The following is a 115,343-nucleotide window of genomic DNA, read 5'->3' as shown; positions in this document are numbered from 1 at the left end:
GCAGTTACGCAGTCTGGCTATCGATACCTCTGCTGTTGCAGCCTACCCCGTCCTAGCTCGCGGGTGGCGCCTAGCGCTTGGTCGCGTCGTAAGCCAGCGTCTCGGTGCTCGATGAGGCCGACTCACTATTGACCTCCTCGCACTTCTCGCGGCTACCGCCACAGATCGAGCATTCCTTTTCAATGCCCAGATTGGCGATGCCACCACAGGAACCGGCAATCGGTTTACGCCCCATGATCACGCCAACCGCCATCAACGACACCACCAGCAACATGGTGAAAAATACGATTAACCAAGTCATTGCTCTTCTCCTGCAGCGAATAGCTGCTCGAAAGCCGCGGTACTCTGTGTGACGAAACCCTCGCCGTCACGGGTCACGAAAAATGCCGCGATGCCTTTCTGTTCAGCATACGCCAAGCCTCGCTCTGGCCCGAGCACCATCAGCAAGGTAGACAGCCCATCCGCCCGCAGGGTAGAGGGATCCAGCACGGTGACCGCAGCCAACTTGTGCCGGATCGGCGCCCCGGTTTGCGGGTCGATGGTGTGCGAGTAGCGGATGCCGTTCTCTTCGAAATAGTTGCGATAGTCACCCGAGGTGGAGACACCGTAACCATCCAACTGCACAATCCGTTGCGCTACCCGCTGGTCATCCCGCGGCGCCTCGATGGCGATGCGCCAAGGCTGACCATCCGGCTTCTTGCCAGCGGCCTTCAGCTCACCTGTCACATCGATCAGATAGCTACTGACCCCCAGCTCGAGCAAGCGCGCGGCGATCCTGTCGACGGTATAGCCAGCCGCAATACTGTTGAGATCCAGCTGCAGGTCAACGTCCTTGCACAGCTGCTGCCCCTCGATATGCAGATGCGCGTGTCCGGTGCGGCGCCGCGCTTCGGCCAACTGCTGCGCGCTCGGCACCCGCTCAACCCGAGCCTGCGGGCCAAAGCCCCAGAGGTTGAGCAACGGCTCGAGGGTCAGGTCAAAGGCGCCACTACTGTCCTGCGCCAGCGCCTGCCCCACGCGCACCAGCAACAACACCCCATCCGGCATGGCCATGCAGCTGCCTGCCGGAGCCCGATTGAACGCGGAAAGGATCGAGTCATCACGGTAGGTGGACATCTGCTGATCGACTTCGGCGAGGATCGCCTCGGTCTCAGCCTTGACCACTTCCACCTCAGGCAGATTTTTACTGCGTACGTATTTGACCGAATAGCTGCTGCCCATGGTCGGGCCGGCGAACTCCTCGACCCGCTCAGAAAACCAGCAGCCCGTTAGGGCTGCCGCCAAGGCGACAGCTATAACGGGCCGGAGTACCGCGAGTTTCATGCTTAGCCGCCGAAGTCGTCGAGCAGGATATTGTCCTGTTCCACGCCCAGGTCGACCAACATCTTGATCACCGCGGCGTTCATCATCGGCGGGCCGCACATGTAGAACTCGCAATCTTCCGGAGCCGGGTGGTCCTTCAGGTAGTTCTCGTACAGCACGTTGTGGATGAAGCCCTTGAGACCGGTCCAGTTGTCTTCCGGCTGCGGGTCGGACAGCGCCAGATGCCACTGGAAGTTCGGATTTTCCGCCTGCAGCTGATCGTATTCTTCGTTGTAGAACGCCTCACGCATCGAGCGTGCGCCGTACCAGAAGCTGATCTTGCGGGTGGACTTCAAGCGCTTGAGCTGGTCGAAGATGTGCGAACGCATCGGCGCCATGCCGGCACCACCACCGACAAACACCATCTCGGCATCGGTGTCCTTGGCGAAGAACTCGCCGAACGGGCCGTACACCGTGACCTTGTCGCCCGGCTTGAGGCCGAACACCCAGGACGACATCTGCCCGGGCGGCAAATGATCCTTGCCCGGCGGCGGCGACGCGATACGGATGTTGAACTTCACCAGACCGACTTCTTCCGGGTAGTTGGCCATGGAGTAAGCGCGAATCACGGTCTCTTCGACCTTGGACACGTATTTCCACTGGTTGAACTTGTCCCAGTCGCCGCGATATTCCTCTTGAATATCGAAGTCCTTGTAGTGCACTTCGTGCGGCGGACACTCCAGCTGCACATAACCACCGGCGCGGAAGTCGACGCTCTCGCCTTCCGGCAGTTTCAGCGTCAGCTCCTTGATGAAGGTGGCCACGTTGGGGTTGGACTCCACCGTGCATTCCCACTTCTTCACGCCGAAGACTTCTTCCGGCACTTCGATCTTCATGTCCTGCTTGACCGCGGCCTGGCAGGACAGACGCCAGCCTTCCTTGGCCTCGCGGCGAGTGAAGTGCGATTCCTCGGTGGACAGCATCTCACCGCCACCCGACTCGATGATGCACTTGCACTGGGCGCAGGTACCACCACCACCGCAAGCGGATGACAGAAACACATTGTTGGCCGCCAGGGTTTGCAGCAACTTACCGCCGGCCGGCACCACAATGGTTTTTTCGCCGTTGATTTCGATGCTCACATCGCCGCTGGAGACCAGCTTGGCGCGCGCCGCGAGAATGATCAGCACCAGCGCCAGCACGATGCCGGTGAACATGCCGATCGCGAGAAAGATTTCGTAGTTCATCTGTTCATTCCTTCCTTACAACTGCACGCCAGAGAAGGACATGAAGCCCAGAGACATCAGGCCGATGGTGATGAAGGTGATACCCAAACCCTGCAAACCCGCCGGTACGTCGCTGTACTTGAGCTTCTCGCGAATCCCCGCCAAGGCGGCAATCGCCAGTGCCCAGGACAGCCCCGAGCCGAAGCCGTACACGGTACTTTCTGCCAGGTTGTAGTCGCGTTCGACCATGAACAGCGTGCCGCCCATGATCGCGCAGTTCACCGTAATCAACGGCAGGAACACGCCGAGGGCGTTGTACAAGGCCGGTACATACTTATCCAGCAGCATCTCGAGGATCTGCACGATCGCCGCGATCACCCCGATGTAACTGAGCAGACCGAGGAAGCTCAGGTCGACCTCAGGCAAACCTGCCCAGGCCAGCGCGCCGTCCTTCAGCAGGTAGGTGTAGATCAGGTTGTTGGCAGGCACGGTGATCACCTGCACCACCACTACCGCGATGCCGAGACCGATTGCCGTCTCGACTTTCTTGGAAATGGCAATGAAGGTGCACATGCCGAGGAAGAAGGCCAGCGCCATGTTCTCGACGAACACCGCACGGGCCAGCAAGCTAAGGTAATGCTCCATTAGTAAGCCTCCTTGTTCGAGACTTGCGGGGCCATCTTGAAGCTCGGCTTCTCAAGCTGCTCTTTTTTCCAGCTGCGCAGCCCCCAGATAAACAGACCGATGAGGAAGAACGCCGAAGGCGGCAGCAGTAGCAGACCGTTAGGTTGATACCAGCCACCGTCGTTGATCACCGGGATGATTTCATAGCCCATCAACTTACCGGCGCCGAACAGCTCGCGAACGATGCCCAGCACGATCAGCATGGCACTGTAGCCGAGGCCATTGCCGATACCGTCGAAGAACGACAGCACCGGCGGGTTCTGCATGGCGAACGCTTCGGCACGGCCCATCACGATACAGTTGGTGATGATCAGACCGACGAACACCGACAACTGCTTGGACAGACTGAAGGCATAGGCCTTGAGCACCTGATCCACCACGATTACCAGCGAGGCGATGATCACCATCTGCACGATCATGCGGATCGAGCTGGGGATCTGGCTGCGGATCATCGAGATGAACAGGTTGGAGAACCCGGTCACCAGGGTCAGGGCAATCGACATCACCAGGGCAGTTTTCAGGTTCGAGGTCACCGCCAAGGCGGAGCAGATACCGAGAATCTGCAGACCGATCGGGTTGTTGTTGAAAACCGGATTAAGCAGGACTTCTTTAATAGTCGGCTGCGACATGATCAAGCCTCCCCTGCGCGCAATTTAGCGATAAACGGACCGAAGCCGTTCTGGCCGAGCCAGAAATGCAGCAGATTATCCACCCCCTTGCTGGTCAGCGTGGCGCCAGCCAGGGCATCGACCTGATGCACCGCCTTCGGGCTCTGCGGATCGACGCCGCCTTTGACGACTCTCACCGCCAGCTTGCCGTCCTGGTCAAACAGGGTTTTGCCGGGCCATTGGCCTTTCCACTTGGGGTTGTCCACTTCGCCGCCCAGACCCGGGGTCTCGGCATGCTGATAGAAGCCCAAGCCAGCCACGGTATTCAGATCGCCCTTCAGCGCCATGAAACCGTACAGCGTCGACCACAGGCCATAGCCACGAATCGGCAGAACCACGGTTTCCAGCTTGCCGTCCTGTTCGATCAGGTAAACCGTGGTGTAGCGCTCACGGCGCTTGATCGAGGCAATGTCCTGATTGCCAGTCAATACGCTGGAGAGCTTCGGGTCCTTGGCGGCTTTCAATGGGTCGAAGGTCGCCGGATCCTGTGCATCGCTGAAGGTGCCGGTTTCGAGATCGACCACCTTGGCGGTAATGCGGCTGGCATACAGTGCCTTGACTTCCTTGCCAGTCATCCCGGGTTGACCCAGGCCGGCAATCGCCAAAATGCTGCGCTGCTTATCCAGCAGACGGTTGTCCACTTGAGTCGGTTTCAGCGCAATCGCGGCGCCGGCAACGAATACCGAGCACACCAGGCAGACCAGCAGGGCCACCGTCAGCGTGCGTGCGGTGGATTCTTTTTGACTAGACATTGCGTGCCAGCCTCCGCTTGATATTGGCTTGAACGACGAAGTGGTCGATCAGCGGTGCGAACAGGTTGGCGAACAGGATCGCCAGCATCATGCCTTCCGGGAACGCCGGGTTGACCACTCGAATCAACACCACCATCACGCCGATCAAGGCACCGAAAATCCACTTACCGGTGTTGGTCATGGACGCAGATACCGGATCGGTGGCCATGAAGAACATCCCGAAGGCAAAACCGCCCACCACCAGATGCCAATGCCAAGGCATGGCGAACAACGGGTTGGTTTGCGAACCGATGCTGTTGAACAGCAGGCTCAGGCCGATCATCCCCAGCATCACCCCGGCGACGATGCGCCAGGAGGCGATCTTGGTCAGCAGCAGTACACCGCCACCGATCAGGATGGCCAGGGTGCTGGTCTCGCCCAGCGAGCCATGAATGGTGCCGACGAAGGCGTCCATCCAGGTGATGCCCTGACCGACCACGTTATCGATACCGCCGGCCGCGGCCAGGCTCAGCGAGGTCGCCCCGGCAAAGCCATCGACCACGGTCCATACCGCGTCACCGGACATCTGCGCCGGGTAGGCGAAGAAGAGGAAGGCGCGACCCGCCAACGCCGGGTTGAGGAAGTTCTTGCCGGTACCACCGAACACTTCCTTGCCGATCACCACGCCGAAGCTGATGCCCAGTGCCACTTGCCACAACGGAATGCTCGGCGGCAGGATCAGGGCGAACAGCACCGAGGTGACGAAGAAGCCTTCGTTGACCTCGTGCTTGCGGATCGAGGCGAACAACACCTCCCAGAAGCCGCCGACGATAAAGGCCGTGGCGTAAACCGGCAGGAACCACGCCGCACCCTGGATGAAGTTGTCCCACAGGCTGCTGGGGTCAAACCCGGCCAGGGAGCCGATCAAGGCGAAGCGCCAACCTTCCTGGGCCGCCAACAGCTCGGGGCTCTGGGCGAAGATCAGGTTGGCCTGATAGCCGGTGTTCCACATGCCGAAGAACATCATCGGGAAGGTACACAACCAAACCGTGATCATCATGCGCTTGAGGTCGATACCGTCACGCACGTGAGCGGTGGTTTTAGTCACGCTCCCGGGGCGGTAGAAGAAGGTATCGACGGCTTCGTACAGGGCGTACCATTTTTCGTACTTGCCGCCATGTTCGAAGTTGTGCTCGATTTTATCGAGGAATGCACGAATTCCCATGATCAACCCTCCTTCTCGATGCGGGCGAGGTTATCGCGCAGAATCGGGCCGTATTCATACTTGCCGGCACACACATAGGTGCACAGCGCCAGGTCTTCTTCGTCGAGTTCCAGACAGCCCAGTTTCTGAGCCATTTCGGTATCGCCAACGATCAGATAGCGCAGCAGTTGGGTCGGCAGAATATCCAGCGGCATCACGGCTTCGTAATTGCCCACCGGTACCATGGCGCGCGGGCTGCCATTGGTGGTGGTGGAGAAGGCGAAAGTCTTGGCCGCCATCAGCTTGGAAACGAAGATATTCATCACCGAGTGCTTGTTAACCCCAGCACGCAGGTAATGCATCATCTCGCGATCGGTACCTTCGGCCAGGCAGGACACCTGCAAGTGGTAACGCCCCAGATAGGCAAAGGCGCCTTGGGCGGTGCGGCCGCCGAGCACCGAGCCGGAAATCAGCCGGTTGTAGCCGGACTGCAGCTGCCCGGCTGTTAGCTCTTGCAGGTTGGCACCGAGGCGGGTCAGCAACAGCCGCGGCTGTTCGACCACCGGTCCCGCCAGGGAGATCACCCGTTCGACCCACAGCTGTCCGGTGCTGAACAGCTTACCGACGGCAATCACATCCTGATAATTGATCGACCAGACCGCCTTGCTGACGCTGACCGGATCGAGGAAATGGATATGCGTACCCACCAGGCCGGCTGGATGCGGGCCCGCAAACGCTTCGGTCTGGACCTTGCTCAACTGCTCGCCGGGCAGGTTCGCGCCATCGGCCTTGCAGAGGAAGACTTTGCCCAGGCAGCTGAGCACTTTGAGCCCATTTTCGAAGTCAGTGGCGTATTCGCCGATGACCAGTGCCGGATCGGCAGCCAACGGATGGGTGTCGATGGCAGTGACGAAAATAGAGCTGGGTACGGCGTCCACGGCCGGAACCTTGCTGAACGGCCGGGAGCGCAAGGCGGTCCAGAGGCCGGACTGTTGCAGGTTCTCGCGCACTTGAGCATCGCTCAGGCTGTCCAGCTGGGTGGCCGGATACTGAGCAAAGCTCACCTGTTCATCGCCATCGAGGTCAATCACCAGCGACTGCAGAACACGCTTCTCGCCCCGGTGAATCGCACTGACCACCCCCGCACCCGGCGCGGTGTAGCTCACCCCGGGTGACTTCTTATCCGAGAACAGCACTTGGCCGAGTTTGACTCGATCGCCAACCTGCACCTCCATCGTAGGCTTCATTCCGTGATAATCGGAGCCTATGACGGCGACGCTGCGTACCGGCCTTGCGGCCTCGATACGCTGCGCCGGCGCGCCGGTTATGGGCAGATCGAGCCCATCTTTTATTTTGATCATAGGTTTGCCTAACCACTGATTTATAAGCTTTTTTTAGAATACGAGCGACATCTGGATGCTTAATAGCCAATTGCGCACCAAAGTATTATTGGCGCGAATGATGATGTCGGACGCGGGTAAAAAATCCGCTTGATTATAAAGACCCCCCCCTAGGACTGACTACCCAAGCGCTTGCTTATTTTGAACTTTCCGTTACAGAGCACGACATTAAGCTCTCTAGGCAACCAGGGAGTTCGCCACGCGTCGACTGCTCGCGCCCGTCACCCCGCTACTGCTCAGCCCGCCTTACTCGCCAACAGCAGCGAGCGCCCGCGCAAAGCGAATGTCCCCGCACAAATCCAACCCGACCACGCCCGCCTGACGCTGAAACATCAAAGCGTAGTGACCTAGCCCTGGACGAACGTCCATGCCGCCGCGCTATACACGGAGCCGCAGGCCAGCCGGACACTCACGACTCCCACAGCAAGCGTCTTGAGCTGTATTACTTCCGGACCATCGAACGCGAGGACGTAATCGAGGCTGCCTGGGCGAGCCTAAAAAGGCAGCAGGATGAGTCCGCACTTGCCCAACTGCGTAATGAACTGGACGCCTTGCACACCAGTTTTCGCGACATTCGCCCAGGCGACCGTTACGCCCTGAACTACAACGACCGCAACGGCCTGACCCTGGGACGCCATGGCCAGACTGCCCTTACCAGCCGCAATCCAGAGCTGACCATGGCCCACCTGGACATCTGGCCGGTACCCGAAGGTCTATCGGAGACGTTACGCAGGCGCCTACTGGCCGATTAATGCCGGCCAAAAAAAGGATAAAAAAACGGGAGCCGTAGCTCCCGTTCTTATTCGCGCCTAACGCTTAGCTCGGAAAAGCCGGCGGGTTGACCCCGACCATATCTTCCATCACGCGAACCACCTGACAGCTGTAGCCGAACTCGTTGTCGTACCACACGTACAGCACGACACGGTTGTCGTTGGCGATAGTCGCCTCGGCATCCACCACGCCGGCATGCCGCGAACCGACGAAGTCAGTGGAAACCACTTCCTGCGAGTTAACGAAATCGATCTGCTTGTGCAGATCCGAGTGCAGGGCCATATAGCGCAGGTACTCGTTGATCTCTTCGCGCGTAGTAGCTTTCTCCAGGTTCAGGTTGAGAATAGCCATGGACACGTTCGGCGTCGGCACGCGGATCGCGTTGCCGGTCAGCTTGCCAGCCAGCTCGGGCAGCGCCTTGGCCGCCGCAGTGGCCGCACCGGTCTCGGTGATGACCATGTTCAGCGCGGCACTGCGACCACGACGATCACCCTTGTGGAAGTTGTCGATCAGGTTCTGGTCGTTGGTGTACGAGTGAACCGTCTCAACGTGACCGTTGATGATGCCGTACTTGTCGTTGACTGCCTTGAGCACCGGTACGATGGCGTTAGTGGTGCAGGACGCGGCCGAAACGATGCGATCATCGGCAGTGATTTCACCGTGGTTGATACCGTGCACGATGTTCTTCAGCTTGCCTTTGCCTGGCGCGGTCAGCACCACACGGTCGATACCCGGGCAGGCCAGATGCTGCCCCAAGCCATCGGCATCGCGCCAGACACCGGTGTTGTCCACCAGCAATGCGTCGTGGATGCCGTACTGGGTGTAATCCACCTCAGTCGGGTTCTTCGCGTAGATCACCTGGATCAGGTTACCGTTGGCGGTCAGGGTGTTGTTGGCCTCATCGATCGTGATAGTGCCGTCGAACGGACCATGCACCGAGTCGCGACGCAGCAGACTGGCCCGCTTGACCAGATCGTTTTCGGCACCTTTGCGCACGACAATGGCACGCAGGCGCAAGCCATCGCCGCCGCCGGTTTTCTCGATCAGGATGCGTGCCAGCAAGCGGCCGATACGACCGAAGCCGTAGAGCACCACGTCGGTGCCTTTACGCGCCAGCAGGTTCTGCTGCCCGGCTACCGGTTCCAGCTCGTCGCGCACGAATTGCTCGATGCTACGGCCGTTACCTTGCTTGATGAACTTGGCCACCAAACGCCCGAGGTCCACGGAAGCGGCGCCCAGCTTGAGCTCGCTCATGGTCTTGAGAATCGGGAAGGTGTCATGCACCGACAGCTCGGCATCACCGTCCAGGCGGTGGCGTGCATAACGGTGAGCCTTGAGGATTTGAATCACCGAACGGTTGATCAGGCTACGACCGTAGATCGAGGTAACCACGTTGTTGTTACGGTAAAGCTGGCCAATCAGCGGAATCATCGCTTCAGCAAAAGCTTCGCGATCGATCCATTCACCGAGACACTGGTCGGGCTTCTGAGTCACGGGCAGTACCTTCCACATGTAGGGGCTGAAAAAAGGGGCTACATTATGACGGCGCACGCAGGCATGAGCAATGCGCGCCTGTCGCGACTGACATAAAGCACCCTCGCCCGCTACAATCGCCGACCTTGTGCCATGACTGTGAGCCGCCTGTGTCCGTACTGCGTCTACCGTCCCTACCGGCCATCGCCGGCAAACAACACTGGGGCAACCTGCCCGGTGCCGCGCTGAGCCTGGCGATCGCCGAAGCCGCTAGCGCCGCCAAACGCTTCACCCTGCTGCTGACCGCCGACAGCCAGAGCGCCGAGCGCCTGGAGCAGGAGCTGAGCTTCTTCGCCCCGAACCTGCCCGTACTGCACTTCCCGGACTGGGAAACCCTGCCCTACGACCTGTTTTCGCCGCACCAGGACATCATTTCCCAGCGTATCGCCGCGCTCTATCGCCTGCCGGAACTGAAACATGGCGTGCTGGTAGTGCCGATCACCACGGCCCTACACCGCCTGGCGCCGACGCGCTTCCTGCTCGGCAGCAGCCTGGTCCTGGATGTCGGCCAGAAGCTCGCTGTCGACGAGATGCGTACACGTCTGGAGGCGGCCGGTTATCGCTGCGTGGACACGGTGTACGAGCACGGCGAATTCGCCGTGCGCGGCGCGCTGATCGACCTGTTCCCGATGGGCAGCGACCAGCCCTACCGCATCGACCTGTTCGACGACGAAATAGAGACGCTGCGCACCTTCGACCCGGAGACCCAGCGCTCGATCGACAAGGTCGGCTCGATCAAGCTGCTGCCGGCGCGCGAATTTCCACTGGAGAAGAAGGCCGTCAGCGACTTTCGCGGACGCTTCCGCGAGCGCTTCGACGTGGACTTCCGCCGCTGCCCGATCTACCAGGACCTGTCCACCGGCATCACCCCGGCCGGTATCGAGTACTACCTGCCGCTGTTCTTCGAGACGACGGCGACGCTGTTCGATTATCTGCCGCAGGACACCCAGGTGTTCTCCCTGCCGGGCGTGGAAAAAGCCGCCGAGCACTTCTGGACGGACGCCCGCAATCGCTATGAAGAACGCCGCGTCGACCCCGAGCGCCCGCTGCTGCCGCCCGCCGATATCTTTCTGCCGGTAGAGGACTGCTTCGCCCGCCTGAAGGACTGGCCCCGTGTGGTCATCAGCCAGGACGACATCGAAACCGGCGTCGGCCGCCAACGCTTCACCGCGCAACCGCTGCCGGACCTGGCGATCCAGGCCAAAGCCAGTGAGCCGCTGGCCGCCTTGCGCCGCTTTATCGAGGACTATCCCGGCCGCGTGCTGTTCTGCGCCGAGTCCGCCGGCCGCCGCGAAGTGCTCCTGGAGCTGCTCGCCCGCCTCAAGCTGAAACCCAAGGAAGTTGACGGCTGGCCGGCGTTCACGGCAAGCACGGAACGCCTGGGCATCTGCATCGCACCGCTCGATGAAGGCCTGTTGCTGGAGGACCTGGCGCTGATCGCCGAGAGCCCGCTGTTCGGCCAGCGGGTCATGCAACGCCGTCGGCGCGAGAAGACCCGCGATGGCGGCGACAATGTCATCAAGAACCTCACCGAACTGCGTGAAGGCGCGCCGGTGGTGCATATCGATCATGGCGTCGGCCGCTACCTGGGCCTGATCACCCTGGAAATCGACGGCCAGGCCGCCGAATTCCTGGCCCTGATGTATGCCGAAGAAGCCAAGCTCTATGTGCCGGTAGCCAGCCTGCACCTGATCGCACGCTACACCGGCAGCGACGACGCCCTCGCCCCGCTGCACCGCCTTGGCTCGGAAACCTGGCAGAAGGCCAAGCGCAAGGCCGCCGAACAAGTGCGCGACGTGGCCGCCGAACTGCTGGACATCTATGCTCGCCGCGCCGCCCGCGAGGGCTACGCGTTCGCCGACCCGCAGCTGGATTACGCCACCTTCAGCGCCGGCTTCCCCTTCGAGGAAACCCCGGACCAGCAGACCGCGATCGATGCGGTTCGCGACGACATGCTCGCGCCCAAACCCATGGACCGACTGATTTGTGGCGACGTTGGCTTTGGCAAGACCGAAGTGGCCATGCGCGCCGCCTTCATCGCCGTGCACAGCGGCCGTCAAGTTGCCATCTTGGTGCCCACCACCCTGCTCGCCCAGCAGCACTACAACAGCTTCCGTGACCGCTTCGCCGACTGGCCGGTCAGGGTCGAGGTAATGAGCCGCTTCAAGAGCGCCAAGGAAATCGGCGAAGCCATGCAGCAACTGGCGGCCGGCCAGGTCGACATCGTTATCGGCACCCACAAGCTGCTGCAAGACGACGTCAAATTCAACGATTTAGGCCTGGTGATCATCGACGAGGAACACCGCTTCGGTGTGCGCCAAAAGGAACAACTCAAGGCCCTGCGCAGCGAGGTGGACATCCTCACCCTGACCGCGACGCCGATCCCGCGCACCCTGAACATGGCCGTAGCCGGGATGCGTGACCTGTCGATCATCGCCACGCCGCCGGCACGGCGCCTGTCGGTGCGCACCTTCGTCATGGAGCAGCAGCACAGCGTGGTCAAGGAAGCGCTGCTGCGCGAGCTGCTGCGCGGCGGCCAGGTCTACTACCTGCACAACGACGTGAAGAGCATCGAGAAGTGCGCCGCCGACCTGGCCGAGCTGGTGCCTGAAGCGCGCATCGCGATCGGCCATGGGCAGATGCGCGAGCGCGAGCTGGAACAGGTGATGAGCGACTTCTATCACAAGCGCTTCAACGTGTTGATCGCCTCGACCATCATCGAGACCGGCATCGACGTACCCAGCGCCAACACCATCATCATCGAGCGCGCCGACAAGTTCGGCCTGGCCCAGTTGCACCAGTTGCGCGGCCGCGTCGGTCGCAGCCACCACCAGGCCTACGCCTACCTGCTGACCCCGCCACGCAAGCAGGTGACGGATGACGCCCAGAAGCGCCTGGAAGCCATCGCCAACGCCCAGGACCTGGGTGCCGGCTTCGTCCTGGCCACCCACGACCTGGAAATCCGCGGCGCCGGCGAACTGCTCGGCGACGGCCAGAGCGGGCAGATCCAGGCGGTCGGCTTCACCCTCTACATGGAGATGCTCGAACGCGCGGTGAAAGCCATCCGCAAGGGCGAGCAACCCAACCTCGACCAACCACTCGGCGGCGGCCCGGAAATCAATTTGCGAGTCCCCGCGCTGATCCCCGAAGACTACCTGCCGGACGTGCATGCACGGCTGATCCTCTACAAACGCATCGCTTCTGCCGCCGACGAAGACGGCCTGAAAGAGCTGCAGGTGGAGATGATCGACCGCTTCGGCCTGCTCCCGGAGCCGACCAAGCACCTGGTGCGACTGACGCTGCTCAAGCTGCAGGCCGATCAGCTCGGCATCAAGAAAGTCGACGCTGGCCCGCAAGGTGGCCGCATCGAGTTCGCCGCCGACACCTGCGTCGATCCACTGACCCTGATCAAGCTGATCCAGAGCGCGCCTTCACGCTACAAATTCGAAGGCGCCACCCTGTTCAAATTCCAAGTGCCGATGGAGCGCCCGGAGGAACGATTCAATACTCTGGAGGCGCTGTTCGAGCGCCTGACTCTCTCCGCTTAAAGGACTAACCCATGCGTGCGCGTCGCAATCTGGCCCTGTTGCCGCTTATCCTGCTCTCGTTGCTGAGCGGCTCCCCCGCCGTCGCCGCGGACTGGTATCAGGTTGAAATGATCGTCTTCCGCCAGGCTGGCGAAGCCGTCCCCGCCGGCCTAACCGCGCCGGATGACTGGGCCAAAGGCGCTCAACCAATCGAGTCCACGCAGGAACGCGCCACCGCACTCGATGGTCAAGCCGAGAAGCTGAACCCGGCCAATGGCTACCGGGTGCTCCTGCACAAGGCCTGGACCCAGGAACTCGGCAGCGAAACCAGCAGCGTGGCTCTGCACACGGGCAATCCGCGATTCGGCCATTACCCGGTCGAAGGCACGCTGTCGCTCGTACAAGCGCGCTACATAGATCTGACAGCCGATCTATGGATCAACAGATTCGACGAGAGTGGCCTACTGATCAGCAGCGAGCGACTCAAACAAGGCAGCCGACTGCAGACCGGCAAGCTCACCTACCTCGATCACGGCAATCTGGGCGTGCTGGTTCGCATCAGCGCCATGTAAATTCCAGGCAATAAAAAGGACCGCAGACTGCGGCCCTTTCATGCATATCGATCGACTATTCAGCCAGCTAGCACCAACGCCAGAACGGATTTGACCTTGCCCATCCCCTCATCCAATGCACGCTCGATTTCCGCCATGGTAATCAGCGCCGCAGTTTTCCCTGCCGCCGGGTTCACCACCAACGCCAAGCAGGCATAGGGCAGCGCCAGCTCACGCGCCAGTACCGCCTCGGGCATTCCGGTCATGCCGACAATATCGCAACCGTCACGCTCCATCCGGGCAATCTCGGCCACCGTTTCCAGGCGCGGTCCCTGGGTGCAGCCGTAGATGCCATGAGTGCTGTAAGCACAGCCTTCGCTCGCCAATGCAGCGCACAGCATGTCGCGCAGCTTAGCGTCATAAGGATGGCTGAAGTCGACATGGGTCACATGCTCAAGCTCGCCTTCGTAAAAGGTATGCGCCCGGCCTGAGGTGTAATCGATGGCCTGATGGGGCACGCAGAAATGCCCCGTTCCCATGGCCTCATGGATACCGCCAACCGCATTGACCGCGACAATGGCCTGAGCGCCTGCAGCCTTCAACGCCCACAGGTTCGCGCGGTAATTGACCTGGTGCGGCGGAATCCGATGCGGGTGGCCATGGCGCGCAAGAAACAGCACTTCACGCCCGGCGTATTCACCCCGCAATACCGGCGCCGACGGCGCACCATAGGGCGTATCGAGATTCAGCGCAGCTGTGATGGTCAGGCCGTCCAGTTGGGTCAGGCCAGTGCCGCCGATAATGGCGTAAACAGTCATCAAACTTCCCTCAATTGATTAATTGCGCCGCACGCAAGGCCCCGATCGCCTCCAGCCAGCGCGGGCTCTGCCGATACTCAACACCCGGAAAAGCTTGCCGGCGCATCTGTGCTAGGCCCGCAGGCGCCACCACCTTGAGCCGCTGCAAGGCACTCAGGGCTAACTCCGCAGCCGCCCGGTCGTTGCACACCAGCCCCATGTCGCATCCAGCCGTCAGGGCAGCCTCGATGCGGCATGCCGCATCGCCGACCACATGGGCACCTGCCATGGACAGGTCGTCACTGAAAATTACGCCCTTGAATTGCAACTCGCCGCGCAGAATCTCCTGTAACCAACGCCGCGAGAATCCTGCGGGCTGGGCATCGACCTTGGGGTAGATGACATGTGCAGGCATGACCGCTGCCAACTGTCGACTCAAACGCGCGAAGGGCTGCAAGTCGCTGGCGCGAATCTGCTCCAGGCTGCGCTCATCCAGCGGAATCGCTACATGGGAATCCGCCTCGGCCCAACCATGCCCAGGGAAGTGCTTACCGGTGGACGCCATGCCCGCCGCGCTCATCCCGCGAATAAAGGCGCCCGCCAATAGCGTTGCGCGCTGTGCGTCGCCCTCGAAGGCACGGCTGCCCACCACCGCGCTGCGCTGGTAATCCAGGTCCAGCACCGGGGCAAAGCTCAGGTCCAAGCCCACGGCCAGCACTTCAGTGGCCATCAACCAGCCACAGTGCTCGGCCAACGCCTCGGCATTGGGGTTATCGGCGATCGCGCGCATCGCCGGCAACCGCACGAAGCCCTGGCGCAAGCGCTGTACCCGGCCGCCCTCTTGATCGACTGCGAGCAGCAGATCCGGGCGTATGGCGCGAATCGCCGCGCACAGCTCACGCACCTGCCGCGGGTGCTCGATATTGCGCGCAAACAGAATCAGCCCGCCCACCTCGGGTTGGCGCAGGATCTGTCGATCCTCGGCGGTCAGCCACGTACCAGCGACGTCCAGCATCAACGAACCTTGCAGGCTTGAACTCACGAAAAATCCTTAATTGAGTGGCGTTGCGGCCCATTCCGGGCATGCCGCCTCATCGATCTGAACGGCGCAATGAATGGGGACTAACGGGAAGAGCAGGAGAAGATCGGCATTACGCAGCCGCACGCAACCATGCGAGCGAGGGACACTCATCGGCTCACTGTCCGTGGTGCCATGCAGGTAAATATAACGGCGGAAGGTGTCGACAGCCCCCAGGCGATTGCGCCCTGGCTCGCAGCCACTGAGCCAGAGTATGCGCGTGAGGATCCAGTCGCGACCGGGAAATTGCGCGGCCAAGGACGGCGACCAGACTTCGCCGGTCCAGCGCCGCCCGCGCAGCACAGCCCCCGACGGCAATCCGCTGCCAATCTTCGCGCGCACCTGGTGCAAGCCACGCGGCGTGCAACCAGAACCATTAAGCTCGCCAGGCCCATTCAGGGCCGTAGATACCGACAGGCGCAGTATCAGCTGCCCATCGGCAAAGCCATACAGGCACTGATCGGCGAGGGAAATATGCAAAAGATCGAGAGTGCGCATGGGCAGCAATCTTAGCGGATCGAACCCGCCAAGCCCACCCACTTGCATGCTGTTAAGCCTATGCTGCGACTGGCTTGTCGCTGCAGCAAGGGAGACAGACCAATGAACCCAGGCCCACCAGCCCAGCCTTAAACTTTGGCTGGAACAGCCTGATTCTTGGGGCGCAATTTGAGTTGCGCCTTGGCTAAGGCCTCATCGGTGACGCCACTGTCCGAACGCATCCCGGCAGCCAGGAACGGCACCATCAAGCGCATCACCTGCTCAATCGAAGTATTCACCCCGAAATCGTTTTCGGCCATGGCGCGCAAGGCTTTGATCCCAGACATGCTGAACGCTGCGGCGCCGAGCATGAAATGCACCCGCCAGAACAACTCCAAGGGCGGAATACGGGGAGCCGCTTCATGCACCAGGAGCATGTAACGGCGAAACACCTTGCCGTACACCTCATCCAGGTATTTGCGCAGGTGGCCCTGACTCTGGCTGAAGGCCAACCCCAGCAAGCGCATGAAGATCGACAGATCGTTGCCACTTCGCGGCTTGACGGTCAGTGCCTGCTCGACCAATAGCTCGAGCAATTCTTCGAGGCTGATCTTGACTTCAGGCTTAGCCTGACGGCGATCCAGCTCACGCTCCAGGCTGCTGCAAAACGGGCCAAGGAAGCGCGAAAACACCGCTTGAATCAGTGCCTTCTTCGAGCCGAAGTGGTAGTTCACCGCCGCCAGGTTGACCCCAGCCTTGCTGGTGATCAAGCGCAACGAGGTTTCGGCGAAACCCTTCTCCGCGAACAACTGCTCTGCCGCATCGAGAATGCGTTCAACGGTTTCCGACTGGGCCATATCTCATCACCTGACAAACACTTGTTTGAAACATACGTTTCAGCCTGCTGCCTTGTCAAGTCTGGCAATCCGTATTTCGGCTGGGCAGTCACACACCCCATAACAACATGTAGCAAGACGAACGCCAAGTCCATCGAGTAACAGGCTACGGCCGCGAAACGACCAACAACCAATCTGACCGATAGCAAAAGCAGGATTGCCAAGCCCGAGACACTGTATATAATCCCAGTCACTGTATAAAAAGACAGAGCGCCCACATGACCAAACTGACTCCACGCCAAGCCGAGATTCTCGCCTTCATCAAGCATTGCCTTGAAGACAATGGCTACCCGCCTACCCGCGCGGAAATCGCTCAGGCACTGGGTTTCAAATCGCCCAATGCCGCCGAGGAACACCTCAAGGCCCTGGCCCGCAAAGGCGCGATTGAAATGACCCCTGGCGCCTCTCGCGGCATCCGCATTCCAGGCTTCGAGCCCAGTGACGAAGAAGACGGCTTGCCGATCATCGGCCGAGTAGCCGCCGGCGCACCTATTCTGGCGCAACAACACATTGAAGAATCATGCCGCATCAACCCGGAGTTCTTTCGCCCTAAAGCCGACTACCTGTTGCGTGTACGCGGCATGAGCATGAAAGACATCGGCATCTTCGATGGCGACCTACTCGCGGTCCACACCACCCAGGAAGTGCGCAACGGCCAGATAGTAGTCGCCAGGATCGATGACGAAGTAACGGTAAAACGCTTTAAGCGCGAAGGCACTAAAGTCTGGTTGATCGCGGAGAACCCTGAGTTCGCACCGATTGAAGTGGACTTGGAAAAACAGGATCTGATCATAGAAGGCTTGAGTGTCGGCGTTATTCGCCGCTAAAGGAGGCGTTATGCAGTTCCCACAGTCGCTTAACCGTACACAGCTGCCACTCTTTGAAGCCTTTCTAACCACAGCAACCCCGCTACTGACCGAAGTACGGGAAACGCCATGGCAGGATGAGCCGGAAGCCTTCAGTGAAATGTCGCTACGTGGCGCTGCCGGACACTGCCTGACCCTACTTGCACCCATTCTTCGCGAGCTGAGCCAGAACGATGATGAACGCTGGATGGCCCTGATAGCCCCGCCTTCCAGCCTGACACAAACCTGGCTACGCGACGCCGGACTCAACCGCGAGCGGATCCTGCTGCTGCATCCACGCAGCGCACAGAGCGCCCTGGAACTGGCCCAGGAAGCGCTAAAGCTGGGGCGTAGCCACACCGTCGTCAGCTGGCTGCACCCTCTCGAGCGCGATGCTCGGCTGCAGCTGGAACTGGCTGCACGACAAGGCAAGGCGCAGAGCCTGAATATCAGCCTAGGTTAAAGCGTTGTGGCAACTAGGGCACAAGGACTGTGCGCGATGCATGGCTCAGGTAAGCGCGAAACCACTGGATACAGAATAAAAGTTTCAAAATATCCAATAGGCGGTCCTGCCCATCTATTCAATGCAGGACACGGGGCCCTTCTTCTTCCTGCTGAAAATTATTCTCGGCCAGCTTACCGGCCATTTGCACGCCGACATTCAGCATCGCCTTAGCCACCTCGACATGCTGCCCCTGCAGAAAAGCCTTGGCATCGGCAGAAAAATCCAGAACCACCAAGGATTCTTCATCCTCCGCACGACGCAGGGCGATGCGCCCGTCGGGTAATTCGACGATTTCAAGGAAGGACGTTGGCATAAGGTAGGTTCTCCAGGAAAGGTCGGCATTGTAACAGCCGACCAGGGCTCACCCTAGTCCGCCTGTCCAAACTCAGCTCAGCTCAGCACTCGCTGAGCGACTCGCGAAAGCGCAGCGCCAATTCTTTTAACTGCTGACGCCACGCCTCCAGTGTCGCGCACTCCAGCGACGGCGCTTCCTGGTCGAGACTGACCGCCTCAATCAACGGCTGACGCGGGTCGGTCTTAGCTTTCTTCGCCATCAACGGAGGTTGGAACAACTCGGCATAGGCCTTCAGCAACTGCGCCAACCAGGTTTCCGGCTGCTCCGCCAACTCGACCAACTCCGCCAGCTCGGGACTCGGTGCTGCATCCAGCACCGCGCGGTTCAGTAGCAGCTCGGCCCGCGGCACCTGACGCTCGGCCAGGTGGTAGTAGCCGGCAATTTCATGGCAGAGGCCCAATAGCGCACCGTATAGGTGGAACAGCGCCACTTCACGTTCAGCCTGAATCAGCGCCTGGGCATTAACGGCCCGGCCCTCCTCCGCCTTGCGCCAAGACTCCAGCGCCAGCCCGGCAAAGTAGATCTTCTGATTGGTACGGGTGTACAGCTCATTGGCCATGAGTGGGTCCTCAACAACAGATCAAGTCACTATACGCGCGCCTGCAACAAGCAGACGCGCGTCCTGTCCGCTCAGCGCTTGTCTTCGACCTTCCACTTGCCACCGTCATAGAACGCACGCCAGCCCGTCGGTTTACCATCAACCTCGGTCTGCACGTACTGTTCCTTGGTCTTGCGGCTATAGCGAATCACCGCCGGACGCCCCTCCGGGTCTTTCTTCGGAGCGTCGAACAGGAAGTTATATTTCGGATCGATTTCATCTTTATGCGGAATCAGCTCCAGCACCAGAGGCGCGCGGGTTTCGCGGTTCTTGGGGAACTGGCTGGCTGCCAGGAACAGACCCGAGGCGCCATCGCGCAGCACGTAGGTATCGTTGACCTTCTCGCACTTGAGTTCGGGCATCTTCACCGCATCCATCTTCGGCGGTGCTGGCTCTCCACTCTTCAGCAACTTACGGGTGTTCTTGCACTCGCTGTTGGTGCAGCCGAAGAACTTGCCAAAACGCCCGGTCTTCAATTGCATCTGGCTGCCACACTTATCGCACTCAAGGCTCGGGCCTTCGTAGCCCTTGATGCGGTATTGACCCTGTTCGATCTCGTAACCCGAGCAGTCCGGGTTATTGCCACAGACGTGCAGCTTGCGAGTCTCGTCGATCAGATAGGCATCCATGGCGGTATCGCACTTCTGGCAACGATGCTTACCCAGCAACACCCGCGACTCGGACTCACCCTCATCATCCGCGGCGATTTCATCGCCCGGAATCAGGTTGATGGTCGACTTGCAGCGCTCTTTAGGCGGCAGACTGTAGCCCGAACACCCGAGAAACACGCCAGTTGAAGCCGTGCGAATCATCATAGGTCGGCCGCACTCGCTGCAGGCGATATCGGTCAGCGTTGGCGTATTGGCGCGCATACCGGTGTCGCTGTCCGAGGCCACTTCAAGCTTCTTCTTGAAGTCGCCGTAGAACTCGTCGAGGACATGCTTCCACTCGCGCCCGCCCTGAGCCACATCGTCGAGATTCTCTTCCATGCCGGCGGTAAAGCCATAATCCATCAGATTGGAGAAACTTTCGGACAAGCGTTCGGTGACGATGTCGCCCATTTTTTCCGAATAGAAACGACGGTTGTGCAAGACAACATAACCACGATCCTGAATGGTCGAGATAATCGCCGCATAGGTCGACGGACGACCGATCCCACGCTTTTCCATTTCCTTGACCAGGCTGGCCTCGGAATAACGCGCGGGCGGCTTGGTGAAGTGCTGGCTCGGATCGAGCTTGATCAGCTTGAGCACTTCGCCCTTGTCCATCTCCGGCAGCACGTCGTCATCGCCTGGCTTGCTCAGCTGCGGCAATGCGCGGGTGTAACCATCGAACTTGAGGATCCGACCCTTGGCACGCAGTTCGAACTGCGCCGCCGCGACTGTGACGGTAGTCGACAGGTACTCGGCCGGCGGCATCTGGCAGGCCACGAACTGGCGCCAGATCAATTCATAGAGGCGCTCGGCATCACGCTCCATGCCCGTCAGCTGGGTTGGCTTCATGTTGACATCAGAAGGACGAATCGCTTCGTGCGCCTCCTGGGCCCCTTCCTTGCTGCTGTAGACGTTCGGGTTGGCCGGCAGGTACTTCTTGCCGAACTCGCCCTCGATGAAGTCACGCACCATGCTCACCGCATCCGCCGACAGGTTGGTCGAGTCGGTACGCATGTAGGTGATGTAGCCCGCCTCATACAGGCGCTGCGCCATCATCATGGTTTTCTTCACGCCGAAGCCCAGGCGGTTGCTCGCCGCTTGCTGCAGAGTCGAGGTAATGAACGGGGCCGACGGCTTGCTGCTGGTGGGCTTGTCTTCACGCTTGGCAATGCTGTAGCTGGACGCCTTGAGCGTGGCCAGCGCGGCCATGGCCTGAGCTTCATTCAGCGGTTTGAAGGCTGTACCGTTCTCCCGGGCAACCTCGAAACGCACATTGGCGCCCTTGGCGGTGCCGAGATCCGCGTGCACCTCCCAGTACTCTTCCGGGACGAACGCGCGGATTTCCTTCTCGCGCTCAACCACCAGCTTCAACGCGACCGACTGCACCCGGCCGGCGGAGAGGCCACGGGCAATCTTCGCCCACAGCAGCGGCGAGACCATGTAGCCAACCACGCGATCGAGAAAACGCCGCGCCTGCTGGGCATTGACCCGATTGATGTCCAGCTCGCCCGGCTGGGCGAAAGCTTCCTGAATCGCTTTCTTGGTGATTTCGTTGAACACCACACGCTTATAGCGGCTGTCATCGCCACCAATGGATTCGCGCAGGTGCCAGGCAATGGCTTCCCCCTCGCGATCCAAGTCGGTTGCGAGGTAGATGGTGTCGGCATCCTTGGCTAAACGCCTAAGCTCCTCAACGACTTTTTCCTTGCCAGGCAGGATCTCGTACTTGGCCTTCCAACCCTGCTCGGGATCGACCCCCATGCGAGCTATAAGCTGACGTTTGGCTTTTTCCTTGGGCGACAGCGCCGGCACTTCGCCAGCAGCCGCCTTGCCACGCTTGACCGGCTCTTTAGCCGCGCTAGCCGAGCCACTGGTAGGCAGGTCACGGATGTGGCCGATGCTCGACTTCACCACGTACTGGCTACCCAGATACTTGTTGATGGTCTTGGCCTTAGCCGGGGATTCCACGATGACCAGCGATTTGCCCATGGATCAGAAAATTCCTGAAGTCGAAGTAATGAAAGGCGCCAGGCACCTTAGCGGCACCGCTATATATAGTGGTGATGAAGGTGAGGTCAAGCGCAGGAAACCCGCGAGCACAGCTCAGGGCTGAGCAAAAACTGCAGGTTCGGCCTTAATCAAAGCGAAGCGAGGAAGTGTTTTGCCGTCCACCACGACCTCCTCGCAGAACATCTCCAGCGGGCGCACCCACAGCCCGTAATCGCCATATAGCGCCTGGTAGACCACGACCTGCTGCTCCACCTCGGAATGCCGAGCGACACCGAACACGCGGTACTCCGGCCCCTTGTAGTGACGATAAACACCAGGTTGTAACTGCATTGCTAAATTCCCTTGAAAAAACTGACTGCACACAAACAAAAACCGGGGCCCATGGCCCCGGTTTCGCATTCAGCAACGCTTAATTAAACGCGTTCGAATACGGTAGTGATGCCCTGACCGAGACCGACGCACATGGTAGCGACACCTAAAGTGCCACCGTTCTGCTTCATCACGTTCAGCAGGGTACCGGAGATACGCGCACCGGAACAACCGAACGGGTGACCCAGAGCAATCGCGCCGCCGTGCAGATTGACCTTTTCGTCCATCTTGTCGAGGACTTTGAGGTCTTTCAGTACGGGCAAGCCTTGAGCAGCAAAGGCTTCGTTGAGCTCGATGAAGTCGATGTCAGCCATGCTCAAACCGGCACGCTTCAAGGCTTTGTGCGTGGACGGCACTGGACCGTAACCCATGATTGCCGGATCGACACCGGCCACAGCCATGGCACGTACCACGGCCATCGGCTGAATGCCGAGATCCTGGGCACGCTGGGCCGACATCACGATCATGCAGGAAGCGCCGTCGGTAATCTGCGAGGAAGTCCCCGCCGTCACAGTGCCACCCTTGGGGTTGAACGCTGGCTTAAGCGCCGCCAGGCTTTCCAGGGTGGTTTCCGGGCGAATGGTTTCGTCGTAGTCGAACACCTTCAGGAAGCCGTTTTCGTCGTAGCCTTGCATAGGGATGATTTCATCCTTGAACTTGCCTTCGACGGTGGCTTTGTGCGCCAGACGGTGAGAACGCTCACCGAAGGCGTCCTGCTGCTCACGGCTGATGCCGTGCATCTTACCGAGCATCTCGGCAGTCAGCCCCATCATGCCGGAGGCCTTGGCGGCGTACAGCGACAGGTGCGGGTTCGGATCGACGCCGTGCATCATGCCGACGTGGCCCATGTGCTCCACACCACCGATGACGAACACGTCACCGTTACCGGTCTGGATTGCCTGCACGGCAGTGTGCAGGGCGCTCATGGAGGAACCACACAGACGGCTGACGGTTTGCGCAGCGCTGGTGTGCGGGATCTGGGTCATCAGCGACGCCATGCGCGCGATGTTCCAGCCCTGCTCCAGGGTCTGATTGACGCAACCCCAGATCACGTCTTCCACTTCGGCCGGATCGACCTTGGTGTTGCGTGCCAGTACGCCGCTGATCAGGTTGGCCGACATGGTCTCGGCACGGGTATTGCGGTGCATGCCGCCCTTGGAACGACCCATCGGGGTACGACCGAAGTCGACGATGACTGCATCTCTAGGATTCAGGCTCATAAATTCACTCTCGCTCTAGTCTGTCCGCGATTAACCGAAAAACTTCTGGCCGCTGGCGGCCATTTCGCGAAGCTTGGCAGTCGGGGTGTACAGCGCGCCCAGATCGGCGTACTTGTCGGCCAGGGCAACGAATTCGGCTACACCGATGCTGTCAATGTAACGCAGCGCACCACCGCGGAACGGCGGGAAGCCAATGCCGTAGATCAGGCCCATATCGGCCTCGGCTGCGGTATCGACAATGCCGTCTTCGAGACAACGCACGGTTTCCATGCACAGCGGGATCATCATGAAGTTGATGATGTCCTCGTCAGTCACTTCACGCTGTTCGCCAACGATGGACTTGAGCAGCTCGTAAGCCTGAGGATCGATCACCTTCTTCGGCTTGCCGCGCTTGTCCATTTCGTAGGCGTAGAAACCTTTGCCGTTCTTCTGGCCCAGACGATCGGCTTCGTACATCACGTCGACCGCAGTGCGGCCTTCGACGGCCATACGGTCCGGGAAGCCTTCAGCCATCACGTCACGACCATGGTGCCCCGTGTCGATGCCGACCACGTCGGACAGGTACGCCGGGCCCATCGGCCAGCCGAACTTCTCCATGACCTTGTCGATACGTACGAAGTCGACACCGAACTCGAGCAATTTGGAGAAACCGCCGAAGTACGGGAACAGCACGCGGTTGACCAGGAAGCCTGGGCAATCGTTGACCACTACCGGGGTCTTACCCATTTTCTTGGCATAGGCCACGGTGGTCGCCACGGCTACTTCGCTGGACTTCTCACCACGGATCACTTCAACCAGCGGCATCATGTGCACCGGATTGAAGAAGTGCATGCCGACGAAGTTTTCCGGACGCTTCAGCGCTTTAGCCAACAGGCTGATGGAAATGGTCGAGGTATTGGAAGCGAGGATCGCATCTTCCTTCACCGCGCCTTCCACTTCGGCCAGGACGGCTTGCTTGACCTTGGGGTTCTCGACCACGGCTTCGACGACTATGTCGACATTGCCGAAATCACCGTAGGACATAGTTGGACGAATGGCGTTGAGGGCTACAGCCATCTTCGCCGGCGTCATGCGCCCCTTGGCAACAAGGTTACCGAGCAACTTGCTCGCTTCGTTCAACCCCATCTGGATACCCTCTTCACGGATATCCTTCATCAGGATCGGGGTACCTTTGGAAGCGGACTGATAGGCAATACCACCGCCCATGATGCCGGCGCCGAGAACGGCAGCCAGTTTCACATCTTTGGCGATCTCGTCGTGATCCTTGGCCTTTTTCTTCAGTTCCTGGTCGTTCAGGAACAGACCAATCAGGCTCTCGGCGACCGAGGTCTTGGCCAGCTTTACGAATCCAGCTGCTTCGACTTCCAGGGCCTTTTCACGCCCGAAGTTAGCCGCTTTCTGGATAGTCTTGATGGCTTCAACCGGTGCCGGATAATTCGGACCGGCCTGACCCGCAACGAAACCTTTGGCGGTTTCGAAACACATCATTTGCTCAATGGCGTTGAGCTTGAGCTTTTCCAGCTTTGGTTGGCGTTTGGCCTTGTAGTCCAGCTCGCCGGAAATAGCGCGCTTGACCAGATCCAAGGCAGCAGCCTGCAGCTTATCGGCAGTCACCACAGCGTCCACAGCACCGACCTTGAGGGCGTCGGCGGCACGGTTTTCTTTACCCGCGGCGATCCACTCTACGGCGTTATCGGTACCGATAACCCGCGGCAGACGCACGGTACCGCCAAAGCCCGGATAGATACCCAGCTTGACTTCAGGCAGGCCAACTTTGGCGCTGTCGACCATGACTCGGTAATCAGCAGCCAGACACATCTCAAAACCACCGCCCAGGGCGATGCCATTGATCGCGACTACGGTCGGTACGCTGAGGTCTTCAAAATCACTGAAGATCTTGTTGGCTTCGAGGTTGCCAGCCACCAGCTCTTCGGCAGGCAGCTTGAAGCTGTCGACGAACTCGGTGATGTCGGCGCCGACGATGAATACGTCTTTGCCACTGGTGACAATCACGCCTTTGATCGAACCATCGGCCTTGATTGCATCAACGGACTGACGCAGCTCGTTCAGGGTTAGACGGTTGAATTTGTTGACGGATTCACCCTTGAGGTCGAATTTCAATTCGACGATGCCGCTCTCAAGAGCCTTAACCGTGATGGCTTTACCTTCGTAAATCATCAACTGATCTCCACGGTATGGAAGCTGAACAATACACATCGGAGCCAGCCAGAGGGCTAACCCGCGGCAGAGCCGTCGAGAATAGCCCCAATTAGCCTGGCACACCCGCCGACGCGATAATCGGGTTGTAAAGGCGTCGCCTCATTCAGACAAACGCTCAATTCATACGCCCGTTTGATTTGGGTGTGCCCACCTTCAGGGATAAAGCACGAATTGTCAATTGGCCTTGCGCAGCTCGGCGCCACCGCACAGACGCACAAGCCCGGCACACGCGGGGGGGGATGTTGTGGCGAACAACCGATCATCTGCGTCGATAACCCAGCATTCGTCAGGTCATTAGCCGACAAATGTGATCCAGCGCATAGCTAGCCAAATCTTTTCGCTCCGGGTACAGTCGTGCCAACACGGCCGGTTCTGACCCGACGTGACCACAACAAAAATAATGAATGCCCGTAAAGGGCCATGGAGCTGTTCATGTCGAGCCGATTGCTTGCGATGTCCTTGAGCGCCCTGCTCGCCGCTGCTCTTCCCAGTTACTGCCTCGCGGCCCAGACACCCGATGCGTCCACCAACCTGCTGAAACTGCACCAGCTGCGCCTGGCTGCGCAGAAGAGCCTGGGCGACTTCTATATGTACAACGGCATGGAAGGCGACCAACGCTATGCACGGATGATCAACGAATCACTGAGCGAAGCCAATGCACACCTGAATGAGCTCAGCGAGATGCCCGGCGAAGGCTCAAAGGCGTTGCGCTCACAGCTTGAGCAGCAATGGCAAGGCTATCAAGTAGACCTGAACAACCTGACCAGCGCGTTGAAAAGCCAGGGTTACACCGACCTGCAACCAGTCGCCAATCTAGCCGCTCGCAATCAGCAACTAATGGCCCTGAGCCAGGAGCTGTACGGAAAGATCCAGCAGGAAGACGGCCACAACGTGGCCGCACTCACCCAGCAGAGCCGTGAACAAAGCCTGCTGATGCAAGCTATAGCAGTGGACTACGCTTCACGTAGCGCCTCGGTAGGCGCGAGTTTTTTTGGCGGCGGCAGCAGTCGCCCCATGGAGGAGCTAGTCAGTGAGTTCGCCAGCAAACTGGCGAGCATGGAGAAAGCCCCGCAAAACACCCCGCAAATCACCCAGACCTTGCACGGGGTCAACAGCAAATGGCGCTACATCGAAAAATCGCTGATGAATTACAACGAAAACAGCGTGCCATTTCTGGTGAACAAGTACTCCGACAGCATCATCGAAGGCTTGGAAAGCGTTTCCGCTCAGTATTCGGCCACTCAGCACTGAGTCAATAGCGCCTAGAAGCATGACTTATTCGAAATTTCCGGCCTGCCTGGCCGCTCTTCCAGCCCGGTGCTTGCATCGGGCTTTTCTTTGCCTAGATATGACCTGCTACTCAGGCTCGCGCCAGCAAGAAGTCCGCCACCTTCTGCAGCGCGCCGGGTTGCGCCCGCTCCCCCCAGTACAGGGCAACCATCTGCGCCGTGGCTTCGACCTTGAACACGTCGGCAGGCAAATCGGCCAGTTGTTCGGCCAACGGCGAGTCGTCGCAGGGTTCACGCCATTTATTGACCCATTTGCCCGGCTCGACCTGCCAGTAACACCACGTGTCTTGATGACCACGACGGCGTACCCGATGATATTGCGCACAGGTGCTCGGGGGCTCCGGCGCCAACCAATGCGGCCAGCTCTCGCGCGACAGTTGCATCGCCAGCCCCATTCGCCTGGCCTGCAAACGCACATCCATCTGTCCGCGCTGACGCCGCGAAGGTACCAGCCAAGACAGCGGACTGAGGACACAGGCCAGGAGCAACAGTCCAATCCACCACGTCATGGCATCATCTCAGGTAAAACCTGTTGTAAGCGTTCAATACAGCCATACTTATCATTACTGGTCATCCTCATAAGGAGTCACTCATGCCCTATCAGCACATTCTGGTCGCTGTCGACCTGACCGAGGAGTGCGACCCGGTCATGCACCGCGCACAGAAACTGGCCGCCAGTGCGCAGGCCAGGCTCTCCGTGGTGCATATAGTCGAACCCATGGCCATGGCCTTTGGTGGCGACGTGCCGATGGACTTGTCGATGCTGCAGCAGCAACAGTTCGAGCAGGCGCGGGAGAAGCTGGACAGTTTTGCCGGGAAATACCCGGAACTCGGTGCCGACCAGCGCCATCTCGCCTACGGCCAACCCCGCCAGGAAATCCATCGTTTGGCTGAGGAGCAAGGCTGCGACCTGATCATCGTTGGCAGCCATGGTCGTCACGGCTTGGCACTGCTACTCGGTTCTACCGCCAACGACGTACTGCACGGCGCACCTTGCGATGTACTGGCCGTGCGCTTGAAGAAGCCCGAGTAGTCTCGCCACCCGGCGAATGACGCAATCGACGTCATTCGCCACGCCCCTCAGTCGAGATAATCGCCCGCGCTCATCACCAGCGGGCGAATCTTTTGCAGCTGGGTTTCCAGTGAATACGTCATGCTCGACGACATCGAGAAAAAGGTCAGAAAGGCCTTGAGATTCGAGTCGCCCTTACAGGTATCGTGAATACGCTGCCAAAACGCCTGATTGACCAACTGCAACTGCTGGAACATGCGCACCAGCCCTTTCAGCTCCCAATCCGCATGCCGCCCTTCACGGAAATTGAAGTACTGCCGCGCCAGGTACAGCGAGACCGCGCGCAGACTGAATTCCTGGTTGCTGGCAAACGGCAGGTGGTTTTGCGCCATCGGCCTGAGCTTGCCCAATACCGGACAGGCGCTGGTCGCCATGATCACCCCGAGCAGCGCTCGCAGGCCCTCCTCCAGACCAACCAGCTTGGTGTATTCGCGCTCCGGTGTACGCACCCAGACCGTTGCCTTCTTGATGGCCGGCAGCCCCTGGAAGTCCTCGATCACTCGATGCAGGTCAACCGCCGCCGGACAATGGCTGAAGTTCTCCCGACTCAGCGGACAATTGCTGCACTGCTGGTTTTCCAGCCGGGTCCAGCTCGGCGCAGCTTGCGCCACCGCGATGTCATATCCGCGATCCAGTTCGATCAGGTAGCTGAACTCATGGTTGTCGTCGAGGGTAATGCGGTACTCGATGGGCATTGCTTGCTCCGCCAGACTTCTTCGCGTCCTGTTTAAGGATTATTCGCCGCGTTGTCGCTGTATTTAACCCTCCAGCTCGGCCCAACGCTCCAAGAGGTGATCCAGTTCATGTTGCAGGCTTTGCAGGCGCGCCAGGGCCTGCGCGGTTGTCTCCGCAGGTTGCTGGTAGAACACCGGGTCGCCAATCTGCTCTTGCAAGGCGGCCATCTGCTGCTCGACCGCATCGATTTGTCCGGGAAGCGCTTCCAGCTCGCGTTGCAGCTTGTAACTCAGCTTCTTCTTCGCTGCCGGCGCAGCAGGCTCAGACTGCGCCGCTGCAGCCTGCGGCTCGACCACCGCCGAGGCCAACTCGGCCTTGCCCGCCTTGCTTTCGCCGACGCCCAGCAAACGCGGCGAACCACCCTGGCGCAACCAGTCCTGATAACCGCCGACATACTCGCGAACGCGCCCCTCGCCTTCGAATACCAGGGTGCTGGTCACCACGTTATCGAGGAACGCCCGGTCGTGACTGACCATCAACACGGTGCCTTTGAAGGTCAGCAACACCTCCTCAAGCAGCTCGAGGGTTTCCACATCGAGGTCGTTGGTCGGTTCATCCAGTACTAATAGGTTGGCGGGCTTGCTGAACAGCTTGGCCAATAGCAGGCGGGCGCGCTCACCGCCCGACAAGGCCTTGACCGGGGTGCGGGCACGTTGCGGGCTGAACAGAAAATCGCCCAGGTAGCTCAATACATGGCGGCTCTGGCCGTCGATATCGATAAAGTCGCGACCTTCGGCGACGTTGTCGATTACGGTTTTCTCCAAATCGAGCTGATGGCGCAGCTGGTCGAAATAGGCCACCTCGATCCGCGTGCCCTCAACCACCGAGCCGCTACTCGGCTGCAAGCCACCCAGCATCAATTTCAACAAGGTGGTCTTGCCGGTGCCATTGGCCCCGAGAAGGCCAATACGATCCTGGCGTTGCAGGACCATGGAAAAATCCTTGACCAGGAACGGGCCATCCGGATGCGCGAAGCTGACGTTCTCCAGCACCATCACCTGCTTGCCGGACTTGTCGGCAGTATCCAGCTGGATCGCGGCTTTGCCGGTTCGTTCACGTCGTTCGCTGCGCTCCACCCGCAGGGCCTTCAACGCACGCACACGGCCCTCGTTACGGGTACGCCGCGCTTTGATGCCCTGGCGAATCCATACCTCTTCCTGAGCCAGGCGCTTGTCGAACAAGGCGTTGGCTACTTCTTCGGCGGCCAGCGTGGCCTCCTTGTGCACCAGGAAGCTGGCGTAATCACCGTTCCAGTCGATCAGGCCGCCGCGATCCAGTTCGAGGATGCGCGTGGCCAGGTTCTGCAGGAATGACCGGTCGTGGGTGATGAACAGCACCGCGCCCTGGAAATCCATCAAGGCTTCTTCCAGCCAGGCAATCGCGCCGATGTCCAGGTGGTTGGTCGGTTCGTCGAGCAGCAACAGATCCGGCTCGGAGACCAACGCCTGGGCCAGCAGCACGCGCCGGCGCCAGCCGCCGGACAATTCGGCCAGGGTTTTATCGGCCGGTAGCTGCAAGCGACTCAGGGTGCTGTCGACCAGCTGCTGCAGGCGCCAGCCGTCGCGCGCCTCGAGGTCCTGCTGGACATGCATCAGCTTGTCCAGATCGGCATCGCTGTGGATGTTCTGGGCCAGGTGATGATATTCGGCGAGCAGTGCACCGACGCCCTCCAAACCCTCGGCCACCACGTCGAACACAGTGCGGCCGTCGGCCACCGGTAACTCCTGGGGCAGCTCGCCGATCTTCAGCCCCGGAGCACGCCAAACGGCGCCATCGTCGGGCTTCTGGTCGCCCTTGACCAGCTTCAACATGCTCGATTTACCCGTGCCGTTGCGGCCGATGATGCACACCCGCTCGCCACGGGCGATCTGCCAGGACACCTTATCCAGCAGCGGCATGGCGCCGTACGCCAGGGAAACATCGGTGAACTTAAGCAGGGTCATGGCACGCCTCAACAATACGGCGAGTGATAAATACCAGGGCAAGGGTGGCAGATGCCGGGTTTGAACATTCAAACCCGGCACAGGCTCGATCTTGCCGGTATCCATCACCGCAAAAATCTACTTGTCGGCACTCTATAAGCGCTGACAAAAACTGGGCGCGCATTCTAACCGAGAAGCGCCCCGGCATTACCGGCATTTTTTATTCGACGCCTGGAGTCGGTCGCCGACTTTCGCCGCCCCCAGGCAAAAGGCTAAGCTAGTCGAATCCTGCGTCGGCTGTGCCGCCGCTCAGCCTCGCGTCTAATCCGGAAGTGTCATGTGCGGTCGTCTGCTTAGCCTGTTTTCCTGCTTATTTCTCTCTGCTGCCACGCTCTCCGCCGCTCAGGCCGCCAGTCTGGCCGAACAACGGCAGTACTATGACGAAGCCAAGAGCGCGCTAGCCAAAGGTAACAGCGCACCTTATCGGCGCTATGCCAACGCCTTGCGTGATTACCCGCTGGAGCCGCACCTGGCGTATGACGAGCTGACCGCGCGTCTGAAATTTGCATCGAATGACGAAATCGAAAAGTTTCTCGCCGAGCATGGCGATCTGCCACAAGCCAGCTGGATGAAACTGCGCTGGTTGCGCTGGCTGGCCGAACGCGGCGAGTGGCAAACCTTCGTCAATTACTACGACCCGACGCTGAATTTCACCGAACTGGACTGCCTGTATGGGCAATATCAACTGGGCCACGGTTTTACCGCAGAAGGTTACGCCACCGCGGAAAAGCTCTGGTTAGTCGGTAAATCCCAACCGGAAGCCTGCGATCGCTTGTTTGACCGCTGGGCGGCCGCAGGCCAGCTCACCGAAGCCAAACGCTGGCAACGGGCCAAGTTGGCCGCCGAGGCACGCAACTATGGCCTGGCCACCTACTTGATCAAAGGCCTACCGACGCTCGGCAACCACGGCAAGCTATTGCTCGAGGTGGCGCAGAAGCCGCAGCTGCTCAGCCAGACCGAGCGTTTTAGCCGAACCGATCAGGCCATGGCCGATGTGGTGGGTCTGGGATTGCGTCGCCTGGCCCGTCAAGACCCCGAAAAGGCCCTCAGCCTGCTGGACGGCTACGCCCGACGCATGCAGTTTTCCAGCGAGGAAAAGGTAGCCATCGCCCGCGAAATCGGCCTGACCCTGGCCAAGCGCTTCGATGCCCGCGCGCTGCAGGTCATGGCGCAGTACGACCCGGAGTTGCGCGACAACACCGTCAGCGAATGGCGCGCGCGTCTACTGTTGCGCCTCGGTCGCTGGGACGAAGTTCACCAATTGACCCGGCAAATGCCTGCCGATCTGGCCAATACCAACCGTTGGCGTTACTGGCAGGCGCGCAGCCTGCAACTGGCGCAACCCAACAACCAGGAACCCCAGCTGCTCTACCAGAGCCTGGCCAAGGAGCGTGACTTCTACGGCTTTATGGCTGCCGATCAGGTCAAGGCGCCTTACCAGCTGAATAACAAACCACTGGCACTGGACCCGAAGATCCTGCAGAAGGTGCGCAATACCGCCGGTATCCGCCGTGCCCTCGAGTTCAACGCCCGCGGACAGATAGTCGACGGACGCCGCGAGTGGTATCACGTCAGCCGCTTGTTCAGTCGCGACGAGCTGGTCGCCCAGGCACGCCTGGCCTATGACATGGAGTGGTATTTTCCGGCGATCCGCACCATCAGCCAGGCCCAGTACTGGGACGATCTGGACGTGCGCTTCCCCATGGCCCACCGTGACAACCTGGTGCGTGAAGCGAAGAAGCGCGACCTGCATTCCAGCTGGGTGTTCGCCGTCACCCGCCAGGAAAGCGCCTTCATGGCCGATGCCAAGTCCCACGTCGGCGCCATGGGCCTGATGCAGCTGATGCCGGCAACCGCCAAGGAAACTGCGCGCAAGTTCGGCATTCCCCTGAGCAACCCCAATAATGCCTTGCTACCGAGTGTGAATATTCAACTCGGCGCCGCCTACCTGAGCCAGATTTATGGTCAGTTCAATGGCAACCGCGTGCTCGCCTCAGCCGCTTACAACGCCGGCCCCGGACGCGTACGCCAATGGCTGCGCGGCGCCGACCACCTGGCCTACGACGTGTGGATCGAGAACATCCCGTTCGACGAGACCCGTCAATACGTGCAGAACGTGCTGTCCTACTCGGTGATCTACGGGCAGAAACTCAATGCCCCGCAACCGCTGATCAGCTGGCACGAGCGCTACTTCGACGACCAATAACTCCTGAGATTTGCAAACTACGCGAGCCTGGCCCGCGTAGGCTTACTCAAGCACCTCAACCGGCATATCCAGGGCCAGCACACCCACCCCGTCGGCGATCAGGTTCTGCCCGAAATACACCTCGCCATCGCGCTGGCGGTAACCTCGCAGCGTCGCCAAGGGTTCACGATCGACGCTGCGCACGCCGCTCTGCGGATCGAGCGTGGTCATGATGCAACGCGAGCAACCCTTGGCCACACGGAACTCCAGCTCGCCGATACGGATACGCTTCCAGCCGTCCTCGGCATAGGGTTCGGCTCCTTCGATCACCAGATTGGGGCGAAACCGCAGCATCTCCAAGGGTCGGCCGACCCGCGCCGAAAGGTCGTCCAGTGACGCCTGACCGATCAGCAGCAAGGGAAAACCATCGGCAAAGGCCACCTTGTCGCCGACTTCTGCATAGTCGGTATCGACTTGACGCGCGCGCTCTGGCGGCACTTGCACCAGGCGGCAGGCACGCCCGAGCAACTGGCTCAACCACAGGGCGGCGGCGTCACCGGCATCCGGCACCCGCAGGCTGTCTCGCCATATGGTCACACCGCGTAGTTCGGCCTGCGCTGTCGGTAGCGCAACCGGTAGCTCGCTCATGCCCGGCGCACTCAACAGCAGTTGCTCGGCACCTTGCCAGCGAGCTTTGAGCTGGGTCATCTGCGGCAGCAAGCGCTGGGTCAGAAAGCGCCCGCTCTCGGCATCGACTACCATCCAACGGCGGTCACCGAGCACACCCAGGGCGTCCAGCTGAGCCTCGTGCAACGGCTCGCCAACGGCGGATTTCAGTGGATAGCGGTACAACCCAGAGAGACGCAACATGAGCCAGTCTTCCATTCGGCAAAACGCCCTTATACGAGCAACCCGTCGCGCTCACAAGCCTGCGCTGTGCTTGAGCCTGATCATCCTCAGTGCCTGCAGCGGCAGCCCGCCGGATAATCTGGGGGTCGATCGGGGCCGCCTGGCGCCCTGCCCGTCTTCGCCCAACTGCGTCAGCAGCCAGGCCGATAGTGGCGACCAACAGATTGCGCCATTAACGCTGCAAGGGAGCCCGAGCCAGACCCGAGCGCGGTTGGTCGACATCTTGACCGGCGAACCAGGCGTGCGCCTGGTGGCCCAGGACGCCCACTACCTGCGCGCGGAGTTCAGCAGCCAGGTACTGCGTTTCATCGACGATGTCGAGTTCCTGATTGGCGAGGAGCGCGTCGAGGTACGTTCTGCCTCACGCTTGGGCTACTCGGATTTCGGCGTCAACCGCAAGCGCATCGAGCGACTGCGCCAGCGCTTGGCCGAACAGCCCCAGGAGCCCGTCGGACTTGACCCTCCGTAGCGAGGGACGTCCTGTTTGAGCCAATTTGGCTGAACTTTCGAGGCGAATAGTGAGCTATTTAACGAGAAAGAGCGGCGGAAATGGGCAAATCCGGATTTCCCGCAGTAGGGCAGCGTTAAGTCCGTCAGGCTCCTAGACGCTGGGTTGGTCGAGCCGCAAACGCTCACAGATCACGTCGACCAGTTTGTCCGGCTGGAACTTCGAGAGAAAATTATCGCAGCCGACCTTTTTCACCATGGCTTCGTTGAAGCTGCCGGACAGTGAGGTGTGCAGCACCACGTACAGATCCTTGAGCCGGGGATCGTTACGGATCTCGGTGGTCAGACGATAACCGTCCATTTCCGGCATTTCCGCATCGGTGATCACCATCAGCAGCTTGTCCTGCATGTCCAGGCCTTCATCGGCCCAGCTCTTCAGCAGCTTGAGCGCGCGCAGACCATCGCTGGCCGAATGAGAGACGATATCCAGTTGAACCATGGTGCTCTTGAGTTGGGTCATCGCCACACTGGAGTCATCCACCAGCAGCACTTCGCGCCCCCGAGCAAATTCCAGCAGGGGATCCGCCAGTTTTTCCGCAGACACCTTGGTGCTCATCGGGGTGATTTCCGCCAGCACCTTCTCCACATCGATGATTTCCACGATATGGTCCTCGACCTTGCTGATGGCTGTGAGGTAATGCTGGCGACCCGCGCCCCCAGGCGGCGGCAGAATCGATTCCCAGTTCAGGTTGAGAATGCGTTCGACACCGCCGACCAGGAAGGCCTGCACCGAGCGGTTGTACTCGGTAACGATGATGGTGCTGCGCTCATCCGGCACCTGCGGGCGCATGCCGATGGCCTGCGACAGATCGATCACCGGCAAGGTTTGCCCACGCAGGGTGACCACACCACAGACAAAGCGATGGCGATGCGGCATCAAGGTCAGCTTGGGCATTTGCAGGACTTCCTGCACCTTGAACACGTTGATCGCGAACAGCTGCCGTCCCGTCAGGCGAAACATCAGGATTTCCAGGCGGTTCTCGCCCACCAGCTGGGTGCGTTGATCTACTGAGTCGAGAATGCCCGCCATTGCGCGCTCCTGTTGCCTGTGGGTCGAATCTAACCATGACCAGCGTATCGGCCGAAAAGCGCGCCGCTAAAGCCATTATGACGGGGCCTCATCATGCCCGAGCCCGCGCCACCACACCAGCAGCGCCACGAATCAGGCGCCAAGCATCAGACGCGCGCATCAGTCAGAGAGCAACGGCGAACCGGCCGGCAAGTGCATGCGCAGTACGCCCGCGCGTGCGACAAAGCGCAGCTGCCGACCTTCCATCGGCTCACCGTCCAGATTCAAATCCAGGCCCGCCGGCGCATCGATCTCCAGCCAGGGCAGGCGCGCGCTGAGCGACACGCTCTGCAAGCCGTTGATCCCCCCGGACAGCAGGGTGCCCAGGGTGCCGACCGCGTCCTGGGCGGCCGGCACGATGCAGATATCCAGCAAGCCGTCATCGACCTTGGCCTGCGGACAGAGCAGGTGCCCGCCACCGGCTTGGCGACCGTTACCAATGCCCAGGGCGAGAAACTCGCCCTCCCAGAGAAAGTCAGGGCCGGTGAAGCGACCGAATGAGGAGCGTACTTCGGCAAAACGGCTCAAGCCCGTGAGGAAGTAAGCGGCGCCACCGAGCACTTGCTTCAGGTCTTCAGGCGTATTGGCGGTGACGTTGGAGCCAAACCCACCCGTGGCCATATTGAGAAATAACTGGCCGTCGACTTCGCCCAGATCAACCGGCCGTGCCGACACATCCAGCAATGCCAAGGCCTCGCGCGCTGTCAGCGGCACCCCGGCCGCGTGGGCGAAGTCATTGGCGGTACCCAACGGCAGTAATGCCAGGCTGGCTTCGGCTTGCGCCAACGCCATGGCCTCGGCCACCTCGCGCAGGGTGCCGTCGCCACCGCCAGCTATCAGTGTCGGGTAACCCGCTTGCAGCGCCTCAGCGACCAGACGCCGGGCGTCGCCACCTTCCCAGGTCAAGCGCACCGCCAGTTCCCAGCCTTCGTTGCGGCGCGCCAGCACTGCGGCACGCACGTCTTCATTCAGCGCTTGCTTGCCGTGCAGGATCAATAACGCCTTACGTTCGTGCATTGCCTTTCCCCTGGAATCCTGTGATCGGTGCTCCGCAGCCCCGATCCTGTTCATACAGCGCGTCATCGATGGTTGTGCCGCTTAGCGGTGCAGTGAACAGCCTTACCGGCACCAGGTTAAATCTAATAAATCGATATTAAAGCTCGAATAATAGCGATTTTTAAACGAATAGCTTTGAGCGACCATCCTCTCATAGCAACCGCCAGCACCTGGCAAGCGCGCCAGGTCGCATCACCTATGAGGACATTTGCATGATCGAAGTTCGCCCCTTTGCCCAACTCGGTGGCGCCCAGCACGGCTGGCTGACTGCCCGCCATCACTTTTCCTTCGCCGAATACTACAACCCCGAACGCATGGAGTGGGGCCAGCTACGGGTGTGGAACGATGACGAAATCGCACCACATTCCGGCTTCCCGCCCCATCCGCATCGCGACATGGAGATCATCACCTATGTGCGCCAGGGCGCGATCACCCATAAGGACAACCTGGGCAACCAGGGCCGCACCGAAGCCGGGGACGTGCAGGTGATGAGCGCCGGCAGCGGCATCGCCCACAGCGAATACAACCTGGAGGATGAAACCACCACGATCTTCCAGATCTGGATCACCCCGGACCAGTTCGGTGCCCCACCCGCCTGGGGCGCCAAACCCTTCCCCAAGGGCGAACGCGCCGGCACCTTCGTCACCCTGGCCAGCGGCAACCCGGAGGATCAAGATGCCCTGCCCATCCGGGTCAACGCTCGCCTGGCCGCGGCGACACTAAAAGCTGGACAGAGCGCCGAATATCGCTTGTCGCCGACGCGCAAAGCCTATCTGGTCGGCGCCACTGGTCTGTTCACGGTCAACGGCGTCACCGCCGAGGCCCGCGACGGCGTGGCGGTGCGCGATGAGGCCGTGATCACAGTAAGCGCCCTCGAGGACAGCGAAATCATCCTGGTCGAAATCGCCTGAATGCAGCCGCGGCCAGAGCTCAGGCCGGATAGCCGGTGATCTGGCGAATCTTCTGGTACAGCGGTTTGAGCTGCTGGTACATGCCCAAATAGACCTCGGTGTACAGCTGCTGATAGATGCGCTGAGCCTGCGGGTTGGGCTGGAACACCTCGCCAACGCGGGTCATGGCCGCGATCGCGCTGGGGAAATCGGGGTGCAGACCGAGGCCCACCGCGCAGTCGATGGCCGCGCCCAGGCCGGAGGTCTCGTAGACGTGCGGACGCTCGGCCGGCAGACCGAAGATATCGGCGGTGAGCTGCATCGCCGCGTCGCTCTGCGAGCCGCCCCCGGACACCCGCAGACGGGTGATGCGGGTGCCCGAGCGCTTCTCGATCTTCTCCTTGCCCTGGCGCAAGGCATAGGCCAGGCCCTCGAGAATCGCCCGGTAGAGGTGAGCGCGGGTGTGCACATCACCGAAACCGATGATCGAGCCCTTGGCCTCCAGCCCCGGCTCGCGGATCCCCGGCGACCAGTAGGGCTGCAGCATCAGGCCCATGGAGCCGGGCGGCACCGCGTTGACCAACTCATCGAACAGCGTCTCGGGCTCGACGCCCAGTTCCTCGGCGCGCTGCATCTCGCGCAGGCCGAATTGCTGCTTGAACCAGCTGACCATCCAGAAGCCGCGGTAGATCATCACCTCGGTGTTGTAGTGATCGGGAATCGCCGCCGGATAAGGCGGAATCAGCGGCACGGTCTCCAGGTACTTGCGCCGCGTGGTGTTGATGGTCGCGGTGGTGCCGTAGGACAAGCACGCCGTCTGCGGTTCCACCCCACCTGCACCAAGCACTTCACAGGCCTTGTCGGCACCGGCGGCGATCAGCGGCAAGCCTTCGGGAATCCCGGTGTGCTGGCTGGCGGCGACGGAGATGCTGCCGAGCCGCTCACCCGGTTTGTACAGCTCCGGCAACTGCTCGCGGCGCACCGGCATCGACTGCCACTTCCAGTCACCCGGTTTGGCCCACTGCAGGCGCTTGTAGTCGAACGGCAGGTAGGCCACGCAACAGGCCACCGAGTCAACGAAACGGCCGCACAGACGATGGGTGAGAAAGCCCGAGAGCAGCAGCAGCTTGTCGGTCTTCGCCCAGATTTCCGGCTGCTGCTGGGCGATCCAGTTGGCCTCGGCCTGGGCGCGAAAGAAGTCCACCGTGGCTTCTTCACCGATCAGCTTGAACAACCAGCCCCAGGGCCCCTTGATCTTGCCCTGAACCTCGGCCTGGCGCTGGTCCAGCCAGAGAATCGCCGGACGCAGCGGCTCGCCCTGGGCATCGACGTTGATCAGGGTGCCGCGCTGGGTGGTCAGCGACACCCCCTTGATCAGGCTTCGGTCGATGTCCACCTGGGCCCACAGCCGCTTGCACGCCTCGCCCAAGCTGGCCCAATAGTACTCGGGGTCCTGCTCGGCCCAGCCCGGCTGTTCGGAGTAGTAGGCCTGCAGCTCGACTTTGCCCTTGCCGACCAGGTTGCCGTCCAGGTCGAACAACAGTGCCCGCACGCTCTGGGTCCCGTTGTCGATGGCCAGCAAATAGCTTTTCTCGCTCAAGACGCAGTCCTTTCTGATTGATTTCGCACAGCCTCTCAATCCTGCGGCAGGCTGTAACAGCTGCGCCAGAGTGCCAGGTAGTCGCGTTCTTCCCGCTCCCAGCGCGCGTCGTTCCAGCCCAGCAGGGGCTGGCACAGTGCACGGATGCGTGGCAGCTCGGCCTGCGCACCAGCGGCCAGCAGCAAACCGAGTCGGGTTCGGCGTAGCAGCAAGTCATCCAGGTGCAGCACCAGCTCGCTCTGCGCGGCCCAGGCCAGCTCGACCCACAGGGTCTCGGTGGCCGCGACCCGCTGGTTACCGACCCGTTCCATCAGCGCCAACAGGCCCGGCAGCTCGCGGCCATGACGACCGGCCAGACGTTTCTGCTGGGCCGGGCTGAGCGTCGGCATCGCTGGCGTGGTACAGGGTCGAAAGGTCGCCGTGCCCCGATCAAGCACCGGCTGACCGACAAATTCGGCGCAGGCCTGCAGCACCTCCAGGGCCAGCAGGCGGAAGGTGGTCAGCTTGCCGCCGGCCAGGGTCACGCAACCCGGCTCGACCCACAGTGCGTGCTCGCGTTTCTCCTCCGAGGGCTCGCGGCTGGTGGCGCCATCGCTGACCACCGGGCGCACCCCGGCCCAGGTCGACAGCACGTCGCCGGCTTGGATCTGTGCACCCGGGAACTGCTGGGCACAGGCGGCCAGCAGATAGTCCACCTCCGCCGACGTGATGCGGGCGTCCCGGTCTAGCGGCTCGGGGTGATCCAGATCGGTGGTGCCCACCACCGTGGCGCCTTCCCAGGGGAAAACGAACACCGGGCGCCGATCCGCGCCGTGCATGAAGCTGAAGGCATGCGCCACCGGCAGGCGCCAGGTCGGCAACAGCAGGTGGCTGCCACGCAGCGGACGGATACGCTCAAAGCTGTTCTTCGGCCGCAGTCGATCGGCCCAGGCCCCGGTGGCTTGCGCCACGGCCCGGCTGCGGAAGCTGAAGCGCTGGCCGCTTTCACTGTCCTCGACCCGCAGACCCACCACCCGATCAGACCCGCGCAGCAGCTCGATCACCTTCACGCCATTCAGCGCCTCGCCGCCGTCGCCGCGCGCCTCACCGAGCACGCGCATGACCAGGCGGGCGTCGTCGGTGACCGCGTCGAAGAAGCGCGTGCAGCCGAGCAGCCCCTCCTCCTTCAACCCCGGCGCCAGGTAGCGCAACTGCTGCAGCGGGTAGTAGAGGTGATTGCGCTTGCCGGCCAGGGCGTCATAAACCGCCAGCAGGCCGCCGAACACCTTGGGGCCGGGAAAACCGCCGCGGTAATGCGCCATCAGGAAGCTCAGCGGGTCGACCAGCCCTGGCGCCTCCTGCAGCAAGCGTTGGCGCTCACGCACCGAGTCGCGGGTCAGCTTGAGCTGGCCCTTGGCGATATAACGCAAGCCGCCATGGACCATCTTCGACGAGCGGCTGGAGGTGCCCCAGGCGAAGTCGCGCTGTTCCAACAGCAGACAGTTCCAGCCGCGCCGCGCCGCCTCGCGGAGGATGCCGGCGCCACTGATGCCGCCGCCCACCACGATCAGGTCCCAGTCGCGCGCCGCCAGTTCGGGCAACGCCTGTTCGCGCCAGGCGGCATTCCAGGGCTGCACGCTCATTGTTCGAGCAACACGCCGGGCGCCAAGCGCTGATCGGGGTCGAAATGCGCGGACAAGGCCTTGAGCGCCGCCATGCCCAGCGCGCCCTTCTCCACCGCCAGGTAAGGCGCGTGATCGCGACCGACGCCGTGCTGATGGCTGATGGTTCCGCGATTCTCGGCGATGGTCCGGCACGCCACATGCTTGAGCTGTTGCCAGCGCGCCAGGGTTTCGTCGTAGGTGTTGCCCGGACGGAACACGTAAGTGGTGTAGATGCTCGAACCCTCGCCGTACACGTGGGACAGGTGGGTGAATACATGCACCCGCTCGCCCTCGCTGGCCAGGCCGTCGCGCAGACCGGCTTCGAGCTTGTTCAGCAGACTGTCGACGTTGCACCAGTCGGTGGCGGTCTCCAGGGTATCCACCGCGTAGCCGGCACTCCACAGGCCATGACGCAGGTAAGGGAAGCGGAAACGGTTCTCCGCCCACTTCTTGCCCAGCAGGGTGCCGCTGAACACCCCGCCAAAGCCTTTCAAGAGCCTCTTCGCCTGTTTCAACGACGCGGCGTTCTGCACCCGGCTGCCGGTGACGCCGAAGGTCAGCATGCACTTGCCGTGGTCCGCGCCGCGCAGGGCCAGGTATTTCTCCAGCCAGGCGATCTGCTGCGGATGACCGGCCAGGGCCAACTGGGTCTCGGTTTCGATGGCATTGGACAGGCGCAGCATGGACAGCGGTACCCGCGCCTGCACCAGCTGGCGAATGCCCAGCAGTGCCTGCTGCCAGTTGGGCAGGAACACCGAGTAGAAACGTTCCTGCTCGGCCAGACGGGTGATGCGCACCTTGACCTCGGAGATGATGCCGAAGCGCCCTTCCGAGCCGAGCACCACTTCGCGCAAGTCCGGGCCGGCGGCGGAGGCCGGGAAGGTCGGAAGCTCCAGGGTACCGGCGAAGGTCTCCACCGAGCCGCCGGCGAACAGCTGCTCGATACGCCCGTAACGCAGCGACTGCTGGCCGCTGGAGCGGCTGGCGACCCAGCCGCCCAGGGTCGACAGCTCCCAGGACTGCGGGAAGTGGCCGAGGGTGTAGCCACGCGCGCGCAGCTGGCTCTCCACCTGCGGGCCATTGGCACCGGGACCGAAGGTGGCGATCAGGCTGTCCTCGTCGATCTCGACCAGCTTGTTCATGCGCTCCAGCGACAAGGTCAGCACCGGTCGACTGCTGTGCTGCGGGTTGATGTGGCCGGCCACCGAGGTGCCGCCGCCGTAGGGAATCAGGATGACGTCGTGCGCACTGGCCCAGGCCAGCAGCTGGCGGATCTGTTCGGCAGTCTCCGGGTAGGCGACACCATCGGGGAACACCCCGAACTCGCCGGAGCGCATGGCCAACCAGTCCGGCAGGCTCTGGCCACGGGCGTGGCGCACACGGTCCTCGGCAGCAAGGGTGTAGAGCGCGTGGGTCGGCAGCCGCGAAGCCGGTACCTGGGCCAGCACCTGCTCGAGGCTGGCATCGGCGAGCACCTGGCCCGGCCCCACCCGCTCGGCGAGAAAGGCCGCACCATGCGCCGGCAGTTCTACCACGGTCGCCTCATCGCCCCAGCCGTTCCAACGTCGCATCTGCCTCTCCCGAGATATTCCGATCACACTCATTGACTGCCTATACTAGCCAGCCCCCTGCGGGCGTCACTGTCGAAACGGGACAGGCCTTATCGCCAATCAAGCCACTCAGAATAAGAACCCGCCATGGATAACCTCGGCTATACCTCAGTTCCCGCCCTGCTCAAGTACCTGCGCCACGCCGAACACCTCGGCCTGGATGTCGAACAGGCACTGGCGGCCGCAGGCATCCAGAGCGAGGACCTCAGCGACAACGGCAAACGCATTCCCAGCGAGACCCACGAACGCTTGCTCGAGCATTTGCTGCGGGTCTCCGGCGACCCGCTGTTCGGCCTGCATAGCGCCCGTTTCGTGCAGCCGGGCTCCTGGAGCGTGCTCGGCTATATCACCATGAACTGCGCCACCCTGGGCGCAGCCATGAGTCGCATCGTGCCCTACGAAAAGCTGGTAGGCGACATGGGGGTGAGCCGGATCGAGGCGCGGGCCGATCAGGTGCACTTGATCTGGACCTGCCGCCATCAAGCCGCGGAAATCCGCCGGCACATGGTCGAGAACGTGCTGGCCTCCTGGCTGCTCTATGCGCGCTGGATCGCCGACATGGACCGCTCGCCTCGCGAAGTGTGGTTCGAGCATGCGCAACCGAGCGGAGTGGACGTGACTGAATATGAAGCGGTGTTTGGCTGCCCGATCCGCTTCGAGCAGCCCTGCAACGCGCTGATCGTGCCACAGGAGTATCTCGGCGTGGCGCTGCGCCAGGCCGATGCCAATCTGCTGCGCACCCTGGAAGAACACGCCCTGACGCTGATGGCCGGGCTGGACGACGACGAACCGCTGCCGCGGCGGGTGAAGAACGCCCTGCGTCTGCTGCTCAAGGATGGCCTGCCGCGCAAGGAACGCGTGGCGGAGAAATTCAACATGACGGTGCGCACCCTGCAGCGGCATCTGCAACAGACCGGCACCAGCTACCAGCAGATACTCGACGAACTGCGCCAGGAGCTCGCCGAACACTATCTGCTGCGCAGCGACCTGGCGATTCAGGACATCGCCAGCTACCTCGGCTTCACCGAGTCGCGCTCCTTCCACCGCGGTTTCAAGGCCTGGACCGGCCAGACTCCGGGCGAGTTCCGCGACAGTCGGCGCCAGGCCGCGCCGCTCAATCCGTAGGCTCGGCTGAGCCTGCGCCACCCCACCCTGCGCGGCGCTAGCCGAGAATCTCGCTCAGCGGAATAAAGCGCAGGCTGTCGCCCTCCTCCAGCGTTTGCCCTTCCAGCAGTTCGGCAAGCCCTTCGGCCCAGGCCGCACTGCGTAGCACCCCCGAACTCTGGTTCGGATAGGGCACCACACGGCCACCTTCCAGACGCGCGCGCAGATATTCACGACGCTTGCCCGGTTTGCTCCAGGCGAAGCCGGCTGGCACTTGAAAGCCCAGTGGTTCGACCCGCTGTACGCCGAGCCGGCGCAACAGGTAGGGCCGCGCCAGCAGACCGAAGGTCACCAGGCTCGACGCCGGATTACCTGGCAGGCCGATCACCGGTACACCGCGAAAATGCCCGCAGGTCAGTGGCTTGCCCGGCTTGATCGCCAGCTTCCAGAAGGTCAGCTCACCCTCTTCGCGCAGCGCCTCGCCGAGAAAGTCCGCCTCGCCGACCGACACGCCGCCGGTGGAGAGAATCAGGTCGACATCGCTCAGCGCGGCCAAGGCCGCGCGGGTCAGTTCGAGATCATCGGCGAGGATGCCGCCATCCACCACCGCGCAACCGAGACGCCGCAGCCAGGCGATCAACAGGCTGCGGTTGCTGTTGTAGATCTGTCCCGGCCCCAGCGGCTGACCCGGTTCGATCAGCTCGTCGCCGGTGGACAGCACCGCCACCCGAGGACGCCGGCGCACCCGCAGCTCGGCCGCGCCGAGCGAAGCCGCCAGGCCCATTTCGATCGGCCCCAGGCGCGTGCCCGCCGGCAACACGCTATCGCCGACTCGGGTTTCCTGGCCCTGCGGGCGCACGTTTTGGCCGAGCCGCAAGGGCTCGCTGAAGCGCACTCGGCCATCCTCGCCAACCTCGACGTTTTCCTGCATTTCCACCGTATCGGCGCCCGCTGGCAGCGGCGCACCGGTGAAAATTCGCGCGCAAGTGCCCGGCTGCAATGCCTCGGGTGCACTGCCGGCGAGAATACGCTGACTGACTGCCAGCGGCTCGCCACTCCAGTCCGCCAGGCACAGGGCATAACCGTCCATGGCGCTGTTGGCCCAGGGCGGCAGGTCGAGCGTGGCAATCAAGGGCTCGGCCAGCACGCGGCCATCGGCATCGGCCAGGGCGACCCGCTCGGTCTCGTCGATGGGCGCCGATTCGGCCAGAGCCAGCAGATGCGCCAAAGCCGTCTCGAGCGGCATCAAGCCGGTGTAATCGATACCGCTCATCCGCGGCTCTCGCAGGCGGCCGCCTGCGTTAGATGAGGGACGAAATTGCAGGGGCGGTGCCGGGCATCCAGCTGCTCGTTGAGGATACCGTCCCAGGCGGTGCGGCAGGCGTTGGTCGAACCCGGCAGGCAACACACCAGGGTGCCGTTGGCCAACCCGGCCAGGGCGCGCGACTGAACCGTCGAGGTGCCGATATCGGCCACGGAAATCTGCCGGAACAGCTCGCCGAAGCCATCGACCTGCTTGTCCAGCAGGCAAGCCACGGCTTCCGGCGTGCTGTCGCGAGCGGTGAAACCGGTGCCGCCGGTGATCAACACCACCTGCACGCTGTCGTCGGCGATCCAGCCGGCGACCTGGGCGCGAATCTTGTACAGGTCGTCCTTCAGCAGCACGCGGGCAGCCAGGCTGTGTCCCGCGCCTTGCAGGCGGTCGACGAACAGCTGGCCAGAGGTATCGGTTTCCAGGGTACGGGTATCACTGACGGTCAGAACGGCGATATTCAACGGCACGAATTGCGCCTCGGCCTTGTGGTTCATGGCAGGCTTCCAGTTGTCCAAAAGAATGCCCGATGTTATATCACAGGCCCACCCTTGGAGGCTTCGTCATGCCCGCTGCGACTGTTCTACCGCCCTGCTCCGTACTGCTGTTGGCCGGCGGCCGCGGACAGCGCATGGGCGGTCGCGACAAGGGGCTGGTCGACTGGCATGGCCGCCCGCTGATTGCCCACTTGCATGACCTGGTGCGCCCCCTCAGCGACGACCTGATCATCTCCTGCAACCGCAATGCCGAACGCTACGCACCATTCGCCGACCGCCTGGTGCAGGACGACGACGCCGACTTCCAAGGCCCGCTGGCCGGCATTCGCGCGGGCCTGCACGCAGCTCGCCACGACTACCTGCTGGTGCTGCCCTGCGATGCGCCGCTGCTCGACAGGTCGCTGCTGGCAAGCCTGCTCGCGAAAGCCGGTGCGCAACCGGTCGTGGTGCGCCAAGGTGAGTTCTGTGAGCCGCTGTTCAGCCTGATCCCCAAATCCCTCTGCGCCGCACTGGAGAATGCCTGGCAAGCTGGCGAACGCAGCCCCCAGCGCTGGTTGCGCAGCCTCGATCCCAGGACGGTCGACTGTCCAGCCAACGACCCACGCCTGGCCAACCTGAACACTCCGGAGTTACTGGCACAGAGTGACGAGTAGCCACGGATAGGCCAACATGAGGGAACCTGAACGGGTAATTCCCGTCTGAGGCTGAGTAGACATTCTCGATCAACCAAGGAGACAACCCATGACTCAACGGACTCTGCCCGCACTCCTACTCACTCTGGGCCTGGCCACACTGGCAGGTTGCGCATCGCCATCGGTGATCACCCTGAATGATGGCCGTGAACTCCAGACCCTCGATCAGCCGGAGTACGACGAAGAGACGGGCTTCTACGAATTCGAACAACTCGATGGCAAGCGCGCCAAGGTCAACAAGGATCAGGTGCAAACCGTCAAAGAGCTGTAAGCCGCACCTGCACTCAGACGCCAGGCTCGCCCGAGGCGCTACGGCTGAGTGCAGCCGCCGCACAAAGAGCGCCCTCAAAGGAACGCCCGCCGCTCGAAAAATTTAAGCCTAACCCCTTGTACAGCAAAACTTTTTCAGTACAATCTGAACCTGTTCGGAGTGTAGCGCAGCTCGGTAGCGCGTCTCGTTCGGGACGAGAAGGTCGCAGGTTCGAATCCTGTCTCTCCGACCAAATCCCAGTTTCATCGATTGCTCACCGCAGTTAATGAGACACACAAAAAAGCCCGTCTCGCGCGGGCTTTTTTGTGTCTGGCGGTACCTACTTGTCTCTCCCTAGAAATTCCCAACGTATATGCCCGCTTGAACGCAGGCTGAAAACGCGAACCCTAGGCATATCCCGCGAAACCAAGCGCAGCTCACAAGCCGACACCAGCCTTCCCAGCCTCGCACTGCAAAGACCTAATGATCTCCCGGTCACCGCTACAGAAGCTCCCCCAGCCGCCCCGGCACAGCTAATCCGAGGCCCGGTGCTGAACCACATACGGTCCGACCTGGCCAAGTAAGCCGATTTCAAACGCCAGCATTGAGCGCTCACGGGGCTTTCATGCCCCCCTTCTTTACCCGACCTTTACACCCTACTGACCGCCTCTTACACAAAGCCGATGTCTCATGAATGCAGGGATAAATAATCCCAAACATTTGGAGGCAGATATGCATACTCGCATTTCAATACTCGCCCTGGCCACGGTGCTCCTGCTGATGACCGGCTGTGCTTATCACGAATACAACGGCCGGGCCGGCGGCTATTACAGAGACGGCGATCGTCATCAATCCGCAAGGATTCAAACACACAGACAACACAGATATGAGTATCGAAACCACGAACGCGACGACCGCCGCCGACCTGATCGCGAGGACAGCAGGCGTCACCACCGCTGAGCGAAGCCCTGGCGCTTGAGCGCATTTGAAACGGCCAAAAAACACTACAGGGCCAGCAAATAACTTCGCACACCGACCGCAACTGAGCTGGAGTTTTCATCCAGCCTGATCGCGCGGGCTTCTCTGTGGTGCTTGCGTACACCTGCCTGAACGGATACGCGCTTAAGCCAAACTCTGAAAAGCACGCAGCATGGCCTTGCTCAAGTCCACCGTGGAGAACTTGGTGAGCATGTCGTTGGCGCCAACCGCGCGGGCTTTTTCGGTATTCATGGTGCTGTCCAGCGACGTGTGCAGCAACACATAGGTTTGCCCGATACGGGCGCTCTGACGAATAGCCCGGACCAGGTTGTAGCCATCCATTTCCGGCATCTCGATGTCCGAGACCAACACCTCGATTGGCTGGCCAGCCTCGGCTTGCGACTCCAGCATCTCCAGCGCGCTGGCAGCGCTTCTCACTGCCTGACAATCCAGATCGAATTTACGTAGCGCCGCCAGTGTCAGCTGCAGGGCCACATGCGAGTCGTCCACCACCAGCACACGGCGCCCGCTCAACAGCCCACGCTCGGCGCTGGTGAGCAATTGTTCATCGACCTCTTCGGGGACTACCGGGGCGATTTCGTGCAGTACCTTCTCGATATCGAGAATCTGCACAATCACGCCATCGATCTGGGTAACCCCGGTAATGAACGCTTTAGACCCCGCACCCGCCGGTGGCGGACGCACATCGCGAGTCGAACACTGGACGATGCGTTCCACGCTTTGCACGTGCAACCCCTGACGTGAACGACTGAGCTCGGTGACGATCAGGCAGCCATCCTGGCTATCATTGCGACCCACCTCGCCAATTGCCCGGGCCAGGTCGATCACCGTCAAGGCGGCACCGCGCAGAGTGGCCACGCCGCGCACGTGAGGGTGGCGACTGGGCAATTTGGTCAATGTAGGACACGGAATGATTTCATTGACCTTCAACAGATTAATACCCAGTAATCTGCCGCTGTGCAGACGAAATAACAGCAGCGATAACGCATCCCCCAGCACCATACTCAAGGCAACTCCCCTTCCTAGCTAGCCATACAACTTCAGTAAGAACCTAACAGCGGGACTTTGCCCATCCGGCAAGCAACCTATCATCGATAGACCGCAGCGCTCTCTGCTCAGCGCAAAAATGTCACGACTTGCTCGGCGTCGAACGGCCAATTCAGTTCGGCACCGGTGTCGCAACGACGCAGCACCGGAATACGCAAACCATAATGCTCGACCCACTCTTCTTGGTCGGCGATGTCGACCAGCTCAACCAGTAAGCCGTGCTCGACGAAAGGCATCAGCAGCGCCTCGGCTACTTCGCACAGGTGGCAGCCAAGGGTGCCGAATAGTTGGCATTCAGGGAGCATCCCCACGCCTCCACACACAACGAAGCGTTAAGTCTAGCACTTGCCTCAGGCGGCAGCAGTCGGCGCATTATCCTCCCGCAATACGGGGTCGAGCAGACTCTGTAGGCCAACGAGCAAGCGGCCATTGAGTTGCTCGGCCTTCTCCAGGCGCGCCGCGTCGAAGCGCTCATCCAGGGCAAAACCACCTTTGAGCAGCGCCTGCAAGCTGTCCTGACCATGCTCCATGACTTGATCGGCACTGCGCAGCGCATCCAGCAGGCCTCGGGCATAGTCAATCAACGAGCCATTGGCTGCACTGGCCACCTGCCCCCCCTCATCGGCCACCGCGCTATAGGCATCGGAGGCTTGGCGTACACGGGTCTGGGTCAGGTGTAAGGACATCGACGCCAACTGCTCGCCGTCCATCTCAAGTGCCATGGCGCGATCGAAGGCACCGGCCAAGTCGCCCGAGTAGAACTTGCTGGACAACGCCTGCACCTGTCCGAACAGCGCCCCTAGCGCCGCGCGCTCCTCTTCGTCCAGCTCGCCTTCGACACTGACCTGCCAGGTGCCGATTTGCAGACTAGAGGATTGGCTGCTGGCAACTAACGCGGTGCCGCTCGCATTGCTAGCCGCCGCCACGCGGCTCTGCGACCAGCTGGCCGAGCCCTGAGCGATGGAGATGCGCAAGCGATCACCATTGCGCGTAGTTACGCTCAGGTCGAAGCTTTGCGCCTGAGCAGCAAAGCGCTCGCGATGTACAACGGCCGCCGAGCTGCCTGAATCTGGCCGCACGACAGGGCCGAAGCGCTCGCTCAGGTTGCCCAAACCAGCTTGGATACGCTGGTAGGTGTCGTCGATATCCGTCGCCACCTTGCCCTGCAATACGCCCATGCCATCGAGAACTTTACGCGCGTCGGCAAACCCCTTTTCCACCCCTTCGCGAGCCTGATTCAGCAAGCCTTGCAGCTTCGCCGGATCGGCACCCGCAGCCGCTTCGCTGTGCAGGCGCTGCTCAATGAAACCAAGCACCCGACCGGCAACTTTTTCCGGGGTGAAATCATCCCGCTGACCACTCAACGCCCCCGGCTCCAAGCCAAGGCGCTCGGCAAGACGATTAACCAGGGTGTTTTGCGCGTCGGCCGCACGACCAGCCGTGGCTGAGCCGTTAAAAGATGGCGGACGCGAAACGAAAGAGGGCAAAGCAGCCAGAGGGCTCATGATCAAGTTCCGAGGCAAGGTATCTAAGCGGTTGACGGCCGCCACTCGCATATCTTTAGCCGGCGGGCAGCAGCAACCGACCAAAGGCCGCAATTCTGCGCAGGCAGAATAGTTTCGGCCCTGCCAGCAGAATTAGTCCTGCCTGCATAGGCAGTTCAGCCGGCCTCGGCTATCGCCTCTAAGTCGCTGATATAAAACGCCTGCCGACTAAAGTCTAAAGGTCAGTCAATTGTCCTCATGCTTTATTTCACAGCGCCGTAATGGCCACTAATCGCCGACCCGCCTATCAATGAGGACACAATAATAATGAGCAAGCATCCCCTCGCCCGCGCAGTGGCGTTTGCCACGCTGGGTGCCAGCCTTACTCTCCCCTCCCTCGCCCATGCCGAGTTCATCAAGGACAGCAAGGCCAGCCTGGATCTGCGCAACTTCTACTTCAACCGCGACCTGCGCGACACCACTGCGGCGCAGCAGTCCAAGCGTGAAGAATGGGCCCAGGGCTTTATCTTCAAGGCCGAATCCGGCTTCACCGAGGGCACCGTCGGTTTCGGCCTGGACGCCTATGCCGGTCTGGGCCTGAAGCTCGACTCCTCCGACGAGCGCGCCGGCACCAACCTGCTGCCCAACAGCTTCGGCGACGAAGGCCCGGGCGAGTACTCGGAAGCCACCGCCACGCTCAAGGTCAAGGCCTCCAAGACCGTGGCCAAGATCGGCGGGCTGATGCCCAAGCTGCCCACAGTGGCTGCCAACGATTCGCGCCTGCTGCCGCAGACCTTTCTCGGCGCTCATCTGAACAGCCAGGAGATCGACGGCCTGACCCTCGATGCCGGCCAACTGCGTGAGCTCAACCAGCGCGACTCCACCGACTTCCAGGACCTCAGCCTGAACTCCGGCGCCAAGCGCAACTTCAAGTTCACCGGCAAGGGCAATCAGGGCGACGACTTCAACTTCGCCGGCCTCAGCTACAAGCTGACCGACAGCCTGACCGGCGCTTACCACTACGGCGAGCTGGAGCAGCTGTACAAACAGCACATAGTCAACCTGGTGCACGTGCTGCCGATCGCCGACAAGCAGAGCCTGAAGACCGACCTGCGTTACGCCCGCTCCACCGATGACGGCGCAAGCAACGTCGACAACAAGGCCTTCGGCGCCATGTTCACCTATGGCCTGGGCTTCCACAGCTTCGGCCTGGGTTACCAGAAGATGAGCGGCGACACCGGCTACGCCTACATCAACGGCACCGACCCGTTCCTGGTCAACTACGTGCAGATCGGCGATTTCGCCAACAAGGACGAAAAGTCCTACCAGCTGCGCTACGACTACAACTTCGCCGGTCTGGGCATTCCCGGCCTGACCTTCATGACCCGCTACCTCAACGGCGACAACATCGACCGGCTGAACGCAGCTGGCGAAGGCAAGGAGTGGGAGCGCAACAGTGAGCTGATGTACGTGTTCCAGGACGGCGCGCTGAAGAACCTCGGCATTCGCCTGCGTAACGCTACCGTGCGCTCGAACGTCGGCAACGACCTCGACGAGAACCGCCTGATCATCAGCTACAGCCTGCCGCTGTTCTGATAGCTGCCGACAGCCACAAAAAAGCCCGGACAGCATGCCGGGCTTTCTTATGTTTGCAGGCAATCAGTCCTGACTGACAGCTCCAATCTTATGCACCGAGAGGTCGGCCCCGTAGTATTCCTCCTCCTGGCTCAGGCGAATGCCAATCAGCATTTTCAGAACACCGTAAACCACGAAGCCACCAGCCAGCGCTATCACTACACCCAGGCCGGTACCAATCAGCTGGCTGGTCAGGCTGACACCGCCCAGGCCGCCCAAGGCCTCCTGACCGAAGATGCCGCAGGCAATCCCACCCCACACACCACACAACCCATGCAACGGCCATACGCCGAGGACGTCGTCGATTTTCCATTTAACCTGGGTCGCGGTGAACGCCCAGACGAACAATGCACCTGCGATCGCGCCAGTCACCAAGGCGCCGACCGGATGCATCAGATCGGAGCCCGCGCACACCGCCACCAAGCCGGCCAGCGGGCCGTTGTGCAAAAAGCCCGGGTCGTTACGGCCGACCAGCAAGGCCGCAACCGTGCCACCGACCATCGCCATCAAGGTATTCACTGCCACCAGGCCACTGACACTGCCCAGGGTCTGCGCACTCATCACGTTGAAGCCGAACCAGCCAATGATCAGGATCCAGGAACCGAGCGCCAGGAACGGAATGTTCGACGGCGCAAAAGCCACCAGACGACCGTCGCGGTAACGCCCATCGCGGCGGCCCAACAGGATCACCGCGCCGAAGGCCAGCCAGCCGCCCATCGCATGCACCACCACCGAACCGGCGAAGTCATGGAAGCTGGCACCATAGCTGGCCTTCAGCCAGTCCTGCACGCCATAGTTGCCGTTCCAGATCATGCCTTCGAAGAACGGATAGATGAAGGCCACGATCAACACCGTGGCACAGAGCTGCGGGCCAAACTTGGCACGCTCGGCGATGCCGCCAGAGATGATTGCCGGGATCGCTGCAGCGAACGTCAGCAAGAAGAAGAACTTCACCAGCGCATAGCCATTCTCTTCAGTCAGCACGCTCGCCGGCTCGAGAAAAGTCACGCCGTAAGCGACCCAGTAACCTATAAAGAAATAAGCCAGCGCAGACACGGCGAAGTCCGAAATGATCTTCGACAAGGCATTGACTTGGTTCTTCTGCCGCACCGTGCCCACCTCGAGGAAGGCAAAACCGGCGTGCATAGCCAGCACCATAACGGCGCCCAGCAGGATAAACAGGGTGTTGGAGCCATGAATCAGGCTTTCCACGGCACTGTTGATGTTTTCCATCAGCGAAGAAAACTCCGTCGTCGGGGAAAAAGCACCAAAGCGGATCACTCACAGACCGAAGCGCACCATATAGCAGCACACTCGCCGACCTACACCACTTCAAACAATCTCCGCCGGCCCCAAAATGATGCCAACCAAAATTGCGTACTAGGCACTTAATCCAGGTTTATTAATGACTTATTGATGCACCGTGGCGTCCTGGCCACCCCCTTCATAGCCCCATAAAAGAGCACCGAACTGGAAGTGCGCACCAGCATAATGCAAGGGTTGTACCAGCAACTGGGACAACAGTGCCAGGCACCCTAGGCGCATCATGGGGAGGAACCCACGCCCCTTACTGCACTCGAACCCCTTACACTCAGATGTCAAAGGAGAGACCCATGGCCCGCAACAGCACCAACCCAACCAGCCAAGATGAGTTGCTTAACGAGTTCCAAGCCCTGGTTCACGACACCGAAAAGCTGCTGCAACACTCAGCCAGCCTGGCTGGTGAGCAAGCCGAAGAGCTTCGCGAACAGATCCGCGCCAGCCTTGGCCGTGCCCGCTCTACTCTGCACAATGCCGAAGACTCCCTGCGCGAGCGTGGCAAGGCGGCGGTTCAGGCAACCGAAGGTTATGTGCAGACGCACCCCTGGCAAACAATTGGCATTGCCGCCGGCATCGGCTTGCTGCTTGGCATGCTGATCACGCGGCGCTGATGAGAGACGACATGGACGCCACGCCCCCTGCCGAGCCTAGTCGCGGCCCTTCACCGCGGCGCTTTGCCGCCGCCTTCATGGGCCTACTGCATGGTCATGTCGCATTGTTCGGCGAAGAGCTGAAAGAGCAGCAAAGCAATGCCCTGCGTCTGTTCGTACTGTCCAGCCTGAGCTTAATGTTTGGCTTGCTGCTACTGATTGGCCTGTCTGCCGCATTGCTGATCGGCTTTTGGGACAGCCATCGAGTGGCTGTAATTACCGCGCTGTGCGCCTTCTATGGCCTCGGCTTTCTGCTTTCGTTGGGGTACCTGCTGCTGCGCCTACGTAGCGCCCCCACCCCATTCAGTGCCAGTCTTGAAGAATTGGCGCACGACCGCGAGCAACTGCTGCCATGAATCTACCAGAACTGCCCGCCAAGGCTTCACGCAGCGAGCTGCGCAAAGCCATGCTGCGCCTGCGCCTGGAGATGCATCGCCAGGAGCTGCGCCACGAAACCATGGTATTGATGCAACCACTACGGCAGGCACAATACTTCAGCAGTCATTGGCGTACGGAGCTGGGCAAAAGCAACGCACCACTATGGGTCGCAGGCGGCGCCTTATTGCTGGCCACTTTCGGCGTGCGCCGCAATAACTGGCGGCGCTGGTTTCGTATCGCTCTGATCGCCTTTCCGTTGCTCCGCCGACGCCCACCACGGCACCCGGCTGACCAAACAACAACGCCACAACCCCGCAGTGACTAGCTGGCTGCAAACTTGCTTAGCTGAATCATTCGCCGCACCGTGCGGCGTTCTACTGCCTATAGCTAAGGATGTGCCCGGTGCTCGACGGTCAACCTCTCGCCGTCTTCCAACCCTTCATCGACACAGCCACCGGTAAGATTGCCGGGGTTGAGGCACTCGCCCGTCTACGCGATGCCGAAGGTCAGCTGCATTCAGCGGGGCCACTGTTCAGTGACCCGAAAACACCCCCCGCCGCCCTGCGTCGACTCGACCGCCAAGTTCGCGAGCAGGCGCTCAAGCGCTTTCATACAGCGCCAGCAGACTGGTTTATGAGCTTGAATATCTCACCGCGCTGGATCGGCCGACTACGCCCCGAGCAGCCACTACCGAGCCTTAAACAACTGGAACGCAGTGGCATCGACCCGGCACGAATCGTTTTTGAAATCACCGAACTGGGCGGTGCCAGCCAACGATTGCCTGGCGTAGTCGCGCGCTATAGGGAAGCCGGGGTGCGCATCGCCATCGATGACTTTGGCGCAGGTTACTCGCAACTCGACCGTGTGCTGGCATTACAGCCAGACATACTCAAATTGGATATGCGCCTGTTTCAGGAAGCCGCACGTGGCGGCCCCTCCTGTGAAGTGGTCAAGGCTCTGGCGCAAATGGCCGAGAAAACCGGCTGCTGGATTATCGCCGAAGGCGTGGAAACCGAAGCCGAACTGGACTTCGCTCTGGAGTGTGGTGCGCGCTATGTGCAGGGCTACCTGTTCGCTAAACCCGAATTGAATTTTTTCCACGGCAACGCCTTTGTCAGCCGCTACGCCCAGCTTCGCGACCGATATGTGCAGCACAAGCTTGCCGGGCGTGTGCGCTTGAAAACTTTGCGTCAACAGGTCGGCGAATTGATGGACAGGCTGAAGAACGGGGTCGAAAACGGAGTAACAAGCAACAACCTACCCCAGCCGGATGCATATCCCTGGCTGCTGCGGGTCTATCAATGCGACCGTCACGGTACTCAACTCACACCTAACTTAGAACGGCACGAACGGACCTGGCGTGCGGACTCGCGCTACCTTGGTCATAACTGGTCATGGCGACCCTACTTCTACCAGCTGCTCTCAGAAGACTGGGAGGACCACCGCCTGATCCTCTCCAGCACCTATCGTGACGCCAGCACCAACCAGTACTGCCTGACCGCAGGGCAGTTCCTCGATGAGGGCCGCCTATTACTGGTGGACATCGATGCTGCCGGCTTGTAGCCACCAACCAGGGTGTGCAGTCGTTAATCGGCTTAACGCCGACTAGGCTTAGAGAGCTACGACTCCAACTCTGAGGCTGAGCGCATCATGCCCACTCATCCCGCCCGCGGCCTGGCGATTTGTCTGTTGCTGGCTCTACTCCCCGCCACACGAGCCAATACTGACGAGCCGACGTATCGGGAAATCAAACCCATCCTGCAGGCCCGCTGCGTGCTTTGTCACAGCGGGCCACAACCTCCACTCGGGCTAAGCCTCGACAGCCTCGAGCAGTTGCTCAAAGGCAGCCAAAATGGGCCCATCGTTCGCGCAGGCGCCCCCTCCAGCAGCAAACTGATAAACCGCCTGAAAGGCCTCAGCCAACCGCGCATGCCTATGACTGGTCCGCCTTTTCTCAGTGAAGAAGAGATCGCCCTGTTCGAACGCTGGATAACCGGCGGCCTTAAGCCCGGCTCAGCTGAGCGCTCAGCCGAAGTCGACAGCAGCCCCTCAGTCAGCCCAGGTAGCGCAGTGAACTACGCCCAGGTTGAAAAGCTTCTCGTCCGACGCTGCGTAAAGTGTCACTCACCTTCTGGGCTTATGGGTGGACCGCCTGAAGGCTACCTGCTGACGTCTTATGCAGCGACCTTGAGCCATGAGGATCGCGCCCGAGTCGTGCCCGGATCAGCCGACAGCAGCGAGCTGGTGCGCCGCATCCGCGGCCAGGCAAGACCACGCATGCCGTATGACGGCCCACCTTTTCTCGACGACACGGAAATCGCCCTGATCGTCGACTGGATCAATCAAGGGGCCCGCGATGCGCAGGGCAAGCCGGCCAGCTTGCCAACGGGGGCCAAGGTGCGCCTGCACGGCAGGCTTGAGGCGAACTGGCGGCTGGACTCACTACCACTCAAGGTCAACGCAGCAACTCGTCTTGAGCATTCGCCACGGACCGGTGATTACGTGCAAGTGCGCGGACGCCTAACGAGTGGCGGCGCTCTGATCATAGAGCGAATCAGGCCACGCCACTGACCGCGCGCACGAGGTCAGCCAGGTGCATCCGAGCGGTCGATAGCGGGGTAACCGAGTTCAGATACGGCCCAAGCCGCACACAGCTACCGCACCACTGCTCAGGAGACGGAGCAATCTCTTTGTGACGCCAGGCGACGGCGCTCATTCACAGCAGGCCAATCAGAACCGCAGGAGCTGGTTACCAGCCTAGATTCCAACGTAATGTGGGGTGGCATTAAAGGCGCCGCAGACCTTCAGAGTCATAAGGCCGACGGACTTCGACCCTCGCAGCACATTGCCCCCGGTACTACCCAACAACTAAAAACCCGATATGGCTACTCGTCTTCATTCACCCGGTCACGCAACTCTTTCCCCGGTTTGAAGTGAGGTACGAACTTGCCGTCCAAACATACCGACTGACCCGTTTTCGGGTTACGACCAACTCGTGGCGCGCGGTAATGCAGAGAGAAGCTCCCGAAACCGCGAATTTCAATGCGGTCACCAGTGGCCAATGCCTGGGACATTTGTTCCAGCATGGTCTTGATAGCCAACTCGACATCCTTGGATGACAGCTGCCCCTGGTGGGTGACAATTCTCTCGATCAACTCCGACTTGGTCATGGTTTTCCCTTCTTTTTCAAGCGGCTAGATCATTTGACCTATTCCAGTTTTTAGCACGTTGCGCAGAGCTTGAACAGCCCGCAAGGCTTTACAGAGGAGCCAGACCGCAAAAAGTAAAGGGGGAAATTCCAAATAGCGCGGATAACGCCCGGACAACCTGGCATGCCCAAGCGACAGGGCTGCAGACTGCTTGACGGAGACCTCGCCATCCCTGTGAGCCCAGGTATCCTCGCGCTCAGGGGCGAGCCGCTGCACGGAAGACACCTAGGGTCTGATACTTTCTTACAGGCACAAAAAAGGGCGACCGAAGTCGCCCTTTTTCTGGATTACCCGAACTTAGTTCTGGTTTTCCATTTGTGCACGAATCAGATCACCAATGGTGGTCGGACCGGCAGTCTCAACGTCCTGCTTACGCAGTTCCTTGATTGCATCTTTGTCGTCAGCGACGTCTTTCGATTTGATCGACAGGCTGATAACACGACTCTTACGGTCGACGCTGATGATCTTAGCTTCGACTTCTTCGCCTTCCTTCAACACGTTACGCGCGTCTTCAACGCGGTCACGGCTGATTTCGGAGGCTTTCAGTGTGGCTTCGATGCCTTCAGCCAGGGTGATTACAGCGCCCTTAGCGTCAACTTCTTTAACGGTACCGCGCACGATGGCGCCTTTATCGTTAATGGCAACGTAGTCGGAGAACGGATCTTCTTCCAGCTGCTTGATGCCCAGGGAGATGCGCTCACGCTCCGGATCAACGGAGAGGATAACGGTATCCAGCTCATCGCCCTTCTTGAAACGACGTACGGCTTCTTCGCCCACTTCGTTCCAGGAGATGTCGGACAGGTGAACCAGGCCGTCGATGCCGCCATCCAGACCAATGAAGATACCGAAATCGGTGATCGACTTGATGGTGCCGGAGATCTTGTCACCCTTGTTGAACTGACCCGAGAAATCTTCCCACGGGTTAGTTTTGCACTGCTTGATACCCAGGGAGATACGACGACGCTCTTCGTCGATATCCAGAACCATGACTTCCACTTCGTCGCCAACCTGAACGACTTTCGACGGGTGGATGTTCTTGTTGGTCCAATCCATTTCGGATACGTGCACCAGGCCTTCCACACCTTCCTCCAGCTCTGCGAAGCAGCCGTAGTCGGTCAGGTTGGTTACGCGCGCAGTAACACGAGTGTCCTGCGGGTAACGTGCCTTGATGGCAACCCACGGATCTTCGCCCAGCTGCTTGAGGCCCAGGGAAACGCGGTTGCGCTCACGATCGTACTTGAGGATCTTGACATCGATCTCATCGCCAACGTTGACGATTTCAGACGGATGCTTGATACGCTTCCAAGCCATGTCTGTGATGTGCAACAGGCCGTCGACGCCGCCCAGATCGACGAATGCGCCGTAATCCGTGAGATTCTTGACGATACCTTTGACTTGCTGGCCTTCCTGCAGGGACTCGAGCAGAGCTTCGCGCTCGGCGCTGTTCTCGGCTTCCAGTACGCTGCGACGGGAAACGACAACGTTGTTGCGCTTCTGGTCCAGCTTGATGACCTTGAATTCGAGCTCTTTGCCTTCCAGGTGAGTGGTATCACGCACCGGACGCACATCGACCAAGGAACCTGGCAGGAACGCACGGATGCCGTTAACGTCGACAGTGAAGCCGCCCTTAACCTTACCGTTGATAACGCCCTTAACCACTTCCTCAGCGGCGAAAGCTGCTTCCAGAACAATCCAGCACTCAGCGCGCTTGGCTTTCTCGCGGGACAGCTTGGTTTCACCGAAGCCATCTTCAACCGCGTCCAGCGCGACGTGAACTTCGTCACCGACCTTGATGGTCAGCTCGCCTTGTTCGTTGAAGAACTGCTCGAGCGGGATGACGCCCTCGGACTTCAGACCGGCGTGAACTGTGACCCAGTCACCGTCGATATCGACAACGATACCGGTGATGATTGCGCCCGGCTGAAGGTTGAGAGTTTTTAGGCTTTCTTCAAAGAGTTCCGCAAAGCTTTCGCTCATGTTGATTCCTGTTGTTCAGGGCAGGAAATCTGCCCAAACCACATTCCAGACAATGTGGGTACGTTCATATAAAAAGAGGCCTACGGGACTAGGACTGGTCTCCCGCATGCCTCCTTGCGAACCGCTCAGCTTACGCTGCGGTTCTTCTCACTCAGCGAGATCGCGGTTGGCGACTTCGCTTAGAATTCGTTGCAGCACCTGCTCGATCGAAAGATCCGTGGAATCCAGTTGAATCGCATCGGCTGCCGGCTTGAGCGGAGCCACTGCGCGCTGGATATCGCGCTCATCACGTGCACGAATCTCGTCGAGGAGACTCGCAAGATTAACATCATCGCCCTTGGCCTTCAACTGCAAGTAACGCCGCCGGGCGCGCTCTTCCGCGCTGGCGGTCAAGAACACTTTTAACGGCGCCTCTGGAAACACCACGGTGCCCATGTCCCGACCATCGGCCACCAAGCCCGGCATCTCCAGGAAGGCCCGCTGACGCTGCAACAACGCCTCGCGCACAGCCGGAAGCGCGGCGACCTGGGAGGCGCCCGCACCGATCTGCTCATTACGGATGGCGTCAGTCACTTCCTCGCCCTCCAGAATAATTCGTTGACCCTGGCCATCAGCGACCGCAACGAATTGCACATCCAGATGAGCGGCGAGCACTTTCATTGCCTCTTCGTTGGTCAGGTCGACGCCATGATTACGCGCGGCAAACGCCAGCAGACGATATAGCGCCCCTGAGTCGAGCAGACACCAACCCAACCGCTGAGCCAGCAGCCCGGCCACGGTGCCTTTGCCCGACCCGCTCGGCCCATCGATGGTGATTACCGGCGCCTGGACAGTCATGACTTAGCCTCCTCGCCGACCCGAATACCGACCTGACCGGCCAAGGCGAGAAAATTCGGGAAGGAGGTCGCGACGTTGGCGCAATCATGGATCCGAATCGGCGCTGTAGCGCGCAACGAAGCCACGCTAAAGGCCATGGCGATACGGTGATCGCCGTGGCTGTGCACCTCGCCGCCACCGATGCTGCTGCCCTCGATGATGATGCCATCGGGTGTCGGCTCGGCCCTGACGCCCAGCGCCCGCAAGCCGTCGGCCATGACCTGAATACGGTCCGACTCCTTGACCCGCAGCTCTTCGGCGCCGCGCAGCACGGTGCGACCTTCGGCGCAGGCGGCCGCGACAAACAACACCGGAAACTCGTCGATCGCCAATGGCACCAGGTCTTCTGGAATATCGATGCCCTTGAGCTTGGCCGAGCGCACACGAATGTCCGCCACTGGCTCGCCGCCGACTTCGCGCTGGTTTTCCAGACTGATATCGCCGCCCATCAACTTGAGGATGTCGATGACGCCAGTGCGGGTCGGATTGACGCCGACATGCTCAAGCAGCAGCTCCGAGCCTTCGGCAATACTTGCCGCGACCAGGAAGAATGCCGCCGAGGAGATATCCGCTGGCACCTCGATATGCGTCGCCGTCAGCTTGTGCCCGGATTCAACGGTCGCGGCCTTGCCCTCGACTGCTACCGGATAACCAAAGCCGCGCAGCATACGCTCGGTATGATCGCGAGTCGGCGCCGGCTCAATCACCGTGGTGGTACCGGCCGCATAGAGTCCGGCGAGCAACAGGCTGGACTTCACCTGGGCGCTGGCCATCGGCATTTCATAGGTCATGCCGCCCAAGCGGCGACCACCGCGAATAGTCAGCGGCGGACGCCCCTCGGCGGCCGTCTCGATCAACGCCCCCATGGCACGCAGCGGCTTGGCCACACGATTCATCGGCCGCTTGGTCAGCGAAGCGTCGCCGGTCAGGGTGGTGTCGAACGATTGCGCCGCCAGCAAGCCAGAGAGCAGGCGCATGGAGGTGCCCGAATTACCCAGGTAGATCGGCCCAGGTGGCGGCTGCAAGCCATGCAGACCAACCCCGTGAATGGTCACACGACCATGGTGCGGGCCTTCGATGACCACCCCCATGTCGCGGAATGCCTGCAGGGTCGCCAGGGCATCTTCGCCCTCGAGAAAGCCCTCGACCTCGGTCGTGCCTTCGGCCAGCGAACCGAGCATGATCGAGCGGTGAGAAATGGATTTGTCGCCCGGAACGCGAATTCGTCCAGAAAGCGTGCCACCGGGATTAGCCAGGAAAATCAGATCATTCGAGTGCATAGCGTCCACATAGGCCCTACGGGCTAAAATTTTGCTGAAATGCTCGCGAGCCACGCGGGCGCGGGTGAACACGCCCAACAGTTGATGCCCGTCCCCTGCGTCGACCGCATCACGCAATGCGTCGAGGTCGGCGCGAAATACATCCAGGTTGCGCAGCACCGCCTCGCGATTCGCGAGAAAGATGTCGTGCCACATCACCGGGTCGCTGCCGGCAATCCGCGTAAAATCGCGAAAGCCCCCGGCTGCATAGCGAAATATTTCCAGATTCTCGCCGCGCTTGGCCAACGAGTCGACCAGACCGAACGCCAATAGATGCGGCAGATGGCTGGTCGCGGCGAGCACATGATCATGATGCTCGACTTGCATCTGCTCGACATCCGCCCCCAGCTCACGCCAGAGACGATCGACCAGCTGCACGGCCTGCGCATCGGTTTGCTGCAGCGGCGTCAGAATCACTTTGTGCCGGCGGAACAGTTCGACATTGGCTGCCTCGACCCCACTCTGTTCGGACCCGGCAATCGGGTGACCCGGCACGAAACGCGCCGGCATCTCGCCAAAGGCCACACGAGCGGCACGCACCACATTGCCCTTGGCGCTGCCGACATCGGTCAGCACGGCCGCACCCAAATCAAGTTTGGCCAGCTCACCCAGCAGCTTTTCCATCGCCAGGATAGGCACCGCCAGCTGAATCACCTCGGCGCCCTGACAGGCGATAGCCAGATGCTCCTCACAGCGATCGACAACACCCAGCTCGACGGCCAGGCGACGCGACTGCGGATCGAGATCGACGCCCACCACCTCACGACAGACGCCGCGCTCACGCAGACCCTTGGCGAAAGAGCCGCCGATCAGCCCGAGACCGACCACCACCAGGCGACCGATTATCGGAGCATTGGATTGCACCTTATTGACGGCTGCAGCCTTCAACTCACTCACGCGTCGAGCACCTTGGCCAACGCCTCGAGGAAGCGGGCATTCTCTTCCGGCAAGCCAATGGACACTCGCAGGTGATGCGGCATACCGTAATTGGCGACTGGACGCACGATTACCCCCTCGCGCAGCAGGGCCTGGTAAAGCGGCATGGATTCACGCCCCAGGTCGACGGCGATGAAATTGCCCTTCGATGGAATCCAGCTCAAGCCCATCGCCTGGAAACCTTCCTGCAGTTGCGCCATACCGGCATCGTTGACCCGGCGACTGTGCGCCAGGTACTCGGTATCACTCAGCGCCGCACAGGCCGCAGCCAACGCCAGGCTGTTGACGTTGAACGGCTGACGCACGCGATTCAGCACATCGGCGACCGCCGCCGAGCTGATCCCATAACCCACACGCAGCGCGGCCAGACCGTAAGCCTTGGAGAAGGTGCGCGAGACCAGCAGATTCGGGTATTGACTCAGGTAATCGAGGCCGTCCGGCAACTCGTCGCCTTCGGCGTACTCGATGTAGGCCTCGTCCAGCACCACCAGCACGCGCTCCGGCACCCGCGCGAGAAAATCGCTCAGCGCCTGCGGGCCAAACCAGGTACCGGTAGGGTTGTTGGGGTTGGCAACGAAGAGCACGCGGGTGTTCTCATCGATGGCCGCGAGCATGCCATCCAGGTCATGGCCGTAATCTTTGGCCGGCACCGCCTTACCCTGCGCACCGACCGCCTGAGTGGCGATCGGATATACGGCAAAGGCATGCTCACTGAACACCGCGTTCAAGCCCGGCGCCAGGTAGGCGCGAGCGACCAACTCGAGGATGTCATTGGAGCCGTTGCCCAGAGTGACCTGATTCAGCGCTACGCCGCAGTGCGCCGCCAACTGGCGCTTCAGGGCGAAACCATTACCGTCGGGGTAACGCGTCAGTTCAGCCAGTTCGGCGCTAATCGCCTCCAGCACCCGGGGACTCGGCCCCAGCGGGTTCTCGTTACTGGCCAGCTTGACGATGCTCGTCGGATCGAGATCCAGTTCGCGAGCCAACTCGTCCACCGGCTTGCCCGGTACATAGGGCGACAGCTTTTGCACGCCTGGCTGGGCCAGGCCGAGGAAATCACAGCTCATTACTTGCCTCTTGTTGATCCGTCCCACTCACGCGGCGCGCCCGCCCTCTCACACCCGCAGCCTGATTACCCCAGGCTAACGGGCAGGCAATCTACAGAACCGCCTTGGGATAGGAACCCAGCACCTTGAGCGCCACGGCTTCCTGGTTAATCTTTTCAAGCACGTCCTTGATCAGCGGATCGCGATGATGCCCAACGAAGTCGATGAAGAATACGTAGGTCCACTTGCCACTGCGCGAGGGACGGGTTTCGATGCGGGTCAGGTCGATACCATTGTGATGGAACGGCACCAGCAGTTCATGCAAGGCGCCGGGCTTGTTGCTCATCGACACGATGATCGAGGTCTTGTCGTCGCCGGTCGGTGGCACTTCCTGGCTGCCGATGATCAAGAAGCGCGTGGAGTTATCCGGGCGGTCTTCGATTTTCTCGGCCAGTTTAGTCAGACCATAGAGATTCGCCGCCATATCACCGGCAATCGCCGCCGAATTCCACTCACCCTTCACCCGTTTGGCCGCATCCGCATTGCTCGACACCGCGACCCGCTCGACATTCGGGTAATGCGCATCCAGCCACTTGCGGCACTGGGCCAACGACTGCGCGTGCGAATAAATCCGCGTAATCCTGTCGGTCTTGGTGGTTTCGCCGACCAACAGATGGTGGTGAATGCGCAATTCGACCTCACCACAGATCACCATGTCGTGCTCGAGGAAGCTGTCGAGGGTATGGTTGATCGCGCCCTCGGTAGAGTTTTCCACCGGCACCACACCGAAGTTGACTGCACCGGCAGCCACCTCGCGGAATACTTCGTCGATCGCCGCCATAGGCACACTTATCACCGCGTGGCCGAAGTGCTTCATCGCCGCCGCCTGGGAGAAGGTGCCCTCCGGACCGAGGTAGGCGACCTTGAGCGGGTTTTCCAGGGCCAGGCATGAGGACATGATTTCGCGGAACAAGCGCGCCATTTCCTCGTTGTCCAGCGGCCCCTGATTGCGCTGCATGATGCGCTTGAGCACCTCGGCCTCGCGCTCCGGACGGTAGAACACCGGTTTCTCGCCTTCCGGCAGCGCCTTCATCTTGACCCGCGCCACCTCTTCGGCGCAACGCGCACGGTCACTGATCAGCTCAAGGATTTTCTCATCGAGATTATCAATGCGCAGACGCAGGGCCTGCAGTTCTTGCTCGGACATCAGCCGTGCTCCTTCTCGAACTCCGCCATGTAGGCCACCAGGGCCTGCACCGCGTCGAGACCTACCGCGTTATAGATGGATGCGCGCATACCGCCAACCGAGCGATGGCCCTTGAGGTTGAGCAGACCACGGGCGTCGGCGCCCGCGAGGAACGGCTGGTCCAAACGCTCATCGGCCAAACGAAACGGCACGTTCATCCAGGAGCGGGCATTCTTGGCGATTGGGTTGCTGTACAGCTCGCTGCTGTCGATGGCGCCGTACAGCAGCTCCTTCTTGGCGCGATTACGCTGCTCCATGACTTCAACACCGCCCAACTCCTTCAGCCACTCGAAGACCAGGCCGGAGAGGTACCAGGAGAAGGTCGCCGGGGTGTTGTACATCGAGCCGTTGTCGGCGGCGATCTTGTAGTTGAGCATGGTGGGGCAGGCGCTGCGGGCACGTCCGAGCAGGTCTTCGCGGACAATCACCACCACTAGACCACTGGGGCCGATGTTCTTCTGCGCACCGGCGTAGATCAGACCGAATTTCGACACATCGAGGGGGCGCGAAAGGATGTCCGAGGACATGTCCGCCACCAACGGCACGTCGCCGACCTCGGGAACCCAGTCAAACTCCAGGCCGCCAATGGTTTCATTGCTGGCGTAGTGCAGGTAGGCGGCATCTTTCGACAGCTGCCACTCGTTCTGCCCGGGAATAGCAAAATAGTCGTAGGGTTTAGCGCTGGCGGCGACGTTGATGTTGCCGTAGCGGCGAGCCTCGTCGATGCTTTTCTTCGACCAGATACCGGTGTCGATGTAGTCGGCGACGCCGTCTTCCGGCAACAGGTTCAGCGGAATCTCGGCGAACTGCTGACTGGCACCGCCCTGCAGGAACAGCACCTTATAGTCGGAGGGAATGGCGAGCAGGTCACGCAGATCCTGCTCAGCCTTGCTGGCAATTGCCATGTACTCGTCGCTGCGGTGACTCATCTCCATCACCGACAGGCCTTTGCCCTGCCAGTCGAGGAGCTCCGCCTGGGCGCGTTGCAGAACAGCTTCAGGAAGCGCGGCAGGGCCGGCGCAGAAGTTAAAGGCTCGCTTGCTCACATCCACTCTCGCTCAAATGTTGGACGGACCACCGGCTCACGGCATGCCCGTCGAATCCTACAGTGCAGCGAGCGAGGCCGAAGCGGCCCCGGCCCCGCTCAGACGCGTCACTCCTGGTCGACCGGACTGTCGTCCGCCAGGTCGTCCAGCGCCTCGCCTGCAATCTCTTCGCCAGCAGCCTCTTCGCCTTCCAGTTCATCGTCCTCGACTTCGGACGGTTCCTGCACACGCTCAAGACCTACCAGCTTTTCATCCTTGGCCAGCTTGATCAGGGTCACCCCCTGGGTATTGCGACCCAGGCTGGAGACCTCGCCAACACGGGTCCGCACCAAGGTACCCTGGTCGGAAATCAGCATGATTTCCTCGCCATCGAGCACCTGTACGGCGCCGACCAGCTTGCCATTGCGCTCGTTGCTGACCATGGCAATCACGCCCTGGCCGCCGCGTTTGTATTCCGGGAACTCGGAGATTGCAGTGCGCTTGCCGTAACCACGCTCGGATGCGGTGAGGATCTCGCTGCCCTCCTCCGGAATCAGCATGGAAATCAGCTTCTGACCTTCCGGCAGACGCATGCCGCGCACACCGCGAGCGGTACGACCCATGGCACGCACGTCGGTCTCCTTGAAGCGCGTGACCTTGCCGCCATCGGAGAACAGCATGACTTCGCGACTGCCATCGGTGATGGAGGCGGAAATCAGTGTGTCACCTTCATCCAGCTCCAGGGCAATCAGGCCCACGCTACGCTGACGACTGAACTGCTCCAGCGGAGTTTTCTTCACGGTACCGCCAGCGGTCGCCATAAAGATGAAGTGACCCTCGGTGTATTCCTCTACCGGCAGCATGGTGGTGATGAACTCACCTTCGCTCAGCGGCAGCAAATTGACCAGCGGACGGCCGCGAGCGGCGCGCGAGGCCTCCGGAATCTCATAGGTCTTCATCCAGTACACCTTGCCCTTGCTGGAGAACAGCAACAGCGTGGTGTGGCTATTGGCGACCAACAGGTGAGCGATGTAGTCCTCATCCTTGATGCCGGTCGCCGACTTGCCTTTACCGCCACGGCGCTGCGCCTGATAGGCGGCCAAGGGTTGTGACTTGGCGTAACCAGTGTGGGAGATGGTCACCACACGTTCTTCTTCGGTGATCAAGTCACCCAGGGTCAGGTCCAGGCGGGCATCGAGAATCTCGGTGCGACGAACGTCGCCGAACTCGGCCTTGATGCCTTCCAGCTCCTCGCGAATGACTTCCATCAGACGCACGGCACTGGTGAGGATGCGAATCAGCTCGCCAATCTGATTGAGAATTTCCTGGTATTCACCCAGCAGCTTCTCATGCTCCAGACCGGTCAAACGGTGCAGACGCAGATCGAGAATGGCCTGGGCCTGCTCAGGCGAGAGGAAGTACTTGCCATCGCGCAGGCCAAATTCCGGCGCGAGACCCTCCGGACGGCAGGCATCGGCGCCAGCACGCTCGACCATGGCTTCCACTGCAGTGGATTCCCACGGTGTGGCGATCAGCGACGCCTTGGCTTCCGCTGGACTTGGCGAGGCCTTGATCACGGCGATCACCGGATCGATGTTGGACAATGCAACCGCTTGCCCTTCGAGGATATGCCCACGCTCACGTGCCTTGCGCAGCTCGAACACGGTACGCCGGGTTACTACTTCGCGGCGATGCAGGACAAAGGCTTCGAGCATGTCCTTGAGGTTGAGAATCTTCGGCTGGCCGTCGATCAAGGCCACCACGTTGATGCCGAACACGCTCTGCATCTGGGTTTGTGCGTAGAGGTTATTGAGGATCACCTCCGGCACTTCACCGCGACGCAGCTCGATGACGATACGCATACCGTCCTTGTCCGACTCGTCGCGCAGCTCGGTGATACCCTCGAGCTTCTTCTCTTTCACCAGCTCGGCGATCTTCTCGATCAACCGCGCCTTGTTCAACTGGTACGGCAGCTCGGTGACGACGATCTGCTGACGGCCGCCGACCTTGTCGATATCTTCGAACGTGGCGCGAGCGCGGATATGGATACGCCCACGCCCGGTGCGGTAGGCCTCGATGATGCCGGCACGGCCGTTGATGATCGCGGCAGTCGGGAAGTCCGGGCCGGGGATGTACTGCATCAGCTCATCGACGCTCAACTCGGGATTGTCGATCAGCGCCAGGCAGCCATCGATCACCTCGGAAAGGTTGTGCGGCGGAATATTGGTGGCCATGCCCACGGCGATGCCGCTGGAGCCGTTGACCAGCAGGTTGGGCACCTTGGTCGGCATGACTGCGGGAATCATCTCGGTGCCGTCGTAGTTCGGCACCCAGTCCACGGTTTCCTTGTGCAGGTCCGCCAGCAGCTCATGAGCCAGCTTGGTCATGCGCACTTCGGTGTATCGCATGGCGGCGGCGTTGTCGCCATCCACCGAACCGAAGTTGCCCTGGCCATCGACCAACAGATAACGCAGGGAGAACGGCTGCGCCATGCGCACGATGGTGTCGTACACCGCAGTATCACCATGCGGGTGGTACTTACCGATCACGTCACCGACCACACGGGCGGACTTCTTGTACGGCTTGTTCCAGTCGTTGCCCAGCTCGCTCATTGCGAAGAGTACGCGGCGGTGCACGGGCTTCAAGCCATCACGCGCGTCCGGCAAAGCACGCCCGACGATTACGCTCATCGCGTAATCGAGGTAGGACTGCTTCAATTCGTCTTCGATATTGACCGGGAGGATTTCTTTGGCCAGTTCGCCCATGAGTAGCCTGCTTCCTTTTTTCTAGTGAAGCTCCGCACCATCCATCCTGAACGAGGCGAAGCTCGCCGCTGCGGCTCAAGGCCGGCAACGACGCACGACAAATCAATGAGTTATGCCATGTATCCGCGCAGATAAGGCGACCGCATTTGGCACCCTTGAAAACCGCCGGAGCTTACCACAATCGACGCCCTACACCTATCCCCGAGCGCAGACCCACCGACCGTCAGCAAGCCGCCACGCACGGCCATCAATGCAAGCGCTTGCGGCACATCAACCGAGCCATTTTCGCCGCATCGGGACGTTCAACCACGCCTTTCTCGGTCACGATGAAGTCGATCAGATCGGCCGGCGTCACATCGAACACTGGATTAACCGCCTCCACCCCCGCCGCCACCCGCTGACCATTGACCTCCAGCAGCTCGCGACCGTCACGCTCTTCAATGGGGATGTCATCGCCACTCTCCAGCGCCATGTCGATGGTCGAACTCGGCGCCACCACCATAAAACGCACCCCGTGGTGCATGGCGCTGACGGCCAGCTGGTAAGTGCCGATCTTGTTCGCCACATCGCCATTCGCGGCGATGCGGTCGGCACCGACAATGACCCAAGTAATACCCTTGGTTTTCATCAGGTGCGCAGCGGCCGAGTCGACATTCAGGCTCACCGGAATGCCTTCGTTGGCCAGCTCCCAGGCAGTCAGACGCGAACCCTGCAGCCAGGGACGGGTTTCGTCGGCGTAGACACGCTCTACCAGGCCTTCCAGATAAGCAGCGCGGATCACCCCCAGCGCCGTGCCAAAACCGCCAGTGGCCAGCGCCCCGGTATTGCAGTGGGTCAGCAGGTTTTGCGGATTGCCTTGATGCTTGCGAATCAGCTCGACACCGAGCTGAGCCATGGTCAGGTTGGCTTCACGATCGCTCTGGTGGATGCCCAGCGCCTCGGCCTCCAGCACCGGCAGCGGACATTCACCCTCTCTTAGGCGATCCAGACGCTCGCGCATGCGATTAAGCGCCCAGAATAGATTGACCGCGGTCGGACGAGACTCTGCCAGCACCTGAAAATCCGCCTCCAACGCCGCCCGCCAATCGCCGCCTGCGGCCACTCGCGCCTGCGCACCGAGCAACAACCCATAGGCGGCGCTAATGCCGATGGCCGGCGCCCCGCGCACCACCATGCTACGAATGGCCTCGGCCACGGCGGCGGCACTGTCGTAGCTCTGCCAGATTTCCTGCAGAGGCAGCAGGCGTTGATCCAACAGATGCAAAACGCCCTCACGCCATTCGATGGCCTGAACCTTCTCCGCCGCCAGCAATCGCTCGCGCATGACCTACCTCACAGTCCCAAACAAACAGCCGGCAATTATACGCACAAGCACAACAAACAGGCTGAACCGCTGCCCGAGGGCTTGTGCGCAGCGCTACCCACTCGCAGCACTGGATGCACCTCGCACAACACCCTCCTAGCAACCAGTAGACCCCGCACGCCCAGGATCGAGCGCCAGCCGCGTAGCGCCAAACAGCGTTTTCGGCTTCAAGCGCATAGCGTTCCCCTATAAACTCGCCCCTTTCAGACAGCCGGATGCCCCACCATGCCCGAAGCCCCACTCGACCTTCTCCTGCTCCCCACCTGGCTGGTGCCAGTCGAGCCCGCCGGAGTGGTGCTGCTTGAGCACGGTCTGGGTATTCGCGATGGACGCATAGTGCTGATCGCACCGCGCGCCGAGGCGCTTAAACACCAGGCCCTGGACGTACGCGAACTGCCGGGTCACGTGCTGACCCCAGGACTGGTCAATGCCCACGGCCATGCCGCAATGACACTCTTTCGTGGCCTGGCCGACGACCTGCCACTGATGACCTGGCTGCAACAACATATCTGGCCGGCCGAGGCCAAGTGGGTGGATGAGACCTTTGTTCAGGACGGCACCGAGCTGGCCATCGCCGAGCAACTGAAGGGGGGCATCACCTGCTTCTCGGACATGTACTTCTTTCCGGAGCTGGCCAGTGAGCAGGTGCACAAGAGCGGTATCCGCGCGCAAATCACCATTCCGGTACTGGACTTCCCCATCCCCGGCGCCCGCGACGCCGACGAGGCGCTGCGCAAAGGCCTGGCACTGTTCGATGACCTCAAGCACCACCCCCGCCTGAAGATTGCCTTCGGCCCCCACGCCCCCTATACCGTGAGCGACGACAAGCTGGAAAACATCCGCATGCTCGCCGAAGAGCTGGATGCCGGCATTCATATGCACGTACAGGAAACGGCTTTCGAAGTTCAGCAGAGCCTGGAACATCGCGGCGAACGGCCACTGGCGCGGCTTGCCCGCCTCGGCCTGCTCGGCCCGCGCTTCCAGGCCGTACACATGACCCAGGTCGACGAAGACGACCTAGCCCTGCTGGTCGCCAGCAATACCAGCGTCATTCACTGCCCGGAATCCAACCTCAAGCTGGCCAGCGGCTTCTGTCCGGTGGAAAAACTCTGGCAGGCAGGTGTCAACGTCGCCATCGGCACCGACGGCGCAGCCAGCAACAACGATCTGGATTTGCTCGGCGAGATCCGCACCGCGGCCCTTCTGGCCAAGGCCGTCGCCGGTTCGGCCACCGCCCTGGATGCCCACCGCGCATTGCGCATGGCCACCTTGAATGGCGCACGCGCCCTGGGCCTGGACGAGCAGATCGGCTCACTGGAACTGGGCAAGGCCGCCGACCTGGCGGCCTTCGACCTCTCCGGTCTGGCGCAACAACCGGTCTACGACCCCGTCTCGCAGCTGATCTATACCAATAGCCGGGCCTGCGTGACGCATGCCTGGGTGGGCGGCAAACTGTTGCTCGAAGCCGGTAAACTGACTCGCTTGGACGAGCAACGGATCATCGCCAACGCTCGCGCCTGGGGAGCAAAGATCACCGGCAAAGGCTAACAGGCCGGGAGTCGGACTGACGCGCCCCGCACCACGGACGCGCCGGCAGCATGCCCCAACTGCGACAAACTGACATACATTGGCTCGCCCACTGGCGCCCACTCCACACTGTGAAACTGGCAACATGAGCGCTTCAAGCCTCAGGCTTCCCGCTTACAGTTTTATCCAGGGAAAAATATGAGCAACGTCGATCACGCCGAAATCGCCAAATTCGAAGCCCTCGCCCACCGCTGGTGGGATCGCGAAAGCGAATTCAAACCCCTGCACGACATCAACCCGCTACGAGTCAACTGGATTGACCAACGCGTCAGCCTGGCCGGTAAAAAAGTGCTCGACGTCGGCTGTGGCGGCGGCATCCTCAGCGAAGCCATGGCGCAACGAGGCGCCACGGTCACCGGCATCGACATGGGCGAAGCACCGCTGGCCGTGGCCCAACTGCACCAGCTGGAATCCGGCGTCACGGTCGAGTACCGGAAGATCACGGCCGAAGCCCTGGCAGCGGAAATGCCGGAGCAGTTTGATGTGGTCACCTGCCTGGAAATGCTCGAGCACGTGCCGGACCCCGCCTCGGTGATCCGCGCCTGTCACGCCATGGTCAAGCCTGGCGGCCAGGTGTTCTTTTCCACCATCAACCGCAATCCCAAGGCCTATCTGTTTGCCGTAATCGGCGCGGAATACCTGCTGAATCTATTGCCACGCGGCACCCATGACTTCAAGAAATTCATTCGCCCCTCCGAACTGGGCGCCTGGAGTCGCGCCGCGGGCCTGCACGTCAAAGACATCATCGGCCTGACCTACAACCCGCTGACCAAGCACTACAAGCTGGAAGCAGATGTCGACGTCAACTACATGATCCAAACGCTCAAGGAGGCCTAATGCGCTTACGCGCGGTTCTTTTCGATATGGACGGCACCCTGCTCGACAGTGCGCCGGACTTTATCGCCATCTGTCAGGCCATGCGCGCCGAGCGCGGCCTGCCATCGATCGCTGACCACCTGATCCGCGATCAGGTCTCCGGCGGCGCTCGAGCCATGGTCGCCTGCACCTTTGCCATGGACCCGCAAGCCGAGCAGTTCGAGGCGTTACGCCTGGAGTTCCTGGAGCGTTACCAGTCTCACTGCGCCGTGCTGACGCGTCCGTTCGACGGTATCGAGCAGCTGCTCGCCGATATCGAACAGGCCAAACTGATCTGGGGCGTAGTCACCAACAAGCCGCTGCGCTATGCCGAGCCGATCATGCAACAACTGGGTCTGGCGGAACGCTCAGCCATACTGATCTGCCCGGATCATGTGACCAACAGCAAACCCGACCCAGAACCGATGATCCTGGCCTGCGCACAACTGGGCGTCGATCCGGCCAGCGTACTGTTCGTGGGCGACGACCTGCGCGACATCGAATCCGGTCGCGCTGCCGGCACCCGAACTGCCGCAGTCACCTACGGCTACATTCACCCAAACGACAACCCGAGAAACTGGGGCGCCGACGTGGTGGTCGACCATCCACTGGAACTGCGCGCGATACTCGACCAAGCGCTGTGCAGTTGCTGAGCTACGGCTATTCGTAGCGCCCAGGATGGCTGAGCCAGCCATTGCATCACCAGCGGCTGCCGTCGCGCCCGATAGCGAGTTACGCCGTTTCGCGGCGAGGCCGCCCTACCCACCAGAGAGACCGTGCCATGTTTGAATACTCCGCCCGCCCCGACCTGCTCAAGGATCGGGTGATTCTGATCACCGGCGCCGGCCGTGGAATTGGCGCCGCCGCCGCGCAAGCCTTTGCCGCCCATGGCGCGACCGTACTCCTGCTGGGCAAGACCGAGGAAAGTCTGAGCAAGGTCTACGACGCCATCGAGGCCGCCGGCCACCCTCAACCCGCGGTAATTCCCTTCAATCTGGAAACCGCGCTGCCGCACCAGTACGACGAACTCGCCGCCATGATCGAGAGCGAATTCGGCAAGCTGGACGGCTTGCTGCACAACGCCTCGATCATCGGCCCGCGTACGCCACTGGAGCAGCTCTCCGGCGATAACTTCATGCGCGTGATGCAGGTCAACGTCAACGCCATGTTCATGCTCACCAGCACCCTGCTGCCGCTGCTGAAACTCTCGACAGACGCCTCGGTGGTATTCACCTCCAGCAGCGTGGGTCGCAAGGGCCGCGCTTATTGGGGCGCCTATGCGGTCTCCAAGTTCGCCACCGAGGGCCTGATGCAGGTGCTGGCCGATGAAGTCGACGGCATCACCACGGTTCGTGCCAACAGCGTCAATCCAGGCGCGACCCGAACCGACATGCGCGCCCAGGCTTATCCAGGGGAAAACCCGGCGAGCAACCCGTCCCCCGAGGTGATCATGCCGGTTTACCTGTACCTGATGGGACCCGACAGTAACGGCGTCAACGGCCAAGCGTTTGACGCCCAATAAGCACAGCGACCCGCGCAGCAACCCCCTATCAAAAAATTGACGCCCCGTGCCTCGGGCCGGCAACAGATTGCCGGCCTGCGCGCCAAGCAAACGGCTAGCAAGTGGCAAATACTGGCCACTTGCCGCCACACAACCCTCGTAAGTGACTGACTTCACATAAATTTTCAGAAAGCTGAACCCTTTGGCACGAAACTCGCTCTAACCCCGCAGTAGTCGTGCTAACGCGCCAGAGGTTCAGCGTTTATGGTCCCCCCTAGCCAGAACAACACCATCGATTTCGATGCAGCCAAACTGCAGCGCCTGGGCTTCCCCGGCAACCGCACGCAATCGCTGCGTCCGGTCAGCCTGGCCCAGTTGCGCCAACAGCTCAGCATGCAATTGCAGACCAGCCTGGATGTCGAACGCATCCTCAGCCTGTTCTTCAGCGCAGTGCAGCGCCTGGTGCCACTGGATGCTCTGGCCTACCAGCACCAGACCAGCGACCTGCGCCTGGAGCTGGGCGAGCGCGCCAGTCACTCGGCCACCTATCGCCTCAGCCACGAGGGCGAATACCTCGGCGAGCTGATTTTCCGCCGTAAACGACGCTTTACCGACGCAGAACTTGCTCAACTGGAATCCCTGCTCGCCAGCCTGCTGTTCCCACTGCGTAACGCGCTGCTCTATCGCAACGCGGTGCAAAGCGCCCTGCGCGACCCACTGACCAACACCGGCAACCGCATCGCCATGGATCAAGCCCTTGAGCGCGAAGTCGAACTGGCTCGACGCAACCTCATGCCACTGTCCTTGCTGATGCTCGATCTCGACCACTTCAAGCAGGTCAACGACAACCACGGCCACAGCGTTGGCGACGAGGTGCTAAAAGCCGTCGCCACCACCCTGAAGAGCCAGCTGCGTAATGTCGACATGGTCTTCCGCTATGGCGGGGAAGAGTTTCTCGTACTCCTCTCGGGCACCTGCCGCGAAGCGGCGAGCATGGTCGGCGAGCGCCTGCGCCAGGCGGTAATGGAGCTGCAGTGCGTGGCCCAAGGTCAGCCAATAAAACTGTCAATCAGCCTTGGCTGCGCCCCCTTACTACCTGGCGAGTCGCCAGAAAGCCTACTGCAGCGTGCCGACGCGGCCCTTTATGCCGCCAAGCGTGACGGGCGCAACCGCCTGAGCGTGGCCAGTTAAAACAGTTGGATAACAAAAAGGGGGGCTCAACTGAGCCCCCCTTTCTTTATGCGTCTCGGCGGCCTACTAGCCAGCAAACGCCTGTCTTCCTGCGCCTACTGCGGCTTACGCTCACCGCGACCAGAGCCCGGGCGCTGGCCTTCCGCAGAGCTGCGACGCTTGACCGGTGTCGAAGCGGGTTTGCGCGCAGGGCGCTCAGATAGCTCGACACCCGGGCGCTGCTGCTTCGGCTTGGCCGGACGCTTCTTATTCATATCCTGCGGTCGCTCGGCAACTGCCGTGCCCTTTCCTTCACCGTCACGGCCTTGACCTGCTCGTGACGGACGCGGCGTGCGCACTGGGCGCTCAGCGTTTTCATCACGACTGGCACGTCCCGAACGCGCCTGTTCGCCGTCCTTCGGCCCGCCATGCGCCGGACGCAAGGTCCGCTGCGGACGCTCGCCACGACCAACCGGCTTGGCCGACTTACGCTGCAGTCGGTCGAGTTTGTCGCGGGTCTTTTCCTTCATATCCGGCAAGGCAACCGGCTTGAGGCCGACTTCCTCACTGAGGATATCCACCTCACGCTGGCTCATTTCACGCCAGCGGCCCATGGTCAGGTCCGAGGTGATGAACACCGGGCCGAAACGCACGCGCTTCAGGCGGCTAACGACCAAGCCCTGGGATTCCCACAAGCGGCGCACTTCACGGTTACGGCCTTCCATCACCACGCAGTGGTACCAATGGTTGAAGCCTTCGCCGCCGGGCGCTTCCTTGATATCGGTAAACTTGGCCGGGCCGTCTTCGAGCATGACGCCGGCTTTCAGGCGCTCGATCATCTCTTCGTCGACTTCACCGCGCACGCGCACCGCGTACTCACGGTCCATCTGGTAAGACGGGTGCATCAAACGGTTGGCCAGCTCACCGTCGGTGGTGAACATCAGCAGACCGGTGGTGTTGATGTCGAGGCGACCGATATTGATCCAGCGCCCTTCTTTCGGCCGTGGCAAGCGGTCGAACACGGTTGGACGACCTTCAGGGTCATCGCGGGTGCAGATCTCACCGTCCGGCTTGTTGTAGATCAGCACGCGGCGCACGTTCTCCGCGGCCTCTTCGCGCTTGAGCAGGCGACCATCGATGGCGATGGCATCATGCAGATCCACGCGCACGCCAAGGGTGGCGACCACGCCGTTGACCTTGACCCGACCTGAGCCGATCCAGGCTTCGACTTCACGGCGCGATGCCAAGCCCATGCGGGCCAGGACCTTCTGCAATTTTTCGCCGGCTGGACTGTATTCTTCGGATTCACTCATCTGGGCACCTCCCGGTGTTGCTCTAGTGATGGACGACGACGGAGCGTCGAAGGGGCGCGCATGATACGCGGATCGCCGATCCCCTGCACGGTTTGAGATTAGCGGCCGGGCAGCCACTCGTCAGCTTTTACGCCGAACGGTGACGAGCGATCCAGGCCGCTGCCGAGTTGCGCTTGACGGGCTGACTTCAAGCAGAGGGATGCAGGCTATACGGGAACCCACATACCCATAAATAGTGACCTTCATCAATCCCGGGTCAGTTCCTCGTCCACTTCCGCCACAGTCTGATCAATAGACTCATTTGCAGAGTCCAATTCGGCCAAATCATCGAAATCGGTCTTCAAGCCCTGCTCCATCGAGTCGAGCTCGGCCAACAAGCTGCTGAAGCTGGTTTCCTCGAGCCCGTCAGTGGCAGGTTCATCCGCAACCGCCAGATCGGCGCGCGCCTGCAGGCTGGCAGGCACTTGCGCATCCTCATCGAAGGCCAGCACGGGCTCGGGCTCCAGCTCTCGTAACGCCGCCAAGGGCGGCAGTTCATCGAGGCTCTTCAGGTTGAAATGGTCGAGGAATGCCTTGGTGGTGGCGAACATCGCCGGCTTGCCCGGCACGTCGCGGTAACCGACCACGCGAATCCACTCACGCTCCAGCATGGTTTTGACGATAGGGCTGTTGACCGCCACACCGCGAATATCCTCGATCTCGCCGCGGGTAATTGGCTGACGATAGGCAATCAGCGCCAGGGTCTCCAGCATCGCCCGCGAATAGCGCTGCGGACGCTCCTCCCACAACCGCCCGACCCAAGGCGAAAAACGCTCGCGCACCTGCAGGCGATAACCGGAGGCCACCTCTTTCAGCTCGAAGGCCCGCCCGTCACAGGACTTGCGCAGCAACTCCAAGGCTTTTTTGAAGACCGCAGATTCGGGGCGCTCCGCCTCTTCGAACAACTCGAACAAACGCTCCAGCGATTGCGGCTTGCCGGAAGCCAGCAAGAATGCCTCAAGCAGAGTCGCCAGTTCACGGGGATCAGTCAGGTTCATGCTCACTCGACTCGCGCACGTACGTGGATAGGCGCAAAGGCCTCATTCTGCACCAGCTCGACCAGGGATTCCTTGATCAACTCGAGCACCGCCATAAAGGTCACCACCACCCCCAAGCGACCCTCAGCGACAGTAAACAACTCGGCGAAGGGCACAAAGGCACCGCCCTTCAGACGTTCCAGCACCTCGCTCATACGCTCGCGGGTGGACAGCGTCTCGCGAGTTATCTGATGGCTTTCGAACATGTCGGCGCGGCGCAGTACTTCCGCCATCGATACCAGCAACTCTTCCAGGCTGACCGCGGGCAACAGCTTGCGCGCCCGTGCTTCCGGTGCGTCCAGGCGCGGCACGACGTGCTCGCGACCGACCCGGGGCAACTGGTCGATCCCTTCGGCGGCCGCCTTGTAGCGCTCGTATTCCTGCAAGCGGCGGATCAGCTCGGCACGCGGGTCTTCCTCGTCCTCAATAATCTCACTGGAACGCGGCAGCAGCATGCGCGACTTGATCTCGGCCAGCATGGCCGCCATCACCAGGTACTCTGCGGCCAGCTCCAGACGCACGGACTGCATCAATTCGACATAGCCCATGTACTGCCGGGTAATCTCCGCCACCGGGATGTCCAGCACGTCGATATTCTGCTTACGGATCAAATAGAGCAGCAGATCCAGCGGCCCTTCGAAGGCTTCGAGAAACACCTCCAGCGCATCCGGCGGGATATACAAATCGAGCGGCATCTCGGTAACCGCCTGGCCATAGACCAAGGCAAACGGCAGCTCTTGCTGAGCACCGGCCTGATTGTCAACGGCCTCGCTGGGCGGCAAATCGTGCATGCTAAGCCTCTCGTCAGCGGTAATTCAAACCCAAGGCCAGACGCACCTCGGTCAGGGTTTCTCGCGCTTCGGTCCGCGCGCGCTCGGCGCCCTCGGCAAAGATGCGACGCACCAGGTCCGGGTTGTCCTGGTAATCGGCGGCACGCGCCTGCAAGGGTTTCAGCTCCGCCTGCACAGCCGCGATCAAGGGTCCCTTACACTCCAGACAACCGATACCAGCGCTTTTACAGCCCTGCAGCACCCAGTCGCAGGTCTCGGCACTGGAGTACAACTGGTGCATGCGCCACACCGGGCATTGCAACGGATCGCCGGGATCGCTGCGATGAACCCGAGTCGGGTCGGTCGGCATACGCTTGATCTTTTCTTCGACTTCATCGGCACTGTCGCGCAAAAAAATCGTCGCGTGGCTGGGCTTGGACAGTTTGCCGCCATCCTGCGCAAATAGCTTGGGCGACTCGCAGAGCAGCGCTTGCGGTTCGGCCAGCAGCACTTTGCCGACACCGTCCAGATAGCCGAACAAGCGTTCCTTATCGCCCAAGGTGATGTTTTGCCGATCCTTGAGCAAGGCGCGAGCGGTTTCCAGGGCCTCGACGTCGCCCTGCTGCTGAAATGCCTTGCGCAAGCTGTTGTAGAGCGTGGCGGTTTTCTTGCCCAGCTTGAGGATCGCCGCCTCGGCCTTAGCCTCGAAATCCGGCTCGCGGCCGTAGAGGTGGTTAAAACGCCGCGCCACTTCGCGCGCAAACTCGATATGCGGCAACTGATCCGCCCCCACCGGCACCACCCCAGCGCGATACAACAGGATATCCGCCGCCTGCAACAGGGGATAACCGAGCAAGCCATAGGTCGAGAGGTCTTTGCCGTGCGACTGACTTTGCTGCTCTTTATAAGACGGCAGCCGCTCCAACCAACTGAGCGGGCAAATCATCGACAGCAGCACATGCAGCTCGGCATGTTCCGGCACTTGCGACTGGATGAACAAGGTTGCCGAACTCGGGCTGACCCCTGCGGCCAGCCAATCCACGGCCATGTCCATGACATGCTGGGAAATCTGCCCGATTTCATCGTACTCGGTGGCCAGTGCATGCCAGTCGACGATGCAGAAAAAGCATTCGTAGCTGTGCTGCAACTTGACCCAATCCTTTAGCACGCCATGGTAGTGACCCAAGTGGAGAGGGCCACTGGGGCGCATGCCGGAAAGCACGCGGCGCTCAGAATCTGCAAGACTCAAACTGGGTTTCCTAAACGAAGCAACAGGCCGCCAAGTATAGCGACGCACGAAGCCGCAGGGGAAAAACCACGACGGAACCGCACGCGCAACTTATCAGTCAAAGTATCGATGCGGCCAGGCATGGCCTATACATCTGGCACTGCGAGCTGTGTCGCGGCCGATCCGACAACCCCTTGGGAGCATCCTAATGAAATTTCCTAGCAGAAACTTCGCTGCCGCCCTGATGGCAGTTTGTCTGACCAGCACCCTGAGCGCGCCAACCTATGCAGGCATCATCGGCACGCAGGAAACACTTGCCGAACAGAGCTCCCAGGCCAACCGCGACAAGGTCCGCGATTTTCTCAATCGCACCGACGTACAGGAAAAACTGCAGAAAATGGATGTTCCTGCGGACGAGGCGCGCATCCGGGTCGACGCCATGACACCCGCGGAAGCCGCCACCCTCGCCCAGCGAATCGACTCGCTACCGGCCGGCGGTGCGCTCAGTGGCACCGATTTCGTCATCATCCTGCTGGTTGCCATTCTGGTGGCGCTGATCCTCTAGCGCCCCTCGGTGTGCCGCGGTCTCAGCCTTCGCCGAAGGGCTCCGGATCGCCACAGCCGACGCGAATCACCTGCGGCTCATCCGCGGTCAGGTCGACCACGGTGGAGGCCTCCAGGCCGCCGAAGCCACCATCGATGATCAGCTCGACCTGGTGTTCGAGTATTTGCCGCATCTCGTAGGGCTCGCTCATCGGCAGCGTTTCGCCCGGCAGGATCAGGGTGACGCTCATCAGCGGCTCGCCCAATTCCTCCAGCAACGCCAGGGCAATAGGATGACTGGGAACGCGCAAACCAATGGTGCGGCGCTTGGGGTGCAACAACATGCGCGGCACTTCGCGGGTGGCGTTGAGGATGAAGGTGTAAGGCCCAGGCGTATGAGTCTTCAACAAGCGGAAGGCGCCGGTATCGACCTTGGCAAACAGACTCAGCTGCGACAGGTCGCGGCAGACCAGGGTGAAGTTGTGTTTATCCTCCAACTGACGTAACCGGCGGATGCGTTCCAGTGCAGTCTTGTTGCCTATCTGGCAACCCAGCGCATAGGACGAATCAGTCGGGTAAATCACCACGCCACCGGCCCTGATGATTTCCACCGCCTGCTTGATCAGGCGCAGCTGCGGGTTTTCCGGGTGAACCTGGAAAAATTGACTCACGCTAACTCCCTGTTCAGATAGCTGTAGACTGGTGGACATGTTGAAAGCGCGCCCAAAGGGGCGACAGGTCGTCCGGCAACGGGCGGTACATGCCCAGCTCAGACCAGTCACCCGGTGCATGAAAGTCACTGCCGACACTCGCCAGCAGACCAAATTCGCGCGCCAGAATCGCTAACCCGCCAACCTGCTCAGCCGGCTGCATGCCGTTGACGACTTCCAACGCATGGCCGCCTGCCTGGGCAAACCCAGCGATCAATTTGCGCCGCTTACTACGAGTAAAGTCGTACTGCCACGGGTGCGCCAGACTGATCCAGGCACCGGCTTGCCGCAAGGTCTCGACGGCGCTTTCCAGCGTCGGCCAATGCTGTTTGACATCGCCCAGCTTGCCCGAGCCGAGCCACTTGCGAAACGCCTCGGCACGATCCTTGACGTGGCCTGCACGCACCAGAAACTCGGCGAAATGCGGGCGGGCCGGGGCGTTGCCACTATCCCCCAGCTCCTGCTGGATCGCCCGGGCGCCATCCAAAGCACCCGGCATGCCTTTGGCTTCCAGACGCTTGCCGATTTCTGCAGCGCGCAACCAGCGTCCTTCATGCAGTTCGGCAATCGCCTGGCACAAAGCCGGTGCTTCAGGCGCGAAGGCGTAGCCGAGTACATGGATGGTCGCCCCGCCCCAGGTACAGGACAGTTCGATGCCACTGACCAGCTGCATATCCAGCGCACTGGCCGCAGCCTGAGCCTCATCGAGGCCTTCCAGGGTGTCGTGGTCGGTCAGCGCCAGTAACCGCACGCCTCGCTCATACGCTCGCGCAACCACCACGGCGGGAGCGAGGGCACCGTCTGAAGCGGTGCTGTGGCAGTGCAGATCAACAGTCATAGGGACGCGTTCTCGGTCATTTATGTTTGTTATTATGCCGCCACATGCAGTTTCTCGCTGCCGTTACGAGACAATTCCTCGACCTGGCGCGACTTTGCTGCTTTTCTGCACAGCAACTTCACTGGCTCTAGGCGTCGACCCGACGCCTATATAAGGACTGAGATGCTCTACGCCATTATTGCCACCGATGTCGAAAACTCCCTGGAAAACCGCTTGGCTGCTCGCCCTGCCCACCTCGCCCGACTGGAACAACTGAAGACAGAGGGGCGCCTGGTGCTCGCCGGCCCACACCCTGCTGTGGACAGTAGCGACCCAGGCCCAGCGGGCTTCTCCGGCAGCCTGATCGTCGCCGAGTTCGAATCGCTCAACGCCGCCCAACGCTGGGCCGATGCCGACCCGTACCGTGCCGCCGGGGTCTACGCTTCGGTTCAGGTCAAACCGTTCAAGCTGGTGCTGCCTTAACAGGCCGTTGAAAAATGTAGCGAGCGAAGGCTAGGCAAGGCGAAATCCGCCGAAAAAAGTGCAGTGTACGAGCTGGACATGAGCATTTTTAGGCTGATTTCAACGCCGCATAGCCGAGCGCAGTAGTTTTTCAACAGCCTGTTAACTGCGGCCCATGCAAGCTACACATTGCCCCAATAACAACATCCGGTAGGAAATAGGAGTTCCGATGCGCTCAGGTCCGCTGTCATGGGTGTTTACCCTGTTGCTGCTTCCCCTTTACCTGCAAGCGGAAGAAAGCTCGCTGCAACCCTTAGCCGCAAGCACCGAGGCGCAGGCACAAATCGATGCCCTGCAACGACGTCTGGCGGCCAGCGAGCAGCAGCGCCAAGTTCTGGACGCTGAACTGCAAAACAACAATGGCGAGCGCGAGAACGCCCAGTTGCAGCGTCTTCGTCAGGAAAACCAGCGTCTCAAACTGCAACTGAAAAAAAACCAGGCCACAGCGCCTGCCCGCCTGCTCAATGACCAGCAGACCTGGTTCGCCGTCGGCGCAGGGGCCGGGTTGCTGGGCGTGTGTATCGGCGCCATGCTGCGAGGACGTCGCCGTTCACGGCGAGAGTGGATCAACTGAAACCCGCATGAGCTCCCTATTAATAATCGACGACGACGTCGAGCTGTGCGAACTGCTGGTCAACTGGCTGACCCAGGAAGGCTTTCAGGTCAGCGCCTGCCATGATGGCGAGAGTGCCCACCGCGCCCTCGCCCAACAAACACCCGATGCAGTGGTGCTCGACGTGATGCTGCCCGACGGCAGTGGCCTCGAGCTGCTCAAACGGCTGCGCAGCGATCATCCAGAGCTGCCGGTGTTGATGCTGTCCGCCCGCGGTGAGCCGCTCGATCGAATCCTGGGCCTGGAACTCGGCGCCGACGACTACCTGGCCAAACCCTGCGACCCCCGTGAGCTGACCGCTCGACTGCGCGCCGTGCTACGTCGTAGCGGGGCGCCAGCAAGCGTCAGCCAGCTGCAACTCGGCGATCTTTGCTTCAGCCAGGCCCGCGGTGTAGTCACTTTTGGAGATCATGAGGTCCTCCTCACCCTTTCCGAAAGTCGCCTGCTCGAAGCACTGCTACGCCAGCCTGGTGAGCCGGTGGATAAACAGGAACTGGCGCAACTGGCACTGGGCCGTAAATTGACCCTCTATGATCGCAGCCTGGACATGCATGTCAGTAACCTGCGCAAGAAGCTCGGCCCACACCCGGACGGACGGCCGCGCATCCTTGCCCTGCGTAGCCGCGGTTACTACTACAGCGCCTAACTGCTAACGGTTACAGCCTGTCTCGCACAGGCTTTACTCAAGCTTTACCCTTACCTGACGGCCCCTGACCTTGACCGCCCTAGACTGGGCACATCCGGCAACTGGCCGGCCTCGAGACAAGGAGACACCCCATGCGTAAGATTCTCACCGCAGCGCTGCTGACATTGACCCTGCCGACCCTGGCCATGGCCATGCCCGAAGACGGCCCACGCCACGGCGGCGAACACGCAGGCGGCCACCACTGGCGGATGTTCGAACAACTCGACCTGAGCAAAGAGCAGCACCGCGAAATCCGTAAACTGATGGGCGAGCAGCTGAAAAGCCGCCATGAAATTACTCAGCGCTACTTGGAAAAACTGCCGGCCGCCGATCGCACGGCCATGCAGGGCGAGCTGAAAGCCGCCAGAGACAAGCAACACAGCGCCATGCGCGCTCTGCTCAAACCCGAACAGCAAAAGGCCTTCGACGAGCAGCTGAAGAAGATGCAAGAGCGTCACGCCGAGCGTAAAGCGTTCAAGGCCTGGCAGGCCGAACAGGCGAGCAAAGCCGAATAAAACGCAGCAAGCTGCCATTACCCGCCCCATCAGGCCCTTGAGCCTGATGGGTATTGCCGCTGAGAGGAGTCACCGTGCGTTCACTGTTCTGGCGCGTCTTCGCCAGTTTCTGGCTGGCCATCGCCCTGGTTGCCGGGCTGTCCATGTTGCTGGGGCGCGCGCTGAATCAAGACGCCTGGATTCTCAGCCGACATCCCGCCGTAATGGGCTTGGCCGACGCCTGGACGCAGCGCTACGAAACCCAGGGGGCAAGCGCTGCCCAGGCCTTCCTCGAACAACGCAGAAAAGACTTTCGCATCCACGTACAGGTACTCGGCGACAACAGCCAGCCCCTGGTCAAAGGCACCTTTCCACGGCGCGCCGCGGCCTTCGAGGCGCGCCAGGAAAATGATAGGCGGCTTCCCTGGCGGCGCCTGACCGAGGAGTACAGCAGCCCACACAGCGGCGAAACCTACCTGTTCATCTACCGCATTCCGCATCAGGAGCTGATGGCCTGGCAGCGCGGCAGCCTGCTCTGGCCACTCAGCGCACTGGGTATCGCCCTGGTGGTATTGACCCTGCTCAGCCTGCTGCTGACCCTGTCCATCACCCGTCCACTGAGCCGTCTACGCGGCGCCGTCCACGACCTCGGTCAAACCGCCTACCAGCAAAGCAGCCTGGCGCGCCTGGCCAGTCGTCGCGATGAATTTGGCGTGCTGGCCAGCGACTTCAACCGCATGGGGTCGCGCCTGCAAGGGCTGATCGGCAGCCAGCGCCAACTGCTGCGCGATGTCTCCCACGAACTGCGTTCGCCACTGGCGCGGCTGCGTGTTGCCCTGGCACTGGCCGAACGCGCCGGGTCTGGCGAGCGGGAAAAGTTCTGGCCGCGCCTGACCCAGGAATGTGATCGTCTGGAAGCCTTGATCAGCGAGATTCTCGCCCTCGCACGTCTCGATGCCGACCCCGGCGCGGCGCAGCCAATTAACCTCGCAGGCCTCATGCACAAGTTGCAAGAAGACGCGCAGCTCGACGCGCCAGAGCAAAAGATCACCATCAGGGTTGAGCCCGGCGCAAGCCTTTACGGCTGGCCAGACATGCTCGAACGCGCCCTGGAAAACCTGCTGCGCAATGCCTTGCGCTTCAATCCGGCGGGCCAACCGATCGAACTCAGCGCAGGTCGTCAAGCGCACGAGTTGCACTTGAGCGTACGCGATCACGGTCCGGGAGTTGCCAGCGAACACCTGACGCGACTGGGCGAGCCATTTTTTCGTGCTCCGGGACAAAGCACCGCCGGGCACGGGCTGGGCCTGGCCATCGCTCGACGCGCCGCCGAACGCCATGGCGGGCATCTCGCGTTAAGCAACCATCCCGATGGCGGCTTTAGCGCCAGCCTGGTACTGCCGCTGAAGACTCAGAGCACGACGACCTAGGCCGCTCTCAACAGACGCCGCGACAGCGCCAGCCACGTAGCTCAGGTTTACTACGGTCTATCAGCTAGGCCAGGCGCTGACAAAGTCGGTCACCGCCAACTGCTGCGGTGTACGCAATTCGCGCTCGGGCGTTCCCAGGTAGAGCATGGCGACGACCTGCTCATCGCTGGCCAAGCCGAGGCCGGCTGCCACCTGACGGTTATAGGCCAGATCACCAGTGCGCCAAACCGCGCCGATGCCTTGGGCGTGGGCGGCAAGCAGAATGGCATGGGCGGCGCAGCCCGCGGCAATCACCTGTTCCTGGGGCGGGACTTTCGGATGCGCCTGTACCCGCGCTATCACTATCACCAGCAGCGGCGCACGCAACGGCATGGCCCGCGCCTTGGCCAGAGCCTCTTCAGTCACCTCGGCAGAGCCTGCCGCCAACGCTGCGGCCAACAGCTCGCCCAACTGTTCACGCGCCGCCCCCTCGATGGTGAGAAAACGCCAAGGTCTTAGCTGGGCATGATCCGGCGCGCGAAACGCCGCGCGGAACAACAGTTCCCGCTGTGCGGCATCCGGCGCGGGTTCACGCAAACGCGGCGCGGAAACACGGTTGAGCAAGGCATCGAGAGCGTCCATTGGCCACCTCCTGAAGAAAACAAGCGGGAATTCTAGGGCGTGGCGCCCCGAGTTTGGGGAAAACTTGCCGCAGCCTGCTCCTGCCCATCGGCCAAGACGGCCTGAGCAGCGTTATGCCACCCGCTCGGGAGAGATGCTCGGTTGCACCGGCGGCGTCAGGGGCGGTAGGCCGTGGGCGCGACGCGCGTCATCACAACGTGGGTTGTGTTCGCCATTGACCCAGGACGCCTCGAAGTCGCGGCAGGGACTGGGGCGCTGCTCATACATGGTGCAGCGTGTACCCTGCCCCACGTCACCGAGCAAGGCGACGCAGCGCGCCGGTTTTGCCTCGGTGCCGCGCATGGCGACCCGATGCGGGGTAATCAGCACCACCTGATCGTCCGGTACCAACCCGCCGAGCGACTGGCACTCCCCCCAGTAGAAAGACACACGAAAATGCGCGCAGCAGGCGCCGCACGTAAGGCAAGGATTAGCATTCGACATGATTTAGAGGACTCAGAAACCGGCAAGGGCCGGCACCTGGCGGGGTATTCTATGCAGCGCCAAGCGCTTGTAAAGGGTTGATTGATGGCTGGTTAAGCGCCGGGCGCCGCGAGTAGAATGCCCCCCTTTGCTGCCATCAACCCGAGCCCTCCTTTCATGGCCCTGCCGACGCTGCGGATCATCGGTTTCATTCTCGGCATTTTCCTGATCACTCTGGCCGTCAGCATGACGCTACCCATGCTGACCTTGCTGATCTTCGATCACCACGAAGACCTCGACGCCTTTCTCTGGTCATGCCTGGCCAGCGCCGCCGCCGGCTTCGCCCTGATCCTTCCTGGCCGCCCGACCAATGCCCAGCTGCGTCCGCGCGACATGTACCTGTTGACCACTGCCAGTTGGCTGGTGGTCTGTATCTTCGCCGCCCTACCGATGCTGTTGATCCAGCACATCAGCTACACCGACGCCTTCTTCGAGACCATGTCCGGCATCACCACCACCGGCTCCACGGTACTGACCGGGCTGGACGACGTCACCCCGGGGCTGCTGATCTGGCGCTCGATGCTGCAGTGGCTCGGCGGCATCGGTTTTATCGGCATGGCGGTGGCGATTCTGCCGCTGCTGCGCGTCGGCGGCATGCGCCTGTTCCAGACCGAATCCTCCGACTGGGGCGAGAAGGTCATGCCGCGGTCGCATATGGTCGCCAAATACATCCTCTTCATCTATCTGGGTCTTACCCTGCTCGGCAGCCTGGGCTTCTGGCTGGCCGGGATGAGCCCGTTCGATGCCATCAACCATGCCATGGTGTCAATCTCCACCGGCGGCTTCTCCACCTCGGATTCCTCCCTGGCCCACTGGACACAACCCGCCGTGCACTGGGTCGCAGTAGTCATGATGATCCTCGGCAGCCTGCCATTTACCCTGTATGTGGCAAGTTTGCGCGGCCATCGCCAGGCGCTGCTCAAGGACCATCAAGTACGCGGTTTCATCGGCTTTCTGCTGCTGACCTGGCTGGTCTTCGCCACCTGGCTGTGGCTCAACTCCGATTACCGCTGGCTGGATGCCTTGCGCATAGTCGCGGTCAACGTCACCTCGGTGGTGACCACCACCGGCTTTGCCCTGGGCGACTACAGCCAGTGGGGCAGCTTCGCGGTGCTGCTGTTTTTCTACCTGACCTTTATCGGTGGCTGCTCCGGCTCAACGGCCGGCGGCCTGAAAATCTTCCGCTTTCAGGTCGCCTATGTGCTGCTCAAAGCCAGCCTGCAGCAACTGATGCACCCGCGCGCGGTGATCAAGCAGCAGTACAACAACCACAACCTCGACGAAGAAATTGTCCGTTCGCTGACCACCTTCTCGTTCTTTTTCACCATCACCATCGGCATGATCGCCCTCGGCTTGGCACTGATTGGTCTGGACTGGGTCACCGCCCTGACCGCGGCCGCGACCGCCGTGTGCAACGTTGGCCCAGGCCTGGGGCCGGTTATCGGTCCGGCCGGGAACTTCGCCAGCCTGGCCGACCCCGCCAAATGGCTGCTGACCATTGGCATGCTGCTCGGCCGCCTGGAGATCCTCACCGTGCTGGTGCTGACCACTCGGGCCTTTTGGCGGCACTGAAACAGCGTAAATCGGCCTTCTACCCTGTGGTTAGCGGGCAGTTCCTCTTAGAATCACGCCACTAATTTATGGAAGCCGACTAGATGGCCATGCCGACCCTACGAATCATTGCGTTCATCAACGGCATCTTTCTGATTACCCTGGCCATCAGCATGGTCGTGCCGATGCTCACCCTGGTGCTGTTCGAACGCGCCCAAGAGCTGAACGGTTTTCTCTGGTCGAGCCTGTTCACCTTCATCGCGGGCCTCGCCATGGTCCTCCAGGGACGACCGGCGAACACCCAGCTACGCCCACGTGACATGTACATGCTGACGGTCTCGAGCTGGCTGCTGGTCTGCCTGTTCGCCGCCCTGCCCTTCATGCTGTTTCAGCACATGAGCATTGCCGACGCGATTTTCGAGAGCATGTCCGGCATTACCGCCACCGGCGCCACCGTGCTCAGCGGGCTGGACAGCATGTCGCCGGGCATTCTGATCTGGCGCTCGCTGCTGCACTGGCTCGGCGGCATCGGCTTTATCGCCATGGCCGTGGCGATTCTGCCGATGCTGCGTATCGGTGGTATGCGCCTGTTCCAAACCGAATCCTCGGATCGCTCGGAGAAGGTCATGCCACGCTCGCACATGGTCGCCAAGTACATGGTGGCGGCGTATGTCGGGCTCAGCCTGCTCGGCGTCCTGGCATTCTGGGCGGCGGGCATGGGCCTCTTCGACTCGATCAACCACACCATGTCGGCCATCGCTACCGGCGGGTTTTCCACCTCGGACCGCTCCATCGGCAACTGGCCTCAACCAGCGGTGCATTGGGTGGCGGTGCTGCTGATGATTCTCGGCAGCCTGCCGTTCGTGCTCTATGTATCGATGATGCGTGGCAACTACCTGGCGCTGTTTCGTGACCAGCAGGTGCACGGCTTTCTCATCATCTTGCTGGGCACCTGGCTGGCGCTCGGCACCTGGTACAACCTGACCACCGAACTGCACTGGCTGGAAGCCGTGCGCCACGTGGCGGTGAACACCACCTCGATCATGACCACCACCGGTTTCGCGCTGGGCGACTACACCCTCTGGGGCGGCTTCTCCGGAATGCTGTTCTTCTACCTGGGTTTCATCGGCGGCTGCTCCGGCTCGACCGCCGGCGGCTTGAAGATTTTCCGCTTCCAGGTGGCCTACATCCTGCTCAAGGCCAACCTGCAGCAACTGGTCCATCCGCGCGCGGTGATCAAGCAACAGTACAACCGCCACCGCCTGGACGAAGATATCGTCCGCTCGATCCTGACCTTTTCGTTCTTCTTCACCATCACCATCGCCTTCCTCGCACTGGCCCTGACCCTCTGCGGCCTGGACTGGATCACCGCGCTGAGCGGAGCCGCCAGCACGGTGTCCGGCGTAGGCCCGGGGATGGGGCCGATCATCGGTCCGGCCGGCAACTTCGCCAGCCTGCCGGACGTCGCCAAGTGGCTACTGACCCTGGGCATGCTGCTCGGGCGCCTGGAGATTCTGACCGTACTGGTGCTGCTGATGCCGGCCTTCTGGCGGCATTGACGCTATCGCCCCGGCCTGCCGTCTATAACCGCGCGCGGTACTCGCCTGGGGTGATGCCGAACCAACGGCGGAACGCGCGGAAGAAATTGCTCGGATCGGCGAAGCCCAATAAATAAGCGACTTCCAGCAGGGCCAGGTTGGGCTGAGCCAGGTACTGCTCGGCCAGCTCTCGCCGGGTGTCATCAAGCAGTTGCTGGAAGCTAGTGCCCTCTTCCTGCAAGCGCCGCTGCAGGGTGCGCTGCGACAGGTGCAGAGCCTGCGCCACCGTCTCGCGCTTGGGCTCACCCTGCGGCAGCAACCGGCACAGCACCTGCCGGGCCAGGTGAGTCACGCGGCTTTCCGAGAATCGCGCGAGGTATTCGCCGGCGAAGCGATCATGCAACTGCGCCAGCGCCTCGTTAGCCGTCGGCAGCGGCATTTCCATATCGGCCCGATCGAATAGCAGCGCGTAGTGCGCGGCATTGAACTTCAGCGGCGCCTGGAACACCTGTTGAAAGGGTTGCAGATCGGCCGGTGGTTCGCCTTGCAGGAGAATCTGTTGCGGGCGCAGCGGTTTTCCGGTCATCCATCGGCAGAATGCCAGGGCATAAGCCAGCGATGCCTCGGCGCTCTGCCGCGCGGGCGGTAGACGATCGCCATGGATCGCCAGAATCAGCTCGTAGCCATGTGGCGTGCTGCGAAAACTCAGGTCGGCGCCCTCGGCGATGATCCGCTGATAACGCACCAGACGAGTCAGGCCTTCCTTCAGCGTGCGGCTGGACATCAGCGCATAACCCACCACATGGAAGGAGGCCGGGCGCACCACTTTGGCCATGTTCAAGCCAATCGCCGGATTGCCCGACTGCGCCACCGCGCGCTGCCACAGCCGGGTCATGCCATCCTGTGGGAAGCGCGCATCCGGGTCTTCCAAGGCGGCGTATTCCAGGCCCAGCTCGGCGAAGATCATGCGGCAGTCGACGCCGCCCATTTCCAGTGCCTGGACAATCCCCAAAGCCCAATTCGACGAGGTGGTTCGTTCGCTCATGGCGTTTTCTTATTCGAGTCAGCGGAGGGCCGCAATACGCGGCCTGGCGACGAAGGATACTAAACTGGCACTTAATGTCACTGGCCCAGCAGGACACTCGGCCTAGACTGGTCACAACCGCCAGCCACTCATTACCGGAGGTGCGCCATGGCCACTCGGACCAGTGCCCGCTACACCAGCTTCGCCGAGTTCTACCCTTATTACCTGCAGGAACACAGTAACGCCACCTGTCGCCGCCTGCATTACGCCGGCAGTCTGCTGGTACTGGGCATCTTCGCCTACGCCCTGCTCAGTCAACAGTGGCTGTGGTTACTGGCGATCCCGCTGGCCGGCTATGGCTTTGCCTGGGTCGGCCACTTCGTCTTCGAGAAAAACCGCCCGGCCACCTTCCAGTACCCGTTGTATTCGCTGATGGGCGACTGGGTGATGCTCAAGGATGCCCTGACCGGGCGCATCAAGTTCTGACCCGACAGCCAGCAGAGGACACCCACCATGCACACCCAGGCGCGCTTCACCCACATGCAGGACGGCACGACCGAGGACTGGGCGGTTATCGCGCAGCACTTCAGCGCCTATGCCGCGCAGTTGCCCGATCGCATTCTCAGCCACCTGAAACTGCTCGACGGCGACTTCGGCGGTTTCCCCATCGACCGCCTGTCCCACTCGCTGCAGACCGCCTCCCGCGCGCACCTCGATGGGCGCGACGAGGAGTACGTGGTCTGCGCCTTGCTGCACGACATCGGCGACACCCTGGGCAGTTATAACCATCCCGATATCGCCGCGGCCATGCTCAAGCCATTCGTCAGTGCGGAACTGCACTGGATGGTCGAAAAACACGGAATCTTTCAGGGCTATTACTTCTTCCATCACCTAGGTATGGAGCGTCACCTGCGCGAGCAATTCAAGGATCATCCGCACTACCAGGCGACCATCGACTTCTGCGCCAAGTACGATGCCGCGGCCTTCGACCCGGACTTTGAAAACCTACCGCTGAGCTTCTTCGAGCCCATGTTGCGCCGCGTATTTGCCCAGCCGAAAAACTCCCTCTATCACGCTGCCATGGTCCACGCCCGTTAACCGCTGAGGCGCTCCGCCGTCCCCGTTCGGCTGTGGTGCTTGGCTCGCGCCACCGCGCTTGGTTATGATCCCCGCTCTGTCGCAAGCCTGGCCCAGTGTTTGCAGACTACTCAGACGTCCAGCACAGGCGTCAGAAAATCAGCGGGGATCACGTCCATAGCATGAATGCCAGCCACTTAACCCGTTTAACCCCGTTGCCGGCGCCACCGCTGCGCGAGTATTACTCGCGCGTGCTGGCCTATATCGCCGTCGCCGCGACTATCGCCGCCGGTACTTACGTCCAGCATTTCGGCTATGACATCCTCTGGATAGTGCCCTACGCCCTGCTCTACCCCCACCTGGCCCATCACCTGAGCCTGCGCTTCAAGCGCGATCATCCGCAGAAGACCACCTTGACCTTGCTGTTCATCGACTCGTTGCACTGCGGTGCAGGACTCGCGTTACTTGGCTTCTCGGTAGTACCCAGCCTGGTATGCCTGCTGATTCTGGCGTTCAGTTCACTGGTGATCGGCGGCTTGCGCCACCTGGCGCTGGCTCTGCTGATCGCGCTGTGCAGCACCTTGCTCAGCGCCACACTGATCGCATTCCACTTCACCCCCGATACACCGGCAGTAGTCGCGCTGGTGAGCATCGCCTTCGCCACCTTGTATATCTGCATCACCGCCTATTTCGTGCACCAGCAGGGCTTGCGCCTGACCCAGGTGCGCAGCGACATCAAGCGCGAACAAGAGAAGGCCGCACGACTGGCGCGTAATCTGGCCAAATACCTGTCGCCACAGGTGTGGGAATCGATCTTCAGCGGCAAGAAGAGCGTGCGCCTGGAAACCCAACGCAAGAAGCTCACGGTGTTCTTCTCCGACATCAAAGGCTTTACCGAGCTGTCCGAGGAACTGGAAGCCGAAACCCTGACCGACCTGCTCAACAGCTACCTCAATGAGATGTCGAAGATCTGCCTGAAATACGGTGGCACCATCGACAAGTTCATCGGCGACAGCGTCATGGTGTTCTTCGGTGACCCGGCCAGCCGAGGCGCCAAGAAAGACGCCGTGGCGGCAGTCTCGATGGCCATCGCCATGCGCAAGCATATGAAAGTGCTGCGCCAGCAATGGCGGGCCCAGGGCATCACCAAACCCCTGGAAATCCGCATGGGACTGAACACCGGTTACTGCACCGTGGGTAACTTTGGCGCCGATACGCGCATGGACTACACCATCATCGGCCGCGACGTGAACCTCGCCAGCCGCCTCGAAAGCGCCGCCGAAGCCGGTGAAATCCTGATCTCGCATGAGACCTATTCGCTGATCAAGGACCTGATCATGTGCCGCGACAAGGGTCAGATCAGCGTCAAGGGCTTCACGCGTCCAGTGCAGATCTATCAGGTGGTGGACTTCCGCCGCGACCTGGGAGCCACCTCCAGCTACGTCGAACACGAACTGCCGGGCTTTTCCATGTACCTGGACACCAACGGCATTCAGAACTTCGACAAGGAACGGGTGATCCAGGCGCTGCAGCAAGCCGCCGAGAAGTTGCGCGACAAGGTGATCATGTAAGGCCGATGCCAGTGCTGTCTATTGGCCTAGACCGGGTGAGGCCAAGCAGACACCCCGGATTCCATCCGGGCTACGAACACACCACCACCTGCCGCTAGCCGCTCGACGCCACCACCCCGGGGCCGCAGCACAACTCGCCATCCAGCAAGGGTTGCTCAGCCAGAAACTGCAACGCCGAGACGCGCCAGGATTGCCGCCTTGCCAGCTCGGCGCAGTGCGCTCGGTCCAGTTGCAGAGCCGCCAGACAAGCCTCGCCCAGGTTCTCCGCCATCACCCCGTTGACGCCCGCCTGCAGCACGTCCAGAGGCCCCGGCACGGGGAATGCCGCCACCGGCGTGCCGCAGGCCAAGGCTTCGAGCATCACCAGGCCATAGGTGTCGGTGCGCGACGGAAACACCAGCACGCTGGCCTGCCGATAAGCCCGCGCCAAGTCTGCGCCATGTCGATAGCCGAGAAACTTCACCCGCGGATAACGCGCCTGCAGCGCCTCACGCTGCGGGCCATCGCCAACCACCTGCATCTCCCCCGGCAACTCGAGGGCGAGGAAGGCTTCGAGATTCTTCTCCGGGGCGATACGCCCGACGTACAGAAACACCGGTTGCGCAGTGTCCGGCGCTGGCGCTGGCGGATGAAACAGTCGTGTATCGACGCCTTTGCGCCACAGCGCCAGGCGCTGCAGGCCCCAACCGGCAAACTCCTCACGCAGTCGCTCGGTGGTCACCAGTACGGCCCGGCTGGGCCGATGGAAGGCGCGCAGGTAGGCATAGCCCCAGCGCAACGGCAGCCAGGACCAGCGGCTGTTGATGTATTCGGGAAAACGCGTGTGAATAGCGCTGGAAAAGGCCAGACCACGCTTACCCAGCCAGCGCCTGGCCGCCCAGCCGAGCGGCCCCTCGGTAGCCAGATGGACGCAATCCGGCTGAAAATCGCGGATCGCCGGCCCGACTCGCCAGAGGTCCCACACCAGAGGAATCTCTGGATAGGTCGGACAGGGTCGGGAACGGAAATCCTGCGGTGACAAGAGTTTGACCTGATGACCCATACCGCGCAGCTCGCCGACCAGTGCCTGGAGACTGGTGACCACACCATTGACCTGCGGCAGCCAGGCGTCCGAGACAATCAAGATTCTCATACTGCCGGCTCGACTGCGGTCACCTGTTCGGTCGCCTGCTGAGCCTCGCGGGCCTGCTCATCGGCCAGACGATACAGTTCGATGCGACCATCCAGGTGTTCGATCAAGGCGCTGCAGGACTCGACCCAGTCACCGCAGTTCATGTACTCCACCTCGCCCATCGGACGGATCTCGGCGTGGTGAATATGCCCGCAGACCACGCCGTTAAAACCGCGCTTGACGCACTCGTGGACGATCGCCTCCTCGAAGTCGCTGATGAAGCTTACCGCGCTCTTGACCTTGTGCTTGAGGTACGCCGACAGCGACCAATAGCCGTAGCCGTAACGGCGGCGCCAGTGGTTGAGCCAACGGTTGAGGGTCAGGGTGAACTCGTAGGCGGAATCACCGAGGAAGGCCAGCCAGCGGTGGTAGCGGGTGATCACATCGAACTGATCGCCGTGAATCACCAGCAGCCGACGGCCATCGGCGGTGACGTGCTCAGCCTCGTCGACCAACTGGATATTACCGAGCACCAGGCTGGAATAACCTCGCAGAAACTCGTCATGGTTGCCGGTGACGTAAATCACTTCGCTGCCGCGCTTGCTCATGGTCAACAAGCGGCGAATCACATTGGTGTGCGCCTGCGGCCAGTACATGCCGCCGCGCAGCTTCCAGCCATCGATGATGTCGCCGACCAGATAGACCTTGTCCGCCTGGTAGCGCTTGAGAAAAGCGGCGAGGTGCTCGGCCTGACAATCCCGCGTGCCCAGGTGCACATCGGAGATCCACAGGGTGCGGACACGTTGCTTACGACTGGGCTTAACCAGCTGTGCGCTGCTCATGGACGGCCTCCACCAGGGTTTTCTCGAGCTTGCGGTCCGGTGGTGAAGCGTTTATGACCAGGTCGTGGCAGTTCAGTGACAACCGAAGCCAATCGACTGTGGCTTGCCGAGCGTTGAGGAGGTCAGCGGAGGTGGCTGCTGCAGCTCACAAACGGCTGATAGACTGAACACCTTGTTCGAGGACTCCCGCATGCCTTCGTTGCTCTCTTTGCGTCACTACAGCCATGAGTTGCTCAGCCACAGCCACGCACACCCGCAGCTGGTATTCGGCCTAAGCGGAACGCTGGAATTCGAAGTCGCGGGCCAGGGCAGCCAGGTGGTCCGCCAGACCCTCGCCGTGGTGCCCGCGGGCGCTCGTCACGCCTGCGGCAGCCACAGCGGCAGTCAGTGCCTGGTGCTCGATGTGCCCTCGGAGCAGTGGCTCGAGCAACGCCTGGGCGCGCATGCCGATGCCAGCCGACGCTTGCTCGAGCAACCCGGTGCGCTGCACCTCGCCCCCGCACAGAGCCAATTAGTCAGTTGGCTGGCTGCCAGCCCGGTCAATGACCCGGTGATCGCCGAGCAAGGCGCCGCCCTGTTGCTGGCCAGCCTCAGCAGCGAGCGACCCTGCCTGGATACCATCCAGCGCTTGCCGCTGAGTGTGATCGACACGCATATCGATCGACATGCCGCGCACCCGCTGCAGGTCGCCGACCTGGCACGCCTGGTTGGACTGTCCACCGCACGTTTTCATGTGCGCTTTCTCGACGAGACCGGACAGACGCCGATGGAGTACGTACGTCGCCGACGCCTGCAACTGGGGCGGCACCTGCTGCAAACCAGCCAACTGGCCGTCGGCGAGATCGCCGCGCGGGTGGGTTACAACTCGCAAAGTGCGTTTACCGCGGCGCTTTCGCGGCAATTCGGCTGCACCCCACGCGCCTTGCGCCAGCTGCGCGAGTAACGCGACAAGCCACGCGACTCCCGCGACAGACACAGGCAACTGCGCCCCCTAGACTGCATGCAGCCATAAATACGGAGGCGATATGCCGCACATCGAGTGGGATGATTTTCAGCGAGTGGAATTACGCGTCGGTACGGTCGTGTCGGCCGAGGCGAACGTAAAAGCGCTGAAACCGGCCTATGTACTGCGGGTCGACCTCGGCGAGCTCGGCGTGAAGACCTCCAGCGCCCAGCTCACCGCGCACTACAGCAGCAGCGAGCTGCTCGGCCGACAGGTGTTGTGCGTGTGCAACTTCGCCCCGAAACGTATCGCCGGGGTGCGCTCGGAAATACTGGTAACCGGCGTGTACGACGCGGAAAACCGCGTGGTCTTGGCCAGTTTCGACAAGCCGCTGCCCAATGGCGCGCGCCTGGCATGACCGAACGCAAAGCCTTGCTGGCGATCCACCTGGGCGCCCTGCTGTTCGGTCTCTCGGGGATTTTCGGCAAGCTGGCCTTGACCACACCGCTGGCCATTGCCGCCGGCCGTGGCCTATTTGCCGTGCTGGCCCTGGCGCTGTTTGCCCAGCTGTTCAAACAAACCCAGCGCCAGCCTATCGGCTGGCGCCAGCTTGGCTTGCTGGCAGTGGGCGGGCTCTTGCTCGGTAGCCATTGGCTGAGCTTCTTCGAGGCGGTGAAAGTCTCGGGTGTGGCCATCGCCACCCTCGGCTTCGCCAGTTTCCCGGCGTTTACCGTGCTGCTAGAAGGCCTGCTGTTCCGCGAACGCACACGCCCCAGTGAATTCGCCATGGTCGCTGTAGTGACGCTGGGCCTGATCCTGGTCACACCGAATTTCGACCTCGCCAGCCAGGCCACTGCCGGCCTGCTCTGGGCGGTGCTGTCCGGTTTACTGTTCGCCCTGCTCTCGCTGCTCAACCGCGTGAGCACCCGCGGCATCGATCCGGTTCAGGCCGCACTGCTGCAAAACCTTACCCTGCTGGCCTGTTTCATGCCGTTCGCCTGGCCGCTGTTCAGCGACCTGCGCCTGCTCGACTGGTTTTGGCTGGCCATGCTCGGGGTGTTCTGTACCGGCCTGGCGCACAGCCTGTTCGTTGCCAGCCTGCGCGTGCTCAAGGCGCGCAGCGCAGCGCTGATCTTTGCCCTGGAACCGGTCTATGGCATCGCCTTCGCCTGGTGGTTGTTCAACGAAGCACCCACGTTGCGCATGTTCGCCGGGGGCGCACTGATCATCCTGGCGATCTTCGCCTCGGCACGCATGGCGCGTTGAAGGTCAAGGCTCGGCGCGGTTAAATCCGCGCTAGCTAGCAGGCTATTGGCGGTAAAGCTCAGGCTTCGCGCGGGCGGTCGCTGTGGCCAAGGTCGCGTTGCGGGTCGATTTGATCGCGCACCTTCTGCTTGAGCACTTTGGCCTCGGGAAAACCGCCATCGGCCTTGCGCTCCCAGATTTGTACGCCATTGCAGGTGATGCGAAATACCCCACCGCTGCCCGGCTCCAGGCTGACTTTGCCGAGATCGTCGGCAAAGGTCGACAACAACTCCTGAGCGAGCCAGGCCGCACGCAGCAACCACTGGCATTGGGTGCAATAGGTGATGACCACTTCGGCTTTTGGAGGGGACATGGAACGACTCAGAGAGTACGGCCACTTCTATTCAAGCGGCCCGGTTGAACAGGCGTGATGCCAGAACAACGGCAAGGCGCCCAGGCGTTAGCTGAATATACTAGGCAATCTTGGCCAACAGTTCGCGAGCCTCCTGCTTTTGCTGCTCATCGCCGTCATTGATCACCTGATTGAGGATATTGCAGGCGCTGTCGACACTGCCCTGCTCGATATAGGCCAGCGCCTGGTTGAGCTTGGCCAAGTTGTCGCGGCTGCCGGCCAAGTGATCGAGGTCCTGCAACAAGGCATTGCCACTCACCGGCGCTTGCTCGAGGAATTCCTCATTCAGCTCCTCCTGTAACCAGCCTTCGGCCGATGTTTCTTCAACCAGCATGGACTCGGCAAAAGGACTCGATACATCCCGTGTACTGGTCAGGTCGAACGTGTCCGATTCGTCATTGCTAGTCGAATCGCTGCTCGCCTCTGCTGCCACTGCTGCCTTCTTGTTGCGCACAACAGTCGGAAACGGACTGACCAGATCCCAGTCCGCGTCCAGCGACAGATCATCCAGATTGAGCTGAAAATCATCGTCCTGTAGCTCATCCACTGGCGCTACTGACTGCGTCTGTACTTCCTCCAGACTCGGCGCGGCGGCGTCTAGTGGGCCGACAGGGATGGCGTCGAGCATACCGGGGTGACGCGCCTTGAGTTGTTCGATACGCACGGCGGTAAAGCCGGCGTCACGTAAAACGGCCTCTTCATGGGCAAATGCCTGAGCATCCCCCAGTTGCGCCAACACCTCCAGCAAGCGAAAACGAATGTCGCTGCGTTCAGGCTGAGTGGTCAATGCCTTGCGCAAGCTCGCAGCGGCTTCACTGAAACGCCCATAAGCGATGTAGATATTCGCCCCTTCCAACGCATCGGTCGGGCTGGCCGCACGCATAGGCGCCGCCGTGGACTCAGCCTCGTCGGCGACCAGGGTGTTGACTTTGAGCGGTTGCACCGGCGCTTCTAACTGAGCCACGAACGGCTCGGTTGCTACCTCGCGGCTCGGGTCGGGCTCGACGACGCGGCGCTTCTTAGCCCAGAACAGAGCGAACAGTCCGAGCACCGCCAGCAGCAATCCAGCGAACCCCGCACGGAGCCAATCGTCAGTTTCAGCCGCTGCCGACTCGCGCATCGCACCAGTGTCCGACTCGACCTTGACCGCTGCCGCAGACGCAGCAGGTACTGCGGTCGACGCCTGGCGAGCGGCCAGCTCGGCCTGCAACTCGGCCAACTGCTGATCCTTGCTGCTCATCTGCGCTTGCAACTGCTGCAACTGCAGCTGCATGTCCGCGAAGCGTTGTTGCAGCTCAAGGTTTTCCGCGGCCTGACTGGCCAACTCCTGATCCACCCGTCGCTGCACCTGAGCGATCAACTCGGCCTGAGTGTCGAGCGGCTGCTCGGGTGAGGCAGGTGATTGCACCTCCGCCATTGCCTCAGGGAGCACCTGACTTGGCACCTTGTCCGCCACCGCCACATCCGGCAGCAGCAGATCGGCCCCGGCTTTCAACCGGTCGATATCGCCATTGCTAAATGCCTGCGGGTTGAGCGCATGGATATCGCTCATCAGACGCTGCTGAGACACTGTGCTGCCGGCTGCGCGCAAGCCGGCGGCAATCGTCCACAGGCTATCACCGCGCGATACCCGATAACGCTTGTCCCGCACTGCGGTCGGTAGTTCGCGTGGCGCTACGGCGACGTTAGAGGTTGCCGCTGTGCTGACCTGAGGGGCGCGCGACTGCGCCTCAGGTACCCGCGCGACGGCACGGTAGGCGGACGAATTGGGCGGATCGATGAGCAAGGTGTATTCGCGCAGCAGACGACCATTGGGCCGCGCCACTTCGACGATGAAATTCAGGTAGGGCTCACGCACCGGCTGATTCGACACGACGCGAATCACACTCTTGCCACCGCGCAGCACGGGGGTAAAGCGTAGATCATTGAGGAAATACAGGCGATCGACACCGGAGCGATTAAACGCCTCGACAGGCGCGAGCCCTACCTTCAAGTCATTGGCGCTCAGATCGGCGACTTCCAGCAGTTCGATCTCAGCGTCCAATGGCTGGCTCAAGGCCGAATGCAGGGTAATTTCGCCCAGCCCCAGGGCCGGGACAATACCCGAATAAACAACCGAGCTTGATGCAAGGCCAATCAACAATTGCCGAACCCGAGTCATATGCCCTCCCCCGGTGATTCCGTTCCGATCTAAAGCTGCACCACGGCACGCCTCGCATGCACATCCTGTCAGTGGTGAAAGCAAACGGCGCGGCAAAAACGTGTACTGGGAGCGACTTCCATGTCGCCCCGACTAATGAATGAGTGAGTATGGCCACTATTAACAGGCATGCGCAGTTTGCTAGGCGCACAGCGATACGGCAGATAGCCATGATACGCAAAAGCCTAGACCAGCAGTCATAAAGCTGACGGACAAATAAGCGGGCTACGGCGCTATCCGTGCGCGGCTGGGCGCACGCCCCTGGCCGCCAGCGCCGTCAATGCGAAGACTGCCGCCATCAGCCAGAAACTTTGCTGGAAAGCCAACGCCTCGGCCAGCCGAGTGCCACCCTCGGCACTGTGCCGCCATTCCAGAAAGAAGGTCAACAGGTTGACCCCGAAGGCGCCACCCAACTGCCGCACGAAGGTGATGGCCCCCGCACCCTGGGCCAGTTCCTGCGCGCTCAGGATATCCAGCGAGCCGGTGCTCAAGGCCGGCAACAGCAAGCCGAGCCCGACTCGACCGATGCTCGCCCAGAAACACAAGACGATGAACGAAGTCCCCTGTTCAAGCCAGCCGAGACCGGCCGCCGACAGGGCGAAGATCAGCAATCCGCTGATCAACAACAAGGCGGCCGAGAGCTGATCACTCAACCAGCCGCCGATGAAGGATGCAACCCCCATCAACACGCCGGTCGGCAGCAAGAGCAACCCGGCACGCCCGGCGCTGAAGCCTTCTATGGTTTGCAGGTACAGCGGAATCAGGTAGGTCGAACCATACAGCCCCATGCCCAGGGTCAAGGCCACCCAGCTGGCGCTCCGGAACCCGGCGTGGCGCCACAGCCCCAGGGGCAGCAGTGGCCTGTCGCTGTTGCGGCTGCGCGCAAAAAAACCGACAAATGCCGCCATCCCCAGCAATGCAGGCGCCCACACGCGCACTTCCACCCAGGCAAAGCGTTGCGCCTCGGCCAGGGCGCCGAGCACGGCAAACAACGCCAGGCAGAGCAGCACGAAGGCCCAGACATCCAGAAACGGTGTGGTTCGCTCGCGCTGGCTGGGCAGCAGCCAATAACCACCCAGCAGGGCCAACAGGCACATCGGCAGAGGCAACCAGAACACCGCCACCCAGCCGAAATGATCGACCAGATAGCCTCCGATGGTCGGTCCCAGCGTCGGTGCAACCATCACCCCCAGGCCATATAGCCCCAGCGCCATACCTCGCCCGCCCTCGGCGAACACGCGAAAGATCAGCACCATGGCCAATGGCTGGATGATCCCCGCGCACAGGCCCTGGACGATGCGCAGGGCGATTAGCTGCCAGGCCGCCTGCGCTGCCAGCGCCAACAACGAACTGAAGATAAACAGCAGCAGGCCGAGCTGCGCGGTGCGTCGGGCGCCGAACCGCGCATGCGCCCAAGTCGCCAACAACAGGCCGGCGGTCATCGCCGCCAGAAAACCGGTGGACAGCCATTGCGCCAGCGGCCGGCCAATCGCGAAATCCGCCATGATTGCCGGCAAAGCCACATTGATGCTGGTCGACGCCAGCACCATCGCCATGCTGCCCACCATCAGTACGCTCAGCAGCCACTGCGGGTAACGCGCACCGAAATGCGCATGCAGGGCTTGCAGGTCCTGCTGCATTAGCGCTTTTCCAAGTTGCTCAGAATCTGCTTGTGCACCTGCTGGCAACGGCGCAGTTCGTCTTCATCTATGCCAGCGAACAGCTCCTGGCGCAGCTGGGTGGAGATCGCCTCGATTTTTTCGATCAACGGCTGGGCTTGTGGACGCAGGGCAATTTTCTTCGCCCTGCGGTCTTCCGGCACCGCCTGGCGGCTGACCAGGTCCTGGGCTTCCAGGCTGTCGAGCAGACGGGCCAAGGTAGGCCCCTCGACTCCGACGCTTTGCGCCAACTCACGCTGGGTGGGCAGCTCTTCGAAACGGGACAGGTGCAGGAGCACCAGCCAGCGGGCCTGCGACAGACCGAGACCGACTAGGCGGCGGTCCAGTTCGGCGCGCCAGGCGCGGGATAATTGGGCGACCTGCATGGCAAAACGGTGTTGATCTGATTGCGACATGGATAACGGCTCTTATAAGCATCAAAAAACTAATTATTAGCCAGCTAACCATAACCTCATGTCCGAGAGCAAGCCCCTGACTTGCCTCACCATTTCACATACTGATCCTCGACAAAGCCCCACAGGCCATCGATCCGCACCTCGGCTCGACCTGGGGGGCGCAAGACGCCGCTGAATTGACCGAATATCTGCTTGAAGTTGCTGGCCAACAGGCCCAGGTTGGTGCGCTCCTGATGCAGGCCACGCGCCTCGAAGCGCAGCGCCACCTGGCCGTCATGGGAGTTTATGTGCCAGGGCTGCAAGGGCTGCTGGCGGTTGTAGGCAAAGCGCACCGTATCGACCTTGATCAGCTCCCCGTCCAGCCAGTAGCAATTCTCGGTGAAGCTGGTTTCGTTGACCCCGCAGGACAGATTCAAGCCGACCCGCTGGTCTGCCACCTGGCCGGACAGACAGGCCCAGTTCCAGTGGGTTTCCGCGCGCATGTAACCGGCCGACCAGTCATGGTGGGCGAATGCCTCGATAGCCGTCAGATCGAAGTCGCCCAGGCTGCTCGTGACCTGACCGCTGCATCGCACGCCCGCGACCTTCTGTGCATACACCCAACCGTTCACCGCGGTGGGCGTGTTGATGCACATCGGCTGAAAAGCCGGCTCGGTCTCGGAAAAGCAGGCGTCGATGCGGGTGCCGTCATCCAGTTCTACCAGCAAACGCTTCTCGCGCGAGTTCGCGCGATTTTCCAGACGCAGCAGATTACCTCCACTGCGCAGTTCGCATATCCCATCGTCAGGCTGTTGGGAAAAACGCGTACCCATGCTCAGCGGCAGCTTGAATTGCCGCTCGATCATCCGTCCGCTGGGCGGATGGAACAGGTAGACGAAACCGATTCCGGCCAGGCTCAGATTGGCCAAGGCGCAGCCGCCGATCAGCTGTTCGCTGATCACCCCGAAGTACTGGAACTGGTGAAAGCGCCGCCACTTGGCCAAAGCACCCAGGCGTCGGCCCATGGGCGAGCGGAAATCGAAGTCACGGTAGTTGATCAGCCCTGGCGCGGCACTGAAGATGCCGTAATGGGGCTGGCCGTTGGCTTGTATCAGTCGATCCATCGAAGCAACCGTCCGCAGAGAAAATCACCGCGATGCTAGCACTGCGTCTTCCACCCAGACACTCACTGGCTACGCCATGCACAGGGGCAAAATCGGCCAGGTTGGGAGCCGGTAGGACTTGATCCTCCGTAGCGAGGGAAAGTTCGGTCTGAGTCAGTTTTGCCGATCTTTCGAGGCGAATAGCGAGCTATTTAACGAGAAAGAGCGGCATAAATGGCCAAGTCCGGTTTTTCCGCAGCAGGACAGCGTCAGGTCCGACAGACTCCCAGGCTTACATCACCACCTGATTGCGGCCAAAGGCCTTGGCCTCATACAACGCCCGATCGGCGTGTTCATAGAGCTGCGCCAATTCGCCGCCTTGCGCGGGCTGGATGCAGGCCGCGCCGACGGACATGGTCAGCACCCCTGCGGTGTCCGAGACTTCGTGCTGGATCTTCAGCTGCTCCAGGGTCGCGCGCAGCGCTTCGCCGCGTTGCCGCGCCTGCGCCTCGTCAATCCCGTACAGGAGTACGGCGAACTCTTCGCCGCCCAGGCGCACGGCCATGTCCAGCGGACGGCGCCCGGCATCGTTGAGTAGGCAACCGACTTGCTGTAATGCGCGATCACCGGCCTGGTGACCGTAGCGATCGTTATAGGCCTTGAAGTGATCGAGATCGCAGAGCAGTAAGGCGATCGACTGGCTATCGCGCTGAGCCTGGCGCCACAGCCGCTCGAACGCACGGTTGAAACTACGCCGGTTGTGCAGACCGGTCAGGCTGTCGTGATCGGCCAGTACGCGCATCAGCCGGCTGACCAAAAAATGCTCGCGCGACTTGAACTCCAGCAAGTAGCAGCCCACCGCACCTATCAGGTTACCGAACAGCAGAAACAGCACGTTGTTGACCAACCTAGGCATCGGCAAACCCACCCATAGCTCGACGCCCACATACACCAGCAACACCAGCCAGGCGCAGGCCAGGGCTTCACTGAGGCGCAAGCCCACCAGAAAATAGGCGGCCATGCTGACCAGCAACAACCCTTCATAGGGGTAATTCGGATCGCCATAGTGAGCAATGCCTACAACCAGAGCAGCCCCGATGCCAATTATCGAAATGCACATCAGACTCAAAGGCAGCAATAGCGCCGCATGCTCACGCGGTGGGATCAGCCCGGCGCAGATCAACAGTACGATCAGCACCAGCAGACGCACGCCAAGTACCCACCACACTTCCGGGCCCTGCAGCATGGCGAAATCCAGCCCGGCGAACGCCAGCCAGAGCAGGATGCCGACGTTCAACCCTATGCGTTTGAGGTCGAAGCTGTGTTCCAGCAGGTAGGCGCGATACTCCCCCTCGAGGGGGCTGACGAAACGCAGCAGGCGAAAACCCGAGGAGAGCTGATCGGCGTAGGGGCTGGAGCCAACATCATCTAGCCAGTCATGTGCGAGCGACACTATTACCTCATCTGTTGGAGGCCTGTAGCCGCCTTAACAGGTCGTTGAAAACTACCTACGTTGCCGATACGGCGTTAAAAACGACCTCACAAAAGCGCAGCGTTGAACGCGCGTCAGTGCCTTGTCTCGACTGCCTTGCCTACATTTTCAACGGCCGGTTAAGCGCTGGTGCATGGCACCACGGGTTAATCGGACGCGGCACAGGTATATGCCACTTTCCTTACCTGCTGCCACCGTTCCACCCACTTCAGGCTTCAAACTCGGCCTGCAAGGCTGCACGTACGCAGTGCAACACACCGTCGGCCACGCGCCCGGCGAACCGCTCGCTGAGCGCCGCCACCGCGGGCAATTCCCCTTCGCCGTCGAGAAAACTGTCCTGAATCTCGCCGAGCAGCGCCTCCGGCAGGTCCAGCGCCTGTTCCAGCGACAGCTGCTGGCGGCCAATGGCCTCGGCCAGCAGGCTGTAGACGTTCTTCTCGCTGCACTGCAGTTGCCCGGCGATCTGCGTCGGCGTCATCCCGGCGCGCGCCAGGCTGACCAGTTCATGGCGCAGATCGACCACTGCCCGCGGCGCTTCGGCACCAGCACCGAGCACCTCGAGGAAGGCCTCGCCATAGCGCTCCAGCTTGCGCGCACCGACACCGCTGACCCGGCCCATCTCGGCCAGGGTGCTGGGCTGGCTGCGGAGCATTTCCAGCAAGGTGGCGTCGGGGAAGATGACATAAGGCGGCACCCCATGCTCCTCCGCCAGCTTGCGCCGCAGCGCGCGCAGGGCCTCCCACTGATCGCGCTCGTCTCCCCGCACCAACTGGCTGGCAGCGCTGCTGGAGGCTTTGGCGCTGTGCTGCGGTTTCAGGTCGCGGCGTAGCTGCAAGGTCACTTCGCCGCGCAGTAAGGCCCGGCAATTGTCGGACAGACGCAACCCGCCATAGCCTTCCAGATCGACGTCGGCCAGCCCGCGTGCGACTAGCTGGCGGAACAGTGAACGCCACTCGCCCTCGGCGAGCGCCTTGCCCACGCCGAACACCGACAGATGCTGATGGCCGAGGTTGCGCACCTTGTCGTTGTCGCGACCGAGCAGCAGGTCGACCAAATGACCGACGCCATAACGCTGACCGCTGCGATAAATCGCCGACAGCGCCTGACGGGCCGGTTCGGTCGCGTCCCAGGTCTGCACGCCGTCGGTGCAATTGTCGCAATGGCCGCAAGGCTGCGGCAGCTCCTCGTCGAAATAGGCCAGCAGTACCTGACGCCGGCAGCGGGTTTCCTCGCAAAGGGCGAGCATGGCGTCGAGCTTGTGCTGTTCGACACGTTTGTGCCGCTCATCGCCCTCGGAGTTGTTGAGCATCTGCTTGAGGAAGATCACGTCCTGCAGGCCGTAGGCCATCCAGGCATCCGCCGGCAGACCGTCGCGGCCGGCGCGGCCGGTTTCCTGATAGTAAGCCTCCAACGATTTGGGCAAGTCGAGGTGGGCGACGAAACGCACGTTGGGCTTGTCGATGCCCATGCCGAAGGCGATGGTCGCTACCATGATCAACCCTTCCTCGTTGAGGAAACGCTTCTGGTGGTAAGAGCGCAACTCGCTGGGCAGACCGGCGTGGTAAGGCAGCGCGGGGAACCCCTGCTCGCTGAGAAAGGCCGCGACCTCATCGACCTTCTTGCGCGACAGGCAATAGACGATGCCGGCATCGCCCTTGCGGGCGGCCAGGAACCCCAGCAGCTGCTTGCGCGGCTGCTCCTTGGGCACTATGCGGTAGAAGATATTCGGCCGGTCGAAGCTCGACAGAAAGCGCTCGGCCTGCTGCAAATGCAGACGGTTGACGATTTCCTCGCGGGTACGCATGTCCGCCGTGGCGGTCAGGGCAATGCGCGGCACAGCGGGGAACAACTCGGCCAGCTGGCCCAGTTGCAGGTATTCGGGACGGAAATCATGGCCCCACTGCGACACGCAATGGGCTTCGTCGATGGCAAACAGGGCAACCTGCAGACGCTGTAGGAACGCCAGCATGCGCGGTTGCACCAGGCGCTCAGGCGCCAGATAGAGCAGCTTGATTTCGCCACGGTTGATCCGCTCGGCAATTGCGCGCTGCTCATCGGCGCTCAGGCTGGAGTTCAGCGCCACAGCCGCCACGCCCAGTTCGTCGAGGGTCGCGACCTGGTCGTCCATCAAGGCAATCAGCGGTGAAACCACCACGGCCAAGCCCTCGCGCAGCAAGGCCGGGACCTGGAAACACAGGGATTTACCACCACCGGTGGGCATCAGCACCAGAGCATCGCCACCGCCGGCCACGCGCTCGATGATCGCACCCTGGCGGCCACGGAAACTATCGTAGCCAAAGATGTCTTTAAGGATGCGTTGGGCTTGCTCGAGCATTGAAGGTCTCCGAATCGAGCCGGGCATTATACGCAAGTGCTTGCCTGGTTGAATTTTGATCTGCAAAGCCGGGCAATCCTGCTCTCTGTGAGCCTGGCCTATAGCTGCTGCGGCGGGTCTAGACTAGAATTCATCCTCGTTTAATCCTTCAAGGTAGCCCCACGATGTCCTTCGCCGAGCAACTCTCCCGCCTGCAAGCCTTCCTCGATGCCGATGAGCTGCACGAAGAGGCCCTGGACTATGTGGCCGCCCACGGCTACCTGACCGCCCTGTCGATTTGCCCGGACCCCGTACCGGATCGCGAGTGGATCGATGCGCTGTTCTCCGAGCCGCCGCACTACCGCAGCGACGCCGAGCGCGAAGAAATCGAAGCCACTTTGCTGCAACTCAAGGGCCATATCGCTCGCCAACTGGCCAGCGACGATGAGCCGGAGATCCCCTGCGACCTCGACCTCGGCGACGACCCGGACGACTCCGACCTGCGCGGCTGGTGCATCGGCTTCATGGAGGGCGTGTTCCTGCGCGAATCGGTATGGTTCGAAGACGCCGAAGACGAAGTCAGCGAGCTGCTGCTGCCGATCATGGTCGCGTCTGGCCTGTTCGATGACCAAGCGGAATTCGCCGAAATCGCCCAAGACCGCGATCTGGTAGACAGCATGGCCGAGCAGATCCCCGAATTGCTCACCGCCTTGTTCCTGCTCTGCCACGCGCCGGAAGAAAAGCCGGCCTTGCTCAAGCCACGCCACCACTAAACTCCACGCCATCGCCATGGTGCGAGACGTTCGAGAGCATCGTAATCCCGCCATTCGCTACGCCCTGCTGACCCTGGGTTGGCTGAGCGTGGCGCTGGGGGTAATCGGGATTTTCCTCCCGGTTCTGCCCACCACCCCCTTCCTCCTGTTGGCCGCGGCCTGCTTCGTACGCAGCTCGAAGTCTTTCTACCTGTGGCTGATCCACCATCGCCAGCTCGGCCCGTGGATTCGCGATTACCTCGAGGGCCAGGGCATCCCCCTCAAGGCCAAGGTCTACAGCATCGCCCTGATGTGGCTGAGCATCGGTCTGTCCTGCTATCTGGTGGCGCTGCCCTGGGCACGCCTGTTCATGCTCAGCAGTGCGGTACTGGTGACCCTGTACATCCTCAGGCAAAAGACCCTGCCCAATCGCTAGACGCTGACAGCTGGAGCTCCCGGCTTCCGCTTCCCAGGTCCCCGCTCAGCGTGCAACCGCTGCCCTAGCGTTCCCCGCACCGCAGCAAAACCGTCAAGCGCCGCCTAGACTCTGTGCATCTTCGACGGAGATACGGCATATGCAGCCATGGCAGCGCCTTGCTGGGTGCCGGCAGCGCCTGCAAGGGCCGGCGCTGTCGCTGTGCCTGCTGCTTGGCAGTTGGTTCGGGTGGGATGCAAGCTGGGCCAGCTGGGACTTCGCGCTGATCATGCGCAAGGCCGAAACCCGCTACGGCGCCCTCGGCGCGGCCAGGCAGCGGATCATGCAATGGGATGCATTGATCACCAGCAGCGCCGGTCTGCCTGAGCGCGAGCAACTCAGGCGGGTGAACGATTTCTTCAACCGCCAGCTGCGCTTCATCGATGATCGCCAGATCTGGCAACAAAACGACTATTGGGCCACGCCGATCGAGGCGTTGGTCAAAGGCGCGGGTGATTGTGAGGACTACTCCATCGCCAAGTACTTCACCCTGCGCCGGCTCGGTTTGCCCAGCGACAAGCTGCGCATCACCTACGTCAAAGCGCTGCAGTTGAATCAGGCGCACATGGTGCTGGGCTATTACTCCAGCCCGACTGCCGAACCCTGGGTGCTGGACAACCTGGTCAACGAGATCCAGCCGGCGTCACAACGCCGCGACCTGCTCCCGGTGTATGCCTTCAATGCCGAAGGCGTGTATTTCCCGGGATCGAGCAGCAAAAAGAGCGACAGCAAGAAAATCTCTCATTGGCAGGACTTACTGAAAAAAATGCGCATGGAGGGCTTCGTCATCGACGAAGGCTAGGAGAAGAACACTATGTCCCTACTCAAGCAGCTCTTTCTCGCCATCTGCCTGTTTCTGGTGGTGGCCTTTACCGGCAGCTTCATCGTCAGCCTGGAGACTTCCCGCGAGCAGCTGCTCAGCCAATTGCGCTCTCACGCACAAGACGCCGCCACCGCCCTCGGCGTGTCGATGACGCCCCATGTGGATGACCCGGCGATGCTCGAATTGCTGGTCAATACGATCTTCGACAGTGGCTACTTCGCCAGTATTCGCGTGGTGCGCATCGCCGATCAACAGCTGCTGTTCGAGCGCAACAACAGCACAATCGAGGCGTCCGTGCCGAGCTGGTTTGCCGACCTGGTCGACCTCCAGGCCCAAGGCGGCGATGCGCTGGTCATGCGTGGCTGGGAACAGGCCGCCCGGGTCGAGGTACTCAGCCACCCGCAATTCGCCCTGGCCAAGCTGTGGGACGGCGCCATCGGCAGCCTGCTCTGGCTGCTGCTCTGCGGGTTGCTCAGCGCCATTCTGGGTGGCTGGCTACTGCGCACCCAGCTGCGCCCCCTGGACAACATGGTGCAACAGGCTCAGGCCATTACCCGCCGCGAATTCTTTACCCTGCCACGCATACCGCGCACGCCCGAACTGAAGCGGGTGGTGCTGGCGATGAATCAGATGGTCGAGAAACTCAAGGCACTGTTCGCCGAAGAAGCCACGCGTAGCGAGCAACTGCGGGAAGAGGCTTATCACGACCCCCTCACGGGTCTGGCCAACCGCCGCCAGTTCGAGATTCGCCTGGCCAGCCAACTGACGGTCAACGAGCATCATGCCGCCGGTTATCTGCTGCTGGTGCGCGTCCATGATCTCGGCGACCTCAACCAGCGCTTGGGCGGTCAACGCACCGATGCGTTGATTTGCGCCATCGGCGAACAACTCACCCACCTCCAGGCCCTGCTCGGCAAACCCGACTGGCTGATCGCCCGCAGCCGCGGGGGTGAATTCAGCTTGTTGGCGCCTGGGGTATCCGTCGTAGATATCGAGCGCCTGGCGCAAAATCTGAGCGAGCACCTGGACAGTCTGCGGCAGACCGATACGAGCGACTGCCTACCCCTGGCGCATATCGGCATCGCCGCGTTCAGGCCTGGGGAAAACCCGAGCGCAGTGATCGGCCGAGCCGACCAGGCCCTGACCGAGGCGCAAAGCACCCCAGACAAACCCTGGCAGCGCCTGGACAATTACGCGGCCCAGCCCGACCACAGCCAACGCGACTGGCGCGACTGGATAGATACCGCGCTGAGCGGCCGCCAGCTGCAACTGTTCTTCCAACCGGTGGTGTTGTGCGCCGATACGCACCAGGTCCTGCAACATAAGGTGCTGGCACGCCTGCTCGACCCCCATGGCGAGGCCGTCGCCGCTGGGCGCTTCCTGCCCTGGGTCGAGCGCCTCGGCTGGGCCGCCCGCTTCGACCTGATCATGCTCGAGCAGAGCCTGGCTCACCTGGCCCGCTATCGCCAGCCGCTGGCACTCAGTCTGTCCGCCGCCACCCTGCGCGAGCCGGAGAACCAAGCACGGTTGCTCGCCCTGCTCAGGGCGAACCCACAACACGCCAGCCTGATGACCCTCGATGTCGGCGAGCGCTATCTACCATCACCCACCGAGTTCGAACGCCTGAGCCAGCAGATCCGCAGCACCGGTTTCCACCTCGGCCTGCAACACTTTGGCGGGCGTTTCAGCCTGATCGGCAACCTCAGCCACCTGGGCCTGGCCTACCTGAAGATCGACAGCAGCTACATCCGTGCCATCGATAAGGAAAATGACAAGCGCCTGTTTATCGAGACGATGTTCCGTGCGACCAACAACATCGACCTGCCGCTGATCGCCGAGATGGTGGAAACCGAGGGTGAATTTACGGTGCTGAAGGAGCTAGGCATCCACTGCGTCATGGGCCGTCTGATCGGTGCTCCCGCGCCGTGGCCAGCGTGAAACTGGACGTGCAGTTAGTCCAACTACCGCACATGACCGTAACAGGTTTATCCAGGCCCGTTGGGAAGCACTTGGTGAGCCGGCTGCGGCAGCGATGAGCAGCCCCAGCTGCCGACACGCACTGCAGCAGGGACGATGCTGAATGCAGCAGTCACAACAAAGCCCACCGCCTGAACAGGCAGTGGGCATGCGCCTCTGGTAGGCGTTAGACAGTATCCACTTTGAGCGCGTTATCGGCGAGCAGGCCGTCGATCACCGTTGCCGCATCCGTGCTGCCGTAGTAAGCGGCGCTGGAAAGATCCACCCCATCGAGCACCACTTGCTGCACCACGGCCCCGCCGGCCGTTGCGCGCACGTCGATGGCGGTGCTGGCGCCGAAGGTAAAGCTCAAGTAGTCATCCAATACATTGCCACTGGCACTCTCGCCGACCAACAACTGCGACAGGTCCAGGACATCCGAGTTACCACCCGCCACATTGGGGACGTCGATGAAGAAGTCGGTAACATGATCAATGCCGGAGTCGCCCGAGCTCCACACAAAGCTATCCTTACCGAGACCGCCAGACAGCAGGTCATTGCCCGTGCCGCCGATCAACACATCGTCGCCATCCCCACCAATCAAGGTGTCATGACCCGAACCACCGGCCAGCACATCATTGCCTTTGCCGCCCACGATGTAGTCATTGCCTTCTTGGCCAAACACCAGGTCATTGCCATCCCCCGCATCGATGCGGTCATGCCCCAGCGCTCGCCCGGACTCCCCGGCCAGCTCCTCGGCATGCGTACGGATATAGCTGAGCGTATCGGCGCGCGTCCAGGTGGCATAACTGCCTGGCCCAGCACCGGCCTCCAGCGTGGCGAAAACCTGCCACCCAGCTCCTGGATTGGTGGTCAGCCCTGCAGCAGCCGCCAAGACATCGGTGTAGAGCACATCGCCAAAAATCAGATCATCGCCACCACCGCCGACGATATGGTCGTTACCCGCATCATATAGCTGGGTAGATGGATTGAAATCAGCAAGAACGCTGGCGAGCTGTTCACCCGTCGTGATGTTGCTGGCGACATCCGGGTTAACATTCGCAAGTTCGCCTTCCACTTGATTAAGAACATCGAGAGCAGTGCCCCCGACATTAATCCCTACCGCCTGAATCTGGCCGAAGGTTGACTCCAGTAAAGCCACTTCACTAATTGTGTCGTCATTGGCATGGCCCGAAGGGTTATACGAGCCAAGCACGTGAGCCAGCGCCGTACTCTTGGAGCCATTAGTTGTTACATTGGCCAGGTTGGTTGAATCTGCGTTCAGCCAACTGTTCGGCTCACCATCGGATACAAATACAACTTGATTAATGACATTAACCCCGGTGTAGGGCGCATTGACGCCACCACTGGCCACCCAATTCAAAGCGACTTGCAATCCCGCTTCATAGTTCGTGTAGCCACCGGCAACCAAGCTATTGACTGCACTTTGCGCAGCACTCAGTCCACCATCCTTGACATCGAAGATACCCAAACTGGTCGCAGAGCTGTCGAAATCCACAAGCTGAACTCTGACGTGATCAGCCGCCCCGATCGCCAGTCCTGCCAGCAAATTATTAACGGCCAGTTGCAAAGCCTCCATACGGCTCATCACCACACCGTTGAAGGTAATATTTGCGGTCATGCTGCCTGAAGAATCCAGAATTAGGATCAAGTTGACGTTTTTACCAACCAGGTTACTGCGCCCCTCGTCTCCAACGAGGATATCTGCAGCCCCACCCCCGGTAATCACCCCCGCTCCGCCGGATGTCACATAAGGAGTACTACTGCCTGCAACATCATTGGCATTGGAGGCCACTATCAACTGGCCGGTTAATGAAGGTTGGAATACAACATCCAGAACAGCCGCCGCGCGATCCCCATCGGCATCTATTACAGCAACCTCAAACTGAGTGCCAATCGGATCTTCTTCAATTCGCTCAACAATCGATGAACCAGTCACCCGGAAGCCATTGCCACCGGTATCCGACAGATCAATCCTGGTTATCGCCGTCAAGCCTGTTGGAATACTGGTTAACACATGGTCAGAAAACAGCGTATTACCACTTTGCGAGGTGGCGTTGCCCAAAGAGTCCTGGCCATAGACAGTCCAATGAACCGTATTGCTACTTCCCCCGCCCTGAATGTCGATAGAGAATTGCGCACTGACAATGGGACTGGCGTAAGAGAAAAAGATAACCTCACTGCCATCCACCCACTGATTGTCCGGCGCGAGGCCCTGCATACTGGAATTCACCCCGCCCTCCGAAGAGTCAACCGTCATGATGACGGTTTGGCCAAGTGGAATACTGTCCCCGGGTTTGTAGAGTGCACCGGTATTGGTCACCAACAAGTAATCCTGATTACCGCCAATATTCTGATTGAAGGTTGCGCCGAAGCTCTGCGTAGGACCGTCCAGCTTGCCATTCATATCAATGACATAGTTGCCCGCCACAGCATAAGTCAGGGTAAATATCAGCGACTGTCCTGCCCCTCCTGTATATGCACTGGGAAGCGTGCTGGTGTATGCGTATAAAACCCCGGGATCGACAGGGCTGACGGCGTAATACACCGTATTGCCTGAGGAAGTCAGCGACGATGCCGCATAGGTCACGCTAGTACCGTTCCAACCCGCAATATTTCCGGTCAAATCGGCAGTGCCCGGTACATCTGCGCCGATGACTGGATCTGAGGTCCCAGTCGCGAACCCCGACGCGTTATTGCTCAGAGAAGCGGGGGAAACCGTGGTTAAAGTCGGCGTGTCATCAATGATACGCACCACCAGATCATCGCTCGCCGTACTGCCGCCCACGCCCAGCACGCTGATGCTCACGCTGTCGTCGAAGTGCGTGTCGGTGGCGCCAGCATGGCTGTCGTTGTCGATCGTGGCGTTCAGCGTGTAGCTGTAACTCAGCGTGCCGGCCGTGGCGCTACCGCTGTAGCCGCTCAGGGTCAGTGTGCCCTCGCCGGTACTCACTAGCTGATTAGTCGTCGCCAATGCCTGCAACTGCGCCAAGCTGAAGGTCGCACCGCCCACGGTGACGCTGGCGATACCATCGCTGGCCGACACCGTGAAGCTACCGCTGGTGGTTTCACTGCTGTCCGCCAGCGAGGTCAGGCCGTGCTCGTACACCGTGGCATCCGGGCCGTACGCGGCGGCCGTCACCACCGAGGCATGGTCGTTGGCACCGTCGATGGTGATGGTCAGCTTGGCCGAGCTGAGATCGCCATCGGCATCCTGCATCGTGTAATAAACGTCGTAGGACAGATGGCTGCTGGCATTCAGTGCCTGCACCGACGCCAGGCTGTTGTCCAGCACGAAGCTGTAGACCCCGCCAGCGCCTAAGGTCAGGCTGCCGTAGCTATTCAGCGCGTTGATCGCCGGCGTATTGTCGTGCCCCGTCGCCGACCAGGTTGTGAAGGCCTTTGGCGTATCGGCGCCCGCGCTGTCGTTGGTCAGCACGTTGCCAGCGACGCTGTTCGATGCGGCGTCTTCGGTTACGCCTACGGGGCCGTCATTCATCGCAGTCGGCGTGTCATCGATGATGCGCACCACCAGCTCGTCGCTCGCCGTACTGCCGCCCACGCCCAGCAGGCTGATGCTCACGCTGTCGTCGAAGTGCGTGTCGGTGGCGCCGGCATGGCTGTCGTTGTCGATCGTGGCGTTCAGCGTGTAGCTGTAACTCAGCGTGCCGGCCGTGGCGCTACCGCTGTAGCCGGTCAGGGTCAGTGTGCCCTCGCCCGTACTCACTAGCTGATTAGTCGTCGCCAATGCCTGCAACTGCGCCAAGCTGAAGGTCGCACCGCCCACTGTGACGCTGGCGATACCATCGCTGGCCGACACCGTGAAGCTACCGCTGGTGGTTTCACTGCTGTCCGCCAGCGAGGTCAGGCCGTGCTCGTACACCGTGGCATCCGGGCCGTACGCGGCGGCCGTCACCACCGAGGCATGGTCGTTGGCACCGGTGATGGTGATGGTCAGCTTGGCCGAGCTGAGATCGCCGTCGGCATCGCGCATGGTGTAACTGAAGATCTCGCTCAGACTCTCACCCGCATTCAACCCCTGCACCGCCGGGTTGGCGTTGTTCAGGCTGTAGCTGTAGGTGCCGTTACCGGTGTCGGTGAAGGTGCCGTAGCTGGCTGCGGTGCTGGCCCAGCCGACGAAGCTGGTCGGAGTGTCCGCACCGGGTTGACCGTTGGGGTGCAGGTCATTAGTCAGCACGTTGCCGGTGATCGGGGTCAACGTGTCTTCGGCGATGCTGTTGCTGTCATCCACCGCGTGCGGCACATCATCGATGACATTGATGTCGAGGGACGCCAGATCAGTGTCATGGTCCACGTCCTCGGCGAGCACGGCGAAGTGCTCGGTCAACTGATTCTCACCCCCGCCGGGAGCATGCTGCGCACTGCCCAGCAAGGTATAGCTGTAGCTGACGATGCCTTCGTCGAGAATGCCATCATCGGCATCGAAGCCGGTGATGGTCAGCAGGTTACCCAGCGGGGTGGTCACCGACTGCGGAAAGCCGTTCACCACACCGTTCACCACCACCTGGATACCGCCCACGCTCAGGTTGAGCAGGCCATCCGGCGCCTGCACCTTGAAGGTGCCGCTGACCGTGGTGGACTCCTTGCTCGGGTCCGAGCCCATCGCCAGATCGTCCTCATCCACGCTGTGCTCGCCACCGCGAACATCCAGGTCCTTGATCTGCACCTCGTCGTCGATATTTTTGACTTGCAGCACCAGGTTGGCGGTGTCGCTGTCGCCGTCGGCATCGTTGAGGGTGTAGGTGAAGGTCTCGGTCGCCATCCCCCCGCCTCCCAGCGCGAGGAAGTCTGGGTCGCTCGGATCCAGCAGATAGCTGTAGGAGCCATTGGCGTTCAGGGTCAACGTCCCGTAAGTGCCCTGCATGACCGCCGGTTGTATCGGCCCACCTGGCAGGCGGTCGGCACCCTGCACATCATTGTCGAGTACGTTGCCGATCAGGGTCAGCTGGTTCTCCGAGGCGAACACGGCGTTGCTGTCATCCACCGCGTGCGGCACATCGTCGACGATCTCGATGACGATGCTGGCCGGCGCCGAGGATGCCGTGCCGTCCGACACGCTAAGCGT

105 protein-coding genes and 1 tRNA gene are annotated in these 115,343 nt (G+C 61.2%); 44 read left to right on the top strand and 62 right to left on the bottom strand.

The annotated features are described in order from the left end of the window. Positions 1-70: 70 nt before the first annotated feature. From nqrM to FBY03_RS07280, 8 genes are read right to left on the bottom strand one after another with little or no spacing between them, the layout of a single operon-like run. Positions 71-301 carry a (Na+)-NQR maturation NqrM gene (gene nqrM, locus FBY03_RS07315; RefSeq protein WP_147171539.1) on the bottom strand — a complete coding sequence of 77 codons (231 nt, stop codon included), beginning with the start codon at positions 299-301 and terminating at the stop codon, positions 71-73. After that, on the bottom strand, positions 298-1,323 hold the full coding sequence (locus tag FBY03_RS07310) for an FAD:protein FMN transferase (protein WP_147171538.1): 1,026 nt from the start codon (positions 1,321-1,323) through the stop codon (positions 298-300). The genes nqrM and FBY03_RS07310 overlap by 4 nt, the downstream gene beginning before the upstream one ends. A 2-nt stretch (positions 1,324-1,325) precedes the next feature. Continuing rightward, positions 1,326-2,549: an NADH:ubiquinone reductase (Na(+)-transporting) subunit F gene (gene nqrF, locus FBY03_RS07305; protein ID WP_147171537.1), complete on the bottom strand. Its 1,224-nt coding sequence runs from the start codon at positions 2,547-2,549 to the stop codon at positions 1,326-1,328. A gap of 15 nt (positions 2,550-2,564) precedes the next feature. Beyond that, on the bottom strand, positions 2,565-3,173 hold the full coding sequence (nqrE, locus tag FBY03_RS07300) for an NADH:ubiquinone reductase (Na(+)-transporting) subunit E (RefSeq protein ID WP_147171536.1): 609 nt from the start codon (positions 3,171-3,173) through the stop codon (positions 2,565-2,567). After that, the gene (locus tag FBY03_RS07295) at positions 3,173-3,847 is read right to left on the bottom strand and encodes an NADH:ubiquinone reductase (Na(+)-transporting) subunit D (RefSeq protein WP_178090583.1); all 675 of its coding nucleotides are present in this window, start codon (positions 3,845-3,847) and stop codon (positions 3,173-3,175) included. Before FBY03_RS07295 ends, nqrE begins: the two co-directional genes overlap by 1 nt. After that, entirely contained in the window at positions 3,844-4,632 is a 789-nt protein-coding gene (locus FBY03_RS07290) for a Na(+)-translocating NADH-quinone reductase subunit C (protein ID WP_147171534.1), read from the bottom strand. Before FBY03_RS07290 ends, FBY03_RS07295 begins: the two co-directional genes overlap by 4 nt. After that, on the bottom strand, positions 4,625-5,836 hold the full coding sequence (locus FBY03_RS07285; RefSeq protein ID WP_147171533.1) for an NADH:ubiquinone reductase (Na(+)-transporting) subunit B: 1,212 nt from the start codon (positions 5,834-5,836) through the stop codon (positions 4,625-4,627). Before FBY03_RS07285 ends, FBY03_RS07290 begins: the two co-directional genes overlap by 8 nt. A gap of 2 nt (positions 5,837-5,838) precedes the next feature. Then, positions 5,839-7,176, bottom strand: a complete 1,338-nt coding sequence (locus FBY03_RS07280) for a Na(+)-translocating NADH-quinone reductase subunit A (protein WP_147171532.1) — start codon at positions 7,174-7,176, stop codon at positions 5,839-5,841. 155 nt (positions 7,177-7,331) lie between these two features. On the opposite strand from FBY03_RS07280, the gene FBY03_RS23405 reads away from it, so the two are divergent. Further along, positions 7,332-7,967, top strand: coding sequence for a chalcone isomerase family protein (locus FBY03_RS23405; RefSeq protein ID WP_306102478.1), 636 nt, complete (start codon positions 7,332-7,334; stop codon positions 7,965-7,967). Positions 7,968-8,031: 64 nt separating this feature from the next. Here the strand turns inward: FBY03_RS23405 and FBY03_RS07270 are convergent, their stop codons facing one another. Then, a complete protein-coding gene (locus tag FBY03_RS07270) occupies positions 8,032-9,498 on the bottom strand; it encodes a glyceraldehyde-3-phosphate dehydrogenase (RefSeq protein WP_147171531.1) in 1,467 nt (488 codons plus the stop codon). 131 nt (positions 9,499-9,629) lie between these two features. Here FBY03_RS07270 and mfd point away from each other — a divergent pair, with 131 nt between their 5' ends. Together mfd and FBY03_RS07260 are read left to right on the top strand one after the other, a co-directional pair. Next, the gene (gene mfd, locus FBY03_RS07265; RefSeq protein WP_147171530.1) at positions 9,630-13,067 is read left to right on the top strand and encodes a transcription-repair coupling factor; all 3,438 of its coding nucleotides are present in this window, start codon (positions 9,630-9,632) and stop codon (positions 13,065-13,067) included. A gap of 11 nt (positions 13,068-13,078) precedes the next feature. After that, complete coding sequence (locus tag FBY03_RS07260; protein WP_147171529.1) at positions 13,079-13,618, top strand: CsiV family protein; 540 nt, start codon at positions 13,079-13,081, stop codon at positions 13,616-13,618. 59 nt (positions 13,619-13,677) lie between these two features. Here the strand turns inward: FBY03_RS07260 and FBY03_RS07255 are convergent, their stop codons facing one another. The 4 genes from FBY03_RS07255 to FBY03_RS07240 form a co-directional block, all read right to left on the bottom strand. Further along, the gene (locus FBY03_RS07255; protein ID WP_147171528.1) at positions 13,678-14,415 is read right to left on the bottom strand and encodes an S-methyl-5'-thioinosine phosphorylase; all 738 of its coding nucleotides are present in this window, start codon (positions 14,413-14,415) and stop codon (positions 13,678-13,680) included. A 10-nt stretch (positions 14,416-14,425) separates the two neighbouring features. Beyond that, positions 14,426-15,424 carry a beta-N-acetylhexosaminidase gene (nagZ, locus tag FBY03_RS07250; RefSeq protein ID WP_178090591.1) on the bottom strand — a complete coding sequence of 333 codons (999 nt, stop codon included), beginning with the start codon at positions 15,422-15,424 and terminating at the stop codon, positions 14,426-14,428. Between the two features lie 21 nt (positions 15,425-15,445). After that, complete coding sequence (locus FBY03_RS07245) at positions 15,446-15,970, bottom strand: L,D-transpeptidase (protein WP_147171526.1); 525 nt, start codon at positions 15,968-15,970, stop codon at positions 15,446-15,448. 128 nt (positions 15,971-16,098) lie between these two features. Then, complete coding sequence (locus FBY03_RS07240; protein ID WP_147171525.1) at positions 16,099-16,806, bottom strand: TetR/AcrR family transcriptional regulator; 708 nt, start codon at positions 16,804-16,806, stop codon at positions 16,099-16,101. 257 nt (positions 16,807-17,063) lie between these two features. On the opposite strand from FBY03_RS07240, the gene lexA reads away from it, so the two are divergent. Continuing rightward, positions 17,064-17,672 carry a transcriptional repressor LexA gene (lexA, locus tag FBY03_RS07230; protein WP_147171523.1) on the top strand — a complete coding sequence of 203 codons (609 nt, stop codon included), beginning with the start codon at positions 17,064-17,066 and terminating at the stop codon, positions 17,670-17,672. A 10-nt stretch (positions 17,673-17,682) separates the two neighbouring features. Further along, the gene (sulA, locus tag FBY03_RS07225; protein ID WP_147171522.1) at positions 17,683-18,153 is read left to right on the top strand and encodes an SOS-induced cell division inhibitor SulA; all 471 of its coding nucleotides are present in this window, start codon (positions 17,683-17,685) and stop codon (positions 18,151-18,153) included. 118 nt (positions 18,154-18,271) lie between these two features. Here the strand turns inward: sulA and FBY03_RS07220 are convergent, their stop codons facing one another. The 6 genes from FBY03_RS07220 to fadB all read right to left on the bottom strand — a co-directional run bounded on the left by FBY03_RS07220 (position 18,272) and on the right by fadB (position 25,578). Next, entirely contained in the window at positions 18,272-18,508 is a 237-nt protein-coding gene (locus tag FBY03_RS07220) for a hypothetical protein (protein ID WP_147171521.1), read from the bottom strand. 82 nt (positions 18,509-18,590) lie between these two features. Continuing rightward, entirely contained in the window at positions 18,591-19,109 is a 519-nt protein-coding gene (locus FBY03_RS07215; RefSeq protein ID WP_147171520.1) for a DUF6586 family protein, read from the bottom strand. A 71-nt stretch (positions 19,110-19,180) separates the two neighbouring features. Continuing rightward, positions 19,181-21,790, bottom strand: a complete 2,610-nt coding sequence (topA, locus tag FBY03_RS07210) for a type I DNA topoisomerase (protein WP_147171519.1) — start codon at positions 21,788-21,790, stop codon at positions 19,181-19,183. A gap of 114 nt (positions 21,791-21,904) precedes the next feature. Then, positions 21,905-22,141, bottom strand: coding sequence for a DUF1653 domain-containing protein (locus FBY03_RS07205; protein ID WP_147171518.1), 237 nt, complete (start codon positions 22,139-22,141; stop codon positions 21,905-21,907). Positions 22,142-22,224: 83 nt separating this feature from the next. Then, a complete protein-coding gene (gene fadA, locus FBY03_RS07200; protein ID WP_147171517.1) occupies positions 22,225-23,400 on the bottom strand; it encodes an acetyl-CoA C-acyltransferase FadA in 1,176 nt (391 codons plus the stop codon). Between the two features lie 30 nt (positions 23,401-23,430). Further along, positions 23,431-25,578, bottom strand: coding sequence for a fatty acid oxidation complex subunit alpha FadB (gene fadB, locus FBY03_RS07195; RefSeq protein ID WP_147171516.1), 2,148 nt, complete (start codon positions 25,576-25,578; stop codon positions 23,431-23,433). A gap of 474 nt (positions 25,579-26,052) precedes the next feature. Here fadB and FBY03_RS07185 point away from each other — a divergent pair, with 474 nt between their 5' ends. Further along, positions 26,053-26,871 carry a hypothetical protein gene (locus FBY03_RS07185; RefSeq protein WP_147171514.1) on the top strand — a complete coding sequence of 273 codons (819 nt, stop codon included), beginning with the start codon at positions 26,053-26,055 and terminating at the stop codon, positions 26,869-26,871. A gap of 109 nt (positions 26,872-26,980) precedes the next feature. Here FBY03_RS07185 and FBY03_RS07180 read toward each other — a convergent pair whose 3' ends face one another. Next, positions 26,981-27,418, bottom strand: coding sequence for a hypothetical protein (locus tag FBY03_RS07180; protein WP_147171513.1), 438 nt, complete (start codon positions 27,416-27,418; stop codon positions 26,981-26,983). An 83-nt stretch (positions 27,419-27,501) separates the two neighbouring features. On the opposite strand from FBY03_RS07180, the gene FBY03_RS07175 reads away from it, so the two are divergent. Beyond that, positions 27,502-27,942 carry a universal stress protein gene (locus FBY03_RS07175; RefSeq protein ID WP_147171512.1) on the top strand — a complete coding sequence of 147 codons (441 nt, stop codon included), beginning with the start codon at positions 27,502-27,504 and terminating at the stop codon, positions 27,940-27,942. A gap of 47 nt (positions 27,943-27,989) precedes the next feature. Here the strand turns inward: FBY03_RS07175 and FBY03_RS07170 are convergent, their stop codons facing one another. Together FBY03_RS07170 and FBY03_RS07165 are read right to left on the bottom strand one after the other, a co-directional pair. After that, complete coding sequence (locus tag FBY03_RS07170; RefSeq protein ID WP_147171511.1) at positions 27,990-28,676, bottom strand: hypothetical protein; 687 nt, start codon at positions 28,674-28,676, stop codon at positions 27,990-27,992. Between the two features lie 63 nt (positions 28,677-28,739). Further along, the gene (locus FBY03_RS07165) at positions 28,740-30,659 is read right to left on the bottom strand and encodes an ATP-binding cassette domain-containing protein (RefSeq protein ID WP_147171510.1); all 1,920 of its coding nucleotides are present in this window, start codon (positions 30,657-30,659) and stop codon (positions 28,740-28,742) included. Between the two features lie 316 nt (positions 30,660-30,975). On the opposite strand from FBY03_RS07165, the gene FBY03_RS07160 reads away from it, so the two are divergent. After that, the gene (locus FBY03_RS07160) at positions 30,976-32,904 is read left to right on the top strand and encodes a transglycosylase SLT domain-containing protein (protein WP_147171509.1); all 1,929 of its coding nucleotides are present in this window, start codon (positions 30,976-30,978) and stop codon (positions 32,902-32,904) included. A gap of 42 nt (positions 32,905-32,946) precedes the next feature. Here FBY03_RS07160 and FBY03_RS07155 read toward each other — a convergent pair whose 3' ends face one another. Next, entirely contained in the window at positions 32,947-33,753 is an 807-nt protein-coding gene (locus FBY03_RS07155) for an MOSC domain-containing protein (protein WP_147171508.1), read from the bottom strand. Between FBY03_RS07155 and FBY03_RS07150 the strand changes: the two genes are divergently transcribed. Further along, positions 33,752-34,261: a DUF1499 domain-containing protein gene (locus FBY03_RS07150; RefSeq protein ID WP_147171507.1), complete on the top strand. Its 510-nt coding sequence runs from the start codon at positions 33,752-33,754 to the stop codon at positions 34,259-34,261. The two genes, FBY03_RS07155 and FBY03_RS07150, sit on opposite strands and share 2 nt — an antisense overlap. 132 nt (positions 34,262-34,393) lie before the next feature. Here the strand turns inward: FBY03_RS07150 and FBY03_RS07145 are convergent, their stop codons facing one another. Further along, the gene (locus FBY03_RS07145) at positions 34,394-35,329 is read right to left on the bottom strand and encodes a chemotaxis protein CheV (protein WP_147171506.1); all 936 of its coding nucleotides are present in this window, start codon (positions 35,327-35,329) and stop codon (positions 34,394-34,396) included. A gap of 159 nt (positions 35,330-35,488) precedes the next feature. After that, positions 35,489-36,385 carry a lipid kinase YegS gene (gene yegS / locus FBY03_RS07140; protein WP_147171505.1) on the bottom strand — a complete coding sequence of 299 codons (897 nt, stop codon included), beginning with the start codon at positions 36,383-36,385 and terminating at the stop codon, positions 35,489-35,491. A 251-nt stretch (positions 36,386-36,636) separates the two neighbouring features. On the opposite strand from yegS, the gene FBY03_RS07135 reads away from it, so the two are divergent. Beyond that, a complete protein-coding gene (locus tag FBY03_RS07135; RefSeq protein WP_147171504.1) occupies positions 36,637-37,335 on the top strand; it encodes a pirin family protein in 699 nt (232 codons plus the stop codon). Positions 37,336-37,354: 19 nt separating this feature from the next. Here FBY03_RS07135 and FBY03_RS07130 read toward each other — a convergent pair whose 3' ends face one another. Genes FBY03_RS07130 through FBY03_RS07120 form a run of 3 tightly spaced genes read right to left on the bottom strand, consistent with a single transcriptional unit; the run spans position 37,355 to position 42,128 of the window. After that, positions 37,355-38,914 (bottom strand): FGGY-family carbohydrate kinase, encoded by a 1,560-nt coding sequence (locus tag FBY03_RS07130; protein WP_147171503.1) that lies wholly within the window; start codon positions 38,912-38,914, stop codon positions 37,355-37,357. Between the two features lie 35 nt (positions 38,915-38,949). After that, positions 38,950-40,530, bottom strand: coding sequence for a glycerol-3-phosphate dehydrogenase/oxidase (locus FBY03_RS07125; protein WP_178090589.1), 1,581 nt, complete (start codon positions 40,528-40,530; stop codon positions 38,950-38,952). 2 nt (positions 40,531-40,532) lie between these two features. Further along, positions 40,533-42,128, bottom strand: a complete 1,596-nt coding sequence (locus FBY03_RS07120; RefSeq protein WP_147171501.1) for an FAD-binding oxidoreductase — start codon at positions 42,126-42,128, stop codon at positions 40,533-40,535. 126 nt (positions 42,129-42,254) lie between these two features. On the opposite strand from FBY03_RS07120, the gene FBY03_RS07115 reads away from it, so the two are divergent. Beyond that, positions 42,255-43,292, top strand: a complete 1,038-nt coding sequence (locus FBY03_RS07115; protein ID WP_147171500.1) for an AraC family transcriptional regulator — start codon at positions 42,255-42,257, stop codon at positions 43,290-43,292. 37 nt (positions 43,293-43,329) lie between these two features. Here FBY03_RS07115 and glp read toward each other — a convergent pair whose 3' ends face one another. Both glp and moaB read right to left on the bottom strand, forming a co-directional pair. Next, positions 43,330-44,544, bottom strand: a complete 1,215-nt coding sequence (gene glp / locus FBY03_RS07110; RefSeq protein ID WP_147171499.1) for a gephyrin-like molybdotransferase Glp — start codon at positions 44,542-44,544, stop codon at positions 43,330-43,332. Further along, positions 44,541-45,080: a molybdenum cofactor biosynthesis protein B gene (gene moaB, locus FBY03_RS07105; RefSeq protein ID WP_147171498.1), complete on the bottom strand. Its 540-nt coding sequence runs from the start codon at positions 45,078-45,080 to the stop codon at positions 44,541-44,543. The genes glp and moaB overlap by 4 nt, the downstream gene beginning before the upstream one ends. 68 nt (positions 45,081-45,148) lie before the next feature. Here moaB and mobA point away from each other — a divergent pair, with 68 nt between their 5' ends. The 4 genes from mobA (at position 45,149) to FBY03_RS07085 (ending at position 46,982) form a co-directional block, all read left to right on the top strand. Further along, positions 45,149-45,733, top strand: coding sequence for a molybdenum cofactor guanylyltransferase MobA (gene mobA / locus FBY03_RS07100; protein ID WP_147171497.1), 585 nt, complete (start codon positions 45,149-45,151; stop codon positions 45,731-45,733). A gap of 88 nt (positions 45,734-45,821) precedes the next feature. Then, the gene (locus FBY03_RS07095) at positions 45,822-46,043 is read left to right on the top strand and encodes a YgdI/YgdR family lipoprotein (RefSeq protein WP_147171496.1); all 222 of its coding nucleotides are present in this window, start codon (positions 45,822-45,824) and stop codon (positions 46,041-46,043) included. Positions 46,044-46,198: 155 nt separating this feature from the next. Further along, positions 46,199-46,275, top strand: a tRNA-Pro gene (locus FBY03_RS07090). A 479-nt stretch (positions 46,276-46,754) separates the two neighbouring features. Beyond that, positions 46,755-46,982: a hypothetical protein gene (locus FBY03_RS07085; RefSeq protein WP_147171495.1), complete on the top strand. Its 228-nt coding sequence runs from the start codon at positions 46,755-46,757 to the stop codon at positions 46,980-46,982. A 162-nt stretch (positions 46,983-47,144) separates the two neighbouring features. On the opposite strand, the gene FBY03_RS07080 is transcribed toward FBY03_RS07085, so the two are convergent. The 3 genes from FBY03_RS07080 to FBY03_RS07070 all read right to left on the bottom strand — a co-directional run bounded on the left by FBY03_RS07080 (position 47,145) and on the right by FBY03_RS07070 (position 49,573). Beyond that, positions 47,145-48,029, bottom strand: a complete 885-nt coding sequence (locus tag FBY03_RS07080; protein WP_147171494.1) for a chemotaxis protein CheV — start codon at positions 48,027-48,029, stop codon at positions 47,145-47,147. A 107-nt stretch (positions 48,030-48,136) separates the two neighbouring features. Next, entirely contained in the window at positions 48,137-48,373 is a 237-nt protein-coding gene (locus FBY03_RS07075) for a glutaredoxin family protein (protein ID WP_147171493.1), read from the bottom strand. A 45-nt stretch (positions 48,374-48,418) separates the two neighbouring features. Then, entirely contained in the window at positions 48,419-49,573 is a 1,155-nt protein-coding gene (locus FBY03_RS07070; RefSeq protein WP_147171492.1) for a DUF5610 domain-containing protein, read from the bottom strand. 306 nt (positions 49,574-49,879) lie between these two features. On the opposite strand from FBY03_RS07070, the gene FBY03_RS07065 reads away from it, so the two are divergent. After that, positions 49,880-51,148 (top strand): OprD family porin, encoded by a 1,269-nt coding sequence (locus tag FBY03_RS07065; protein ID WP_147171491.1) that lies wholly within the window; start codon positions 49,880-49,882, stop codon positions 51,146-51,148. A 63-nt stretch (positions 51,149-51,211) separates the two neighbouring features. Here FBY03_RS07065 and FBY03_RS07060 read toward each other — a convergent pair whose 3' ends face one another. Beyond that, a complete protein-coding gene (locus FBY03_RS07060) occupies positions 51,212-52,420 on the bottom strand; it encodes an ammonium transporter (RefSeq protein WP_147171490.1) in 1,209 nt (402 codons plus the stop codon). A gap of 380 nt (positions 52,421-52,800) precedes the next feature. Here FBY03_RS07060 and FBY03_RS07055 point away from each other — a divergent pair, with 380 nt between their 5' ends. The 5 genes from FBY03_RS07055 (at position 52,801) to FBY03_RS07035 (ending at position 56,106) form a co-directional block, all read left to right on the top strand. Continuing rightward, positions 52,801-53,118: a YqjD family protein gene (locus FBY03_RS07055; RefSeq protein WP_147171489.1), complete on the top strand. Its 318-nt coding sequence runs from the start codon at positions 52,801-52,803 to the stop codon at positions 53,116-53,118. 11 nt (positions 53,119-53,129) lie between these two features. Further along, positions 53,130-53,513: a phage holin family protein gene (locus FBY03_RS07050; protein WP_147171488.1), complete on the top strand. Its 384-nt coding sequence runs from the start codon at positions 53,130-53,132 to the stop codon at positions 53,511-53,513. Then, a complete protein-coding gene (locus FBY03_RS07045) occupies positions 53,510-53,860 on the top strand; it encodes a hypothetical protein (protein WP_147171487.1) in 351 nt (116 codons plus the stop codon). The genes FBY03_RS07050 and FBY03_RS07045 overlap by 4 nt, the downstream gene beginning before the upstream one ends. Positions 53,861-53,937: 77 nt before the next feature. After that, entirely contained in the window at positions 53,938-55,098 is a 1,161-nt protein-coding gene (locus FBY03_RS07040) for an EAL domain-containing protein (RefSeq protein WP_147171486.1), read from the top strand. Positions 55,099-55,185: 87 nt separating this feature from the next. Continuing rightward, positions 55,186-56,106: a c-type cytochrome domain-containing protein gene (locus tag FBY03_RS07035; RefSeq protein ID WP_147171485.1), complete on the top strand. Its 921-nt coding sequence runs from the start codon at positions 55,186-55,188 to the stop codon at positions 56,104-56,106. Between the two features lie 314 nt (positions 56,107-56,420). Here FBY03_RS07035 and ihfB read toward each other — a convergent pair whose 3' ends face one another. From ihfB to mtnA, 9 genes are all read right to left on the bottom strand, one after another. Continuing rightward, the gene (ihfB, locus tag FBY03_RS07030) at positions 56,421-56,705 is read right to left on the bottom strand and encodes an integration host factor subunit beta (RefSeq protein WP_025167342.1); all 285 of its coding nucleotides are present in this window, start codon (positions 56,703-56,705) and stop codon (positions 56,421-56,423) included. Positions 56,706-57,041: 336 nt separating this feature from the next. Beyond that, positions 57,042-58,721, bottom strand: a complete 1,680-nt coding sequence (gene rpsA, locus FBY03_RS07025; RefSeq protein WP_147171484.1) for a 30S ribosomal protein S1 — start codon at positions 58,719-58,721, stop codon at positions 57,042-57,044. A 147-nt stretch (positions 58,722-58,868) separates the two neighbouring features. Further along, complete coding sequence (cmk, locus tag FBY03_RS07020; RefSeq protein WP_147171483.1) at positions 58,869-59,558, bottom strand: (d)CMP kinase; 690 nt, start codon at positions 59,556-59,558, stop codon at positions 58,869-58,871. Continuing rightward, on the bottom strand, positions 59,555-61,762 hold the full coding sequence (locus FBY03_RS07015) for a bifunctional prephenate dehydrogenase/3-phosphoshikimate 1-carboxyvinyltransferase (protein ID WP_256677881.1): 2,208 nt from the start codon (positions 61,760-61,762) through the stop codon (positions 59,555-59,557). Before FBY03_RS07015 ends, cmk begins: the two co-directional genes overlap by 4 nt. 47 nt (positions 61,763-61,809) lie before the next feature. Next, positions 61,810-62,919, bottom strand: a complete 1,110-nt coding sequence (gene hisC / locus FBY03_RS07010) for a histidinol-phosphate transaminase (RefSeq protein WP_147171482.1) — start codon at positions 62,917-62,919, stop codon at positions 61,810-61,812. Positions 62,920-63,010: 91 nt separating this feature from the next. After that, positions 63,011-64,105, bottom strand: a complete 1,095-nt coding sequence (gene pheA, locus FBY03_RS07005) for a prephenate dehydratase (RefSeq protein WP_147171481.1) — start codon at positions 64,103-64,105, stop codon at positions 63,011-63,013. Next, positions 64,105-65,190: a 3-phosphoserine/phosphohydroxythreonine transaminase gene (gene serC, locus FBY03_RS07000; RefSeq protein WP_147171480.1), complete on the bottom strand. Its 1,086-nt coding sequence runs from the start codon at positions 65,188-65,190 to the stop codon at positions 64,105-64,107. The genes pheA and serC overlap by 1 nt, the downstream gene beginning before the upstream one ends. A 107-nt stretch (positions 65,191-65,297) precedes the next feature. Next, positions 65,298-67,934, bottom strand: a complete 2,637-nt coding sequence (gene gyrA, locus FBY03_RS06995) for a DNA gyrase subunit A (protein WP_147171479.1) — start codon at positions 67,932-67,934, stop codon at positions 65,298-65,300. 247 nt (positions 67,935-68,181) lie between these two features. Next, positions 68,182-69,258, bottom strand: coding sequence for an S-methyl-5-thioribose-1-phosphate isomerase (gene mtnA / locus FBY03_RS06990; protein ID WP_147171478.1), 1,077 nt, complete (start codon positions 69,256-69,258; stop codon positions 68,182-68,184). Between the two features lie 264 nt (positions 69,259-69,522). On the opposite strand from mtnA, the gene FBY03_RS06985 reads away from it, so the two are divergent. The 5 genes from FBY03_RS06985 to FBY03_RS06965 all read left to right on the top strand — a co-directional run bounded on the left by FBY03_RS06985 (position 69,523) and on the right by FBY03_RS06965 (position 74,431). After that, on the top strand, positions 69,523-70,845 hold the full coding sequence (locus tag FBY03_RS06985; protein ID WP_147171477.1) for a TRZ/ATZ family hydrolase: 1,323 nt from the start codon (positions 69,523-69,525) through the stop codon (positions 70,843-70,845). A gap of 177 nt (positions 70,846-71,022) precedes the next feature. Next, the gene (ubiG, locus tag FBY03_RS06980) at positions 71,023-71,721 is read left to right on the top strand and encodes a bifunctional 2-polyprenyl-6-hydroxyphenol methylase/3-demethylubiquinol 3-O-methyltransferase UbiG (protein WP_147171476.1); all 699 of its coding nucleotides are present in this window, start codon (positions 71,023-71,025) and stop codon (positions 71,719-71,721) included. Further along, complete coding sequence (gene mupP / locus FBY03_RS06975) at positions 71,721-72,392, top strand: N-acetylmuramic acid 6-phosphate phosphatase MupP (RefSeq protein ID WP_147171475.1); 672 nt, start codon at positions 71,721-71,723, stop codon at positions 72,390-72,392. The genes ubiG and mupP overlap by 1 nt, the downstream gene beginning before the upstream one ends. Before the next feature lie 128 nt (positions 72,393-72,520). Next, positions 72,521-73,261 carry a YciK family oxidoreductase gene (locus FBY03_RS06970; RefSeq protein WP_147171474.1) on the top strand — a complete coding sequence of 247 codons (741 nt, stop codon included), beginning with the start codon at positions 72,521-72,523 and terminating at the stop codon, positions 73,259-73,261. A gap of 243 nt (positions 73,262-73,504) precedes the next feature. Further along, entirely contained in the window at positions 73,505-74,431 is a 927-nt protein-coding gene (locus tag FBY03_RS06965) for a GGDEF domain-containing protein (protein WP_147171473.1), read from the top strand. 95 nt (positions 74,432-74,526) lie between these two features. On the opposite strand, the gene rluB is transcribed toward FBY03_RS06965, so the two are convergent. The 4 genes from rluB to FBY03_RS06945 form a co-directional block, all read right to left on the bottom strand. Continuing rightward, entirely contained in the window at positions 74,527-75,723 is a 1,197-nt protein-coding gene (rluB, locus tag FBY03_RS06960; protein WP_147171472.1) for a 23S rRNA pseudouridine(2605) synthase RluB, read from the bottom strand. Positions 75,724-75,968: 245 nt separating this feature from the next. After that, the gene (gene scpB, locus FBY03_RS06955) at positions 75,969-76,760 is read right to left on the bottom strand and encodes an SMC-Scp complex subunit ScpB (protein WP_147171471.1); all 792 of its coding nucleotides are present in this window, start codon (positions 76,758-76,760) and stop codon (positions 75,969-75,971) included. A gap of 2 nt (positions 76,761-76,762) precedes the next feature. After that, the gene (locus FBY03_RS06950) at positions 76,763-77,461 is read right to left on the bottom strand and encodes a ScpA family protein (RefSeq protein ID WP_178090587.1); all 699 of its coding nucleotides are present in this window, start codon (positions 77,459-77,461) and stop codon (positions 76,763-76,765) included. A 142-nt stretch (positions 77,462-77,603) separates the two neighbouring features. Next, positions 77,604-78,818, bottom strand: coding sequence for a tryptophan--tRNA ligase (locus tag FBY03_RS06945; RefSeq protein ID WP_147171470.1), 1,215 nt, complete (start codon positions 78,816-78,818; stop codon positions 77,604-77,606). Between the two features lie 187 nt (positions 78,819-79,005). Here FBY03_RS06945 and FBY03_RS06940 point away from each other — a divergent pair, with 187 nt between their 5' ends. Continuing rightward, positions 79,006-79,362, top strand: a complete 357-nt coding sequence (locus tag FBY03_RS06940) for a PA2779 family protein (protein ID WP_147171469.1) — start codon at positions 79,006-79,008, stop codon at positions 79,360-79,362. A gap of 22 nt (positions 79,363-79,384) precedes the next feature. On the opposite strand, the gene FBY03_RS06935 is transcribed toward FBY03_RS06940, so the two are convergent. After that, a complete protein-coding gene (locus FBY03_RS06935; protein WP_147171468.1) occupies positions 79,385-80,011 on the bottom strand; it encodes an L-threonylcarbamoyladenylate synthase in 627 nt (208 codons plus the stop codon). Between the two features lie 13 nt (positions 80,012-80,024). Continuing rightward, complete coding sequence (locus FBY03_RS06930) at positions 80,025-80,888, bottom strand: PHP domain-containing protein (protein WP_147171467.1); 864 nt, start codon at positions 80,886-80,888, stop codon at positions 80,025-80,027. Between the two features lie 162 nt (positions 80,889-81,050). On the opposite strand from FBY03_RS06930, the gene FBY03_RS06925 reads away from it, so the two are divergent. The 5 genes from FBY03_RS06925 (at position 81,051) to FBY03_RS06905 (ending at position 84,611) form a co-directional block, all read left to right on the top strand. Beyond that, a complete protein-coding gene (locus FBY03_RS06925) occupies positions 81,051-81,350 on the top strand; it encodes a YciI family protein (protein WP_147171466.1) in 300 nt (99 codons plus the stop codon). A 208-nt stretch (positions 81,351-81,558) separates the two neighbouring features. Then, positions 81,559-81,963 carry a translation initiation factor 2 gene (locus tag FBY03_RS06920; protein ID WP_147171465.1) on the top strand — a complete coding sequence of 135 codons (405 nt, stop codon included), beginning with the start codon at positions 81,559-81,561 and terminating at the stop codon, positions 81,961-81,963. Positions 81,964-81,970: 7 nt separating this feature from the next. Then, a complete protein-coding gene (locus FBY03_RS06915; protein WP_147171464.1) occupies positions 81,971-82,648 on the top strand; it encodes a response regulator transcription factor in 678 nt (225 codons plus the stop codon). A 131-nt stretch (positions 82,649-82,779) separates the two neighbouring features. Next, on the top strand, positions 82,780-83,202 hold the full coding sequence (locus FBY03_RS06910; RefSeq protein ID WP_147171463.1) for a Spy/CpxP family protein refolding chaperone: 423 nt from the start codon (positions 82,780-82,782) through the stop codon (positions 83,200-83,202). A gap of 74 nt (positions 83,203-83,276) precedes the next feature. Continuing rightward, positions 83,277-84,611, top strand: a complete 1,335-nt coding sequence (locus FBY03_RS06905; RefSeq protein WP_147171462.1) for a HAMP domain-containing sensor histidine kinase — start codon at positions 83,277-83,279, stop codon at positions 84,609-84,611. A 60-nt stretch (positions 84,612-84,671) separates the two neighbouring features. On the opposite strand, the gene FBY03_RS06900 is transcribed toward FBY03_RS06905, so the two are convergent. Then, the gene (locus FBY03_RS06900) at positions 84,672-85,232 is read right to left on the bottom strand and encodes a nitroreductase family protein (RefSeq protein ID WP_147171461.1); all 561 of its coding nucleotides are present in this window, start codon (positions 85,230-85,232) and stop codon (positions 84,672-84,674) included. Positions 85,233-85,343: 111 nt separating this feature from the next. Beyond that, a complete protein-coding gene (locus tag FBY03_RS06895) occupies positions 85,344-85,715 on the bottom strand; it encodes a YkgJ family cysteine cluster protein (RefSeq protein WP_147171460.1) in 372 nt (123 codons plus the stop codon). Positions 85,716-85,871: 156 nt separating this feature from the next. On the opposite strand from FBY03_RS06895, the gene FBY03_RS06890 reads away from it, so the two are divergent. After that, positions 85,872-87,326 (top strand): TrkH family potassium uptake protein, encoded by a 1,455-nt coding sequence (locus tag FBY03_RS06890; RefSeq protein WP_147171459.1) that lies wholly within the window; start codon positions 85,872-85,874, stop codon positions 87,324-87,326. An 83-nt stretch (positions 87,327-87,409) separates the two neighbouring features. Continuing rightward, entirely contained in the window at positions 87,410-88,864 is a 1,455-nt protein-coding gene (locus FBY03_RS06885; protein ID WP_147171458.1) for a TrkH family potassium uptake protein, read from the top strand. Between the two features lie 22 nt (positions 88,865-88,886). Here FBY03_RS06885 and FBY03_RS06880 read toward each other — a convergent pair whose 3' ends face one another. Beyond that, positions 88,887-89,888 (bottom strand): AraC family transcriptional regulator, encoded by a 1,002-nt coding sequence (locus tag FBY03_RS06880; RefSeq protein ID WP_147171457.1) that lies wholly within the window; start codon positions 89,886-89,888, stop codon positions 88,887-88,889. A 147-nt stretch (positions 89,889-90,035) separates the two neighbouring features. Between FBY03_RS06880 and FBY03_RS06875 the strand changes: the two genes are divergently transcribed. From FBY03_RS06875 to FBY03_RS06865, 3 genes are all read left to right on the top strand, one after another. Further along, complete coding sequence (locus FBY03_RS06875; RefSeq protein ID WP_147171456.1) at positions 90,036-90,353, top strand: Mpo1-like protein; 318 nt, start codon at positions 90,036-90,038, stop codon at positions 90,351-90,353. A 27-nt stretch (positions 90,354-90,380) separates the two neighbouring features. After that, positions 90,381-90,965, top strand: coding sequence for an HD domain-containing protein (locus tag FBY03_RS06870; RefSeq protein ID WP_147171455.1), 585 nt, complete (start codon positions 90,381-90,383; stop codon positions 90,963-90,965). A gap of 161 nt (positions 90,966-91,126) precedes the next feature. Beyond that, the gene (locus tag FBY03_RS06865) at positions 91,127-92,515 is read left to right on the top strand and encodes an adenylate/guanylate cyclase domain-containing protein (RefSeq protein ID WP_147171454.1); all 1,389 of its coding nucleotides are present in this window, start codon (positions 91,127-91,129) and stop codon (positions 92,513-92,515) included. Positions 92,516-92,609: 94 nt separating this feature from the next. Here the strand turns inward: FBY03_RS06865 and FBY03_RS06860 are convergent, their stop codons facing one another. Both FBY03_RS06860 and FBY03_RS06855 read right to left on the bottom strand, forming a co-directional pair. Next, positions 92,610-93,647 (bottom strand): glycosyltransferase family 1 protein, encoded by a 1,038-nt coding sequence (locus FBY03_RS06860; protein ID WP_147171453.1) that lies wholly within the window; start codon positions 93,645-93,647, stop codon positions 92,610-92,612. After that, a complete protein-coding gene (locus FBY03_RS06855; protein WP_147171452.1) occupies positions 93,644-94,468 on the bottom strand; it encodes a UDP-2,3-diacylglucosamine diphosphatase in 825 nt (274 codons plus the stop codon). Before FBY03_RS06855 ends, FBY03_RS06860 begins: the two co-directional genes overlap by 4 nt. Positions 94,469-94,658: 190 nt before the next feature. Here FBY03_RS06855 and FBY03_RS06850 point away from each other — a divergent pair, with 190 nt between their 5' ends. The 3 genes from FBY03_RS06850 (at position 94,659) to FBY03_RS06840 (ending at position 96,677) form a co-directional block, all read left to right on the top strand. After that, positions 94,659-95,411, top strand: a complete 753-nt coding sequence (locus tag FBY03_RS06850) for a helix-turn-helix domain-containing protein (protein ID WP_147171451.1) — start codon at positions 94,659-94,661, stop codon at positions 95,409-95,411. A gap of 82 nt (positions 95,412-95,493) precedes the next feature. Beyond that, complete coding sequence (locus tag FBY03_RS06845; protein ID WP_147171450.1) at positions 95,494-95,829, top strand: tRNA-binding protein; 336 nt, start codon at positions 95,494-95,496, stop codon at positions 95,827-95,829. Next, positions 95,826-96,677 (top strand): DMT family transporter, encoded by an 852-nt coding sequence (locus FBY03_RS06840; RefSeq protein ID WP_147171449.1) that lies wholly within the window; start codon positions 95,826-95,828, stop codon positions 96,675-96,677. Before FBY03_RS06845 ends, FBY03_RS06840 begins: the two co-directional genes overlap by 4 nt. A 58-nt stretch (positions 96,678-96,735) precedes the next feature. On the opposite strand, the gene FBY03_RS06835 is transcribed toward FBY03_RS06840, so the two are convergent. From FBY03_RS06835 to recQ, 7 genes are all read right to left on the bottom strand, one after another. Beyond that, complete coding sequence (locus FBY03_RS06835; protein WP_147171448.1) at positions 96,736-97,029, bottom strand: SelT/SelW/SelH family protein; 294 nt, start codon at positions 97,027-97,029, stop codon at positions 96,736-96,738. 100 nt (positions 97,030-97,129) lie between these two features. Next, positions 97,130-99,229 carry a FimV/HubP family polar landmark protein gene (locus FBY03_RS06830; RefSeq protein ID WP_256677875.1) on the bottom strand — a complete coding sequence of 700 codons (2,100 nt, stop codon included), beginning with the start codon at positions 99,227-99,229 and terminating at the stop codon, positions 97,130-97,132. 272 nt (positions 99,230-99,501) lie between these two features. After that, entirely contained in the window at positions 99,502-100,908 is a 1,407-nt protein-coding gene (locus FBY03_RS06825; protein ID WP_147171447.1) for a DHA2 family efflux MFS transporter permease subunit, read from the bottom strand. After that, positions 100,908-101,342, bottom strand: coding sequence for a MarR family transcriptional regulator (locus FBY03_RS06820; protein ID WP_147171446.1), 435 nt, complete (start codon positions 101,340-101,342; stop codon positions 100,908-100,910). Before FBY03_RS06820 ends, FBY03_RS06825 begins: the two co-directional genes overlap by 1 nt. Before the next feature lie 86 nt (positions 101,343-101,428). After that, positions 101,429-102,445, bottom strand: a complete 1,017-nt coding sequence (locus tag FBY03_RS06815) for a DUF2804 domain-containing protein (RefSeq protein ID WP_147171445.1) — start codon at positions 102,443-102,445, stop codon at positions 101,429-101,431. 271 nt (positions 102,446-102,716) lie between these two features. Next, positions 102,717-103,877: a diguanylate cyclase gene (locus FBY03_RS06810; RefSeq protein WP_147171444.1), complete on the bottom strand. Its 1,161-nt coding sequence runs from the start codon at positions 103,875-103,877 to the stop codon at positions 102,717-102,719. 247 nt (positions 103,878-104,124) lie between these two features. Beyond that, on the bottom strand, positions 104,125-106,251 hold the full coding sequence (gene recQ / locus FBY03_RS06805) for a DNA helicase RecQ (protein WP_147171443.1): 2,127 nt from the start codon (positions 106,249-106,251) through the stop codon (positions 104,125-104,127). A gap of 164 nt (positions 106,252-106,415) precedes the next feature. Between recQ and FBY03_RS06800 the strand changes: the two genes are divergently transcribed. The 4 genes from FBY03_RS06800 (at position 106,416) to lapD (ending at position 110,218) form a co-directional block, all read left to right on the top strand. Next, a complete protein-coding gene (locus FBY03_RS06800) occupies positions 106,416-107,003 on the top strand; it encodes a YecA family protein (RefSeq protein ID WP_147171442.1) in 588 nt (195 codons plus the stop codon). A 16-nt stretch (positions 107,004-107,019) separates the two neighbouring features. Further along, positions 107,020-107,418: a YbaN family protein gene (locus FBY03_RS06795; protein ID WP_147171441.1), complete on the top strand. Its 399-nt coding sequence runs from the start codon at positions 107,020-107,022 to the stop codon at positions 107,416-107,418. Positions 107,419-107,557: 139 nt separating this feature from the next. Then, entirely contained in the window at positions 107,558-108,259 is a 702-nt protein-coding gene (gene lapG / locus FBY03_RS06790; protein WP_147171440.1) for a cysteine protease LapG, read from the top strand. A 12-nt stretch (positions 108,260-108,271) separates the two neighbouring features. Further along, complete coding sequence (gene lapD / locus FBY03_RS06785; RefSeq protein WP_147171439.1) at positions 108,272-110,218, top strand: cyclic di-GMP receptor LapD; 1,947 nt, start codon at positions 108,272-108,274, stop codon at positions 110,216-110,218. 205 nt (positions 110,219-110,423) lie between these two features. Here the strand turns inward: lapD and FBY03_RS06780 are convergent, their stop codons facing one another. Beyond that, positions 110,424-115,334: a VCBS domain-containing protein gene (locus tag FBY03_RS06780; protein ID WP_147171438.1), complete on the bottom strand. Its 4,911-nt coding sequence runs from the start codon at positions 115,332-115,334 to the stop codon at positions 110,424-110,426. Positions 115,335-115,343: the final 9 nt, after the last annotated feature.

The organism is Pseudomonas sp. SJZ079 (genome assembly GCF_007993865.1).
Taxonomy (GTDB): Bacteria; Pseudomonadota; Gammaproteobacteria; order Pseudomonadales; family Pseudomonadaceae; genus Aquipseudomonas.
Note: the sequence above shows the minus strand (reverse complement) of the source record. Positions and strands in the feature narration are given on the sequence as shown.

Coding starts and splice junctions, on each gene's coding strand:
- nqrM (WP_147171539.1), bottom strand. CDS start 301: ATGACTTGGTTAATCGTATTTTTCACCATGTTGCTGGTGGTGTCGTTG.
- FBY03_RS07310 (WP_147171538.1), bottom strand. CDS start 1,323: ATGAAACTCGCGGTACTCCGGCCCGTTATAGCTGTCGCCTTGGCGGCA.
- nqrF (WP_147171537.1), bottom strand. CDS start 2,549: ATGAACTACGAAATCTTTCTCGCGATCGGCATGTTCACCGGCATCGTG.
- nqrE (WP_147171536.1), bottom strand. CDS start 3,173: ATGGAGCATTACCTTAGCTTGCTGGCCCGTGCGGTGTTCGTCGAGAAC.
- FBY03_RS07290 (WP_147171534.1), bottom strand. CDS start 4,632: ATGTCTAGTCAAAAAGAATCCACCGCACGCACGCTGACGGTGGCCCTG.
- FBY03_RS07285 (WP_147171533.1), bottom strand. CDS start 5,836: ATGGGAATTCGTGCATTCCTCGATAAAATCGAGCACAACTTCGAACAT.
- FBY03_RS07280 (WP_147171532.1), bottom strand. CDS start 7,176: ATGATCAAAATAAAAGATGGGCTCGATCTGCCCATAACCGGCGCGCCG.
- FBY03_RS07270 (WP_147171531.1), bottom strand. CDS start 9,498: ATGTGGAAGGTACTGCCCGTGACTCAGAAGCCCGACCAGTGTCTCGGT.
- FBY03_RS07260 (WP_147171529.1), top strand. CDS start 13,079: ATGCGTGCGCGTCGCAATCTGGCCCTGTTGCCGCTTATCCTGCTCTCG.
- FBY03_RS07255 (WP_147171528.1), bottom strand. CDS start 14,415: ATGACTGTTTACGCCATTATCGGCGGCACTGGCCTGACCCAACTGGAC.
- FBY03_RS07245 (WP_147171526.1), bottom strand. CDS start 15,970: ATGCGCACTCTCGATCTTTTGCATATTTCCCTCGCCGATCAGTGCCTG.
- FBY03_RS07240 (WP_147171525.1), bottom strand. CDS start 16,806: ATGGCCCAGTCGGAAACCGTTGAACGCATTCTCGATGCGGCAGAGCAG.
- lexA (WP_147171523.1), top strand. CDS start 17,064: ATGACCAAACTGACTCCACGCCAAGCCGAGATTCTCGCCTTCATCAAG.
- sulA (WP_147171522.1), top strand. CDS start 17,683: ATGCAGTTCCCACAGTCGCTTAACCGTACACAGCTGCCACTCTTTGAA.
- FBY03_RS07220 (WP_147171521.1), bottom strand. CDS start 18,508: ATGCCAACGTCCTTCCTTGAAATCGTCGAATTACCCGACGGGCGCATC.
- FBY03_RS07215 (WP_147171520.1), bottom strand. CDS start 19,109: ATGGCCAATGAGCTGTACACCCGTACCAATCAGAAGATCTACTTTGCC.
- topA (WP_147171519.1), bottom strand. CDS start 21,790: ATGGGCAAATCGCTGGTCATCGTGGAATCCCCGGCTAAGGCCAAGACC.
- FBY03_RS07205 (WP_147171518.1), bottom strand. CDS start 22,141: ATGCAGTTACAACCTGGTGTTTATCGTCACTACAAGGGGCCGGAGTAC.
- fadA (WP_147171517.1), bottom strand. CDS start 23,400: ATGAGCCTGAATCCTAGAGATGCAGTCATCGTCGACTTCGGTCGTACC.
- fadB (WP_147171516.1), bottom strand. CDS start 25,578: ATGATTTACGAAGGTAAAGCCATCACGGTTAAGGCTCTTGAGAGCGGC.
- FBY03_RS07185 (WP_147171514.1), top strand. CDS start 26,053: ATGTCGAGCCGATTGCTTGCGATGTCCTTGAGCGCCCTGCTCGCCGCT.
- FBY03_RS07180 (WP_147171513.1), bottom strand. CDS start 27,418: ATGACGTGGTGGATTGGACTGTTGCTCCTGGCCTGTGTCCTCAGTCCG.
- FBY03_RS07175 (WP_147171512.1), top strand. CDS start 27,502: ATGCCCTATCAGCACATTCTGGTCGCTGTCGACCTGACCGAGGAGTGC.
- FBY03_RS07170 (WP_147171511.1), bottom strand. CDS start 28,676: ATGCCCATCGAGTACCGCATTACCCTCGACGACAACCATGAGTTCAGC.
- FBY03_RS07165 (WP_147171510.1), bottom strand. CDS start 30,659: ATGACCCTGCTTAAGTTCACCGATGTTTCCCTGGCGTACGGCGCCATG.
- FBY03_RS07160 (WP_147171509.1), top strand. CDS start 30,976: ATGTGCGGTCGTCTGCTTAGCCTGTTTTCCTGCTTATTTCTCTCTGCT.
- FBY03_RS07150 (WP_147171507.1), top strand. CDS start 33,752: ATGAGCCAGTCTTCCATTCGGCAAAACGCCCTTATACGAGCAACCCGT.
- FBY03_RS07155 (WP_147171508.1), bottom strand. CDS start 33,753: ATGTTGCGTCTCTCTGGGTTGTACCGCTATCCACTGAAATCCGCCGTT.
- FBY03_RS07145 (WP_147171506.1), bottom strand. CDS start 35,329: ATGGCGGGCATTCTCGACTCAGTAGATCAACGCACCCAGCTGGTGGGC.
- yegS (WP_147171505.1), bottom strand. CDS start 36,385: ATGCACGAACGTAAGGCGTTATTGATCCTGCACGGCAAGCAAGCGCTG.
- FBY03_RS07135 (WP_147171504.1), top strand. CDS start 36,637: ATGATCGAAGTTCGCCCCTTTGCCCAACTCGGTGGCGCCCAGCACGGC.
- FBY03_RS07120 (WP_147171501.1), bottom strand. CDS start 42,128: ATGCGACGTTGGAACGGCTGGGGCGATGAGGCGACCGTGGTAGAACTG.
- FBY03_RS07115 (WP_147171500.1), top strand. CDS start 42,255: ATGGATAACCTCGGCTATACCTCAGTTCCCGCCCTGCTCAAGTACCTG.
- glp (WP_147171499.1), bottom strand. CDS start 44,544: ATGAGCGGTATCGATTACACCGGCTTGATGCCGCTCGAGACGGCTTTG.
- moaB (WP_147171498.1), bottom strand. CDS start 45,080: ATGAACCACAAGGCCGAGGCGCAATTCGTGCCGTTGAATATCGCCGTT.
- mobA (WP_147171497.1), top strand. CDS start 45,149: ATGCCCGCTGCGACTGTTCTACCGCCCTGCTCCGTACTGCTGTTGGCC.
- FBY03_RS07095 (WP_147171496.1), top strand. CDS start 45,822: ATGACTCAACGGACTCTGCCCGCACTCCTACTCACTCTGGGCCTGGCC.
- FBY03_RS07085 (WP_147171495.1), top strand. CDS start 46,755: ATGCATACTCGCATTTCAATACTCGCCCTGGCCACGGTGCTCCTGCTG.
- FBY03_RS07075 (WP_147171493.1), bottom strand. CDS start 48,373: ATGCTCCCTGAATGCCAACTATTCGGCACCCTTGGCTGCCACCTGTGC.
- FBY03_RS07070 (WP_147171492.1), bottom strand. CDS start 49,573: ATGAGCCCTCTGGCTGCTTTGCCCTCTTTCGTTTCGCGTCCGCCATCT.
- FBY03_RS07065 (WP_147171491.1), top strand. CDS start 49,880: ATGAGCAAGCATCCCCTCGCCCGCGCAGTGGCGTTTGCCACGCTGGGT.
- FBY03_RS07060 (WP_147171490.1), bottom strand. CDS start 52,420: ATGGAAAACATCAACAGTGCCGTGGAAAGCCTGATTCATGGCTCCAAC.
- FBY03_RS07055 (WP_147171489.1), top strand. CDS start 52,801: ATGGCCCGCAACAGCACCAACCCAACCAGCCAAGATGAGTTGCTTAAC.
- FBY03_RS07050 (WP_147171488.1), top strand. CDS start 53,130: ATGGACGCCACGCCCCCTGCCGAGCCTAGTCGCGGCCCTTCACCGCGG.
- FBY03_RS07045 (WP_147171487.1), top strand. CDS start 53,510: ATGAATCTACCAGAACTGCCCGCCAAGGCTTCACGCAGCGAGCTGCGC.
- FBY03_RS07035 (WP_147171485.1), top strand. CDS start 55,186: ATGCCCACTCATCCCGCCCGCGGCCTGGCGATTTGTCTGTTGCTGGCT.
- ihfB (WP_025167342.1), bottom strand. CDS start 56,705: ATGACCAAGTCGGAGTTGATCGAGAGAATTGTCACCCACCAGGGGCAG.
- rpsA (WP_147171484.1), bottom strand. CDS start 58,721: ATGAGCGAAAGCTTTGCGGAACTCTTTGAAGAAAGCCTAAAAACTCTC.
- cmk (WP_147171483.1), bottom strand. CDS start 59,558: ATGACTGTCCAGGCGCCGGTAATCACCATCGATGGGCCGAGCGGGTCG.
- hisC (WP_147171482.1), bottom strand. CDS start 62,919: ATGAGCTGTGATTTCCTCGGCCTGGCCCAGCCAGGCGTGCAAAAGCTG.
- pheA (WP_147171481.1), bottom strand. CDS start 64,105: ATGTCCGAGCAAGAACTGCAGGCCCTGCGTCTGCGCATTGATAATCTC.
- gyrA (WP_147171479.1), bottom strand. CDS start 67,934: ATGGGCGAACTGGCCAAAGAAATCCTCCCGGTCAATATCGAAGACGAA.
- mtnA (WP_147171478.1), bottom strand. CDS start 69,258: ATGCGCGAGCGATTGCTGGCGGCGGAGAAGGTTCAGGCCATCGAATGG.
- FBY03_RS06985 (WP_147171477.1), top strand. CDS start 69,523: ATGCCCGAAGCCCCACTCGACCTTCTCCTGCTCCCCACCTGGCTGGTG.
- ubiG (WP_147171476.1), top strand. CDS start 71,023: ATGAGCAACGTCGATCACGCCGAAATCGCCAAATTCGAAGCCCTCGCC.
- mupP (WP_147171475.1), top strand. CDS start 71,721: ATGCGCTTACGCGCGGTTCTTTTCGATATGGACGGCACCCTGCTCGAC.
- FBY03_RS06970 (WP_147171474.1), top strand. CDS start 72,521: ATGTTTGAATACTCCGCCCGCCCCGACCTGCTCAAGGATCGGGTGATT.
- FBY03_RS06965 (WP_147171473.1), top strand. CDS start 73,505: ATGGTCCCCCCTAGCCAGAACAACACCATCGATTTCGATGCAGCCAAA.
- rluB (WP_147171472.1), bottom strand. CDS start 75,723: ATGAGTGAATCCGAAGAATACAGTCCAGCCGGCGAAAAATTGCAGAAG.
- scpB (WP_147171471.1), bottom strand. CDS start 76,760: ATGAACCTGACTGATCCCCGTGAACTGGCGACTCTGCTTGAGGCATTC.
- FBY03_RS06940 (WP_147171469.1), top strand. CDS start 79,006: ATGAAATTTCCTAGCAGAAACTTCGCTGCCGCCCTGATGGCAGTTTGT.
- FBY03_RS06930 (WP_147171467.1), bottom strand. CDS start 80,888: ATGACTGTTGATCTGCACTGCCACAGCACCGCTTCAGACGGTGCCCTC.
- FBY03_RS06925 (WP_147171466.1), top strand. CDS start 81,051: ATGCTCTACGCCATTATTGCCACCGATGTCGAAAACTCCCTGGAAAAC.
- FBY03_RS06920 (WP_147171465.1), top strand. CDS start 81,559: ATGCGCTCAGGTCCGCTGTCATGGGTGTTTACCCTGTTGCTGCTTCCC.
- FBY03_RS06915 (WP_147171464.1), top strand. CDS start 81,971: ATGAGCTCCCTATTAATAATCGACGACGACGTCGAGCTGTGCGAACTG.
- FBY03_RS06910 (WP_147171463.1), top strand. CDS start 82,780: ATGCGTAAGATTCTCACCGCAGCGCTGCTGACATTGACCCTGCCGACC.
- FBY03_RS06900 (WP_147171461.1), bottom strand. CDS start 85,232: ATGGACGCTCTCGATGCCTTGCTCAACCGTGTTTCCGCGCCGCGTTTG.
- FBY03_RS06895 (WP_147171460.1), bottom strand. CDS start 85,715: ATGTCGAATGCTAATCCTTGCCTTACGTGCGGCGCCTGCTGCGCGCAT.
- FBY03_RS06890 (WP_147171459.1), top strand. CDS start 85,872: ATGGCCCTGCCGACGCTGCGGATCATCGGTTTCATTCTCGGCATTTTC.
- FBY03_RS06885 (WP_147171458.1), top strand. CDS start 87,410: ATGGCCATGCCGACCCTACGAATCATTGCGTTCATCAACGGCATCTTT.
- FBY03_RS06880 (WP_147171457.1), bottom strand. CDS start 89,888: ATGAGCGAACGAACCACCTCGTCGAATTGGGCTTTGGGGATTGTCCAG.
- FBY03_RS06875 (WP_147171456.1), top strand. CDS start 90,036: ATGGCCACTCGGACCAGTGCCCGCTACACCAGCTTCGCCGAGTTCTAC.
- FBY03_RS06870 (WP_147171455.1), top strand. CDS start 90,381: ATGCACACCCAGGCGCGCTTCACCCACATGCAGGACGGCACGACCGAG.
- FBY03_RS06865 (WP_147171454.1), top strand. CDS start 91,127: ATGAATGCCAGCCACTTAACCCGTTTAACCCCGTTGCCGGCGCCACCG.
- FBY03_RS06860 (WP_147171453.1), bottom strand. CDS start 93,647: ATGAGAATCTTGATTGTCTCGGACGCCTGGCTGCCGCAGGTCAATGGT.
- FBY03_RS06855 (WP_147171452.1), bottom strand. CDS start 94,468: ATGAGCAGCGCACAGCTGGTTAAGCCCAGTCGTAAGCAACGTGTCCGC.
- FBY03_RS06850 (WP_147171451.1), top strand. CDS start 94,659: ATGCCTTCGTTGCTCTCTTTGCGTCACTACAGCCATGAGTTGCTCAGC.
- FBY03_RS06845 (WP_147171450.1), top strand. CDS start 95,494: ATGCCGCACATCGAGTGGGATGATTTTCAGCGAGTGGAATTACGCGTC.
- FBY03_RS06840 (WP_147171449.1), top strand. CDS start 95,826: ATGACCGAACGCAAAGCCTTGCTGGCGATCCACCTGGGCGCCCTGCTG.
- FBY03_RS06835 (WP_147171448.1), bottom strand. CDS start 97,029: ATGTCCCCTCCAAAAGCCGAAGTGGTCATCACCTATTGCACCCAATGC.
- FBY03_RS06830 (WP_256677875.1), bottom strand. CDS start 99,229: ATGACTCGGGTTCGGCAATTGTTGATTGGCCTTGCATCAAGCTCGGTT.
- FBY03_RS06825 (WP_147171447.1), bottom strand. CDS start 100,908: ATGCAGCAGGACCTGCAAGCCCTGCATGCGCATTTCGGTGCGCGTTAC.
- FBY03_RS06820 (WP_147171446.1), bottom strand. CDS start 101,342: ATGTCGCAATCAGATCAACACCGTTTTGCCATGCAGGTCGCCCAATTA.
- FBY03_RS06815 (WP_147171445.1), bottom strand. CDS start 102,445: ATGGATCGACTGATACAAGCCAACGGCCAGCCCCATTACGGCATCTTC.
- recQ (WP_147171443.1), bottom strand. CDS start 106,251: ATGCTCGAGCAAGCCCAACGCATCCTTAAAGACATCTTTGGCTACGAT.
- FBY03_RS06800 (WP_147171442.1), top strand. CDS start 106,416: ATGTCCTTCGCCGAGCAACTCTCCCGCCTGCAAGCCTTCCTCGATGCC.
- FBY03_RS06795 (WP_147171441.1), top strand. CDS start 107,020: ATGGTGCGAGACGTTCGAGAGCATCGTAATCCCGCCATTCGCTACGCC.
- lapG (WP_147171440.1), top strand. CDS start 107,558: ATGCAGCCATGGCAGCGCCTTGCTGGGTGCCGGCAGCGCCTGCAAGGG.
- lapD (WP_147171439.1), top strand. CDS start 108,272: ATGTCCCTACTCAAGCAGCTCTTTCTCGCCATCTGCCTGTTTCTGGTG.